We start from the raw sequence: 115,343 nt of genomic DNA on the forward strand, positions 1-115,343 counted from the left end.
GCTCCAGCAGGTCGCTGACGTCGCGTTCCTTGAAGCCGACCCGGCCCAGCTCCATCCGGCTGACCTTGGACTCCGAGGCGCGGATCTGCCAGCCGGCGTCGGCACGACTGATCTTGGCTGCCTCGCGCATCCGGCGCAGATGCCCGCCGAGCATGATCCGTAGTGCGGTCGGCCCACCATCGCCGTCCGCAACCGTCATGACGTCATCCCGCACAAACCCGCATCTCCTGCTCGTTCCGTCTCGCCGAGTCAGCCTTGATGGTATCCGGAACTCAGGTGGGAGTGGCGAGCTCCAGCACGGTGGCGTTGGGGAGTTTCGCCAGCTCGGCGCCGTCGAGGAGAACCTTCGACGCGCGGATGCCGCTGCCGATCACGACCAGCCCGGCCTGGGTCACCGCCTCGTCGACGAGGATCGGCCAGGCGGCCGGCAATCCGATCGCGGTGATCCCGCCGTACTCCATCCCGGTCGACTCGACCGCGTCGTCCTGCGCCGCGAACGAGATCTTCCGTACGCCGAGATGCTTGCGGATCACCCCGTTGACATCCGCCCGGTGGGTGGCGAGCACCATCACCGCCGCGTACGTCGACTCGCCGGCGCGTTTGCCGTGCACGATCACGCAGTTCGCCGACGCGGCCATCGGTACGTCGTACTCCGCGCAGAAGGCAGCCGTGTCCGCGAGTCCCGGATCGATAGCGGCCGCGTACGCCGGGAGGCCGCCGAGTGCGGCGCGAACCGGCTCAGCCAGCAGCTCGGGGACCTCGGCGGCAGCCTGCCAGCTGAGCTTCCCCAGCACCGGCGCAGTCACCGCGCGTCCACGAGATCGGCGTACTCCGGGTGGGAGCTCAGGTAGTCCTTGTAGAACGGGCAGGCCGGCTTGACCCGCAACCCGGCCTCGCGGGCGTCATCGAGCGACTTGGCCGCGATCTTGCCGGCGACCCCGTGGCCGCGGAACTCGGGCAGCGTCTCGGCGTGCAGAAACGCGATCACCGGGCCCACGAGCTTGTAGTCGACGAAGCCCATCAGATTCCCGCCGGCATCGCGCGCCTCGTACCTGCTCTGTTCCCGGGCGTCCGCGATGCTGATCTCGTTCTCCATGCCAGCCACTGTATCCACGCCCCGTACGCGTTGTCCGGCCGTGTCCGGCTCGCGGAAACCATGGTGGGTTTGGGGTCGGTGACTCGCGGGGTACGGATGATCTGTACCGGGCCCGAGGTGGTGGAGCGACGGATGAGTACAGAGCACGTGTTGGACGAAGGCAAGCGATACCGAGTCTGGTACCGGCCAGGATGGACCGATTGCCGTGGACAAGATTCCACTGGATGATCGTCGTCAGGCTCGGCGTCTCCTGGATCCTCCGCTGACCGTTGGATACACCATCGGCGTGTGCGTGCCCCCGCCCCCCGCCCCCCGCCCCCCGTTCCCCCGGTGCGGGCGTCTTTGTGCACCGGCTGAGTACCCCGCCCCCGGGAAGATGCTCACTGGATGCACAGAGGTCGGCAACCGACGCGGCGTTCCGCGCCTTTGTGCACGGCCTGAGCAGCGGGCGGGCCCGGGGACGCTCAGCCGGTGCACAAAGGCGTCCATACCGCAGGCAAGTCACTAGTGTCCCGGGTCGGAAGTTCCGTTGCGCTACCGGCGCCCAGGCACGCACCTCACGGCAGCGGCGAAACGGCCACGATGCCAGAGCATCGAGGCCGCTCCGCCGCCACCGCGATGCACGCACCTGACCACCGCTATCGCTAACAGAACCTCCGACCCGGGGCACTAGGATCCTTGGCGTGGGCTCACTCCTGGTTGCCGGTACTACGTCCGACGCCGGTAAGACGACCGTGGTGACCGGGCTCTGCCGGTGGCTGGCGCGGCAGGGAGTCCGCGCCGCGCCGTACAAGGCACAGAACATGTCGAACAACTCGATGGTCTGTGGCGACGGGGCAGAGATCGGGCGGGCCCAGTGGATCCAGGCGATCGCGGCCGGAGCCGAGCCCGAAGCGGCGATGAACCCGGTGTTGCTGAAGCCGGGGAGCGACCGCCGAAGTCACGTAGTACTGATGGGGGAGCCGTGGGGCGAGTTGACCGCCCGCGGCTTCCTCACCGAGCGTGCCGAGCTGGCAAAGGCGGCCTTTGCGGCGTACGACGATCTGGCCTCGCGGTACGACGTGGTGATCAGCGAGGGGGCGGGGAGCCCGACCGAGATCAACCTGCGGCAGTCCGACTACGTGAACATGGGGCTGGCACAGCACACGCGGGCGCCGGTCGTCGTGGTCGGCGACATCGATCGCGGTGGGTTGTTCGCGTCGATGTTCGGGACGGTAGCGCTGTTGTCGGCGGCGGACCAGGCGCTGGTGAGCGGATTCGTCGTGAACAAGTTCCGTGGCGATGTGTCGCTGCTGCGGCCGGGGATCGACATGCTCGCTTCGGTGAGCGGGCGGCCGACGTACGGCGTACTGCCGTGGTTGCCCGAGCTGTGGCTGGATTCCGAGGATGCGCTGGATATCCCGGCCCGGCGTCAGGCGCACGATTCCGACGTGCTTTCGGTGGCTGTGGTGCGGTTCCCGCGGATCAGCAACTTCACTGATCTGGACGCGCTTGCTGTCGAGCCGACGACGAGTGTGTTCTTCACTGCGAGTCCGGCCGAGGTTCGCGATGCCGATCTGGTGGTGCTGCCGGGGTCGCGGGCGACTACGGCTGATCTGGCGTGGTTGCGTTCCACCGGGTTGGCGGATGCGGTGGTGGCGCGGGTTGCTGCTGGACGGCCGGTGCTGGGGATCTGTGGTGGGTATCAGCTGCTGGGCGGGGCGATCGAGGATCCGCACGTGGTTGAGGGTGGGGGGAGTCACGCCGGTCTCGGGTTGTTGCCGGTGGCAACTGAGTTCGCGGTGGCGAAGACGCTCGCGCGGCCGGCGCCGACGGCGTACGAGATCCATCACGGCGAGGTGCGAGTCGTCGGTGCCGCGGGGGAGTTCCCTGGCGGCTGCCGGTCGGGGGTGGTGTGGGGGACGATCTGGCACGGACTGATGGATGACGACGAGGCCCGGCATGCGTTCCTGGCTGAGGTCGCGGCGATGGCGGGGAAGGCGGCGCCGGACGGGACCGTGTCGTTCAGTGCGCTGCGCGAGGCGCGACTCGATCGGCTCGCGGATGCGATCGACGAGCACCTCGATACGACTGCGCTGCTGGAGTTGATCTCCGCCGGCGCTCCCGCCGGGCTGCCGTTCGTCCCGCCGGGCGCACCGAAAACTGTCCGAGTCCTGGGTTAGCGTCCTCGGCATGACGGATCTCAAAGCGGAACTGCATTCGAAGCTGCGGGACAGCCGGGCGTTGCTGCTGTCGAAGCTCGACGGGCTGAGCGAGTACGACCTGCGCCGCCCGCTGGTCGCTTCCGGCACGAACCTGCTCGGCCTGGTGAAGCATCTCGCGGGGATCGAGTACGTCTACCTGACCACGAGCCTCGGTCGCCCGAAGCCGGACATTCTGGCGTGGGAAGAAGACGGCTCTGTCTGGGACGGCGCCGACATGTGGGCCCAACCGTCGGAGACCAGCGAGTACCTGATCGACCTCTACCGCAGAGCCTGTGCGAGCGGCGACGAGACGATCGCCGCCCTCGACCTCTCCGCACCCGCCTCGGTCCCACACTGGCCGGAGGAGCGTCGCCAGAGCACCCTCGGCGTCCTCCTCATCCGCATGGTCGACGAAACCGCCCACCACGCCGGCCACGCCGACATAGTCCGCGAACTCATCGACGGCCAAGGCGGCTCCGACGCCCACCTGCTCGACCAACCCGGCTGGCAGACCTACACCACAAACATCCAGGCCGCCGCCGACACCTTCAGGTAAGCCCGCTCCGCACCTCCTCCGCCGCCGGCTGGTGAAGGCCCCACGCGGCTCCTGCGTCGTCCGCTGGGTGGTGCCGCCCACCATGGTTCGCCGCCACCTGGTTCCCGGGGTGCGGGCGGGCCTGGTTCCCGGGGTGCGGGCGGGGCCCGGGTCCGGGTGGTTCCCGGGTCCGGGTGGCCCGGGATCGGGTCCGCTGACGCGACGTTCGGCCGATAGCGCGCCATAAGTCCGGCAGCGGACGAAAACCCCGGCAGCGGACGAAAGCCCCGGCAGCCGACGACCCAAACCCGCCCTCGCCGAGCAGGCTAAGCAGCGTTCGACCGGTAGCACCTGACACCCCCTCCACAACGCGACAGCGGGGGGAGCCTTGTGCACCAGTTGAGCACGGCCACCGCGGGGGAATGCTCAACTGGTGCTCAAAGACGCCGAATCGGCGGGGCGATCGGTCGGGGCACCCCCGGACCGGGGCTAGCCTCACCAAGGCCGGCCTCACCAAGGCCGGCCTCACCAAGGCCGGCCTCACCAAGGCCGGCCTCACCAAGGCCGGCCTCACCAAGGCCAGCGCGAACGCGGGTCGGCCAGCGGCCCGATCGAGGAGCCGGCGGATGCCTGAGCCTTTGCGACTCCTGCAGGTAGGCGCCGGCGGCATGGGCTAACGGACCGCACCCGGCGCCGGCGGGTCACACCTCCCCGCCGGATCCGGGGTAGCTGCGCCCCCACAGCTTGACTCCAAGCTCTGGGATGTCTCCGTCGCTGCTAAGGCTCGGAGGTGCGGCCGGGTGGGCGATCAGGCCGACGGGCCGCCGTGTAGTGCGCGGAAGTCGTCGAGGGTGCCTCGGTAGTACTCCAGGTCGTCGACCAGTTTGTCCCGCTCGAACAGCGCGGGCTGCTGCTGGTACGTCTGCCGCCCCAGCTCCGACCACAGGACCTCGGCCGGGATCGCGTCGGCGTTCTCGGGGAGGAACTTGACCGCCTCTGTCAGCGCGTCCGCGGCGAACATCCAGTTCAGTTCGATGCTTCGGCGCTCCGACTCGGGGCCGTTGTCGTAGGCCAGGTCGAGGTCGAGCGCCCGCCGCGCGTACGTCGTTGCCACCAACACCCACTGCCCGGCGTCGACCAACTGCGACGTACCGAGCCCGAACCGCGCGCCCACCTGACGAGCCGCCTGCTCCGAGGCGTACGGGACCTCGATGTCGTAGCCCCGCACGCTCAGGGTCCAGGTCTCGGCCCCTTCGGCCAACTCCTCAGCAGCGTCAGCGGCAGCCGCGTCCGGCGCGTCCGCGGCGGCCATCACGCTCGAATAGACGTGCGCCTCGGCCAGGGTCCGTGCGGTAAGCATCAGGCATCTCCTCGAGCTGGGTAGCGGTAGCTGTCGCGAACCACGAGCAATCGTTCCAGCCGGAACCTACCCGGTTCCTCGGCCCGTATCCGCGACCCCTCGTCCGTCCAGAACGCGTCGTCGGGCACCGCGTGCTCACCCGCGGGGATGAACTTCACCACCTCATCGACCGCAGCCTGCGCCAGAGCAAGCCGCCGCTCCGCTTCCACCGGGTCGTCCACCGGCACATCCCCGGCAGCGTAGTCGGCGATCTCCAGCCATTGACCGGCATCGAAGATCTCGGACGGTTCCGCGCCCCCGAACTGAGGAAACGGCCCCGGCGGTGTCTCCACCGCCGGCACCCCGAACAGAAACTCCCGCCCGATCCCACAACCAGGACACGCCCCGACGTAGCTCGTGGCCAGCGAGCCGTCGACCGAAGTCAGCCCCTCGCTCCACTCGCTCGTCAACGCGCCGCAGTCCTCGCAAGGCGTCAGCTCGACGTACAGATGTGCCTCGTCGGTCGTACGAGCTACCGCGAACGCCATACCGTTCCCTTCACGTGGAGATCTGCATACCCTGGTTGGCCGTGCTGGTCTGCACCTGACGCCGCGCGCCATCGCCCGTACTACGCCCCGCCGCGGCCCGGGCAGCAAGAGAATGATCCAGCTCGGTCAGTACTGCGGCAGGCACCCCCTCCTGCTGCAGCGCCTCCGAGACGGCCCCGCTGAAGTGCTTGGTCCGCTCGGTCGTGTTGAACAACTGCTGCAGATCGACCCGTCCTTCGGCCAGCTGAGCCATCCGCGGATGCAGCGTCGCGAAGGCCGCACCAAAACCGCCGTCGTTCAGACCGCGCATCGTGCCGTCCGGCTTCGCCTGGTAGGTGCGCTCCTGCCCGTCCTGCTGCTTGATCGTCACCTGGACCGTGGTCTCGTCCTTCCGCGCCTCCGCCAGCGCGTCCAGCATCGGCTGGTACGGGTGGTACTCCGGCTGGCCGGCCTCGTTCTCGGTGTGGTCGAACGCGTACTGATGACGCCCGGCCAACTGCGGATCGAGACCCTCCAGCGCCTCGGACAGCGAGGAGCCTGTCTCCATCCGCTCCCGCATCTCCAGGTACTGGTGCTCGAACATCGTCAGATAGGCCCCGCCGGTCGCGACCTGGCTCATCGAGTCGGACTTCTTCAGCTTCTCGTCACGGCCGCGCGTCAGCTTCGAACGCTCGAAGGAAAGGTCGTAGTCGACCCGCACCCGGACCGTCACCAGGGTGCCTTCCTCGAACCTGCTCAGCTCGTTGCGGCCCCCGGTGGTGTCGGAGTCGGTGTACGAGGCCTGCTCGCCGACCGACACCCCACCCTTGACGTCCAGCGCACCGAAGCCACTACCACCCGACGCGCTCGCCGGAACCCATTGGTTGCCGGTCGCCGACGTCTTGGCCGTGCGCTGGATCCGGTCGACCACACCGAGCTGCCCCTTCTCGATCGGATTGCCGACGAGCTGCAGGTCGGACACCCGCGCGGTCACTCGTACGTCGACCACCTGGCTGCCGTGACCGGGCACGGGCAGCCGGACCATCTTGTGGCCTTCATCGCTGGCCATCCGGTGGAAGGACGCACTCCGGACCGACGCGGACAGCTGGTTCTCCAGCTCGGTGCGGTGCATCCGGACGCCGTTGACGGACAGCATGTCGCGCCCGGCCAGCCGCTCGGCGATCGTGTTGAACAGCTTGTCCGTCTCCGGTTCGCCTAGTAGATAAGGGCGAGTGCCCTCGACGAAGTACGACGCGGGTAGCACCACCTCGCGATGGTCCTGCCGCTCCTTGGCCATCGGCGGAGTGGGTGGGCCGTTCAGCACCGCGGTCGGCACGAGCTGGGTCATCCGGCCGGACAACAGCTCCGCGCCGTAGCCGCCCCGGTTGTCGGACACAGCCCGATCAGCGTTGCGGCGCAAGATGCCCCTCGTATTGCCGCCGGCGACCGGCAGCCGCTCGACCTCGACGAGCAGGTGCATCTGCCGCTCGACCCGGGTGGTCTTGCCGTGCAGCATGCGCTGCAGCATCGTCGACTGCTCAGCGCTGGACGCCGAACTCGTCCGGCTCTGGTCGGTGCTCACCCCGATGTTGCCGCCGACGGCCTCGTTGCCTGCGGCACCGGTGTTGAAGGAATGACTGGTGCTGTGGGTCCGGCTGCGGCTGATGTCCTCGTAGTCGTAACCCTGGATGATGCTGATCGCGCTCTCCTCGGAGCCATCGCTGACCACCGGCCCGCTGAAGACCGCGCGAACCCGGACCCGGAGAATCTCCGGCGGCCCGGTGCCGGACGTCCGCACCGGGTACTCCTTGACGAAGCCGCGCGGGTCCAGCATGTCGTCGAGGTGACCCCGCCAGCGTTTGCCGGCCAGATCGCCGTACAGACTCTCGGACAGGATCGGGTCCTTCTCGAAGCGGCCCGGCGCAGCCTGTTCGAGCGCGGACTTCACCGCGCCGTGTACGTCGAGAACCGAGCCCGCCTCGTTCGTGAACTCAGTCTTCTCGACCAGAGCCGCGCCCATCATCGTGTTGTAGTGCTCGGGCAGCGAGACCTCGGTGCTTTTCTCGACCACCTCGTCGGCAGTGTCGAGGGTGTTCTCCAGCTCCGCCTCAGGGGTGCCGGCGGCAGCCTCGCCCATGCCGGCGACCTCTCGCATCTTGGTAGCGAGCTGCTCACGGGTGTGGGTTCCAGCCAGGCCCTCGGTGACGCCGGACTTCTCCGACTCGTAGCGACGGACGAAGGCAGCCGCGGTACGGCGATCCATGGTGAGGTCGTCGTTGAGGAACCGCTCGGCGGCGTCGGCCACCTGGTGCAGCGGCAGATCGAGTTCTCGCCGCCCGTACATCCGCAGGGCGTCGCGCTCCGGCAGCGTGAACAGCATGGTGCCGTCATCGAGCTTGATCTGCCGCGGTTTCGCCGACTCCCCGTCAGCCACCTCGGCGGTGAAATTCAGGTCGGCCTTGAAGACGTAGTGCTGGCCGATCTCGATCCGCAGCCGTTCCCAGCCCCAGATCTGGGTCTCGCTGCGGGACCGCGACTCGCTGCCGCTGCGGCTCCAACCCGCCGACCCGCCGATCGCGCTGCCGTCGGCACCAGCCACGCCGCTGCCGCCCGAAATTCCCGCGGTGTTTCCGGTCGAGCTCCCATCGGTGTTGCTGTAGCTGCCGAGCGTCAGGTTGATGTCGCCGGTGACCTGGTGGGTCGCGCGCAGGAAGACATGGTTCTCCACCTTCCCGGTCAGCGCCACGGTCGCCCGCCGGGGGCGAAGTCCCTGCTGGGCGATTGCCTGCGCGGGTGAACTCGGCGCCGGGCTGAGGCCGATCCTGGTCCGGTACTCCGCGGTCTTCCACTCCGGGTGAGCGATCAGGCTCCTGGCACTCAGGAACGCCGCAAGGTGGTGGTAGCCAGGCCCGTCCGGCCGGGACGCGGCCGGGAGCGCCGCCTGGATCTTCGCCATCGGGTCGCCGACATCGAGATGCAGGAGCTTCGCCTGCTCGAGCACGGCCTCACTGGTCTGCCCGTTGAACGGAGTGGCCGGCGGAACGTCCTTCTGCTTGAGCATCTCGCTGTCCAGCACCACCGAGGCGCTGCCGTCCACCTCGACGAGCGGGTCACTGTCACCGGCTGCGGTGACCTCGGTCACCACCAGGGTGTGCGGTACGTCGAAGACCGCGACCGGCGCAGTGCTCTCCACCAGGGCAACCTGGTTGACCGTGCCGCCGGTGGCCCAGTTCATGAACCGGCCGAGCGAAGCCCGCCCGTAGCTTGGACCGATTTGCGGCGTCTGCCCGGCATGCCCTGTGGCCGGGTTGTTGCTGAGGCCGAACCTGACGCTCCACGGCAGCCCCTTGGACCGCCCACCCGAGCGCCCGGAGGTCCTGGACGCGATGTCCAGGTTCACCACCGCCTGGGAGTCGGTGACCCCGAGACAGATGGCCTCATCGGACCGCTGATGCAGACCGATCCGGAAAGTCCTGTACTCCGGCGCATGTCCGGCGCTGTGTTTCACCAGGACGAGCGGAAGGCCGCCCTGTGCGGCCTGGTCGTAGCCGGTCTCCAGCCGCAGCGCAGAGAGGTGCTGGCTGAGCCGCTCGTAGTTCTGCAGCTGGCTGGCTCGCAGCAGTGGGTCCTCGGGCAACGCATCCAGCTGGGGCCGGCCATGCTCATCGAGCGGCGGCAGCAGCTTCTGCGCGCTGAGCGCGCGGGCAGTGGCGGCGAGCGCTTTGTCCGCACCCGTGACGTGTTGAACCAGAGCCGGCCCGGCGCCGCGCATCTGCCCCTTCTTGTCTCCCAGCCAGTCCGCGAGCTTGAGGTCTTCCTCAGTCGGCTCAGTCGGCTGAGGATCGCCACGCAGCAAGGTACGTCCCAGCTTGTCCTCCATCGGCTGGCCGTCAGGCTTAAGCACGATGGCGGCCTTGTCGACCGGAAGCCCGTACCGGTAGGCGTCGTTCTCCGGGATCCGCAGCAGCGCGCTGCCCTCGCCGTTCTCGGTGAACTTGGCCTTGCTACCGACCTTGTGCACGGTCACCGTGTGCTTGAGCGTCATCCGGTAGCCCTGGGTCGGGCCGACGTAGCGCTGCACGCTCGGGTGGATCGCCACGCCGCCCGCGCTCATGCTGTCGCTGCGGGACGTACTCCGCCCGGCCTTCGCGCTCGGACCGAAGTCGATGCTCGTCGAGTAGACGTCCGACAACGCGTCGCCCGCATAGCCCATCGTCAGCGCGGCCGAGCTGTTCGCGCTGAAGCCTTCGTTGCCGGTGGCACCCGAAAAGCCGACCCGCAGCCGCTCCTGCCAATGCTCGTTACTGGTCTCACCGACCAGCTCGACCTTCTCCCAGCCGACCTCGGTCTCCACCTGCGCGTACGCGACGGGCTCGCCGCCGCTGTAGATCAACCGGCCGATCCCGCCGGGTTTGGTGGCCTCGTCCAGCCTGCTGGGCAGTTCCTCGGTGATCAGGTTCCGGATCTGGTCGTGCGCGACCCGGTCCAGCACGTTGAGCCGCTCGCGGGTGCCGCGAACCGTCTTGTCCACGAGTTCGCCGAGACCACGCACGTCCGTCGCCACGTGCTCCGGCAACGCCGGGTCGCGGTCCGCGCCGATGGTGACGGTGTCCTGCGGGGGATCGACCACGTACGCCGCCGACAGCCACATCTTGAGCGAGTCGGAGTCGCGCGGCCCGGAGTGGTCCACCCGCCCGGCCGGCGACCAGTCCGCCACCGCGGAGGTCCGGACGTCGACCTCCCAGCCCGCGTCGCCCTCGAACAGCTGCGACTCGCCCCGGTTGTCCTCGACCGCTCCACCCAGCGCGTACTCCGTCGCCGCCGTGGTCACCGAACGGCTCCGGCCGAACGCGAACTCGTAGCCGGGGGCAACGACCTTGGCGGCCGCCGTGACCGGATCGGTGGCCGGCATCATCGCCATCAGCGTCTTCAGGCTGAACCCGCCGTTGCGGCCGAAGGTCCCGGTCGAGGTCCCCGAAACGCCGTGGCCGCCTTGTTCCAGCTGGCCGACCATCAGTTCGGCCAGCTTCACGTCCGGATCCAGTACTTCGGCAAGCTCGCCGGGCTGCAACTTCAACCGGACCTGGGCCAGCTGGCGGACGTCGTCCGAAGGATCGCCTCCGAGCGGCAGCACCAGCCCGTCCGGCGACATCACCCGGCGGAACTCGGCCCGTAGGGTCCGGTGCAGCATCTCCGTGGTGAAGCGATGCGGAATCTTCTTGGCCTCGAGCATCTGGTTGAGATGCGAGGTCAGCGCGGTCAGATGTGGCAGCCGCCCGGTCGCAGCCCCGCTGTGCAGGACATCCCTGCGTGGCAGGGCCTTGGCGAGACTGGTCTGGTACGCCTCGGTCTGGGCCGCGGCCGCCTCCGACAAGGGCAATACATCCGCGATCGACTTGCGCGGGTCCGCGACGACCGCGTCCAGTTCATTGCCTAGCGCAACATAAGCCGCCTTGGCTTTGCCGGCCTCAGTGGCGGCGGCCCGGAAATGCGCCGCCTGCTCGGTGTGTCGCCGCGCCTTGCCGTCGGCGGCCGACGCCTCAACGAGCAACTTACGAGCCCGCTCCGGCGCGCCTTGGTCATTCTTGGCCGACTCGTCGCCGGCCTTCTCCGTCTTCTCACCGGCCTCCAGAGTTGCGGCGGCGGCGCTGGCCTCCTTGGCGGTAACGCGTCCGGTGAGGTCGGCGACCGTGCGGTCCAGCGTCGCGATCTCGACGTTGACGCGCTCGCGAAGGTGAGCCGGCGTGTTCGGTGCCGCAGTCACCGCAGGTGTCGTCATCCCGGCCGACGCGACAACCGGTACTACGTTGGCGCCCGACTCCCACGGCAGCGCCGGGGGAGTGCCGCCCCGCCTGCCGATCGTGGTGGCCAGGCCGCGCAGATCCCGCTCGAGCCCTTCGACGCTCTGCGGACCGCTGACCTGACCGGTCGAGGCGACCTGGCCGCGAGCTTCGCGCCAGTTCCTGGTGAGCAGCCGGAACTCGTCGTACTGGCCGGCCAGCCGACGATCGCGCCCTTCCCGCTTGAAGGCGGAGCGGACCCGGTCGGCGAATCCCCGCGGCCTGTTCCGGCCGACCTCCTGCTGGATCCGGCTGAACTGGCTGACCCAGATCCGGGCCAGTTGCGCATCGTCCACGCGCGCGGCGACCCGTAATACGTGGGGGTCGTTGGCGCTGCCCGAGCGAACATCGGCCGCGGCAACCCGGGCATAGCCGGGGTCGGCGATCTCCACCCGCACGTGCTGCTTGCCGTGTGCGGCGGTCTCGAACACTGCCAGCTTCGGTAGGTCCAGCGAGGTCGGTGTCGCGGTGATGCTGCCGCCGAGGTCAGACGGCTGCACCTGGCTGAGCGCCCGTAGTACTGCGTCGTCGGTGAGATCAGATTGCGCAGAGGGTCGGCCAGTGGCCACCAGGCCGGTCCTGCGCTGCTCTGGCGCAGTGGTGAGCGCCACGCGCCGGTACCCGACCGTGTTGCGATGCCGCCCGCTGCCTGTACGCCGTACTGCGCTGGGCTGGGTCCGCCGGAGCACCTGTGCCTCGCGGTGGATGTCCCGCGCGGCATCGACCACGTCTGCCGTCTGAGGTCGCCGCTCCCTGGCAGTCAGCTCCGCCAAGCGGGCTGCGGCCGAGTCTGAGGTATCGGCGCTGCCCTCAAGTACGCCGCGCAGCAGGACCTCCGCCTCCCGGCGACCCCGTGCGGACAGATCCGGTACGTCGAGAAGTGCGTCGAGCGCGGCAGTGGATCCGTCGGCCGGGACCCTGCCGCCACGCGCACGGGTGATCTCGGCGCCCAGCAGAGCGGTCGCCTCGGCGAGGATGCGGTCGTCGGAAGCCTGGTCGGCCGCCCGCGCGGTCAACCGCTCGACCAGCCGGCCCATCGCCTCGGCGCCGAGGACATCGCGATCGCCGGTCAGCCTCACGCCGCCGTCCTTGAGCAACAGCGCCTCGGGCGCGACGACACCGAGTGCCGTCCCCAGCGCCGCGTGAGCGCGATCAGCCGGTTCGACGGCGGGAATCACGGGAGTTGTCACCAGGCAGCCCCTGTTCGCATCCGGGTCACCGGACAGCCGTTGCAGTCTCGTAGACCGGGACGTTAGCAAAGCAGGGGTTACCTGCCAGCCACTCAATGCTCGCGATCCGTTAACGATTTACCCCCGGACCGGCTCGTATCATCACGGCATGAGCGACCGGCTGAGCCCATCGGAGTGGACCGTCCCGGAGGCGCGGCGGATGGTCGCGCAGCTGCGGCAGGTGGCCGGCAACGAGCTCGAGTACGACGGGATCGAGCTGTTCTCCGCTCTCTGCGACTACCTCGATCAGCTCTCCGGCGGCGCCGGATTCGACCGTCTCGAGGCCGGGGCGGAGCTGGACTCGCTGGCCCGATTGGTCCAGCGCACCAGGGGAAGGACGCGGACCGGCGCGGTGGCGCTCGATGACCACGGCGTACCGATCGATCTTGCCGGGGCCGACGCGGATCCGCTCTACGACACCCTTGTCAGGCTGGATCAACCGGTGAACGCGGCGGTGACATTGGCCGCCGGGCGGCGACTGGCCGCGGAGCTGGCGTCCACGGACGGCTGGCCCGGCGAGGTCGGACGAGCCTTGCAGGGGCTGTACACCTATCTAGACCAGTTGTACGGCGGGCCGGGGACATTCACCGAGTTGCTCACCCCGGAAGAACGTGCCCTGATCGCTGCTGGAGCCGCAGGTCGGTAACAGGCTCGCCACGAGCCGGGGCCTGAGGGCGTGGTTGGTACCTCGAGGCCATTACGGTAGGCGCGTGAGTTTCTCGTCCTCCTCGCGTCCCTCGGCTTCCGGTGCCCGCGGCAAGGCCCCGGTCTCCGGCTCGACCCGACTGCCCAGCGGCCGTGAGCGCCGCCCTGCCCTGGCCGCCCTGGCGGTGATCCTGATCCTGCTCGGCGCGGCCGGCTCCGCGCTGATCGCGGTCCGCAGCGGTAACCGGCAGGACTTCGTCGCCATCTCGGCCGAAGCGCTGCCTCCTGGTCACAAGCTGGTCCAGAAGGACCTCGCCCGCGGCGACCTGGCCGGCGCCACCGGGAAGCTGGTGCTCTGGTCCGAAGCGCAGAAGGTGCTCGGCAAGTACACGTCCAGCTGGTTGTACGAAGGGCAGTTCGTCACCGAGGCGAGCGTCACCGACAAGCCGATCCCCGAAGGTGGCGCCCTGATCGGGGTCAGCCTGGAGAGTGGCCGGGCGCCGTCGTCGAAGATCGACGACGGCGACGTCGTCCGGATCATCCGGGTGCCCTCGGCGAACTCCGAAGGTGCGCCCCAGGTGCTGGTCGGAGCCGCTCTGGTGACCGACAGCCAGGGCACCGTCGCGGACACGAAGACCGGCAACAACACGCTGAATGTGACCGTCCTGGTCCCGATCGACCAGTCCACGGCCGTGGCGGCCGCGGCCGCGGGCAAGAACCTCGTGCTGGTGAAGCTGTCGCCCGGCACCAAGCCGACCATCGCACGCAACGACGGAGATGGTTGATGGCACTGGTCGCATTGGCGAGCGCGAAGGGCTCGCCGGGAGTCACCACCGCGGGCCTCGTCCTGGGCGCGCTCTGGCCGCGGCCGGTGCTGCTGGCCGAGTGTGACCCGTCCGGGAGTGACGTCGCGATCCGGATGACCGCTCCCGGCAACCAGCCACTGAACTCCGACCGTGGTCTGGTCAGCCTGGCCGCCGCCGGCCGTAAGGGTCTCAGTGACGAGGTGATCCTCGCGCACAGCCAGCAGCTCGACGGCGGGCTGGACGTGATGATCGGGGTGCGTTCCGCCGAGCAGATCGGTGGCATGGGCGGACTCTGGTCGCCGCTCGGCATCTCCTTCAACCAGATGCACAGCGCCGACGTGATCGCCGACTGCGGCCGGATCGGGCCGTCCTCGCCGCAGCTTCCCGTCATTCAGGCGGCCCGGCTGGTGGTGATGGTCTGCAGCGCGACCGGCTCGTCGGTCGCGCACCTGCGCGAGCGGCTGTCGTCGCTGGTGCACCACGTGGACGCGCAGCTGGGCGTGATCGTGGTCGCGGACCCGAAGCGACGCGACGGCGTCAAGCAGGTGTGGTCCGTGCTGGACGCGATGTCCGTGCCGATCCAGCACCGCTGGCACCTCGCCTACGACCCGGTCGGCGCGGCCTTCTTCGACGGTCGCGGCCACGGCCGGCTGGACCGTACGCCGTTGATCCGGACCGCCGGTGAGATCACCGCCGAGATGGCAGCCGTGGCCGCGCGACCGACCCAGCGCGACTTCGACATGGCCCAGGCAGCCTTCCCGGAGGGAGACAGCGGATACAGCCCGGAGGAAGGTGAGTATCGGTGATCACCGACCAGGAGCTGGTTCGCAAGCTGCGGGTCCAGGTCGCCGAGCGGCTGAACGAGCAGCGCCGCCGCGACCAGGTCAACGGCGTACCGCCGATGAGCGCCGAGGACGAACGCGAGTACGCGCGGTCCCTGATCGTGCAGGTGCTCGAGGACCACGCGCGGTACGAGCTGGCCGAAGGCCGGACCCCGCCCACGCCGGACGACGACGCGCAGATCGCCGGCGCGATCCACTCGGCCCTGTTCGGCGTCGGCCGGTTGCAGCCGCTGATCGACGACCTCGACGTCGAGAACATCGACATCAACGGGTACGACCAGGTCTTCGTGCAGTACGGCGACGGCCGGGAGGAACGGCCCGGTCCGGTGGCCGAGAGCGATGAGGAACTCATCGAGCTGATCCAGGTACTGGCCGCGCACGCGGGTCTGACCAGTCGTCCATTCGACTCGGCGAACCCGCAGCTCGACCTTCGGCTGCCGGACGGTTCCCGCTTGTCCGCCGTGATGGGGGTGACGTCGCGGCCGGCGGTCTCGATCCGGCGAGCGCGGCTCGGCCGGGTCTTCCTGAAGGATTTGGTTGCCAACGGCACCATGTCCGAGGACATCGCCTCCTTCCTGCGGGCCGCGGTCGCCGCCCGGAAGAACGTGATGATCGCGGGCGCGACCAACTCCGGCAAGACCACCCTGCTGCGTGCCCTGGCGAACGAGATCCAGCCGCACGAGCGCCTCGTCACCATCGAGCGGTCGCTCGAGCTCGGTTTGGGCGAGTTCAAGGACCTGCACCCGAACGTGGTCGCGTTCGAGGAACGCCTGCCGAACTCCGAGGGTGTCGGCGAGGTGGAGATGGCCGATCTGGTCCGTCGCTCGCTGCGGATGAACCCCAGCCGGGTGATCGTCGGTGAGGTGCTCGGCGACGAGATCGTCACGATGCTGAACGCGATGAGCCAGGGCAACGACGGCTCGCTGTCGACGATCCACTCGAACAGCTCGATGGAGGTGTTCAACCGGATCAGCACCTACGCCATCCAGGCGAAGGAGCGGCTGCCGATGGAGGCGACCCAGATGCTGATCTCGGGCGCTCTGGACTTCGTCGTGTTCGTCCGCAAGCACAACGACTATCAGCACGGCGGCACCCTGAGCCGCTACATCGAGAGCGTTCGTGAGGTCACCGGCTGGGACGGCCGGGTGCTGTCCGGCGAGGTGTTCGCGCCCGGGGCCGACGGCCGCGCCGCCGCGCACGCGCCGATCGCCTGTATGGACGAACTCGAGCACTACGGCTACCAGCCGATGGTGCACGGACGTTGGGCGTGAGGTGACCCGATGACTGACCGGACCCTGATAGCCCTGATCGCCGGCGCGATCGTCGGTGGCGGGGTACTGCTGCTGATCGTCGCGCTCCGCGGTACCGAGCCGCGCGAGGCGACGCCGTCGCTGTTCAAGCGGGGCGGGAGTGTGGACGGCCGCAAGCAGTTGATCCGCCTCGGTACCGGCCTCGTGGTCGGGCTGATCGTGCTGGTGGTCACTGAGTGGCTCGTGCTCGCGGTGGCACTCGGCCTGCTGGCTGCGACGGCCGACCGGTTCTTCGGCGGTTCCGGTGAGGAACGCCGGGCGATCGAGCGGCTGGAAGCGCTGGCCACCTGGACCGAGGCGTTGCGGGACACCATCGCCGGCGCGGTCGGCCTGGAACAGGCGATCCCGGCAACGGCGGTGAACGCCGCGCCGGCGATCAAGCCCGGCCTGAACCTGCTGGTGGACCGGCTCCGGATCCGAGAACCGTTGCCGTCGGCATTGATGCGGTTCGCGGACGACCTCGACGACCCGTCGGCCGACCTGATCGTCGCCGCGCTGGTCCTGAACGCCCGGCTGCGCGGCCCCGGTCTGCGCGAGGTGCTGAGCGCCCTGGCCGACTCGGCCCGCGAAGAACTCGACGTCCGCCGGAAGGTCGCCGCCGAACGCAGGTCGACCCGGCGCAGCGTGCAGGTGGTGGTGGCCATCACCTTGCTGGTGGCGGCCACGCTGGTGCTGTTCAACCCGGGCTACGTCTCGCCGTACAAGAGCTTCGTCGGCCAGTTCGTGCTGTCCATCGTGATCGGGCTGTACGCCGTCGGCCTGGTCTGGCTGCGGCGGCTGGCCAAGATCGAGGTGCCCGAGCGGTTCCTGATTCGTTCCGACGACAAACGGGCCGCCAAGGCCGGCGACGACCGGATGGAGGTGGTGGGCGGATGATGTGGGCTTATCTGACCGGTGCGCTGGCCGGACTCGGCGTGTACCTGCTGGTGCGAATGTTCATCAGGCCGTCCGCGAACGTGCTGTCCACGATCGCGCGGATCGATGCCGGCCGGTCCGGTTACATCAGTTCGGCGACCGCGAGCGCGGCCGGCGACCGGGTTCTCGGTGGCGTCGACAAGGCCAGGGAGACGCTGGGGCGGCGCCTCGAGCAGGAGGCGAACGCGCGCGGCTGGGCGTTCGGCAAGCTACGCCGCGACCTCGCGGTGATGAATCAGCCGTTCGCGGCGATGCTTGCCACCAAGGTGTTCTTCGCTCTCGGCGCCATGGTCTTCATCCCGTTCGTCCTGTTCATGTTCTCGTATCTGGGTGTCGGGGTTCCCGGCGCGACTCCCGCGATCGTGACCCTGGCCGCGATGACCTTCGCGTTCTTCCTGCCCGATCTGACGCTGCGCCAGGAGGCGGAGCGGCGGCGACGGGACTTCCGGCATGTGGTCGGTAGCTTCCTGGACCTGGTCGCGATGAACCTGGCCGGTGGCCGTGGTCTGCCCGAGGCGCTGATGACCGCTTCGACGATCGGTGACCACTGGGCGATGGCGCGGATCCGGCAGGCGCTGGCGAACGCGCGGCTGATCGGCATCACGCCGTGGGACGCGATGGCCCGGCTCGGCGAGGACCTCGGGGTCGAGGAACTGCGCGACCTCGCCTCGGCGCTGGCCCTGGCCGGTGACGAAGGCGCCAAGATCCGGGCCTCACTGCTGTCCCGGGCGGCGTCGCTGCGCCGCAAGGAGCTCGCGGATGTCGAGGGCAAGGCAGGGGAGCGGTCGCAGTCCATGCTGGTGGCGCAGTTGGTCATGTGTGCCGCTTTCTTGTTGTTCCTCGGATATCCCGCCGGCGCGTCGATCCTGGGCAGCTGAGATGGGTATCGGAGGGATCCAGGAAGCAGATCTGGACGTCGGAGAGGGCATACTGAGCCCTGATTCGGGCTTGGTCTCAACAGGGAAGGCAACCTGATGTACACGGAAATGCAGTTCGTGCGCGCACTGGTCGGCTATGCGCTGGCGCGGGCCGGCAGCCAGCGGGCCCGGGCCAAGGACGGCCGCACCGAGCTCGGTGCCTCGGCGCTGGAGTGGGCGATCATCTCCGCGATCCTGGTCACCGCCGCGCTGTTGATCGGCGGGATCGTCAAGGGCGTGATCGACAAGCGTTCCACCGAGATCAACAAGGGCTGATCCGGTTGCCGCGTCGACGACGTTCGGAGCGGGGTGCGAGTTCGCTGGAACTGGCGATCCTCGCACCGTCGATCCTGGCGCTGATCTTCATCTCGATCCAGACCGCCCTGTGGTTGTACGGGCGGTCCGTCGCGCTGAACGCGGCCCAGGAAGGAGTCTCCCGGTTGAGACTCGTCCAGCCGCCGCTCTACACGCCGGCGATCGGGGAGAAGGTCCGTGCCGACATCGAGGCGTACGCACAGCAGCTCGGCGGCAACTCCCTCGGCGATGCCCAGGTGCTGGCGCCGTCGTACGACGATCCCAAGGGCCAGGTGTCGTTCACGGTCACCGGCGAGACCGTCTCGCTGGTTCCCGGCCTGACCCTCACGGTCAGCCAGACGGCCACCGGCCCGATCGAACAATTCGAAGCCGACAAGTGAGGGCCATGAACCTGGGGAAGCGCGCAGCACGCCCTTTGCGTGCCGCTGAGCGCAGGTCGCGGCCCGAGCGCGGCACGATGGCGCTGGAGATGGTGATCCTCGCACCGTTGCTGCTGATCCTGTTCATGTTCCTGCTCGCCTGTGGCCGCTACTTCCAGACCTCCTCGCAGCTGGAGAACGCGGCCCGCGACGGCGCCCGCTCCGCCAGCCAGGCGCGTTCGCTCGCCGACGCCCAGCAGCGCATCGACAAGGCCGTCACGCGGACGATGGGCCAGTCGGTCGAGTCGTGCAAGTCCTCGGCCTCGGGCACCGTCACCAGCGCCTTCGCCGCCGGCAGCCCGCTGTCCGTCGAGGTCACCTGCACCATCGACTACCGCGACCTCGGGCCTGCTCGGTATCGGCGGCGACACCAAGATCACCAAGAAGTTCAGCTCGTCCCTAGACCCCTACCGAGGCGTCCGCGATGTCCCCTGACCCCCGCCCCGAGGCCGGCAGCGGCCACCCAGTCACGACGCCCGCCCCCCACGGCGCCTGGCGGCGTACGGTCGCCTACTTCCGCATCGACACCCCCCGCACCAACCGCGTAATAGATGCCCTCCGCAACCACCGCGGCGCCCTGAGCCCCGCGGTAGCGATCTTGGCCGTCATGATCTTCACCCTCGCCGGCCTCGTCATCGACGGCGGCCGCCAGCTGGGCGCCAAATCCCGAGCAGTCGGCTACGCCCAGGAAGCCGCCCGCGCCGGCGTGGGCACGATCGACTTCAACTCCGCCGTGGCGAAGATCGACGTCACCAAGGCCGGCAAGGCGGTTACGGACTTCTGCGCTCAGGTGAAGACCAACGATCCGGCCGTCACCGCCTGCGGTACGACGGAGATCGATGCGGAACACCTGAAGGTCGACGTCCAGATCGCCAACAAGACGACCTTCCTCGGCATGGTCGGAATCCAGGACCTGACCGCGAAAGGCCAGGGCGAGGCGCACGCCGAGCAGGGCGTGCAGAAGGCGGACGACAGCCCGACCATCCCGCCGATCGTCGTCCAGACGAGCCTCCAGGGCCCCGGAGCGACGATTACAACGGCGCAGCCGCCGGACATCGACCTGCCCTGCCCGAGCTGGACCATCGGTTCGCCGACGCCGACATGGGATCCTCCGATCCCGTTGCCGTTCCCCGCGTCCTGCAAGCCGACTATCACCCCGACGGACAGCCCGGACCCGTCGGCTACCGAGCCGACTGATACCGGACCGGGCAGCACCGGGCCGACCGATACGAAGAAGCCTCCGGGCGGTGGCGCTCCCGCCGTGCCAGAGGTCGTGGGAGGCGAACGGTGAACCCGGTCCGCAACCTTGTCCCCGGTTGTCGAGGAGTTGTTTTCGTGCGAAGCCCAGCGATCAGAGTCCTTGGCGTCGCGACGGCGGTGCTGCTGCTCGCCGGATGCGGAGGCTCCGAGAAGAACAACGGCACGTTGCCGGTCGGCGGGGGCGGTGACGACCAGCCGACAGTGACGCTGTCGAGCCCGACGCCGAAGTCGAGTGATCCGTCGACGCCGAGTGCGCCGGTCAAGACTGCTGCCCCACCGCGGCAGGCGAAACTGACCGTCGTCGCGGGGAACTATGGTTCGGCGCCTGCCGTCCAAGGCCTCGTGGCCAAGTACCCGCTCTATTTCCAGGCGCTGGTCGACCAGAGCTCGGCCATGATCAAGGCGAACTTCCCAGCGTTTTTCTATGCCGACACCGCCATCAACGTGGAGATGGCGAAGTCCAACGGGTGGGTGATGCGTCCACCGGCGAGCATCGTGGTGGTCGGAGCGACGCAGCAGCCGACCGGGGTGGTGCGGGTCAGCCTGTGCCGCTCGCAGACCACGCAGTACTGGAACCCGAAGACGAACCGGTGGGTCGTCACCGCGCCGCACGGCTCTCCGCAGGCGATCGACATGGTGCGGACCGGAGCCGGCTGGACGATGTATCAGATGGCCAAACCGATGCCGAAAGGCATCGATTGTTCGAAGGTGCGATATCCGGCCTAGATCGGAACAGTAGTCAACCAGTGGCGGAGAGCGTGCTTCGGCAGGCATGATGCCCCCGGTCAGCGATAACCTGCTAACAGCACAACCACCAGGAGTGAGGATGCGCAACCGGGTCGCCCGCGGTTTCATTGCCCTGAGCACCGTGCTCGGGTTGCTCATCGCCATGCCCACCTCGATCGCGATGGCGGGGGACACGATCCACAACGGGGATCGGGTCTGCAGCATGTATGCCAACTCGGTGGGTTTCGGCGCCTACTGCAGCAACGGTCAGGTGTCCGACGGGGCCGCGCCGCCGCCCTGGAAGGACCGGCTCCAGCCGGGCCAGGTGTTCGTCCCGTGCCGCGATTTCCCGGTGCCGGACGGAATCAAGCTGCCCAAGCCGCCCGAGGGCAAGGAATGGGTCCTGCGGCTGACCATCGTCAAGTACGACCTCAATTCGAACTTCGGCGGTGCGGATGCCCATCTGGAGCGCGCGATCGTCCCGGTCTCGGACCAGGAGCGCAAGCAGTGCATGGGCAAGAACACCTATATGGACAAGTTCTGGACGTTCTTCGACGAGACCTACCCGGCACCGGGCCTGCAGGTGGACCCGACCTACACCCCGCGGGTCAACATTCCTGCCTACTTCACCCTGACCCCGGAGTCCTCCTACATCCTGAAGAACTTCGGCGATGACCTCGACCTCGCCAACTACGCTCCCGGCCAGCGGCTCACGATGCGCGGACTGGTGAGCCAGTTGAAGATCGATCCAGGAGACGACACCGGGGAGTTCACCTGCCTCGGTGGAGTTCTGCCGGTCGACTCGGACGGGTACGACGAGACCAAGGACCCGTTCCATCAGGTGAACCCATGCAGCCACATCTACAAGCGGTCGAGCGCTAGCCAGCCCGACGGTATGTACACGGTGAAGCTCACGATCACCTGGCAGATCGACTACTGGCGGAACCTCCAGGACTGGAAGAACGTCGGTCATGCGGAGGTGCACGCTGTGCAACGGCTGCCTGTCCAGGAAGTGCAGGCTATCGGTGGCTGACGGTGGGGTTATGGAGGGACGACGATGGTGAAGACCAGTGAGCCGGTGCGGTCTGCTCGGTTGCCGCAGCGGAAGGCGGGGAGTGCGGGGGCGGATCGGCTGAGAGGGCTGATCTCGCTGGTCGCGATCCTGGCGATCGTCGGCGGCGTTCCATATGTGCTGCTGAAATTCTTCGGTACGCCGTGGCCGGACAAGATGCCGAACCGGGACGTGCTGTTCGACCAGTTGAGCTCCGAGACCGTGCTCGGCATCATCGCGTTCTTCATCTGGGTGGCGTGGCTGCACTTCGTGGTCTGCCTGATCGCCGAGGCCGTCGCGGAGGTGCGCGGCCAAGGTCTGTCGCCACGGATCCCGCTCGGTGGCGGTTCGCAGAACCTCGCCCGCCGGCTGATCGCCGGTGTGGTGCTGATCGCCGGAGCCACCAGCGTCACGCTGCCGCTCGCGAACGCGGTGACCACGTCCGGTGCCACGCCGTCCTCGATCAGCGTGACCCAGGGCGGCGACAACAGCAAGGGCGCCAACTTCCGCGCGACCGAGTCCCGCAGTACGGTCCTCAGCGGCACCACGCATACCGGAGTACGGACGAACAACGACCAGCACGGCCAGATCGTCAAGTACACCGAGGTGCGGCCGCCGGCCGGGCGCAACTACGACTGCTTGTGGGACATCGCCGAGCGCTACCTGGGTGAGGGCCGGCGGTACAAGGAGATCTACGACCTCAACAAGAACAAACTGCAGCCGGATGGCCGGCGGTTGACGAACCCGGATCTGATCATGCCGGGGTGGCAGGTCCGCCTGCCCGCCGACGCCAAGGGTCCGGGCGTGCACACGGTTCGCGTGCAGATCGACCAGCCGGGCAAGCCGACGCACCTCAAGCCGACCCAGGTCAAGCCGACCGAGGCCAAGCCGAAGCAGTCGACCATCGACACCCGGACGGTTCAGGAGGACGGCGCAGGCAAGGGCAGTCGCTGGTTCGAGGAGCAAGGGCTCGAGAAGGGCTCGTCGGTCGGCATCGGCAGCGTCGTCACCGACCCGACCGCGAAGGACGCCAAGCCGGGCCAGCCGGGTGTCGGCACAGTCCAGCCACACAACCCCGGTACTGCGGACGCTCAGCCGGGCGACCCGGCCGCCGGTGGGACGAAGGTGCCCGACGCGGTGCCGGTTGCCGCCGACAGCGGTGGGATCGACCCGGTCGAGGCCGGGATCTACGGCTTCGGTGCGACGCTGCTCGCCGCCGGGATCGCGGTGGCGCTGAAGAAGCGCCGGGGCTGGGCGATGGGACCGGGTCCGAAGGCGGCCGGTCATCGTCAGACCGAGGTCGGCCTGCGGCTGGCTGCCGACGTACCGACTGCCGAGTTCGTGGACAACTCGCTGCGGATGCTCGGCGCGTCCATGACAGAAGACAACCGGATGATGCCGAAGGTGGTGGCCGCGTTGGTCACCACCCGGGCGCTCACCCTGGTGCTCGCGCCGGGAGAGGTCCAGGCGGCACCGCCCGGTCCGTGGCAGGTCATTGCCGACGGCACCCGGTGGGTGCTGCGGCGCGCCTACGGGCCGCAGGGCGACGTCGACGCGCCGGCGCCGTACCCGACGCTCGTGACGCTCGGCCAGAACGCGGACGGGTCGACCGTGCTGGTCGACCTGGACACCGCGAACGGGATCGTCAGCTTCGGCGGCGTCACCAACGCGTCGCGCGACGTCGTCGGCTCACTGGCGGCCGAGCTGGCCACGAACCTGTGGTCCGAGGGCGCACATGTCAGCATGGTCGGGTTCGGCGACGATCTCTCGTCGCTGGCTCCGAGCCGGTTGAGCTACTGGACCAAGCTGGACGACGCGCTGCACGAGGTGACCCGGCGTACGGACGCGCAGGTGCAGGCATGCGGTCGGCGCGATGCCGACTCGGTCGCGAACGCACGGATGACGTATCCGGACTCGATGCTGTGGGGCGCGGAGATCATCTTCGTCTCGGCGCCGCCCTCGGCGGACGAGGAGCAGCGGCTCGCACGACTTGCGGCAGACCCGAAGCGATGCGTCGCGGTGGTCGTCGTCGGCGATGTGCTCGGTTCGCCGTGGCGGTTCGTGGTGGACGAGAAGAACAGCGCTGTCTGCCGGCTGCTCGGTCTCGAGGTCGATGCCCACAGCATCAACCCGACGCAGTTCGCCGACCTGATCTCGCTGTTCAAGACCGCCGAGTCGGAGGCGCTGGACAAGCGTCGCGCCGAGCAGGACATGCCGGCGTACGAGTTCTCGTCGTCCGACCTGAGCCAGGCGGCGCCGGTCGAGGTCGACCTGCTCGGTCCGGTCGAGGTCGATGCCCGGGGCAGCATCGACGACGGCCGGGTGCAGTTGTCGACCGAGATCGTGGCGTTCCTGGCCAGCCAGGACTACGGGGTGCACCCGAACGTCCTGGCCGGCGCGATCTGGCCGCGAGGCATCAGCGACGAACTGCGCGACGCGGCGCTGGAGCACACCCGGCAGTGGCTCGGCCTGGACGCGATGTACGCCGACGAGTCCGGGCGCTGGATGCTGAACCGCAGCATCGTCCGGGTCGACTGGGACGTGTTCCGCACGCTGGCCAAGCAGGCGTCGCTGATGGACGACCCCCGTGGTCCGTTGTCGACCGCGCTGAGTCTGGTCCACGGCCCGTCCTGGGCCGGACTGCCGGCCGGAAGGTATTCGTGGCTCGCGGCGTCCGGGATCGAGCGGCGGATGGCCGAGACGGTCGTCGACGCGGCACTGAAGCTCGCGGAGGCGGGCCTGAGCCACAACGACGGCAACCTCGCCCGTACGGCACTGCAGACCGGGCTGAGCTTCTCCCCGGCCTCGGAGGACCTCTGGCGCGCGACCCTGCGCCTGGCGTCCCACTTCGGCACCAGCAGCGACATCACCAACGTCGCAACCCAGCTGTACACGGCCCTCGCCAAGCACGGCGGCCCCCGCGGCCCCGAAGCCGAGACCGACGCCCTGGTCGACGAGCTCCTCCCGGGTTACCGCCGCCCGGCAGCAGTGGCGTGACCAAGGATTCCAGGCCGCGGCACCGGTTGGTTCGGTGTCGCGGCCATTGATGGTTGCAACAACCTGCAAGACAGTGGATGTGTGAGATCGCGCTTGCTAGCGTTGGCGCGCTTCGGGGGTCGCGCTAGCTGGGGGTTTTTGTGCGTTCATTCAGTCGATTAGCCGTTTCTCTAACTTTGATCATAGGTTCGGGCGTTGTAGCCCAGCCTGCCGCCATCGGAGCTTCTACCGCGTCGGCTTCATCCGCTGCGGCAACAGCAACTACACCACCCGGCGCAGGTGTCGGACAATTCATTCCATTCGCTTCACTGCAGCGAATGCTGGACACCGGCGCCGCTATCGGCGTCCCAACAACGACGGTCGTACCGGCCCAAGGCTCGGTCACTGTCAAATTCACCGGTCGGTCGGGTGTACCGGCGAGCGGAGTTCGGGCCCTGCACACCAACATCTCGATCCTCGGTCCGACCGCTACCGGCAATCTTCCCGCTTGGGCGACAGCAGAAACTCAGCCGGCAGTGACGAATGTGCACTTCTACGCCGGAACTGCCTACGCCTCCTCAGCCTCGGTCATCAGGCTGAACGCGGGTGGTCAGGCGACTTTCCGCAACAACAGCTCGGGAACCCTTCGCCTGGTCGTCGATGTGATGGGCTACTACACCACAGAGGCTTTCCAGGGCACCGGCAATCGGTTTGTGCCACTGAAACAGGCCGCGGCGGTAGCAGCTACCTCGGTAGCAGCGAACACTGCTCTCACGGTGTCACTTCTCGGTAAGGGTGGACTGCCGAGCGAAGCAGGTAGCATTGCGGCGGTTGCGATAAACGTGACAGCGAAAGAACCTACGGCCGCAGGCGGATGGACTCTTTATCCTGCAGGCATCACGAGACCATCCGGCGGTCACGGCAATTTCATCGTGGGTCGGACCAAAACTAACAGCGCTGTGGTGCCGCTCTCGGCGGACGGTAGATTGAGCCTCTACAACATCTCCGCGAAGGCCGTTTTCTATGTGATCGATGTTGTTGGCTACTACACGGCGGCAACCAACGCTGCGGTCGCGTCATCGCGGGTCCTCCCGGTCGCGCCCAGTCGTATCCTCGATTCGGGTGCCGCCACCCTCATCCAACCCAATGCGGTTTACACCTTTCCCGTCGCTGGCAAGGGTGGGCTACCAGTCAGCGGGTTAGCTGCGGCTGCCCTACACGTGATTACCCAAGGGTCTGCGACATTTGGCGGGGTGACGGTGTACCCCTCAGTTGATGCGGTGCCATCACCCCTCGACGTGGCGACGGCAATGAGCAATACCTACTCTTTCAACCTGGTTTGGGCGCGGATCGGCGCGAATGGCTCTGTAAGTCTCATTAATCGATCAGACTCGGCGCTGCGCATCTGGGTTGACGTTGAGGCTTACGCGACGCAGCCAACGAGACCGGATCCGCCAGGACCGGTCATGACCTCTCCAGGAGATAGTCGGGCAACGGTGACGTGGCCTCAGCCTGACAACACCGGTGATCTACCGATCGCGTCTTATGAGGTTGTCGCCATGCCCAGCGGAGCGACTCAGACTTCGATGTCCAATTCGGCGGTCTTCCAGGGACTAACCAATGGAACGTCGTACGCATTCCGAGTGCGTGCCCGCAACGCTGTCGGCTGGTCGGAGTATTCAGCAGCCTCCCAAGGGACGACTCCTCGTGCACCTCTGCCGCCAGGTGCTCCGTTCATCACTGGTGTCATACCGCGCGACAGCGGGGCAACGGTCAGTTGGTCGGCTCCAGCCGGTGCAGATGACCAGATTGCGTCGTACACAGTTACGACCGTACCGACGACTAGCACGGTCAATCTCCCAGGCACAGCCCGCACCGCCATGCTGAGCGGGCTTGAGAACACGAAGTCCTATCAAGTAGTTGTGAAAGCTACAAATGCCAACGGGTCGTCCGCCTCGCCACCTCTCAGAGTGATACCGCAGGCTGCGCAGGTTCCTCTGCGCCCGGCCGCGTTGCTCGTCACTGCGCTCGACGCGCGGCTCGACGTCCAATGGGTGCAGCCAGCAGACGGAGGCGCGTCGATCCTGGACTATGAGATCGTCGCCGAGCCCGGCAATCTTCGGGTCATCTCAGATCCAGGAACCACAATTTCCGCTTTCACCGGCCTCCAGAATGGAGCCGAATATACTGTAAAGGTTCGTGCTCGGAACAAGGCCGGCAGTGGCAACTGGTCAGAGCAAAGGGCGACACCGTCAGCCTCGCGAGTGGCAGCTGCGCCGACCGACCTCCAGGTGGTGCCGGCTACGTCCGGCGCAATGAAGGTCAGTTGGGAGGCGCCCACGGATACTGGGACATCAGCAATCACCGGGTACCGAGTTTCGGTATCGCCGAGTGGACGAGTTGTCGAGACCTCGAACCCGAGCGTCACGATCGATGGTCTCGACACCGAAACGCAGTACACCTTTTCAGTGCAAGCCGTGTCGTCGGCCGGAGTCGGCGCCGCGTCGACGCCATCATCTCCCCTCGCCCCGAAGGTTAATCTCAAAGTCAATCCGATCACGCTTACGGCCGAGTCTGCACGGCTAATTGTGGCAGTAAGCGCCGCCAGCTTCTCCGTCACGAACCCAAACCCTCAGCTCAACTCCGTCCGACCTGACTCCTTCCTCATCGCGCCCGCGAGCCCGGCTACGCCACAGGGGTTTCTCCGCAAAGTACTGAGAGTGACCCAAGCTGGCGGTGGTCTCATTTTTGAGACGGAAGATGCGCCCTTGAATTCCATCATTCAAGACGGCGGTTTTTCGCGCGATATTCGATTGACCACGAGTGATGTTCAAGGCCTACTCCATAGTGCTCCAGGTGTTGTGCTGAGAGAGCCGACAGTTCGGGGATTGACTGCTAAGCAAGGCGCGGGGACAGTTGTGGTTCCTGGGCGACGCGGCAAAGTTGAGCCGGTTCTACGCCTTGAGAAGGGAAAGATCGTCCTTGAAGTAGGCAGGGACTTTGAACGCGGATTTCGCGGGGAGGTTACAGCGACATTCGAGCCGGAGACTCAAGGTCACGTTCATATGTCCAGCAGCGGCGTCGGTTCGTCATTCAGTCTCAAGGTGACCTCGGGAGCTGAGTTCCGACTCGATGCAGCGATTGGGAAGAAGGTTGAGCGGAGGATTCCGCTCGGGGAGATGCGAGGTACCTGCATAGATATCCAAATTGGTGCCGCCCCGGTTGTGACGTGCCCTGCTATTCAGTTGGCGCTCACCTTGGATGCCGAGATGCGTGCAGGGCTTTCGGTCGTGGTGAACTATTCAAAAACCGACGGTGTTGAGATTGTGCAGGAAGGTGCCGGATTGCCGAACGCGAGATCTCTGAGCACGCCGGCCGAGACCACAGTATCTGCCGCGCGATTTTTCGGAAATGCCGAGGTTTCGCTCGGCCTCGAGGGCGCGCTGGTATTGAGATTCTATGGCGCAGTCGGGCCACTGCTTGGCCTAAAGCCCTATGTGCGTGCCGAGATTGATACCGAGGCAGACGAATGGTTCAATGTGTACCTCGGTGTGGCCTTGAGTGCGGGGCTGACATTGGACATTTTTACTAAGAATCTAGTGAGGTGGGAGAAGGATGACATTCTTAAGGCCGAGTACCGGATCCTGAGTTCGAATTCGCGATTCACTGGGGTTCTTATCAGCCCTGGCGGTGCTGAACTGTCGGTCGGTGAGCAAGTTGATTTTGATGCGACCTTTATCGCTGTGCCGAACTCGTCGCTGTCCTGGAGGATTATCGATGGCGATGAATACGGCACAATCGACGCGAATGGCAGATTCGCCGCCATCGCTGACGGCATTGTCACGGTGGAGGCGGCGACGCCGGACCCTCTTGGCTACAGGAGCACGGTCAATGTCCTTGTAGGTCCTCATGCGCCGTCGGAGCCGCGTGACGTGCGTGCAGTCGCGGGTAACCTCAGCGCGAATGTCAGTTGGCAGCCGCCCGAAAACCTGGGTGGGGCGCCGGTTAGCAAATATGTCCTTACCACTGATCCGGACACTGGTTCGCGCGAGGTGCCCGGTGTAAGTCTGTCGACTGCGATCGGCGGACTGACTCAGGGGGTGAGTTACACGGTCGAGGTGACTGCTGTAACCAGTAACGGCGCTGGACGGGCAGGCGTTTCTAATGCGATCGTGGCACACGAGTCATTGTTCTCCAACCCTCTCGTGAACAACCTGGCGGCGGGGGTCAGCGCTACCGTAGGCTATGGAGGGCCAGAGATCTCTGATTCTGGCAGATATGGGTTCTTTTCAATTCGCGTCGATGGCTTGTCGGGACCAGAAGGTATTCCGGCAGACGGAAAGTTCTACCTCGTTCGTCGTGATCTCATTACTGGCCAGATACTCTTGGTTTCCCGCCAGTCGGACGGGAAGACGCCGCAACCGGTGTCTACTGGCATGGTGTTCGCTCAGAGTGATTACGCGGCGTCCATTAATATCGATAGCAAGGCGGATGGCAGATTCGTTGCCTATCTAGTGGATGGATCCAGAGCCCGGTCGCAAATTATGGTCTATGACGCAATGGCGAATACGACCTGGGTGGCGGGAGCGGATATAGGTCAAGGGGTCTTGTCGGTTCGGCTCTCGGCTGACGGTGGCGTGGTGGCATTCAGTACGGAGTATGAGAATCCGACGAGCAGCAGTAGTCGCACCCATCATATTTTGCGAGTGGCGAAAGGCGGAACACCGAAACAGGTCGACATCTGCGTCGACAGTGCGTCCTGCGGCCGAAGCAATCCGAATCCATGGCTGTCGCCTGATGGAAACACAGTTGTCTATACGGCCTACTCAAATAGCCCGAATAATCATGACTGGAATCAACATGTGTTTTACAATGCGGCGACCGGTGCATCGACTATGCCGTATCTCAACCAGGGAATATCCTTCAGTCCGGTTTTTAGTGACGATGGGCAATACTTTGTTGGTGCCGCACATATTGGATTGCCGGCAGATCAGGGCCAAGGTGCAATCGTGGTCAAGCGCAGAGATGGTGGCCCAGTGACCGAAGCCGACGTTGTGACAACTTTCCCGTGGTGGCACGTGGTGGCTGTCAATGGAATTAGTAGCGGTGGAAATGTTGTGATCTGGTCGAATCGTTCCGCCCCCGAGCCTGACGGCAGTATCATGACGCTCAGAGCGAATGGTGTGCGATTGCCAGTCTTCCACCCCCCGAACCTCGAACTCCCCGAGGCGACCACTATCAACATGTCGACTGACGGAGGAACAGTCGGTTGGCTGAAGGCGGGCCGCTGACGGCACGGGCCTCCCGGGTGGCCGGCTGGTCGCCTAGAGGTCGCGTCGTAACGCCTGATCGCGTACTGCTGGCAACAGCTACAGCGGCCCCGGGAGATCTTCTCCCGGGGCCGCTGGTTTGTTTGGTGGGGTCAGAGGGGGTTGGCGGACCAGGTGTCGCAGGCGGTCATGTCGCCGGAGTCCATGCCGGTCTTGAACCACTTCATCCGCTGCTCGGCGGTGCCGTGGCTGAAGGTCTCGGGGGAGACCCGGCCCTGGGCGCGCTTCTGGATCCGGTCGTCACCGACGGACGCGGCGGCGTCGAGGCCGCGGCTGATGTCGTCCTCAGTCAGGCCGCTGATGAACTTGTCACCATCCTTGTCCGGGACCGTGGTGGCGTGGTTGGTCCAGATGCCGGCCAGGCAGTCCGCCTGGAGTTCGGAGCGGACCGAGTCCGAGGTGGGGCCCTCGCGGGTCTTGATCCGGTCGAGGATGCCGTAGAGGTTCTGGATGTGGTGCCCGTACTCGTGCGCCACGACGTACGCCTCGGCGAAGTTGCCGCCCTTGGCGCCGAGCTCCTGCTCGAGGGTCTGGAAGAAGCCGATGTCGAGGTAGACGCGGCGATCCGGCGGGCAGTAGAACGGCCCGACCGCGCTGGTCGCGGGGCCGCAGCCGGTGTTCACCGAGCCGTCGAAGACCCGCAGCGGCGCCTTCGTGTACTTCTTGCCGCGCCTGGGCAGCTCGGCGGCCCAGAAGCCCTCGATCGAGTTCTGGTAGAAGACGAACCGGCACTCAGGGTTGGACGTCAGGTCCGTGCCCTTCTTGCACGAGTCCAGGTTGCCCGGCGCGGTGTTGCGCGCCACGGGCTGGTCGCTGTTGTCGCTGCCACCGCCGGGGAGGCCGCCGTTCAGGAGGAGGATGACGACGAGCAGGATGATGCCGCCGATGCCGCCGCCGACCGGGATCCCCATCCCGCTCGGCAGCCGACCGCCGCCACCGCCGCCGCTGCCGCGGGTGTCTTCGACACCGCTGGTGTCCAAGTCGGCGTCTGGATTGAATTTCACAGCACATACACTAGACCTCGGTGCGGGGGATCCTGCCGTCTTGTGACGCTGCGCTTTCGACCCGCCACTCCGCGACCTGCCCGACCTTCCCCAACCTTGAGGACGCCTGCCCGCGATGATCACTGTCTCCAACCTCGAAGTACGTGTCGGGGCCAGACAATTACTCGCGCCTGCCTCCTTCCGGGTCGGGCCGGGCGACAAGGTCGGCCTGGTCGGCCGGAACGGCGCCGGCAAAACCACTTTGACGAAGATCCTGGCCGGTGAGGGACTGCCGGCCAGCGGTTCGGTCAGCTCGTCGGGTGAGATCGGCTATTTGCCGCAGGACCCGCGGACCGGCGACCTCGAAATGCTGGCCCGGGACCGGATCCTGGCCGCCCGCGGTCTGGACGAGGTCGTCCGGCGGATGCGCAACGCCGAGAAGTCGATGGCCAGCGCCGACGACAAGATCCGCGAGAAGGGCATGCGCCGGTACGAGCGGGCCGAAGCGGATCTGCATGCGGCCGGTGGCTACGCGGCGGAGTCCGAAGCCGCCCGGATCGCGGCGAACCTGGGCCTGCCCGACCGCGTGCTGGGTCAGCCGCTGGGCACCTTGTCGGGTGGTCAGCGGCGGCGGGTCGAGCTGGCCCGGATCCTGTTCGCGCAGGCGGAGACGCTGCTGCTGGACGAGCCGACCAACCACCTGGACGCCGACTCGATCGTGTGGCTGCGGGACTTCCTCAAGGGCTATCCCGGCGGCGTGATCATGATCAGCCACGACGTGAACCTGCTGGAGGAGACCGTTACCCGGGTCTTCCATCTGGACGCCAACCGCGCCGAGATCGACGTCTACAACGTCGGCTGGAAGGCGTACCTGACGCAGCGGGAGACCGACGAGCGCCGGCGCAAGCGCGAGCGCTCGAACGCCGAGAAGAAGGCGACCCAGCTGATCGACCAGGCGAACAAGATGCGGGCCAAGGCGACCAAGGCGACCGCGGCCCAGGGGATGCTCAAGCGGGCCGAGAAGCTGATGGCGTCGCTCGACGACGTGCGCGCGACGGATCGCGTCGCGAAGATCTCCTTCCCCACGCCGGCTCAGTGTGGCAAGACGCCGTTGATGGCGAAGGAGCTGTCCAAGTCGTACGGGTCGCTGGAGATCTTCACCGACGTGGACCTGGCGATCGACCGCGGCTCGCGCGTCGTAGTACTGGGTCTCAACGGTGCGGGGAAGACGACCTTGCTCCGGGTGCTGTCGGGGATCGAGAAGTCCGACACCGGCGAGATCATCGACGGGCACGGCCTCAAACTCGGGTACTACGCGCAGGAGCACGAGACGCTCGACGTGAACCGGACCGTCCTGGAGAACATGAAGTCGGCCGCTCCTGATCTGAACGAGACCCAGGCGCGCAGTGTGCTCGGCTCGTTCTTGTTCACCGGCGACGACTCGGACAAGCCGGCCAGCGTCCTGTCGGGTGGCGAGAAGACCCGCCTGGCGCTGGCGACCCTGGTGGTCTCGGCCGCGAACGTCCTGCTCCTCGACGAGCCCACCAACAACCTCGACCCAGCTTCGCGGACCGAGGTCCTCAACGCGATCCGCTCGTACGCCGGCGCGATCGTCCTCGTCACCCACGACGAGGGCGCCGTGGAAGCTCTCGAGCCAGAACGCGTCCTGCTGCTCCCGGACGGCGTAGAAGACCTCTGGACCAACGACTATGCCGACCTGGTCTCCCTCGCCTGACCCCGGCCACCGCGGTCTATCCACAGGGTGACAAGGACCTCACGGAAACCGCCTTCGGTTCGCGTATGTTCCTAGGCATGACGGATCTCGGACTGCGGTTGTCGGTGGACGGGCCTGTGGCCCGGGTGGTGCTCGACCGGCCGGAGGTGCGCAACGCGCAGACTCCGGCGATGTGGAGCGCCTTGTCGGACTTCGGCGCCTCGCTGCCCGACGAGGTGCGCCTCGTCGTCGTCTCGGGGGAGGGCCCCTCGTTCTCGGCCGGCCTCGATCGCAACCTGATCATGGGCGAGCCGGTCGACGGGCAGGAGCCGCTGCTCACGCTCGGCGCGAAGCCTGCCCCGGAGCTGCACGAGCTGATCTCGCACTTCCAGGCCGGCTTCTCCTGGCTCCGCAAGCCGGAGATCATCAGCATCGCCGCCGTGCGGGGCCACGCGGTCGGAGCAGGCTTCCAGCTGGCACTGGCCTGCGATCTGCGCGTGGTGACGCCGGATGCGAAGTTCAGCATGCGGGAGCCCGCCCTCGGGCTGGTTCCCGATCTGGGCGGCACCCAGCCGCTCGTCCAGCTGGTCGGGTATTCACGAGCCCTCGAGATCTGCGTGACCTCGCGATGGGTCGAGGCCGAGGAAGCACTCCAACTCGGTCTGGCGAACATCGTCGTACCAGCAGACGAGTTGGCCGCGACGGTGAAGGATTTGTCGGACGCCGTGCTGTCGCCGATGGTGGGTGCTGTGCGCGAGACCAAGGCGTTGCTGCTGGGCGCCGCTGACCGACCGTACGAAGAGCAGTTGAGGTACGAGCGAGAGGCGCAGTCGCGGCGCCTCAACGAGCTGATCGCCGCCTTCGGCTGATCGGCGGTGCTCCGCGCGGCATGGCGGCGGGAAGATTCGGTTGACCTGAAGTGTTGTCAAGGTTGACGAGTTGAGTGCCGGGAGGGGACTGGATGTCATCAGGAATGCGAATGGGCAGCGGCAGCGGAGCGGGCGGTTGGCGCCGGCAGGACGCGTCTGTCCTGGACCGGAAGCTGACGAAGGGCACGCTGCGGCGGATCCTGCAGTTCGCCAGACCGTTCCGCCTGCACATCAGCGTCTTCCTGGTGCTGGTGATCCTCGGGGCGTTCCTGGTGATCGCGTCGCCGCTGCTGTTCAAGAAGATCGTCGACGACGGCATCACGAAGGGCGACGCGGGCCTGGTGACCGCGCTGGCTCTGATCGTGGCATTGCTGGCAGTGGTCGAGGCCGCTCTCGGATTGATGCAGCGCTGGTTCTCCGCGCGCATCGGTGAGGGCCTGATCTACGACCTGCGTACCAAGGTGTTCGCCCACGTGCAGCAGATGCCGGTCGCGTTCTTCACCCGCACCCAGACCGGCGCGCTGGTCTCCCGCCTCAACAACGACGTGATCGGTGCGCAGCAGGCCTTCACTTCGACCTTGTCGGGCGTGGTCTCCAACGTGATCAGCCTGATTCTGGTGGTCGGCGCGATGTTGGTGCTGAGCTGGCAGCTGACCGTTGTGGCGATCCTGATCCTGCCGGTCTTCCTGCTCCCCGCCCGGTACCTCGGCCGTCGGCTGGCGGCGATGACGCGCGAGCAGATGCAGTTGAACGCCGAGATGTCCACGGCGATGACCGAGCGATTCAGCGTCGGCGGCGCTCTGCTGGTGACGCTGTTCGGACGGCCGGAGATCGAGAACAGCGAGTTCGGCGAGCGCTCCGGGCCGGGTCCGTGACCTGGGGATCCGGATCGCGATGCTGGGCCGGGTCTTCTTCACCGCGCTCACGCTGGTCGCCGCGCTGGCGACCGCACTCGTGTACGGCGTGGGTGGCAACCTGGCCGTTCGGCAGACGCTGACGGTGGGGACACTGCTGGCCCTGGTCGCTCTGCTCGGACGTCTCTACGGCCCGTTGACCGCGCTCTCGAACGTGCGAGTCGACGTGATGACCGCGCTGGTGTCGTTCGAGCGGGTCTTCGAGGTGCTCGATCTCGAGCCGATGATCAAGGACGCCCCTGATGCGCGGGCGCTTCCCAAGAACGCGTCGACGGTGACGTTCGATCATGTCTCGTTCGCCTACCCGACGGCCGAGCAGGTCTCGCTGGCCAGCCTGGAGTCGGTGGCGGTGCTCGACAAGCGAGCATCCTCGCAGGTGCTCGACGACATCAGCTTCTCCGTCGAAGCCGGCCAGATGGTCGCCCTGGTCGGTCCGTCCGGTGCAGGCAAGACCACCATCACGAACCTCGTGGCCCGCCTGTACGACGTCACTGACGGCTCGGTGCAGGTAGGTGGTCAAGATGTCCGTGAGGTGACCTTGCAGTCGCTGCACGACACCATCGGGTACGTGACGCAGGACGCTCACATGTTCCACGACACCATCCGGGCGAATCTGACCTACGCGAAGCCCGACGCGACTGACGGGGAGATGATCGAGGCCCTCCGCTCGGCGCAGGTGTGGGACCTGGTCTCGACATTGCCCGATGGGTTGGAGACGGTCGTAGGGGACCGGGGGCACCGATTGTCCGGGGGAGAGCGCCAACGACTGGCGATTGCCCGGTTGTTGCTGAAGGCACCGCACGTCGTGGTCCTGGACGAGGCGACGGCGCACCTGGACTCGGAGTCGGAGGTCGCGGTGCAAAGGGCCCTGGACACCGCCCTAGAGGGCCGTACGTCGCTGGTGATCGCCCACAGGTTGTCGACCGTGCGGAACGCGGACCAGATCCTCGTGGTTGACCACGGCAACATCGTGGAACGCGGGACGCATGAGCAGTTGCTCGCGCTGGACGGCGAGTACGCGTTGCTCTACCGCACCCAGTTCGCGGAGACAGGCTCCGCGGCAGGCGTGTAGTCGCCCCTACGTAGGGGACATGCGATGCCCGCGGTGCCGGATACATATGACCGTGTTCGCACAGGGGCACCGGGTTGGCTCGAGCGGTGGCTTTGTCTTGGGGTGAGGGAGGCTCGGATGATCCGGTTCGCACTGGTCCTGGGCATCGGCTAGGCCGGCTTCAAGCGGGCCTACCACTCCGAGGACGGCCGTCACTACGGCGACCCCGGCGAGCAGTCCCTGCGCACCGGGCTCTCACTGTTCTTCGCGGCGCTGGCAGGCGGCCTGACCTACGCTGCCCTCCTGATTCACTAGCTGTCGGGCCCCCGTAGGGCCCGATTTTGCTTTTCGCGCGAATCACACTAGTGTTCTTCTTGTTGGAGCGAGTGCGGGACGCGGAAGCGGCCGGTCGCTTCGGACTCCCTGAAGGTTCTTGTAGCCGAATCGCGCCTGTGGTGGGGCTTCGGTTGCTGAGACGCGGGGTGGCTGTGTCGGAAAGTGGCTGATTTGACTGGCCCTGGATGAAACAGTAATGTTTGGCGGGTTGCCCCGGAGCTTGACACGAGAGTGTTTGGGCGCGGTGTGCGTCCGATTCTTGAGAACTCAACAGCGTGCCGAAAGTCAATGCCGAAATTTAGCATTAACCCGTTTCACGGCATTGGATGATCCTGATCCGCCCTGGTCCCTTCGGGATTTTGGGTGTGGGGTTGTCTGTTGTTCGTGTTCGGATTCCTTTGAGAAATTATGATTCAAGTCAGTTTGATTGTTTCTGAGATATCAAAGGATCACTCAAAGTAGTCTATCCATTCACAGGTCTTCGGGTTTGTGGGTTGATATATAGATTTCAACGGAGAGTTTGATCCTGGCTCAGGACGAACGCTGGCGGCGTGCTTAACACATGCAAGTCGAGCGGTAAGGCTCTTTCGGGAGTACACGAGCGGCGAACGGGTGAGTAACACGTGAGCAACCTACCCTCAACTTCGGGATAAGCCTCGGAAACGGGGTCTAATACCGGATATCACTTCCTGCTTCATGGCGGGGGGTTGAAAGTTCTGGCGGTTGGGGATGGGCTCGCGGCCTATCAGCTTGTTGGTGGGGTAATGGCCTACCAAGGCGTCGACGGGTAGCCGGCCTGAGAGGGCGACCGGCCACACTGGGACTGAGACACGGCCCAGACTCCTACGGGAGGCAGCAGTGGGGAATATTGCGCAATGGACGAAAGTCTGACGCAGCAACGCCGCGTGAGGGATGACGGCCTTCGGGTTGTAAACCTCTTTCAGCAGGGACGAAGCGAGAGTGACGGTACCTGCAGAAGAAGGACCGGCCAACTACGTGCCAGCAGCCGCGGTAATACGTAGGGTCCGAGCGTTGTCCGGAATTATTGGGCGTAAAGGGCTCGTAGGCGGTTCGTCACGTCGGGAGTGAAAACTCGGAGCTCAACTCCGAGCCTGCTTCCGATACGGGCAGACTAGAGGTAGGCAGGGGAGAGCGGAACTCCTGGTGTAGCGGTGGAATGCGCAGATATCAGGAAGAACACCGGTGGCGAAGGCGGCTCTCTGGGCCTTACCTGACGCTGAGGAGCGAAAGCGTGGGTAGCGAACAGGATTAGATACCCTGGTAGTCCACGCCGTAAACGTTGGGCGCTAGGTGTGGGGGACATTCCACGTCCTCCGTGCCGCAGCTAACGCATTAAGCGCCCCGCCTGGGGAGTACGGCCGCAAGGCTAAAACTCAAAGGAATTGACGGGGGCCCGCACAAGCGGCGGAGCATGCGGATTAATTCGATGCAACGCGAAGAACCTTACCTGGGTTTGACATATAGGGAAATCCTCCAGAGATGGGGGGTCCGTAAGGGTCCTATACAGGTGGTGCATGGCTGTCGTCAGCTCGTGTCGTGAGATGTTGGGTTAAGTCCCGCAACGAGCGCAACCCTCGTCCTATGTTGCCAGCACGTTATGGTGGGGACTCATAGGAGACTGCCGGGGTCAACTCGGAGGAAGGTGGGGATGACGTCAAGTCATCATGCCCCTTATGTCCAGGGCTTCACGCATGCTACAATGGCCGGTACAAAGGGCTGCGATACCGCAAGGTGGAGCGAATCCCAAAAAGCCGGTCTCAGTTCGGATTGGGGTCTGCAACTCGACCCCATGAAGTCGGAGTCGCTAGTAATCGCAGATCAGCAACGCTGCGGTGAATACGTTCCCGGGCCTTGTACACACCGCCCGTCACGTCATGAAAGTCGGCAACACCCGAAGCCGGTGGCCTAACCCTTGTGGAGGGAGCCGTCGAAGGTGGGGCTGGCGATTAGGACGAAGTCGTAACAAGGTAGCCGTACCGGAAGGTGCGGCTGGATCACCTCCTTTCTAAGGAGCATTGACGCCAGGGCTCGTAAGAGGCTGGTGTCTACTCGTCGTTTCTAAGACATCCGTTCTTAGGCGACGGTGCTTCGGAATGTGGAACATTGACCATTAGGCATGAAACGGAACCGAGCAGGCTAGTACTGCGAACGATTCTTCGGAATCGGGAGCGTGGAACGTGTGTGGAGTCGAGTGGAGTGCCGAGGCGCGCTGTTGGGTCCTGAGGAATCGGGCCATCCTGGTAACAGGTTGGATCGGTTTTTCTGGGTCACTTGCTACACCGTTGGTGGATCTTTGCGGATCGCTGCGGTGTGGTTGTGTGGCTGGGGCCAGTCTTCACCAAACCGCTGGTGATGATTCTTCTTCTGGGTGAGTTTTCCCTGGGGGTGGGGTTGTTCGAGGTAGGTGGTGGTTGGGGCTGGTTTTCCTGCCCGTATTTTGAGAACTGTATAGTGGACGCGAGCATCTTTGTAGTTGTTGTTGTGTGACAAGCTACTAAGGGCAATCGGTGGATGTCTTGGCACCAAGAGCCGATGAAGGACGTTGGAGCCTGCGATAAGCCCCGGGGAGTTGGCAACCAAGCTGTGATCCGGGGGTGTCCGAATGGGGAAACCCAGCTGGCATTCTAAAGCCAGTTACCAGTGCCTGAACACATAGGGTTCTGGAGGGAACGCGGGGAAGTGAAACATCTCAGTACCCGCAGGAAGAGAAAACAATAGTGATTCCGTGAGTAGTGGCGAGCGAAAGCGGATGAGGCTAAACCATGTGCGTGTGATAGCCGGCGTGCGTTGCGTATGTGGGGTTGTGGGAGCATTCAGACCTTAATGCCGTGGGGTCAGGGAGTTATAAATCATTGTTGAAGTCGAACCAGCTGGAATGTTGGACCGTAGTGGGTAATAGTCCCGTAGATGTAAGACAGTGACTTCCGAGTGTTTTCCCAAGTAGCACGGGACTCTTGAAATCCCGTGTGAATCTGGCGGGACCACCCGCTAAGCCTAAATACTTCTTGGTGACCGATAGCGGACTAGTACCGTGAGGGAAAGATGAAAAGTACCCCGGGAGGGGAGTGAAATAGTACCTGAAACCGGTTGCCTACAATCCGTCGGAGCGCTCACCTTGTGTGGGTGTGACGGCGTGCCTTTTGAAGAATGAGCCTGCGAGTTAGTGGTGTGTGGCGAGGTTAACCCGTGTGGGGTAGCCGTAGCGAAAGCGAGTCTGAATAGGGCGCTTTAGTCGCATGCTCTAGACCCGAAGCGGAGTGATCTATCCATGGGCAGGTTGAAGCGCGGGTAAGACCGCGTGGAGGACCGAACCCACCAGGGTTGAAAACCTGGGGGATGACCTGTGGATAGGGGTGAAAGGCCAATCAAACTCCGTGATAGCTGGTTCTCCCCGAAATGCATATAGGTGCAGCGTCGCGTGTTTCTTACCGGAGGTAGAGCACTGGATGGTCTAGGGGGCTTACCGGCTTACCGAAATCAGCCAAACTCCGAATGCCGGTAAGTGAGAGCGCGGCAGTGAGACTGCGGGGGATAAGCTCCGTAGTCGAGAGGGAAACAGCCCAGATCACCAGCTAAGGCCCCTAAGCGCTTGCTAAGTGGAAAAGGATGTGGAGTTGCCCAGACAACCAGGAGGTTGGCTTAGAAGCAGCCACCCTTGAAAGAGTGCGTAATAGCTCACTGGTCAAGTGATTCCGCGCCGACAATGTAGCGGGGCTCAAGCAAGCCGCCGAAGCTGTGGCATTCATACTTGTACCCGGCACCGACTTGATTGGTGTCCAGGTGTGTGGATGGGTAGGGGAGCGTCGTGCAGCGTGTGAAGCAGCAGAGTGATCTAGTTGTGGATGCTGCACGAGTGAGAATGCAGGCATGAGTAGCGAATGACGGGTGAGAAACCCGTCCGCCGAATGATCAAGGGTTCCAGGGTCAAGCTAATCTGCCCTGGGTAAGTCGGGACCTAAGGCGAGGCCGACAGGCGTAGTCGATGGACAACGGGTTGATATTCCCGTACCGGCATTAACACGACCCGACCGAACCTGGTGATGCTAAGAAACTGAAGTATTGAGACCTTCGGGTTGAGGTATGGAGGTTTTGACCCGAACTGGTATTAGGTGCACTGAGGAGTGACGCAGGAGGGCAGTCCAACCGCGGCGATGGTAGGCGCAAGCTGATCCGCGGGCAAGGTGGTAGGGCGAGGCATAGGCAAATCCGTGTCTCATACAGCCTGAGAACCGAGGCGGACCCGTTCAGGGGAAGTGGATGATCCCATGCTGCCGAGAAAAACTTCGTAGTGAGTGTTAGAGCCGCCCGTACCCCAAACCGACACAGGTGATCAGGTAGAGAATACCAAGGCGATCGAGTGAACCATGGTTAAGGAACTCGGCAAAATGCCCCCGTAACTTCGGGAGAAGGGGGGCCGGATACGTTACCTCACTTGCTGGGGGAAGCGTTGATGGCCGCAGAGACCAGGCCCAAGCGACTGTTTACTAAAAACACAGGTCCGTGCGAAGAAGTAATTCGATGTATACGGACTGACGCCTGCCCGGTGCTGGAACGTTAAGGGGACAGGTTAGCTGGTTTAGGCCGGCGAAGCTTTGAACTTAAGCGCCAGTAAACGGCGGTGGTAACTATAACCATCCTAAGGTAGCGAAATTCCTTGTCGGGTAAGTTCCGACCTGCACGAATGGCGTAACGACTTGGGCGCTGTCTCAACCATGGACTCGGCGAAATTGCATTACGAGTAAAGATGCTCGTTACGCGCAGCAGGACGGAAAGACCCCGGGACCTTTACTACAACTTGGTATTGGTGGTCGGTACAACTTGTGTAGGATAGGTGGGAGACTGTGAAACCTGGACGCCAGTTCGGGTGGAGTCATCGTTGAAATACCACTCTGGTTGTTCTGGCTGTCTAACTTCGGTCCATTATCTGGATCAGGGACAGTGCCTGGTGGGTAGTTTGACTGGGGCGGTCGCCTCCTAAAAGGTAACGGAGGCGCTCAAAGGTTCCCTCAGCCTGGTTGGCAATCAGGTGTCGAGTGTAAGTGCACAAGGGAGCTTGACTGTGAGACAGACATGTCGAGCAGGGACGAAAGTCGGAACTAGTGATCCGGCGGTGGCATGTGGGAGCACCGTCGCTCAACGGATAAAAGGTACCCCGGGGATAACAGGCTGATCTTCCCCAAGAGTCCATATCGACGGGATGGTTTGGCACCTCGATGTCGGCTCGTCGCATCCTGGGGCTGGAGTAGGTCCCAAGGGTTGGGCTGTTCGCCCATTAAAGCGGCACGCGAGCTGGGTTTAGAACGTCGTGAGACAGTTCGGTCCCTATCCGCTGCGCGCGCAGGAGACTTGAGAAGGGCTGCCCCTAGTACGAGAGGACCGGGGTGGACGAACCTCTGGTGTGCCAGTTGTTCCGCCAGGAGCACGGCTGGTTGGCTACGTTCGGGAGTGATAACCGCTGAAAGCATCTAAGCGGGAAGCACGCTTCAAGATGAGGTCTCCCACCGAGTTAATCGGGTAAGGCCCCCAGTAGACCACTGGGTTGATAGGCCAGAGGTGGAAGCACCGCAAGGTGTGGAGCTGACTGGTACTAATAGGCCGAGGGCTTGTCTCAACACCACCACGTGTGGTCAACAAACCTCTGCGTTTATGCATCGCGTCCACTATACGGTTCCCGGAATACGGTCAACCCCCAGCCCACAAGACCAGACACACACGAAAGTGCGTGAACGGCCCTTGATGGTGACCCGCAGGTGGTTGGTTGATATTTCTATAGAGTTACGGTGACCATAGCGTCGGGGAAACACCCAGTCTCCATTCCGAACCTGGAAGTTAAGCCCTTCAGCGCCGATGGTACTGCGACCGGGAGGTCGTGGGAGAGTAGGACGTCGCCGGACATTCACACTGTTAAGGGCCACCCACACGGGTGGCCCTTAACATTTGTGCCAGCAGTGTCGCCGGCCGAGAGCAGCGGACTCTGCGCTCGGAACAGATAGTTGTTCCTTGGATGCGTACTTGGGACTGTGGACATGTATTTCGTGTCCGCGGTCCCTTTTGTGGTCCTGCAGGCTGTTAGGGGCCTTCGGGGGCTATGCCTACTAGGGCTGCCGCGGCGCAGACGTGGACCGGGGTTAGGTCTGCGGGAGCGACGGGGGGCCTGGAGGAGGGTGCCTCGTTCGAAGGGGGTCAGGTTGATGTCGATGCCGTGGGCACCGGCTACCAGGCCGCGGACGTAGGTCAGCCAGCCCATCATCGGGATGCCGCGGCGGAAGACGCCGGCGGCTGCTGCCAGTTCGGTGTCGGCGATGCTGGCCCATTCGGGCTCCCAGATCGTCACCACGGCTCGGAGGACCTGGGCGAAGCGCTCTGACTGGATCAGGGCGTCGTCGTCACTCCAGTGCAGGGTCAGCTGGTCCGATGCTGTCGTGAGCGTGCCGCCCATCGAGAGGTCGAACAGCCAGGGCAGGTCGCCGGTGCTCTGGAGGTGAAGCCGCGTGGTGCTGGAACCGTTCGAGAGAACCTTGGTGGTCGCCTCGACCATCTCCTGCAGCGGAGTGGTGGCGTCGGCCTCGAGGACGTGAAATCCCCAGCGCTCGTCCTGGGTCCACAGGTGGACGTCCGGGAACGCGACCGCGACGGCGGTCAGCGTGCGTCCTACCCGGAGTGCCCGATGCTCGATTGTTTCGTCACGGTGCGTCCACTGGGCGCGTAGTAGCCAAGATGCCATCTCACGCCCTCCGCTCAGTTGCCGGCTGGCCCCGCCCGGCAGACGGTACGCCGACCGGTGAGGGATTGGCCAGGGCTCCGCTTACGCGGCGTGAACGATCCGAGCGGAACAACTGACACGTCACCCCACCAGTGTGAACGACACCTAGGTCACCCTTACCCACCGGGTCCCCTTTCCGCAGCCTCCCGCCCAAACCCACCACCCCACCCCCCACGCTCCCGCATCCTGTCCGCCACGCTTCCGTGCCCTGTCCGCCACGCTTCCGCGCCCTGTCCGCTACGCTTCCGCGCCCCGTCCGCCACGCTCCCGCATCCTGTCCGCCACGCTTCCGCGCCCTGTGCGCCACGCTCCCGCGCTCCGTCCGCTACGCTCCCGCATCCTGTCCGCCAAGCTCCCGCATCCCACCCCCCACGCTCCCGCACCCCGTCCACCGCGCTCCTGCACCCCGCCGCGCCACCCCCGGCACACCCGGCACACCCGACCCGGCCCACGTGACTTCCTTGTCACCTGCTGGTCCGCCGGCGGCCTGATCCGGCGAGACCGGGAAAGGCTGACCGCGAGGGGATCGAGGGGGAACGCGCCTAGGCAGCCGGCACGGTGCGTGCGAGGTGGCCGGCAGGCGTGCGGGCAGGTGGACCCGCGTCTGACGGTGGTGGGGGAGCGGCGCACGTGGCTAGTTGGCCGGCTCCTCGGCGGTGGCGGTGGTGTCGTTGGTGGGCTTGCTGCGCGGTTTCCGGGGAGCGCGAGACTTCGTCGCGGGGGTGACGGCCGCTTCCGGGAGGTCGGTAGGTGGTGTGCTGGGGCCTGAGTCGGTGGGGAGTTGGGCTGGGGGGAGGTCGAGGGTGGGGGTGGGGCCTCGGTAGGAGTCGAGCCAGGTGCGGAGGAGTTCTACTCGGGCGGCGTATTCCTCGTTGCCCTTGACTACCGGGGCCTGGTTGTAGGCCATGGTGTCGGAGGAGCGGCGGAGTTTTACGTAGAGGCGGGACGATGACAGGGCGTAGCGCTCCATGTCGTCCTGGAGGGCTCCGATGACCGTGATGTTGCGGTCTCGGCCGATCTGCTCGAAGAGGGCGACTGCCTCGCGGCGGTGTTGGGAGCCTAGGTTGCGGCCGAGTTCGTCGAGGATGAGGAGTAGTGGGCGGTCGCTTCCACCGGCCAGGGCGGAAGCGCAGACAAGCTTGACTGCCTTCTCGTCCATCTGGGCGGTGTTGCCCTTGACGTTGAACGCGGAGAACGGGCCGCCCTCGGACCGCCGCCACTTGGGCGTGACGGTCCACTTCCACGGCTTGTCGGGCTCGGCCGGGGGGTCGGGCTGCGGGTACTCGAGCTTGGCTCCATAGCCGCCGTACTGCTGGTCGAGGCGGTCGAATTCCGCCGAGACCAGTCGGAGGCGGGACTTGATGCCGTCGGCAAGGGACGCACGGTGCGCGCGAGCGGTGCTTTCCGCTTCGCCCAGTCCCTCGCGGGCCCGCTCGAGGGCGGCGTTCCGCTCGGCGCGCTGACTGGCGATCTGCTGTTGCTGGAGGCTGTCGAAGGTCTCGTGCTGCGCGAGGTGGCTGGCCAAGGTCCGCTGCAACGCGGGGACGAGCGAAACGCGTGCGCCGAGCGTGCCGTTGGACCAGCCGTCCGGGCCGTTCAGGATCTCCCAGAGCTCTGACGGGATCTCCTCGCGGGACCGGGCGTTCGGGAAGCAGCGGCGTACGACGTCGTCGAGTTGGGTGCAGGCCTGGTGGTTCCAGTCGGCGGTCGTACGGCGCTGGGCGTCGTCCGGCAGACTGACCAGGAACTCGTTCGCCTCGGCGCCCGATGCTCCCCAAGCGGTGGTCCGGGCGACCAGGTCGAGCGAGGTCTGCTCATCCAGCAGCACCAGTCGGCGGCCGGCGAGGTCGTCGAGGATGCGGTCGTGATCGCGCCGGGTGGCCTCGAGGTTCTTCAGCCGCTCGTCCCGAACCAGTTGCTGACCCGCAGCGGCCTCGGCTGCCTCCTTGGCGGCCTGGAGAGAAGGAGCGAGCGCGTCCCGATCGTTCTCGTGGCGATCATTCGCCTCGCGGAGCGCCAGAATCTGCTCCTGTACGTCGGCAGCGGTGCCCAGCGCGCGGGCGGCCGCAGTACGGCGCTCGGCTTGTTCTACCCGGGAACGTGCCTGCTCCAGAGCCGTCGCTGCTACCGAGCGAGCCTCGACGGCGGCGTCCAGCCTGCGACGGGCGGCCTCGATCCGAGCCGTTCGGCCGGTGATCGCCTCCTCGAACTGCCCGACAGCAACCACGCCGGCGGCCTCGTCGATGACCTCCTTCGCGGCCCGTGAAGCCAGCGCCACGAAGAACGCGTCCAGCTTGAACCGCTTGTCCGCCGAGACCGGGCCGCCCTTGAAAGCGGTGCCGGGCCGGTTCGCGAGTACCAGCAGGAAGCCTGGATAGCCGGCATCCGCCAGAGCCGCTGAAGCCAGTGCCGCGTCGCCGAAGTCGACGACGACAGCCTCCCGGTACGGCGCGAGTCGCGGCTCCCACTCGATGCGGTCGTTCTCGCCCAGCTCGGTGATGTCGGTGAGGGCGCCACAGGCGATCCCCGCGTTCTCCAGCACCTGCTGCTGCGGCGCGGACACGGTCTGCCCGCTCTCCGCTTCGCGCAACAAGGCGGTCGCCTGGTCGACGAAGGTGCGCGCGGCGTGCTCGCGTCCGATGTGCTCCTCGAGAGCTGCGCGAGCCTCGTCCTGCTCAGCTGCGGCGGCATCCAGGTCGCGACCATCCGCGGACCGACCGGCGTCGAGCAGGCGACGGTGCTCCTGGCCGAGTCGTTCGAGCTGCTCGCGAACCGAACGCTGGGCAAGATCCAGCTCGCGGTCGCGGGCGTCGAGCTTGTCGCGTTCCTGCCGGGTCAGCTGGGCATCGCGAAGCAGAGTCTCTTCGTTGCCGAACGCATCGATCTCGGTGTCGATCGTCTCGCGCCGGGCTTCTTGCTCGGCCACGCGCTGATCCAGGTCGCCCAGCTCATGCAGGATCTCGCTGTTGCGCGCGTCCCCATCTACCAGGTGACGGGCGCCGCGTGCCTTCCAGGACTCCCGTGCGTCGGCGAGGGCGGATCGGGCGGCAGCGCGTTGCAGGATGCCGGCCTCGACGGTGGCCATCTCCTGCTCCCAGCGTTGCAGGTCGGCCGTCGCCTGCTTGGTCGCCTCCCGCTGGGTGTGTTCCGCCGATCGGTGCGCTTGTTCCTGCTCGAGCTCGTGGTCGAGACCGGTCAGGGTCGCGATCGCGTTGAAGATCCGGGCTGGGCCGAGCTCGTTCAGCGGCTCCGCGAGCAGGTTGGCCGTCGGTGAGGACCGGACCGAGGTCGAAAGGAACGAGACGCAGCGGACCTGGCCGCCGTACAGGACTGTGGAGAGCTTGTTCGCGTGGAAATCGGTGCGGCCGTTGGAGTGTGGGAGAGCGGCCCAGAGGCTGTCCGCGCCGGCGGCGCGCTCGGCCTCGGTCGCCCCGAAGGGGACGTGCAGGCCGCTCTTCCAGCGGAGATCCAGGTACGACGCCTTGCGGTTGATCCGGATCCAGACGGTGATCGCGGCGGCCTCGATCTCGGCGAGGTCGGTCAGCTCGGGGTCGGAGAAGACTCCGATGATGTAGCCGCGGTCGACGTTCGACCAGTTGCCTTCCTGACCGGCTGCTTCGGCAGTGAACAGGAGCTCGGCCGCGCCGGGGGCGCCGCTGGTGAGCCGCCATTGGTCATCGGCATGGAGCAGCGACAGAGCCGCGATCCAGGAGGACTTGCCGGCGCCGTTGGAGTCGACCGGGCCCTGACCGGCGACGGTGACGAGGCCCTGACCGACCATCGGGATCGGGTGGGTCGACAACCGGGACAGATCGACGACCTGTACGCCGAGCAGCACTTTCGAGCCGAGGATGTCGAACGGTCCGTCCTCAACGGGACTGCTCATGCCGCTCCTTCTTCAGTGGTGCTGCCTTTGCGCGCGCGGATGGCCTCCGCGATCGGGCTGGCCGGAGCGGCCGCGAGGATCAGCTGATCCTGCAGCCGGCGCCGGGCCGCTGGGGTGAGTCGTTGGAGTTGCGGACCGGGGATGTAGCTGGGCCCGCCGGAGTGGTCGCCGGACAGCTGGATCAGGCCGGCGGCGCGGAGTCGTTGCAGGGAGAGCCGCCGCTCTTCGCTGCTGATCTTGGTGGTGCGGAGCTCGTCGACCGTGGTCGGGCGGGCGGATTTCCAGCTGTCGCCGGTGAGGATGCCTTCGCTGCGAGGGATTGCCACCGAGTGCACCAGGACCAGCACGAGCACTGCGCGGTCGACGACGGAGAGAGGCTGCCAGCCTTGTGCGGTAAGGGTTTCCGCGATGTCGTCGGCGTAGCCGGCGGTCCAGTGGGTGCCGTCGACCTGGACGAGGACGCGGCCGATCAGCTTCAGCATCTTCTGTACCTGTCGGCGCAGCGTCACGTCCCGGAGGCCGGCGAGCTGAACTTCGGCCACCGGGTGGGCGGCGTACTGCACGGCGCTGAAGGCGGCCAGTACTTCGTCGCGCGAGCGGTCGCTCAGGTCCTGGAGCAGAGAGTCGAAGAGCGCATGCTGCTCAGTCATCTTCCACCTCCGAGGCGGCGTCTGCCGGTAGTAGTTCCGGCTCAACCTCAGGCGGCCGAACTGGTGTGAGGACGGCCGATGGGGGATCGGGGAGGACTCGGCAGAGTTCGCGGAGGCCTGCTAGTTGGGTTGGGCCCCAGGTGACGACGCGGGGACCCAGCCGGACCTCGCCGGCCTTCTCGTTCCACAGCAGCCACTGAGTGGCATGCAGCCGACGAAGGCTGCCGATGATCAAGGTGAGATCGCTCGACTGCTCCGGCCGGCCGCGCATACCGGCGTACACGGCCTTGACCTGAGCCAACGTGCCCACCACGCCAGGCCAAGCAGAGCCGTCGCGTTCGGGCCAGCAGCAAGTCACGCAGATCGCGAGCACCCGGGCGGTTTCGTTCGGTTGCTCGACGGCGACCGGCGGGGTGCCCAGCTCCTCCAGCACCGCATGCCCGGCACCGTCCGGGAGCGTCGGCAGCATCCACACCGTCGCCCCGTCCGGCTCAGCCGCGCGCGTCAATCCAGCGACCGCAGGCGTATCAGGAGATACCCGCAAAGGCCCACCGGACTGCACCTTCGCCCACCAAAGCGCGTTGTAGCTACGCCCGCCCTCAAGCGCCGCGTCGGCAGTCATCGCGTCACCCGCCGGAACGTACCCTCGGTCGCCCACGGCGTCCCGGCCGTCGGATCGATCCGCATCCCGTCCGCCCAGATCAACTCGTAGTCCAGCTCGTCATGCAGATGCGCCGCGGTCAGCTCCGCCAGCACGCGTCGCGCGGTGATCCAGTCACCGGCATCGTCGACCACGTCGATGATCGACACACTCGACCGCCCGGCCAGGACCCGCTCCGCCTCAGCACGAAGATCCTGCCGATCCGTCGCGGCCGCCGATTCCGGCGCATCCGTCTCCGCGGACGGCCTGGGCGGCGCCATCCGCGCAGTACCGGTCCGGCGGCCTGATTCGACCGCCTCCAGCATCGTCTCGGGGGAGAAGTCAGGCGCGGCGGCGTCGAAGATCAAGCCGTCCAGCACGCTCGCGAGCAGCTCGGTCTCACTGCTGCGGGTGAACGTCAGCCAGGTCTCGATCGGCAGCAGCCCGAGCGCGCGCGTCGTACCGGCTCGTTCGACCAGGCGGCCGGCGGCGAGTTGGACGGCATCGGCGTACGCCGCGAGGGACATCCGCAGTTGGGTGCAGACCCGGTGCAGCGTCGGCCAGCGCTCGAGGACGATCCGGTGCACCTTCTCGGCCTGCTCGATCAGCCGCTCATTGCCCCAGGCGAGCTGCGCGTTCTCCCGCAACTGCGCCGTCGTACTGGTGGAGACCAGGATCGCCAGCTCGTTCCCCAGCAGCCGGAAGACCTTCGTCAGCCGCTGAATCGACGCCTGGCCCTGGTCCTCGGTCGCGCGCGGGTCGCTCACGCTGTGTGCCTCGAGCGTGAGTAGCTGGTGCAACTCGGCCTGCCCGCCCTGGACGGACATCCGCTTGAGGAACATCAACATCACGTACGGCGCGAAGGCGGCCCGGTGGCGCAGCTCGTTCGGCCTGTCGACCAGTTTGGTGATGGCGCCGTACTGCCGGAGCACCTCGAACCGCCGGACGATCACCTCGTGCGGATAGCCACGGCAGGCCAACGAGGCCTGTTCCACGGTCAGCCCGTCGCTACCGGCTTCGGCGAACGCGTCCAGGATCGCCTGGTCGACGTCCAGCAGATCCGGATCGACGATCATCGCGCCGGCCTCGCGAGCGAGCACGGCGAACACCTGCCGGTAGACGCGCAGTACGGCCGCTTCGGCCTCCGCGTCCAGCAATGTCGCGTCCATCGGTCCTCCTCCCGTGCGGCCCCCCACTCGATGCAGCAGAGCGGCGACCAGACCCCGGACTTTATCGACCCGGACGGACAGATCGGAAACCGGCGCCCGGCAGCCTGTGGACAACTCGGCCCGAGCCAAAATCAGATGACGCCGCAGCAACCGCTGTCTACCATCCGAAGCATGATGAGACTGCTCGGCTAGTGCGTCCTCAAACGCTCTAGCCGACCCCCAGCAGCTGGACCGGTGCGGAAGACCCCAGTAGGTCGTCCCCGGGCAGCTTGCTGTTCTCATTCACCGGAGTCACAGCATGACACCGTCACGTCTCGACGCCTTGTCGATCGGCGCTCAGCACCCGAAGTTCCGTGAGCTGCTCGCTGTCCGCAAGGATTCCGTCCCCGGCCGCATCCTGGTCGAGGGCAACTGGGAGCACAGTCAACTCCTCACCACCCCGACCATCATCGACACCTTCTTCTACTGCCCCGAAGAGGACCAGACCGGACTGGCGGGCGAGATCGCCCAACGGGCGAGCGAGGTCTACCGGATCTCGCCCAAACTCCTCGCCAGGGTGGTCCGCAAGAGCAGATCGGACGGCCTGATCTCGATTGCCCGACTCCCGGTCTGGCGCTCAAACGAGTTCCGGTTCGACGAGTCGTCCCTGATCCTGGTCGCCGACGGCGTCGAGTACGCCGGCAACCTGGGCACCCTGATCCGAACAGTCGACGCTGCTCGCGCAGACTGCCTCGTCCTCACCAGCCGCAGGGCTCGCCGCAGCCATCCCGCCGTGTACGCCGCCAGTCGCGGCCTGGTCCTGAGTACACCGGTGATCGAGTTCGACACCATCCCCTCGGCAGCCACCTGGCTCAAAGAGCATGGGGTCGATGTACACCTGGCCGACCCGAGCGCTACCGGGAGCTACCGCGTCCCGCAGTACAGGGGAAAGCCGACGGCGTTCGTGGTGGGCTCGGAAGGCGGTGGGCTGTCCAGGCACTGGCACGAGCAGGGCTTCGGTGCAGTGTCGATCCCGATGCTCGGCCAGGCCGACTCACTCAACGTCGCGCTGTCCGCGGGCATCCTGCTCTTCGAGGCCCGCGCGCACAAGGACGGGTGGTGAGGCGGTCGAGTCCCGTTCGATCAGGCGTACGTCGAGCGTGATCGGGTCCGTCAGGTGCTCTCTACTCTCCACGGTGGCGAGCAGTTGGCGGACCGCGATCTGCGCTTTCTGCGGGATGTCCTGAGCGATCGTGGTCAGCTTCGGCGTCACATACCGGCTCAGGTCGAGGTCGTCGAACCCGAGCACGGAAACGTCCGCGGGAACCGAGAAACCGCTCTCCGCGAGACCTTCCATGATCCCGATCGCCAGGATGTCGGCCGTCGCGAAAACAGCCGTCGCGTCCGGATGCTCGCTCATCAGCCGCAGGCCCAACGAGCGCCCCTGAGCGTGGGTCGTCGTCTCGACGGTGACCAGCCGCTCCCGCCACTCCATCCCGGCCTCGGCAAACGCGGCCCGGAACCCCTCGTACCGCTGGTGAACCACACCGACCGAGGAGAACGACGGCGAGGCGAAAACGATCTCCGAATGTCCCAGCGAAATCAGATGCCGCGCGGCCAGCAGCGCGCCGGTGAAGTCATCAGACCGTACGCCGGTGGTCAGCGGGTTGGCGGAGTAGCTGTCGATCGCCAGCAACGACACCTTGCCGATCGTGCGAGGAGTGAGCCGATCGATCTCCTCATCCAGAAACCCGAGCAGTACTGCGCCGTCCAGACTCCACGATTGCAACGCCTCGGCGACCTCGGCCGGCTCGGCGATCCCGCGCAGCAGCAGGTGGTAGCCGCCCTTGCGGAGCTCGCGCTCGATCTGGCCGACGATCGCCACGTTGTGCGGGCTGATCATCAGGCTGTCCTCGTCGGCCGCGGGCACCAGCAGCCCGATCAGCCGCGACGACTTGGCCGCCAGACTGCGGGCGGACGCGCTCGGCACGTACCCCCGCTCGGCGACGATCCGCTGGATCCGCTCGATCGTGTCGGGGGAGACCCGTGCGCGCTTGCCGTTCACCACGTTCGAGACCGTCATCATGCTGACCCCGGCCTCGTCGGCGATGTCCTTCAGCGTGACCCGCACCGCTTCTCCTTTTCGCCGAGCTGTTGATTCGCCGAACTGTTGACAATCCCGATTCCCGCACTCTACGGTCCAGCTCAAGGTGGAGCGCTAAACCTATCATAAATCAAGGAGTCCGGGTGAGCAGAGACCAGTGGTGGCGAACCGCGGTGATCTACCAGATCTATCCGCGCAGCTTCGCCGACGCCAACGGCGACGGCACCGGTGATCTCGCCGGCGTCCGGTCCCGGCTGCCGTACCTGCGCAGCCTGGGGATCGACGCGATCTGGTTCACCCCGTGGTACCTGTCCCCGCTCGCCGACGGCGGGTACGACGTGGCAGACTACCGCGTGATCGACCCGGCCTTCGGCACCGTCGAGGAGGCCGAGCTGCTGATCGCGGAGGCAGCAGCGATCGGCATCAAGACCATCATCGACGTCGTACCGAACCACATCTCCAGCGAACACGAATGGTTCCGTACTGCGCTCGCCGCCGAACCGGGTTCGCCGGAGCGGGAGCGATTCTGGTTCCGCGGCGGCGAGGAGCTCCCGACCGACTGGGTCTCGAGCTTCTCCGGCGACACCTGGACCCGGACGAAGAACCCGGACGGCACGCCGGGGGAGTGGTACCTGCACCTGTTCACTCCCGAACAACCCGATCTCAACTGGAACCACCCGGACGTCCGCCGCGAACACGAGGACATCTTGAAATTCTGGTTCGATCGAGGCGTCGCCGGCATCCGGATCGACTCGGCCACCATGCCGGTCAAGGACCCGACCTTCCCGCCCGTAGGCCAGAACGAGGACCACCCGTACGTCGATCGTGACGCCCTGCACGAGATCTACCGCGACTGGCGCAAGGTCGCCGACTCGTACGACGATCCGCGGGTCCTGGTCGGCGAGATCTGGCTCGCCGATTCCGAACGGTTCGCCCGCTATCTGCGACCCGACGAGATGCACACGGCGTTCAACTTCGATCTGATGGGCCGGCCGTGGGACGCGCGTGAGTTGCGCACCTCGATCGACTCCACCCTCGCCGCGCATGAGCCGGTGAACGCGCCTGCCACGTGGGTGCTCTCGAACCATGACGTGACCCGGCCGACCACCAGGTACGGGCGAGAGGACAGCTCGTTCTCGTTCGCGACCAAGCGGTTCGGCGTACCGACTGATCTCGCCAAGGGACGACGCCGGGCGCGGGCCGCAGCGATGCTGACCGCTGCGCTGCCTGGGTCGTTGTACATCTACCAAGGCGACGAGCTCGGGTTGCCAGAGGTCGAGGATCTCCCGCTCGTCGCGTTGCAGGACCCCATCTTCCACCGCTCCGCCGGGACCGACCCCGGCCGGGACGGCTGCCGAGTACCGTTGCCCTGGACAACTACTGGTCCGAGCTTCGGCTTCAACACCCAAGGTTTCACCCCCTGGCTGCCGCAACCCGGTGACTGGGGATCGCAATCGGTCGAGGCCCAGCAGGACGACCCCGGCTCGATGCTCAGCCTGTACCGCGAGCTGCTCGCGCGCAGGCCGCGGGACGGAGAGTTCAGCTGGCACGACCTGACCGGCGCCGACGTCATCGCCTTCCACCGCGGCACCGAGTTCGTCTGCGTCGTCAACTTCGGCGCCGACCCACTCCAGCTTCCCACCGGTACCACCGTGTTGCTCGCCAGCTCCGCCCTCGTTGGCGATCAGCTGCCCACCGACTCCGCCGCCTGGTTGCGGCTCAGCTCACCGCCGGCGAAGGCCGAAGACCCAGTAGGAGAACGACCATGAAGTCCATCCCAGCCCTAGCCCTCGCGGTCACCCTGGCCGCCGCCCTCACGTCCTGCTCCGGATCCGACGACACCAAGAAGGCCGATGCCCCGGCCGGCCCGGTGACGGTGAAGGTGGCCCGCGATCCCGGTCTGGACAAGGGCGCGATCGCCGCCTTCGACCAGCGGGTGACCCAGTTCGAGTCGGCCAACCCAGGCATCGACATCGTGCCGCAGGAGTACAACTGGACCGCGACGACCTTCACCGCGCAGCTTGCTGGTGGCACGCTGCCCGATGTCTTCACGGTGCCCTTCACCGACGGCCGTGGCCTGATCGAGCGCAAGCAGATCGCTGACATCAGCGGCCTGGTCGACACGCTTCCGTACGCGAAGAAGTTCAGCCCCAACGTCGCCAAGTCCGGTCAGGCCGAGGACGGCAAGTTGTGGGCGGTGCCGATCGCGGCGTACGGCCAGGCGCTGCACTACAACCGCACTCTGTTCCAGCAGGCCGGGCTGGACCCGGACAAGCCGCCGACGAGCTGGGACGAGATCCGGCAGGCCGCCAAGCAGATCGCGGACAAGACCGGCAAGGCCGGCTATGCCCAGCTGACCCAGGACAACACCGGCGGCTGGATCCTCACCACGCTCGACTACGCATTCGGCGGCCGGACCGAGAAGGTCGACGGCGACAAGGCGACCGCTGAGCTCGACAGTCCGCAGATGACCGAGGTGCTGCAGCGGCTGCACGCGATGCGCTGGGACGACAACAGCATGGGTTCCAACTTCCTCTACGACTGGGGCGGCATCAACCAGGCGTTCGCAGCCGGTCAGATCGGGATGTACGTCAGCGGCGGCGGCAACTACGGCTCGCTGTTCACGCAGAACGCACTGAAGCCCGCTGACTACGGTGTGACCGTCCTTCCGCTCGCAGAGGCGCCGGATGCCGGCGTACTGGGTGGTGGCACGCTGGCGACAGTGCAGGCGAAGGCCAACGAGTCGGTGAAGGCTGCTGCGGTCAAGTGGATCGACTTCTTCTACATGAAGAAGCTGGCCGACGAGAGCGCCGCAGTACTGGATGCCAAGACCACTGCCGCGTCCAAGCAGCCCGTGGGCGCACCGCAGCTGCCCGTGTTCGACAAGGCGACGTACGACGAGTCGCTGAAGTGGGTGGCGCAGTATGTCAACGTGCCGCTGAAGCAGATGACGCCGTATACGGACAAGATGTTCGACCAGGCGCTGGTCACCGAGCCCGCCCGCTCCACGCAGGAGATCTACAAGATCCTGGACCCGGTCGTGCAGTCCGTACTGACCAAGAAGAACGCGGACATCGCGGACCTGCTCAAGAAGGCCGACGCCGAGGCCCAGGCCCTGCTCGATCGTGGCTGAGTCGATGGCGTTGAGGACTACCCGAGCACAGCGAGCCGCAGTACGGCGTACTCCGGTCAGCTGGTTCCGCAGTGGCGGGCTGAGCACCGTTGTCTTCCTGCTACCGCTGCTCGTGGTTTTCGGTCTGTTCTCCTGGTACCCGATCGTGCGTTCGGTGGTGATGAGCTTCCAGGAGACCAACCTGGTCACGCCGTCCACCTTCGTCGGGCTGCAGAACTTCCAGGACGTCCTCAACGACCCACTGCTGTGGACCGCGGTGAAGAACACCCTGTACTTCGCTTTGCTGGGACTCCTGTTCGGCTATCCGGTTCCCCTGGTCGCTGCAGTGCTGATGAGCGAGGTACGCCGGTTCAAGGGTCTCTACAGCGCGCTGGCGTATCTCCCGGTGGTGATTCCGCCGGTGGTCGCCGTGCTGCTGTGGAAGTTCTTCTACGACGCCGGGCCGGACGGGGTGTTCAACACCATCCTCGGCGCGGTCGGGATCGGTCCGGTGTCGTGGCTGCAGGATTCGGGTAGCGCGATGCCGGCCCTGGTCCTGGAGGCGACGTGGGCGGCCGCGGGCGGCACGGTGATCATCTACCTGGCCGCCCTGACCGGAGTCTCCACCGATATCTACGAAGCGGCAGAGATCGACAGGGCCGGTATTTGGCGCAAGATCTGGCACGTCACCTTGCCGCAGCTGCGCGGCGTACTACTGATCACCTTCATCCTGCAGATCGTCGGCACCGCCCAGGTGTTCCTCGAGCCGTTCCTGTTCACCGGCGGCGGTCCGGCCAACTCCACTACGACCGTCCTGCTGCTGATCTACGACTACGCGTTCGCCAACAGCCTCGGAGGTGAGTACGGCATGGCCACGGCATTGAGCATCATGCTTGCCGTCGTCCTCGGCCTCTTGTCGGCCATTTACTTCCGTCTGACCCGAACCTGGAGCAAGTCATGAGCCGCGGCCTGCTCTCCTCAGCAGAATGGCGCCGCCCTGGCGTACGCCGTACTGCGTGGGGCGTGCACGGGATCCTGCTGCTCCTCTTGTTCCTGGCGGGTCTCGGCCCGATGCTCTGGTTGGCCAAAGCCGCCATCACCCCGACCCAGGACACTCTCAGAGACCCACTGGCGCTGTGGCCGAACGGGATCGACTGGGCCAACCTGTCCACCGCCTGGTCGAGGGTGGAGATCTCGAAGTACTTCCTCAACACGATGATCCTCGCTGCCGGCTCCTGGTTCATGCAGTTGCTAGTAGCGACCACAGCAGGCTACGCACTGTCCGTACTACGTCCTCGCTACGGCAAGGTGATCACCGGTGTAGTGCTGGCGACCTTGTTCGTGCCGTCGGTCGTGCTGCTGGTCCCGCTCTACCTGACGGTGGTCAACCCGCCGTTGCTCAAGGCCTCATTGGTCAACACGTTCTGGGCCGTCTGGCTGCCGGCTGGAGCGAATGCCTTCAACATCCTGATCGTGCAGCGGTTCTTCGACAACCTGCCTCGTGAGGTGTTCGAGGCGGCCAAGGTGGACGGGGCCGGACCGTACCGGCTCTTCTGGTCCGTGGTGTTGCCGATGTCCAGGCCGATCCTCGGCGTGGTCTCGGTGTTCGCCGTGATCGCGGCCTGGAAAGACTTCCTCTGGCCGTTGCTCGTCCTGCCGGATCCCGACAAGCAACCGCTGTCCGTGCGGCTACCCGCACTTCAACGGTTCGTCGAGCTCGACGTGTTCCTCGCCGCGCTCGCGATCTCGACCGTCATCCCGGTCGCGCTGTTCCTGATCTTCCAACGCCTGTTCCTCAAGTCCGGCGCCCTCGGTGGCGCGGTCAAGGGTTGAACCAAACCCACCTTCTTGCTCACCGCCCCCGGAAGGGACCTTTCACCATGCCCAAACGCCTATTGGCGACCGCCGTACTGGCCGCCTTGTTAGCCACACCGCTAACAGCAACAGCCGCCACCGTCACCGCTCAGTCCGAGAGCGGCACCTTGGCTGGGGGAGCGGTGCTCGCCACCGATCACAGCGGCTACACCGGCTCCGGTTTCGTCGGTGGCTTCACCGACGGCAACAAGGGCGCCGCCGCGGCCACCACCAACATCTCGGTAGCAGCAGCAGGCAGCTACGACGTGGCCCTGCGCTACGCCAACGGCACCGGCTCGACCAAGACCCTGTCGCTCTACCGCGGCAGTACCAAGGTCAGCCAGGTCAGCCTCCCCGCGACCGCCAACTGGGACTCCTGGGCCGACAGCCACTCCACCCTGACCCTGTCCGCGGGATCCAACGCGATCGCCTACCGCTTCGACACCACCGACTCCGGCAACGTGAACCTCGACAAGGTCACCGTCACTGATGCCCCCGCACCTGCCGAAGGCACACTGGAAGCCGAGAACGCCACCCTCTCCGGCGGCGTCGTGGTAGCGACTGACCACAGCGGCTACAGCGGATCGGGCTTCGTCGGCGGCTACACCGACGCCAACAAGGGCAACGCGGCCACAACCTTCGCAGTCAGCTCTTCGAAGGCAGGCAACGGTACTGCGAACCTGCGCTACGCCAACGGCACCGGCGTCGCGATGACCTTGTCGCTCTACGCGGGCGGCACGAAGGTCCGCCAGGTCAGCCTGGCCCCGACCGCCAACTGGGACACCTGGGGTACGTCGTCCGAATCGGTCCCGCTGGTTGCCGGAAGCAACACGATCGCCTACCGGTTCGACAGCGCCGACTCCGGCAACGTCAACCTCGACAACCTCACGGTGGCTCCGCCTGGTGACGAGCCGCAGGCCGGGGACGGTACAGGTCTCGAGGGTGGGTTCCTTTCCGGCGGCACAAGCGTCGGTACGTCGATCGCCGGGTACACGGGCAGCGGCTACGTCACCGGCTTCGGCGCCGCCGGAGCGCGCGTGATCCGGACGGTGAACGTCGCCACTGCAGGCACTGTCACGGTATCGCTGCGCTACAGCAACACCAGCGGCAGCACCAAGACCCTTAGCACCTACGCGAACGGCGTCAAGGCAGGCCAGGTGTCATTGCCAGCAGCAACCGGCTGGGCCACTGTCACTCAGTCCCTGTCTGTCAGGGCTGGACTCAACCTGATCGGCTACCAGTATGACAGCGGTGACAGCGGCAACGTTGCTCTCGACGACGTCACTGTGCCCGGCTCGGCGCCACTGGCTACTCGTGGCGCGACAGTGCCCTATACGGAGTACGAGGCTGAGAACAGCAGCACGAACGGCACCGTCATCGGACCGGATCGCACCTACCGCACAGTCGCCTCGGAGTCGTCCGGGCGCCGCGCAGTACGGCTGGACAACGCAGGCAAGTACACCCAGTTCACGCTGACCAAGCCGACCAACTCGCTCGTCGTCCGAGCCTCGATCCCAGACAACGCCGGAGGCACTGGCATCACAGCGCCGCTGGGAATCTACGTAGGCGGCAGCAAGGTCAAGGACCTCACGCTGTCCTCGGTCTACAGCTGGGTCTACGGCAGCTACCCGTTCCCGAACGACCCCGGCCAGGGCCTTGGACACCGCTTCTACGACGAGGCAAGGACCACACTGCCGAGCTATCCGGCCGGCACTGTGATCAAGCTGCAGAACGACAGCAGCACCCCGATCACGATCGACCTGATCGACACCGAGCAGGTAGCCGCGGCCTACACCGCTCCGGCCGGCTCGCTCGACGTCACGTCGTACGGCGCGACCTCGGGCTCCGGTGACGACACAGCAGCCTTCAACTCGGCAGTCGCGGCTGCGAAGTCGCAGGGCAAGCCCCTGTGGATCCCGGCCGGCACGTTCGACCTGAACGCTGTCGTGAACATCGACAACGTCACCATCCGCGGCGCGGGCATGTGGTACACCACGATCCGCGGTACGAACGGCCGCGGTGGGTTCTTCGCGGTCAACGGCGGCAAGGTCCAGTTGGCCGACTTCACCTTCGCGGCCGACGTCCGCTACCGCGACCCGGACGGCTCGGTCACCACCGACGCCGCCCTGGAAGGCAACTTCAGCGCCTCGCTGATCCACAACGTGTGGCTGGAACACTCCAAGGTCGGCCTCTGGGCCAGCAGCGGCACGAACGGCCTGTACGCCGTCGGCGTCCGGATCCGCGACATGTTCGCCGACGGCGTCAACCTGAACACCTTCAGCGGCGACGGTAGTCCGGTCAGCAACTCCCGCGTTGACCAGAGCGTGTTCCGCAACACCGGAGACGACGCTCTGGCGATGTGGTCCTTCAACAGCGCGGTGGCCAACTGCGCCTTCACCTTCAACACCGCCCAGCTGCCCACACTTGCCAACACCGCTGCCATCTACGGCGGCAACGGCAACCGGATCGAGGACAACCTGTTCTCCGACACGGTCTACACGGCGTCCGGCATCACCATCTCTACCTGGCACGGCTCTCAGCCGTTCAGCGGCACGACGGTCGTCCAGCGGAACACGATCACCCGGGCCGGCGGCTTCAACACCGACTGGAACAGTAGTCAGGGCGGTCTGTGGATCTATGCGGAGGCCCGCGAGATCACGGCGCCGGTGCTGATCAAGGACGTCGACATCATCGACAGCACGTACTCCGGGGTCCTGTTCAGCTGGCAGAAGCAGGTCACCAACATCACCTTCGACCACGTCAAGATCCAGAACACCGGCACCTACGGGTTCGAGATCTCCACCGCCGGCTCCGGCACCTTCAACAACGTGACCGTCTCCGGAACCCCGTCCGGCGGACTGCAGAACAACTTCGGGTTCGTCCTGACCAGAGGCTCGGGCAACTCCGGCTTCTGACCTGAACCGCCGGCGCCCGTACTACGGGCGCCGGCGCCACCCGGCCCCGCCACCTGACCTGGCGGGGCCGGCTTCCTCGCAGCCGGGCAGAATGGTCTCCCGTGAACGACTTCGAACCGGGCGAGGTAGTCGCCCCCAGCGACCCGCGGATCGTCCTCGAAGGGCAGTGGGCACAGCAGCCCGGGATCGCGATCACCGTCAACTCCGGCTCGCGGCTCAGCTTCTCCTTCGCCGGTGAGCGACTCCGACTGCTCTTCGACACCGACGGCCTGACCGTCGCCCCGCACCTGTGGATCTCGCTCGACGACCAGGAGCCGGAGCTCCACCTGATCGAGCAGCCGGTGATCGAGCTGACCGCCGAGACCGGCCGGCACACGGTCGAGGTCGTGGTGAAGGACGTCAACGAGTTCGTCAACCGCTGGACGCCGCCGTTCGACTGCGCGGTCGTCTTCGCCGGCCTGGTCCTGGACGTCAACAGCCGCCTGCGCCTGGTCGGTCGCCCGGCCGGTCCGCGACTGGAGTTCTACGGCGACTCCATCACCCAGGGCGTCCGTGCGCTCAGTGCCGATCCGGAATCCGCCGGCGCCGACGGCAGCAAGTCGTATGCCTATCTGACCGCTCGCGCGTTCGGCGCCACGGCGTACCAGGTCGGTTTCGGTCGCCAGGGCATCGCTCGCGCCGGCAACGGCGAGGTCCCGACCGGCCTCGATTCATTCGGCTGGAACTTCGCCGGCTCCCCGGCCGAGCGGGTCGAGCCGCCGCAGGTGGTCGTGCTCAACCTCGGCGTCAACGACGAAACGCTCACCGCCGAGCAGTACGGCGACTACCTCGCCCGCGTGCGATCGGCGTACGGGACCGCGAAGGTTGTTGCCCTCAGCCCCTTCAGCGGAAAGCACGCCGAGGCGATCGAGGCCGCGGTCAAGGCCGCCGACGACAACACCATCTATGTCGCCACCGACGGCTGGATCACGCCGGACGACTGCACCGACGGCCTGCACCCGTCCGCCGAGGGCCACGCCAAGATAGCCGACAAGCTGATCGAGGTCCTCAAGAACCACACAGAGCTAGCCGAGTAGGTCGCGGGGATCCGCGGCGCCGGTGCCTCGTAGTACCCAGTCGTTGAACTGCTCGCCGAACAGGTACCAGAGCCCGTCCGCTCCCAGTCGCAACTGCCGCCGGTCAGCGGTGACCTGATTCCCCTCGACAACCGCGTCCACCCCTAGCGACTCCCGCCCCTCGGCCAGCGCCTCAGGAGCTACTTCGACCGTCGACTCAGCGACGGCGAACCCACCCGCGCCGCCTTCTCGCCAGGCGATCGCCCAACTGGTCAACCGCCGAGCCGGTACGCCGGCCCGATGCGCGAGGTCCGCCAGCGCCGACGTCCCCAGCAACCCCGCCGCCCGGCGGGCCAGATCCTCGTCGCGCGTCAGCCCGAACCCGCCGTCCCCATCACCCGACGCGAGCTCCCACGCCCGCCGGGCCGCATCCGTCGCCAGCACCACCAGATCGTGCTTGTCGATCCCCGACTGCCGCGGCGGATCCAGCATCAACACAGCCGACGGAACTCCCGGTTGCGCCAACGGCTTCAGCGGCAAGGGCACCGGCCCAGGCACCTTCGCGAACGCAGCCTTCGCCAGTACGCCGACAGGCCGCTGTTTGAGCACCGCCTGCTCGCCACCCGTCGACCGGCGGGCCCGCAGCGCCGCCATCAACTCATCGCGCTTGCGCCCGCGCAGCAGCAACAACACGAACGGATCGTCATCGAGAGCATCCGCGATCAAGAAGCAGACGGCCGCCGAATGCTTGCAGGGAACGGCGAAATCCGGGCAATTGCAAGCAGTCTTCACCTCGCCCGCATCCGGCAACAGCTCCAGCCCGGCCGCTTGCGCGTCGTCCACAACCTCGGGCGGCAGTTCCCCGTCGAGCAACGCCGCGACCCGCCCGATCTGCGCGGACACCACGTCGAACACAGCCTCCCACTCGTCATCCGTGAACGCCCTGATCCGCACATTCACCTCGTACGGCGTGGTCCGGCTGCCCTGAACGGTCGCACTCACCACACCCGGATCCACGGTCAGCTCGAGCACGCTCCCGCGTCGCGCATACGACCGGCCGCGACTCAACCGGCCCGGATCCAGCCGCGCGCGATGCACCAGCGCGTCCACCCAGGCCTTGCCCCACCAGGTCGCCCCGAACGGCCGTCGACTGCCGGGACCCTTCGCGGCCGGGAGCCCGGCATTCTCCTCGGAGGAGCGGCGCCAGCCTTGCCACGGCGTACGGTCGCTCATGCCGTTTTCCCAACAGCAGAAGGGTTGTAGGCACTGGCGGCGCCAGACTTGGCCGGTGTCGTCGACAGCTCGACCAGCTCGGTGAGCTCGGTGTCGGACAGCTCGCTCAACCATGCCTCGCCCGATCCGACGACCGCGTCGGCGAGGTCGCGCTTGGCCGCGATGACCGTGGCGATGCGGTCCTCGAGCGTGTTCTCGGTGACGAGTCGGTGGACCTGGACCGGCCGGTCCTGCCCGATCCGGTAGGCACGGTCGGTCGCCTGGTCCTCGACGGCAGGGTTCCACCAGCGGTCGTAGTGCACGACGTGCGTCGCCTTGGTCAGGGTCAGCCCGACGCCACCCGCCTTCAACGACAACAGGAACACCGGCGCCTCACCGGCCTGGAACTGCTCGACCAACTGCTCACGCTTCCGCACGCCGATTCCGCCGTGCAGGAAGAGCGTCCGGACCTGCCGTGCTGCCAGGTGCGCTTCGATCAGGCGGCACATCTCGACGTACTGGCTGAAGATCAGCACCGACTCGCCCTCGGCCAGGATCACGTCGAGCAACTCGTCCAGCGCGGCGAGCTTGCCGGAGCGGCGGGGGAGCGGACCGGGCTCGTGCAGGAACTGCGCCGGGTGGTTGCAGACCTGCTTGAGTTGCGTGAGCAGGCTGAGCACGAGCCCACGCCTCGCGATCCCTTCGGCCTCCTCGATCTTGGCCAGGGTCTCCTTCGCGACGGCCTGATAGAGGGTGGCCTGCTCCGCTGTCAGCGGGACGATGACATCCTGCTCCGTCTTCGGCGGCAGCTCCGGCGCGATCCCGGGGTCGGTCTTCTTCCGGCGCAAAAGGAACGGCCGGGTGATCCGCGCGAGCCGGGCGGTCGCCTCCTCGTCGCGATACCGCTCAACCGGTACTGCGATGTCGTGGCGGAACCGGTCGAGCGTTCCGAGCAGACCCGGAGCGGCCCAGTCGAGGATCGACCACAACTCCGACAGCCGGTTCTCCACCGGCGTACCGGTCAGTGCCAGTCTGGTTGCTGCTGGCAATGTCCTGATGGCGCGAGCCGTTCTGGACAAGGGGTTCTTGGCATGCTGTGCCTCGTCGGCGACGGCCAGTCCCCAGAAGATCTCACCGAGCACCCGATGGTCCTGCCGAACGACCCCGTACGTCGTGAGCACCACTTCGTCGGCAGTCAGGTCGCTCAGGTTTCGCCCGCCGCCGTGATATCGCCGGGTCACCACGTCCGGCGCGAACTTCTGGAACTCCCGCTCCCAGGTGCCCAGCAGCGTGGACGGACAGACCACCAACGTCGGCCCGCGGCCGCGCTTGCTCAGCTGAAGATGCAGTGCGATCACCTGGATCGTCTTGCCCAGACCCATGTCGTCCGCGAGGCACCCGCCGAGCCCGAGGTCGGCCAGCTGCGCCATCCACGCGACGCCTCTCTTCTGGTAGTCGCGCAGTGTCGCCCGCAGCCCGATCGGCTGGTCCGCCTCGGTTGGCTCGCCTGCGGTCCGCAGCCGATCCACCATCGCGCGCAACGAGCCACCTGCGTCGAACGCGACCAGCTCACCGTCGACCTCGATCGTCCCCGTCAACGCCGCCCCGAGCGCCTCGGCGCCGGTCAGCTTCCGCGACCCACCACGCCGCAGCTTCCGCGCGAGATCCTGGTCGATCCGCACCCACCGGCCACGCATCCGGATCATCGGCCGCTTCGCCTCGGCCAACGCCGCGACCTCGGCCTCGGTCAGCTCTTGCCCGTCGAGCGTCGGCCGCCACTTGAACGCGAGCAGATCGTTGAGGCTGAAGTCCGGACCCGTCACGGCTCCGGGCGTTGGCGTGGCAACAGCACCTCGTACTGCGAGCTCGCCGGCGAACAACTCCGCCGGCCACAACACCTCGATCCCAGCACCGTCCAACGCCGCGCTGTCGCTGGCCAACTCGTCCAGCGCCTCGTCGTCGATCCCCACCGACTCCGGCGCGGCATCCTTCAACGCCGCGCCGAGGGGCGGCCAAACCCGCGCTCCACGCCGCAACGCCAGCAGGAGGTCGGTCTCGGCTCGTTCGCCAAGAGCAGCCAGCACGGCGGCCGGTGCGTTCCACACATCGGCCACATCCACGAGCAGGCTTGGATCGACACCGCTGCGAAGCTGCAGGACCGCCTTGAAGTCGTCGTCCTCCTCGGGCGGCTCAATACGCAGTACAAGTCGAGCGCCTGCCTCTTCGCTCAACGCCGTCTCGTCGAGCCACTCGGTGGGCCCTGCGATCGGCATCGGCTCCACGTCCGCGAACGGCCGCGCAGCTTCCCGTACTGCGACGCCTGCCGCCGGCGTACGGACCAAGGCATCCGCGAGCGCATCCCAGAACACCCGGACCAATTGCTCCGGATCGACCAACCGCAACGGCCTCGACCCTTCCACCGGTACTGCGTACGCCTCGGCCGGCATCGACGCCGCAAGATTCTTCAGCCAGCCACGATCGGCCGGATCCAACGGCCCGACCCGCCACGCGCCGATCCCGGTCGTCCCCTTGTCCGGCACCAGCCTGCCGCGGGCGACCAGGCCGATCCCGGCCAGCGCAGCCGACCGCCAGGCCCGATGGCTCGCCGAATCTGTGTCGCTCGCCGGTCGCGTCAGGAACTCGAGCGCCTCCCTCGCAGAGAGCAACTTCGCGGCGACCTTCACCCGTCTGGGCCCGCCCGCGCGCAGGTGAACCAGCTCCACCCTGCCATCGGCTTCGAACCCGACCGCGGCCAAATCCCCATGCACAGCCACCCGCCCCACCCGAGGCGGTTCCCCCGCAAGAAACACGAGCTCAACCACGCCCCGCACAGTACCCACCTCCACCGACATCCCGCTCACCTTCATCCACAGGCCCGCCCGCATCCACAGGCCCACCCGCATCCACAGGCCCGCCCGAAGCTCCCACCCCGCTCCACTAACCCCCTGTCCCGTCCCAGGGCGGACCGCCACGCCATCAATACCCGGCCTACCGGGCGCACTCTCGGCCGATTCTCCGCTCCCGCGCGTTCGGCACCCCGCGTCGCGCCCGACCACTGGTGGCCTGGCGGTCCGGCCGGCACTCACCAACCTCGCTTTTGCGGCGTGGGCGAAGGTCCGCCGCGCTCAGTACGCCACATCCGTACTGGTTGATGAGTGTTGGCGGTCCGTCCGGCTTGACCTGAACTTTGGTTGAGGTTGCAAGGTCGGGGGACTGACGATGAAACGAATGGAGTGAGGGATATGCGGGCAGCAGTGGTGACTGAGTTCGGTGGGCCTGAGGTGGTTCAGGTCCAGGAGTGGCCCGAGCCGGTGGCGGGAGAGGGACAGGCGCTGGTCGATGTTGAGCTGACCGACGTGATCTGGGTCGAGACGGCGATCCGGCGAGGGGCGTTCGGAGACCACTTCGACGTGTCACCGCCGTACGTGCCGGGGAGTTCGCTCGGCGGGCGAGTTCTGTCGGTCGGCGCGGGTGTCGACGAGGAGTGGATCGGCAAGACGGTCCTCGGCCGGGTCGACGGATTCGGCGCGCATGCCGAGCGGGTCGTAGTACAGGCTGATTCGCTGGTCGAGGTACCGGAGGAGCTGAACCTCGAGACAGCCGTAGCAGCGATCGGGGACGGCTTCACGGCCCTTCTCATTGAACATGCGGCGCCCGATCTGCAAGGCAAGGAGGTCCTCATCACCGCGGCGGCCGGCGGCATGGGCCTCCTGCTCATCCAGATCGCCCACCAGGCCGGAGCCCACGTCGTCGCGGCGGCTCGCGGTCAGGCGAAGCTCGACCTGGCCAAGGCGCAGGGAGCCGACGTGGTGATCGACTACACGACGCCGGGCTGGGAGAAATTGGTGCTGGACGCAACTCTCGGCGTCGACGTCGTGTTCGAAGGCGCTGGCGGCAAGCTCGGCGCGGCTGCGTTCAGCACGGTGAAGGACGGCGGCTGGTTCTCCGCGCACGGTGCGCCCAGCGGCGGCTTCGCGGAGTACGACCCGGCTGAGGCCGAGCTTCGCGGCATCACTGTGCGGGGGATCAAGGATGTGCAGGCCGACAGCCAGCAGGTGTCCAAGGGCGACGTGATCAAGCGCGTACTGGCCGGCGAACTGGTGCCCGTGATCGACCGCACCTTCGGGCTCGATCAGCTCGGCGACGCCCACCGTGCGATCGAGAACCGCGCCTTGCTGGGGAAGTCCCTGCTCAGGATCCGGTGATCGAACTCAGGATTCGCTGATCGAGTGGTCCGTGATGGCGGGCGGGCTCGGACGGGCAGTGACGATCTTGTTCCGGCCGGCCCGCTTCGCCGTCCTCAGGGCGTTGTCCGCGGCCAGAATCAGCTGGTCCATCGTGCCCGCGACGTCCGGATAGACCGCCGCCCCGAACGACGCCGGAATACCGGTGATGATCGCCGTCGCATCGACAGCGGTGTCCACCGAAACCGTCAGGGTGGTCAACCGTTCCCGGATCCGCTCGGCGACTTCCAGTACCTCGCCCTCGGACGCGCCCGGCAGCAGCACGGCCAGCTCGTCGCCGCCGACCCGCGCGACAAGGTCGCCTTCCCGTACTTCGGCCCGCACGCTCTCGCCGACCGCACGCAGCGCCCGGTCGCCGGCCGGATGACCGTAGGTGTCGTTGATCTCCTTGAACCGGTCCAGGTCGAGCATCAAGAGCCCGACCGTACTCCGGAGCGACTCGGCCCGCGCCAGCTCCACCGGCACGGCATGAGCCCAGTGCGACGGTGTTGCGAGGCCGGTCTTCGCATCTGTACCGGCGGCGCGCTGGAACTGTGGCAGCAGCAGATCGCGGTGCAGCGCGAGCACTGTCACCATCAGGATCGGAACCACCCACGGGTACGACGCCTGCAGGCCCGCCACGGCGACACCGAGCCCGAGCCCAGCCACCACGACGAGCTGCTCGGACAGGTCACCCAAAGCGTTGCGAGCCGACGTGTCCGGCGCGGCGAGCAGGATCGCAAGGACCACCAGGGCGAAGTTCACCATCCACCAACTGATCATCGCGGCTGCCACGAGAGTGAGCGTCCACAGGCCGCTCGGGACACGTGGTTCGGAGACCAGACCACCAGCACGCAGTACGGCGGCCCGCGGCCGCGCTCGCCAGGATGAAAGTGGACGCCGAGAAGAGCTTGCGGTGGGCGATCGTGCGGCCGTAGACGCGGATCCAGGAGTAGACGTACGAGACGGCGATCAGGGCGACGACCAGCGACAGCGGGAGCAACAGCAGGCCGGCGAAGACCCAGAGGCTCTTCAGGTTCGTGTACGGCGAGGTGTTGGCCGCCATCTCGCGGCGGCGCTCGATCCCACGGGCCGACTCCAGGTGCAGGATCGAGGCGACCGCGAGCACGGCGAAGGCAGCCCACTCGGTCGGCCGGACGCCGCCGGAGACGGTCGCTGCCACGGCCGTCGCGGTGATCGCGAAGGCCAGCACGTCCACACCGAGCACATAGCCCAGCGCCGGCGTCGGCAACGACCAGAGCTTCCAGCGGCGGGGTGGCACCCACCTGCTCCGACCGATCAGAATCATGTGGCCTCACACGGATAGACCTGAGCGGTTATTCAGGAATAGTAACCGTCCGTTCACGTGAGGTCATCCTGAGGCGCGGGTATTCCATCCCTCGGATGGAAACGAGAGGACCCGGCACCATGTCCACAATGAACACCGGCACGAGTGGTTCCACGGCGTCAACGGGCCGCCCACCAGCGGAAACGAGTGGTTCGCCGGCGTCAACGAATGGTGACCCCCGCTAAATCGCGAAATTCTTTACCTATATTTTACGAAGTCGGACCCACGGCATTTCCGGCGGCTTCGGAAGTCAATTCCGGAGGCCATTCCGGGGATTTGGGCCGGGCCCTGCCGGGCAAATGCGCAGGCATCTTGCGCGTTCGATCAAGGCGGTGGTTCGGATGAGAACCGTGAGCACGGTCCGTGCCTGTGCCTCTGCGGTCAGTAATCGCGGTGCGACTCGCTCTGCGAGTGGTCTGGACCAGCACCCCGATTAGTCTCACCCATTCAATGGTTTGCTCTCGGCGGATCAGTGCCATTTGGGGGTCCCGGTGCTTGTGTACTTGTTCGCCACCTCTACCCTGGAACTCTCTGGTACCGGGGTCTGGGCGGGGCGGCCCCGACCCCGGTACCAGACTCTTCTTCCCAGGCCCGCCACTTCCCGCATCGCGGAGTCGGCGGGCCGACGTGCATCTCCCGCTTGGCGGGTTGGCCGCGGACAGCTGTGGCTTCGCCGGTTGGCTCACCGGCAGACGGCTCCGGCCTCGCGGCTCGGTTGGCGCCGTTTGGCTCACCGGCTCCGGCCTCGCGGCTCGGCTCGTCGGCGTACGGAAACTGTCGGTGGCGGCCGGTAGCGTTCTTCTTGCCAGGGGCGGCTCCTGGACGTGCTTCCTTCTCCTTCACCAGGCATGTAGCGCGTCCGCTCTCCGCCCCTGGCAGCTCTGTCCAACCGGGGGAGGATTCGATGCCAGACGCGCTCGCCGCGGTGCTGCTGCGCCGCCGGAGGCTGGTCGATACCACTCGCCTCACCCCACCCGTACGCCGCTCCGCCTGGCAATGGCTGCGGCACCCGTTGACCACCCAGGCCGGACTGGTCGCGCTGCAGGGCGACCTGATCCAGCGCGGCTTCCTGCTGTCGGCCACGCTCTACCGGTACTGCGCAGGGCTCAGCCCGCTCGCGCTCACCGGCTTCGGCCAGACGCTCCTCGACCTGCTCGACACGGAGTCGGGCAAGAACGCCAGCCTCGTGCCACTGTTCCGCGGCTTCCCCGAGAGCGTCCCCGGCAACACGGAGACCTTCTACATCAACAGGGTCTTCGCGCGCCTGCTCCAAGAGCCACACCAGCCCTGCGTCCTCTGCGGCGAGGTGCGAACCGTCCACCTCGTCTCACCGTGCTCCCACCTCGTCTGCCGCACCTGCTGGGACGGCTCCGACTTCACCGCCTGCCCCATCTGCCTCCGCCCCCTGGACCCGCACGACCCCTTCCTCCACCCACCCCACGACGACCGCGCCACGCACTCGTCGCCTGGGGGAGTGAGTGCGGGCGCGCCAGGCGACTTGAGTGGTTCAGGGCCGTCGAGTGCGAGTGCGAGTGCGAGTGCGGGTGCGGGTGCGGGTGTGGCGGAGGAGGGCGGTGAGGCGCCCGGCGTACGGCTGCAGCTTCTTGCGCTGGCGCCGGAAGGTGCTGCGCGGAGTACTGCCGTTGAACTGCTCACGCGTCGTGCTCCGTTGTCGGTCGTGGATCGCGCCGACCTCACAACCCTGCTGATCGACCCCACCTGGCTGCCCGACGACATCCCCGTCCGCGAAACCCGCGCGGTCGCGTTGGCCGCGCTCGTCACCGACCATCCCGAGCTCCTCGACCAACTCGCCGAGACCGCCACCGACGTCCTGCGCCTCCTCTACGTCCTGATGGGCGGCGACCCCAGCCTCCGCACTCCGCCGGTACGCCGCCTTTCGGCTCCTCGCGTCACCCGCCGGACGATCCTGGCCCGCCTGAACCGCATCCCTTTCGAGAACCTCGTCGATGACCTGCATCGCCACCCCCGAGCCTGGAAGCGAATCGCCGAGAACCTCCACCCCTTCGAACACGCCACCACCTACCCCGCAGCGGCGCTCGCCTTCGCCATCCTCCGCCGCACCCCACTGTCCCCTCCGTCGGACCCAATCGCCGACGGAGGCCGGACGGGCGAGGTCTCCGGCTCAGGTGGTGCGGGTTTGGCCGTCGGGCGGGGTCCACGTTCAGGCGCCGCGGCCGCTGGTAAGCGTCGGTGGCTGGATTCCGATAGTCCGGCGGGGCGGGCCGTGTTCGATGAGGCGGTGAGGCATCCGCAGGTGCGGGTCGAGGACGGGCGTTTTGTCGTGAAGACCTTCGCCGGCAGGCTCGAAGGCGCCTTCGCCGACGGACGACCGGGCCATGCGCTGGACCTTCTCCGGGACCGTCCAGGGGAGTTGGTACGCCGACTCGTCCACCTGGCGCGGGCCTTGCCGGCCGATGCGCACGGCACGTTGGTCGATGCACTGACGACCGCGGTATCGGACGTTTCACCCGTCGTACTGACTGCCGCGCTCAGCCAAGTCCGCACGCCACCGGGTGACCTCAGACTGTTCTTCCCGCGAGGCGGAATCACGCGCGTCTGGACCGCCGTCGACGAACGCGAGCCGCTTCCCGCCGGGCTCGCCGCCGCGCTGTCCGGCGTACTGGTCGGTGAAATGTTGCGCAGGGCAACTGGTCTGCCGGCGATCCGGCGTACCTTCCTCGACGAGGAGCTGGTGCGGCTGGTCGCTCCTGGTTCGGAGCGGAGTTCGTCGTCGACGTTGCGGCGGATGACGCGGGGGAGCGTGCAGCCGATCCCCGATGACGAATTGCTCAGGCTCTTCCTGCATTGGGTCGAGCCGCCGGCGCAGCGGGTCGACCTCGATCTCGCCGTCGCGGTGTTCGACGACGAGTGGGCGTTCGTCGGGTTGTGCGATCCGACCCGGTTGCGGTTCGACCAGGACGCGATGGTGCACTCCGGCAACTTGACCGCGGCGCCCGGTCCGCGCGGCGCCACGGAGTACGTCGATCTGGATCTGCGAGCACTTCGCCGCATCGGCGCTCGGTACGTGCTGCCGGTCGTGTTCAGCTTCAACGGCGTGCCGTTCAACGCGCTCGAGCGCGGCTTCATCGGCTTGATGCGCGATCCGGCGGAGCTGTTCGATCCCGTCGCGGTCGAGGATCGGTTCGACCTGACCGGCTCGGCGAGGATGCTGCTGCCGTTCGGAATCGACCTGCGGAACCTGCAGCTGCGCTGGTACGACGTGAACCTCAGCGCCGCTGGCTACGGCAACAGCCTGGTTCGCAACGCCGGCCAGGTCGCCTTGATGGCGGCGACCTTGGAGGAAGTCCACGGCGCCGGCGATCGCGTCACTCTCTGGGAGGTTTGCTGCTGGCACGCAGCCGCCCGTACTACGGAGGTCGTGGTTCGCTGCGCCGACGGCTCCATCGTCGGATACCTCCGCGGCGAGTCAGAAGACGTCACCACCTTCGCCCGGCGCCTGACAGCCCGCCTGGAACCAGACCGCTACTGGGACCTGGACGCCGCCACCCGAGCCGACTTCGTCGCGGTCATCACCGGCGACGTCGACCCCAAATCCGGCGCCGACGTCTACGCCCTCCACCCACATCTCCTGGACCCCGGCAGCGTCCACCTGATCGACGCCCCCCACCTCCTGACCACCCTCACCCCCGACACCAGAGCCCGCCAATCCGTCCAGACCCCCGAGCCCAGATGACCACCGCGTCCCGAGCCTCAGCAGCAGATCGTCCGCGGGGCCGCTGAGTGCCGGCCGTTCGGGCGGAGTTTGACATTCGCGTTACGGACCGGCGGTTTTGACGGGCGTAGTTCCGGACAGCGGAGTACAAAGGAAGTGACGCGAAGGGAGCCACGATGACGTATGACGTGGTGGTACTCATCGAGCGCGAGATGAGTGAGGGCGACGCACGCCGCGTGGCCGCCCTGCATGCAAAGCGCGACGAAGTGGTGGACTACCACCTGCTCATCTCGAGCCATCCCACCGAGGGAATCGGCGGTCCGATGGCCCTGCTGGGGTCCAGTTTCGCCGATGTCACGGGAATGTCCGGCGCCAGTCCCGACCGTACGACGACCGCGACGGCGCTGGCGGACCCGCAGTTCGACCTGGCCTCGGTCATCGAACACAGTTCGCGAAGACTTCGCGGCCTGAACGACTGCCGGGTGAACGTCTCGATCACGCACGGCGAGGTCCTGCTCGGCCTGAAGACCCTGGTCGCCAGCACCAAGAGCGAGGAGGTCGTGGTGGTCGCGTGGCCCGAGACAGTCGCGCGCTTCCTCTGCTCCGACTGGCCCACGCAGGCCCGAAAAGCCCTCAACGTCCCCCGAATCCGCGTCATCGAACACATAACCTGACGCACTGCCGCAAATTTCGTCCGCTGGCGCACCCTATAGCCCGCCAGCGGAGGAAGGAACTGTGTTCGACTCGCTGTCCACAGGCGGCAGATTGTTCGTGCTGCGGGCGGCGAGTGGCGGCATGTTCTTGAGTATGAATGTGAATCTGGCCGCGAAGGCGGCGAACAGAGGCGGATGGTGCAGCCGGACGGACGCAATAGCCGCTGGATACACCGACGACGAACTCGGCAGGCGGGTCCGGCGGGGCGAGTGGATGCGGCTGTGGCACGGCGCCTATGCGGACCCAGGGCCTGACGACGCCTCGGGCACTGTCTGGGACCAGGCGATCCGGCGGCACGTTCTGGCCACGAAGGCGGTTTATCACCGGCTGGCGGGGCGGGCGGTCGTGAGTCACCAGTCGGCCGTCTTGCTGCACGGCATCGAGGTGTCCGACCTCGATCTCAGCCGGGTTCACTCACCAGGCTGTCCGGTACTGGCCGATCCGGCCGCTAGGTGTGTCTGCACGCTGCTCGCCCTCCCCATCGCACGTTCACAGCAACACTCCCGGGCCGGATGACGGGATCTTCGCCCGCTGACGCGCAATAAGCCTGTCATCGGCCGAACAATCCTCCACCGACCGAATTTCCGACCAGCGGCCGAACCAGCCGCCCGGGCGTTGGTCAGGCGTCGTCGATGAGCGCGCGGAGGTGCGGGCGTTCGTCCGAAGGGACATAAGTGGCGTAGTAGTCGTAGAGGTTCTGGCGGGCGATCCGGGCGGCGGCGTGGCCGTCGCCGGCGCGGATCGCCTCGACCACCTCCGTGTGATGCTGCAACGACTCGAGCATCAGCGCGCGACTGTTGGCGGCATGCGCGATCTTGTCCGCGATCAGACTCAGTACGACGCCGCGCACGACCTCGTTGCAGACCTGGATCAGCGAGTTCCGGCTGACCCGGGCGACCGCCTCGTGGAACGCCACGTCGGCCTCGCTGAACGCGTCGAAGTCCACCTCGATCGCCGCCCGCATCGCCACCAACGTCTGTTCCATCTCGGCCAGCTGCTCGTCGCTGCGCAACCGCGAGGCGAGCTGGATCGCGGCGCCGTCCATGATCATCCGGAACCCGATCAGCTCACCGAGACTCAACTCGTCGACCCTCGCGAGCCGAGTCATCTGCTTGCGCAGCGCGCCCAGTGAGTAGGGCAGGATCTCCGGCCCGTTCGGATCGCCCGGCCGCGACCGCACCACCCCGTTGCTCGCCAGCACCCGAAGCGCCTCCCGCACGGTGGACCGGCTGACCGCGAACTGGGTGACCAGCTCGCGCTCGCTCGGCAGCCGCTGACCCGGGGAGAGGTCGCCGCGCGCGAGCGCTTCCTCTATCTGCTCGACGATCCGCTCGTACGCCCGAACCGGCTGCACGGGCTGGAACTGCGCCTTCGCCATCCGCAATCACCTCGGTCGATCGCTTGACAGGTGCCTGAGTACGGACAAACCTAGTGCTCTATTACAACTTGGTCCACTGGTCCGACCAGTACGCCGTACGCCGGCCGACCGCGACTCGCGGACTCGGGCACGCGTTCGGCCGTACGCCGGGCCGCGGACCCGGCGAGCGTTCGGCGATGCGCCGGGCGGGCGACCGGGTTGGCAAGGCATGATCGGGCGGACGGAACAGACGGCGCACTGGAGGATTTCGCGTGAACACGTACCTCACTCGGGCGGTCGCGCTCGCCGGATCAGCCGCACTGCTGCTCGTCGCGGCGTGCTCCGCCGGCTCGGGCACTAGCACCGGAGGGTCCAGCGCAGGCGCGGAGCAGAAGCTCGCGATCGGCTTGGTCGCCGAGCCTGCCAGCCTCGACTTCACCACCACCGACGGTGCTGCGATTCCGCAGGCGCTGCTCACCAATGTGTACGAGGGCCTGGTGAAGCAGGACGAGTCGGGCAAGATCGTGGCTGACCTGGCGAAGTCGTGGACGGTGTCGCCGGATCGCAAGACCTACAAGTTCGAACTCGTCGACAACGCGAAGTTCACCAACGGTGCTGCCTTCACGGCCGCCGATGCGGTGTTCAGCATCAACCGCGTGAAGTCCGCGTGGACGACATCGCTCAAGGCCGCGATGGACGTAGTACAGGATGCCAAGGCGGTTTCGCCGACGCAGCTCGAAGTGACCTTGAGCAAGCCGAGCAACGACTGGCTGTTCCGGATGACCACCCGGATCGGCGCGATGTTCTCCCAGACCGGCATCGACAAGCTCGCCACCGACCCGGTCGGCACCGGTCCGTACAAGTTCGGCTCGTGGAAGCGCGGCGATTCGATCGTGCTGCAGCGCAACGATGCGTACTGGGGGACCAAGCCGTTCTTCAACCAGGTCACGCTGAAGTACTTCAAGGACCCGACCGCGCTGAACAACGCGCTGCTCACCGGCACGATCAACGTGATCGGCACGGTGCAGGCGCCCGAGGCGCTCAGCCAGTTCAGCGGCAACGCGAAGTACCAGGTCATCGAAGGGACGACGAACGGCGAGGTGCTGCTGTCGTTCAACAACTCGCGGCCGGTCTTCAAGGACACCCGCGTTCGGCAGGCGATCCGGTCGGCGATCGACCACAAGGCCTTGCTGGACACGTGTTTCGCCGGCCGCGGCAAGCTGATCGGCAGCATGGTGCCGCCGACCGACCCGTGGTACGAGGATCTCAGCCAGGTCGCGCCGTACGACGCCACGAAGGCGAAGGGTCTCCTGCAGGCCTCGGGTGCGGGCGGGACGACGCTGCGGCTCCGGCTGCCGACGTTGCCCTACGCAACCTCTTGCGGTCAGGTGGTGAAGAGCCAGCTGGAGCAGGTCGGGTTCAAGGTGCAGATCGACCAGCTCGAGTTCCCGGCCGCGTGGCTGACGTCGGTGTTCAAGAACGCGGACTACGACATGTCGATCATCTCGCACGTCGAGCCGCGGGATCTCGGTGCGGTGTTCAGCCCGAAGTACTACACCCGGTACGACGACCCGACGCTGCAGCAGGAACTGGCCGCGGCGGATGCGGGTGACGAGGCGACTCAGGTCACGGAGATGAAGAAGGCCGCGCGCAGGATCTCCGAACAGGCCGCCGCCGACTGGCTCTTCCTGCTGCCGAACCTGGTGGTCGCGGACAAGAACATCACCGGGCTGCCGGTCAACGCGATCGCCGAGTCCTTCGACCTGTCCAAACTGGCCCGGTCCTGACCTTCTCCGAGAGGTGAGCTGAGTCGATGGTCCTCCGCCTGATCGAGCGCACGGCCGTGCTCTTGGTCAGCCTTGCGGTGAGCTCGGTCCTGGTCTTCGGGTTCATGGCCGTGCTCCCGGGCGATCCGGCGCGGGTCGCGCTCGGGGTGAACGCGTCCGACGAGGCCGTCGCGCAGTTGCGGCAGCAATTCGGTTTGGACCGGCCGTTGGCCACGCAGTACTTCGACTGGCTGGGCGGCCTGCTGCACGCGGACTTCGGTACGTCGTACGTGTCGAAGGTTGCCATTGGCCCCCAAGTGTTCGATCGGTTGCAAGTGACGCTGTGGCTGGTGGTGGTCGGGATGATCGTCGCCCTGGTAGTCGCGGTTCCGGCCGGTACGGTGATGGCCGCGCGGCACCGCAAGATCTCTGGGTTAGCGCTCTCTGCGATCTCTCAACTCGGCGTCGCGGTGCCGGCGTTCCTCGCGGGAATCCTGCTGATCATGCTGTTCGCGGTGAAGCTCGGCTGGCTCCCGGCGAACGGCTGGACACCACCGGCCGAGAACCCCGGGATGTTCCTTCGCCAGTTGGTGTTGCCTGCGTTGTCTCTCGGGCTGGTCCAGGGCGCGGTGCTGACTCGTTACGTCCGGAGCGCGGTTCTCGACGTACTGCGAGAGGACTATCTCCGTACTGCGCGTGCTAAGGGTCTCCGGCCGTTTCCCGCACTCTGGCGGCACGGTCTGAGGAATGCGGCCGTTCCGGTGGCGACGGTTCTCGGTCTGCAACTCGCGACGCTGCTGATCGGGGCGGTCGTGGTCGAGCGAGTCTTCGTGATCCCGGGCCTCGGCAGCCTTCTCCTCGACGGGGTCTCGAACCGTGATCTGCTGTTGGTCCAGGACGTCGTGATGCTGCTAGTGGTCGCAGTATTGGTCGTCAACTTCCTCGTCGACCTCCTGTACGTCGCCCTCGACCCCCGACTTCGAGTAGGCCAACGATGAGCGGCGTTCGTAGTACGACGCGACGTCGACTGAACCCCAGCCTGGTCGTCGGTGGCTCCATCGTGCTCGTCATCGTCGTCATGGCGCTGGTGTCTTTCGTCTGGACTCCGTACGACGCGACGCTGGTGAACCCGGCGGTCCGATTGGCCAAGCCGTCCTGGTCGCACTGGTTCGGTACGGACAAGTTCGGCCGGGATCTGCTGAGCCAGATCATGGTCGGCTCCCGGACGACGCTGTTCGTCGGACTGGTCGCCGTCGGAGTAGCGGCCGTGATCGGCGTACCGCTGGGCATCCTCGCGGCCATGACCCGCCGCTGGTCAAGCGAACTGATCATGCGCGCGAACGACCTCCTGCTCGCGTTCCCCGCGTTGCTGCTGGCAATCATGTTCGGAGCGGTGTTCGGTGCCAGCACCTTGACGGCGATGGTTGCCATCGGCATCGCCACGGTCCCATCGTTCGCGCGGGTCATCCGCAGTGGCGCGCTACAGGTGATGCGCACCGAATACGTACTGGCCGCCCGCGCCGCCGGCCGCAAACCGTTCGCGATCGCCTTGCGCCATGTACTCCCGAACGTCAGCAGCCTGATCACGGTGCAAGCTTCGGTCTCATTCGCGATCGCCGTTCTCGCCGAGGCAGCGCTCTCTTTCCTCGGCTACGGCACCCCACCGCCCACGCCCTCGTGGGGCCGAATGCTCCAGGAAAGCCAGGAGTTCCTCTTCAGCGCCCCACGCCTCGCAATCTTCCCCGGCGTCGCCATCGCCATCGCTGTACTCGGCTTCAACCTCCTGGGCGACGGCCTCCGAGACCGCTTCGACCCCAAACTGGAGGACCGCCGATGAGCGAGTCGCGGACCGCGGGTCCGGCCGGTGCGGGTGCGACGAGACCGACCGACGCCCTACCAGTAAGCAGCGTTGACGATCGGAGCGACGTTGGTGCCGGCCGCGGAGACGGTGGCGAGCGGAGCGATGTACTGGCGGTGCGTGGGCTGACGGTGTCTGTGCGCGACAAGGTGCTCGTCGAGGACGTAGACCTGACGGTCGGGCCAGGGGAGCGGGTCGGGCTGATCGGAGAGTCGGGTTCCGGCAAGTCTCTGACCGCGCTCTCTATCCTCGGATTGCTGCCGGAAGACGTACACGCGCGTGGTTCCGTACGCCTATCCGGCGTCGACCACGACCTGATCGGCGCGGACGAGCGCCGCCTCTCTCGCATCCGTGGCCGCGATCTGGCCATGGTCTTCCAAGAACCGATGACCGCCCTGAACCCCACGATGCGAGTAGGCGACCAGATCGCCGAAGCTATGCTCATCCACGAAACCGTCCCCACCCGCCGCGCCGCCCGAACCGCCGCTACGGACCTCCTCACCCGCGTCCAACTCCCCGGCGTCGCCCGCGCCTACCCCCACCAACTCTCCGGCGGCCAACGCCAACGAGTAGTAGTCGCGATCGCCCTAGCCAACGACCCCGCCTTACTGATCTGCGACGAACCAACCACAGCCCTAGACGTCACAGTCCAAGCCCTGATCCTCGACCTAATCCTCCAAGGCGTCGCGGCCCGCGATTCAGCCCTCCTCTTCATCACCCACGACCTAGCCGTCGTCGCCACCATCTGCCAACGCGTCCTGGTCATGTACGGCGGCCGGGTAGTCGAATCCGGCCCAGTCTCCGAGGTCTTCACCACCCCCCGCCACCGCTACACCCAAGGCCTCCTAGCCGCCTCAGACCTGGACTCCGCCACCACCTCCACCCGCCTCCCCACCATCCCCGGCAACGTCCCACCCGCCGGCACCTTCCCCACCGGCTGCGTCTTCCGAACCCGCTGCCCCCACGCCACCGACGCTTGCACCACCACCCCACCGTGGACCGGCCTCCCCACCTCCGGCTACGCCTGCCACCACCCCGCCCCCACCACCCCAGCCCCCACCACCCCGGCCCAAGCCACGACGCCCCTCACCACCCCGGCTCCAGCCACGACGCCCCTCACCACCCCGGCTCCAGCCACGATGCCCCTCACCACCCCGGCTCCAGCCACGATGCCCCTCACCACCCCGGCTCCAGCCACGACGCCCCTCACCACCCCGGCTCCAGCCACGACGCCCCTCACCACCCCGGCTCCAGCCACGACGCCCCTCACCACCCCGGCTCCAGCGACGACGACCCCCGCCCCCGACACCCCCTCCGAGGCGAGGCCTGCCACAACGTCTTCGGCGGCGCCGCCAACGGTCACCGAAGACAATGTGCCCGCCGCCAGACCACCCAGCTCAACCACAGAAGAGAATTCAAGGGAGGTTTCTGATGGCTGAGCCAGTCATTCAGGTGACCGACCTCGTGCGCGACTACCCCCGGCCGCGTACGTCGCTCTTCCGCGCGTCCCCACCCGTCCACGCCCTCCGCGGCGTCAGCCTCGAAGTACAAGCAGGCGAACGCTTCGGCATCGTCGGCGAATCCGGCTGCGGCAAGTCCACCCTCCTCCGCATCATCGCCGCCCTCGACCGCGCCACCTCCGGCCAGGTAGTTGTCGAAGGCACCGACATCACCAACCTCCCGGAACGCCGCCTGCGCTTCCTCCGCGAGAACCTCCAGCTCGTGTTCCAAGACCCGATGAGCTCTCTCGACCCCCGCATGCGAGTGCGCGACATCATCGCCGAACCCCTCGTAGTACAAGGCCACCCAGCCTCAGGAGAGCGCGTTCGCGAGTTGCTCGAAGCAGTCGGCCTAGCCGCAGACGCAGGAGACCGCTACCCCCACCAATTCTCCGGCGGCCAACGCCAACGCATCTCCATCGCCCGCGCCCTGGCCCCACGCCCACGCATCCTGATCGCCGACGAACCAGTAAGCGCCCTCGACGTCTCAGTCCGAGCCCAGGTCCTCAACCTCATCTCCGACCTCGTCGACGAACTCAACCTCACCCTGGTCTTCGTCTCCCACGACCTCTCAGTCGTCAAACACGTCTGCGACCGCGTCGCCGTCATGAACGCCGGCGAAATCGTAGAAACCGGCCCCACCACCGACGTCTACTCAACCCCCACCCACCCCTACACCCGCCGCCTCGTCTCAGCCATCCCCACCCTCCAACGAGCCCTCTCCGGAGCCACGACCACCGACCTGGTCAAGGGAGTCACATGACCCCAACCCCAGCCCCTCGCGTCTCTCCGAACGACGCCGCACGTCCAGGTCGTCGCCAAGGGCGCCTAGATCACGAAGATCGCCCCGCCCGCGGCCGAACGCCCAGACTTCAGCGCGAGAGCCGCGAGCACGGCGAGCGCCGCGCGGACCGCGAGCGCCGCGCGGACCGGGGTACCGGCTGCGGTTCCCGGGGAGGAGCCCCGCACCAGTCGGGCGGCTCCACCGCGAACTCCGAGCGGACCGGCGTACCGGCTGCGGATCTCGAGGAGGGCGGACCGCATGAGTGACTTCCCCGCAGGTCTCCCGATCGGACCGACCTGGATCGACACCCCGAGCACCGAACCCGTCTACTTCCCGTACGACGGATCGCTCGTCGCCCAAGCCCCAGTCGGTACGACGGCCCTCGCTCGTCAAGCTCTCGACGTCGCGGTTGACCGGCGTGAACTAGTTGGGCGGCTGCCGTCCCACGTACGTCGAGCGGCTCTCCAGGGAGCGCTCTCCGCTGTTTCCGAGCGGCGGGCCGAGTTCGTCGATCTGCTTGTCCAAGAGACCGGCAAACCTCTGATCGACTGCCGGGTCGAGCTCGAACGAACCCTCCTCACACTCCAGACCTCAGCCGAGGAAGTCGCTCGCTTGCATGGCGAGACCGTTCCCCTCGACCTACTCCCCAGCGGCGACGGACTGCTCGGCTTCTGGGTCCGCAGGCCGATCGGCGTCGTCATCGGCATCACCGGCTTCAACTACCCTCTCCTGCTTGCCTCCCACAAGATCTCCCCGGCGTTGGCCGCCGGCTGCCCGATCATCGTCAAGCCCGCGCCGCAAACTCCGCTCGCCACCCTCTGGCTGGTACACCTCGTCCGCGAGGCACTCGTCGCGGCAGGCGGACCCGCCGAAGCCGTCCAGCTGGTAACCGGGGGAGCGGACGTCGGCTCCACCCTCACCACCGACCCCCGAATCGGCGCCGTCTCCTTCACCGGCTCAGCCGCCGTGGGCCACCAGATCGCCAAAGCCGCCGCCCCGACCAAGGTCCTCCTAGAGCTCGGCTCCAACTCAGCGCTCGTCGTCGCCGAGGACGCCGACCTCGACGCCGCCGCTGACGCCGTAGTACGAGGCGGCTACTACGCCTCCGGCCAAGCCTGCATCTCGGTCCAACGCGTCATCGCCGTCGACACGATCCGCGGCCAACTGGTCCAGAAGATTCAGCACCGACTGGATTCGGTCGTTGTAGGAGACCCACGCGACGAGCGCACCCGGGTCTCCGCCTTGATAGACCCCCGCTCCACCGAGCGCGTCCGCAGCTGGATCGACAACGCCTTGACCGCCGGCGCCACCCTCGCCTACCCACCCACCTCGACCACCGCGGCCACGTCGCCGTACGACGTACTGGGCCCAACAGTCCTGCTCGACGTGCCGTACGGCCAGTTGGCGTGGGATGAGGAGATCTTCGGTCCTGTCATCGCGATTCGTTCGGTGCCGGACATCGCGGCCGCGTTCCGGACGGTCAACGAGTCACGGTACGGGCTTCACGCGAGTGTGTTCACCGCGTCGCTGGAGACCGCGTTCGCCGCGATCGATCAGCTCGATGTCGGGGGAGTGGTCGTCAACGAGGTACCGGGTTTCCGCTCGGACGTGATGCCGTACGGCGGGGTGAAGGATTCCGGCACCGGTCGGGAAGGTCCGCGCTTCGCGATCGACGAGCTGACCACGACCCGGATGGCGATCATCCGCCCGTCCACGAAACCCGGGAGTTGAAGCGATGACCGACTACGCCAACCTCTTCCGTCTTGACGGGAAACACGCGGTCGTCGTCGGCGCAGGCAGCGGGATCGGCCGGGAAAGCGCTCTCGCCCTGGCAGCCCAGGGCGCCCGAGTCACCTGCGCCGACCGCGATCTCGCAGCCGCCGGGGAAACAGTGGCCCGCGGCAACCAGCTCACGGCGTACGGGCTGGATGTCCTGGACCCACAGGCGATCGTCAACGCGGCCGACGATCTGGGTGACGTGGACGTGCTGGTGTTCACAGCCGCGACCAACGTCCGCAAGCGCATCCTCGACTACACCGGGGAGGAGTTCGATCGCGTCGTCGCTCTCAACCTTCGTGCGTCCTTCGACCTGATCCGCGCATTCGGTGGCCCGATGGCAGAACGCGGCAGCGGCAGCATCATCGGCTTCAGCTCCATCCGTGCAACCACTGTCGAGCCCGGCCAATCGGTGTACGCGGCAACCAAAGCCGGCCTCGTCCAACTCCTCCGTACCGCGGCCGCCGAGCTCGGCCCCAACGGCGTACGCGTGAACGCCATCGCCCCCGGCGTCGTCGAAACCCCACTGACCGCACAGATCAAGAACGACAAGGCCTGGTACGACGCGTACGCAGCGAAGAGCGCTCTCGCGAGATGGGCCACCCCGGACGAACTCGCCGGCGCCGTCGTCTACCTCGCCTCGGACGCAGCATCCTTCGTCACCGGCAGCGTCCTCCACGTAGACGGCGGCTGGACCGCGATAGACGGCCGTTTCAACCCGCCGAACTGACCAAGACCAACGCCGACCCGACCCCGACCGAGACCCCGAGCGTCTGGAGCCCTGATGACCGACAACCTGGCAGATCTGACCGCCGTCGAACTCATCTCGCGCTACCAGGAGCGTTCCCTGTCTCCGGTCGAGGTGACCGAAGCCGTACTCGCCCGAGTCGAAGCACTCGAGCCCAAACTCTTCGCGACCTACGCCCTCGACCCCGACGCAGCGCGAGTCGCCGCCCGCGAGTCGGAGTACAGATGGCAGCACGGCCAGGCAGGTCCACTCGACGGCGTACCGGTGACCATCAAGGAAAATATCGCAACCCGCGGCACACCGGTCCCGCAAGGTACGGCCGCCACCGAACTCATCCCCGCGACCGAAGACGCGCCGGCCGCAGCCCGGCTGCGCGCCGCCGGCGCCGTGATCTTCAGCAAGACCACCATGCCGGAGTACGGGATGCTCTCCTCCGGCGTCTCCACCTTCCACCCCCTGACCCGCAACCCCTGGAGCCTCGCCCTGACCCCAGGCGGTTCCAGTGCGGGTGCCGCCGCCGCGGGCCGCCGCCGGGTACGGCCCCATTCACATCGGCACCGACATCGGCGGCTCGATCCGCCTCCCCGCCGGTTGGTGCGGGATCGTCGGCCTCAAACCGACCCACGGCCGAATCGCAGTCGGAAACCCCTACCCAGGCAGGGCAATTGGCCCATTGACCCGTACCCCGGCCGACGCCGCTTTGGCGCTGGCCGTCATGACCGGCCCCGACCGCCGCGACCAGACCTCGCTACCGGACGTCCCGGGAAACGCAGAGAGCGCTCTCGCCCCGATCTCACTCAAGAACCTCAAGATCGCCCTGCTCCTGGACGGCGGCCCGGGTCTCCTCGTGGACCCGGAAGTCGCCGCAGCCGTCTCCGCCGCAGCCAAACTCCTCGAAGAAGCCGGCGCCACAATCGTCCCCCTCGCGCCGATCCTGACCCGCGAAATGCTCGACGGCCTCGACACCTTCTGGCGCGTCCGAAGCGCCGTTGACCTGCGCGCGCTCCCCGAAGATCGCCGCGCCAAGGTCCTGCCCGAAATCCGCGAATGGGTCTCCAAGGCAGCCGACTACACCCCGTTCGAAGTTCTGCAGGGCTACTCGCAAATCCAGGCCATCGCCACAGCCGTCGACACCGCCTTCGCCGACTACGACTTCATCATCTCGCCGGTAGCGCCGATCACCGCATTTCCCGCCGACCTCGCCTACCCCAGCCGCGACCCCAATAAGCCTTTCGAACACATCGCCTTCACCATCCCGTACAACATGTCCGCCCATCCCGCCGCCTCGGTGAACTGCGGCTACTCCACCACCGGTCTCCCCATCGGCCTCCAAATCGCAGCCCCCCGCTTCCGGGACCACGCAACCCTGTCCTTGGCCGCAGCCCTCACCTCCCTGCTGCCCGCCGCCCGCGCCTGGCCGACACCCTGACCCACTGACGCCCTCGGCCGACCCGTCGACGCCCTCGGTCGACCCGTTGACGCACTTCGGAATGACCTTGGCCGAGATGACGAGTTGCAAAAGTTTGCAATTCAGCACATAGTGATGTTGTCGCCTGGTGAGGAGAGCGTGATGGAGGCAGGGGAGTTCGCCACCGACCTGCGACGGCGGGTCCACGAGGCTCGTCAGGCACTGCGAGTGGCTGAGAGCGAGAGCGATTTCTATGCGGTCGACGTACGGACCGGCGAGCTGAACAGCTTGCTCCGGATGGCAGCCGAGAACGGTGTGACGATCGAGCCCGCCGCCACCGATCGAGGGCCGACCGAGGCATGACCGGTAAGGCGGTTCCGCTCTATCAGGCCAAGGCGGAGTTCTTCCGGATGCTCGGCCATCCCGTACGAATCCGCGTGCTCGAGCTGCTGCAAGACTCACCTCGGCCGGTCCGCGAACTGCTCGCCGACCTCGCCATCGAGCCTTCCAGCCTTTCCCAGCAACTCGCCGTACTGCGGCGGTACGGGATCGTCGTGTCACGTCGTGAAGGTTCCACCGTCGTCTACGAGATCGCTAGCAGCGATGTCGCGGAGCTACTCAGAGTCGCTCGCCGGATCCTCACCGATCTGATCTCCGGCCAGAACGACCTGCTCACCGAGCTTCGCGATCACGAGTCCAGCCTCGGATGAGTGCGCCCCTCGGCCGGGTTCTCGCGCTGCTGCCCGGAAGGCAGGATCTGCGGGCGATGCTCCGCCAGCCGCGGCGCGATCTGGTCGCCGGTGTCACGGTGGCAGTTGTCGCCCTGCCGCTCGCGCTCGGTTTCGGAATCTCGTCCGGAGTCGGTGCGGCCGCTGGTCTGACCACCGCGGTGATCGCCGGCGCCCTCGCCGCGGCATTCGGTGGATCCAACCTGCAGGTATCCGGTCCGACCGGAGCGATGACCGTAGTACTGGTGCCGATCATGCACGCCCACGGTGCGAGCGGAGTGCTGACGGTCGGGCTGATTGCCGGTCTCCTCCTGATCGCCCTGGCCATTGCCCGCGCCGGTCAGTACATGGCTTTCGTACCGGCTTCCGTTGTCGAAGGTTTCACGCTGGGAATCGCCTGTGTGATCGGACTCCAGCAACTTCCGGCGGCGCTGGGAATCGAGAAGCGCGACGGCGATCAGGTAGTGGTGATCGCTGCTCGGGCCGTGGGGGAGTTCGCCCAGCATCCGAACTGGACCGCTGCCGCGATCGCCATTGGAGTGGTCGCACTCATCCTGGTCGGGGGCCGGTGGCGGCTCAGTCTGCCGTTCTCCTTGCTGGCGGTAGTTTCCGGAACGCTCTTGGTCGAGGCGACTGGGCTGAACACCGCTCGAATCGGGGCCTTGCCGTCCAGGCTGTCCGCACCATCGCTGGGTTTCCTGGACCTCTCGACGGTCCCGACCTTGGTGGGTCCGGCTGTTGCGATCGCCGCGCTCGCAGCTCTGGAATCCCTGCTGTCGGCGGCTGTCGCGGACGGGATGGGAGTCAGCCACAAACACGACCCGGATCGCGAACTGTTCGGGCAAGGTCTCGCCAATCTGGTGACACCGTTGTTCGGCGGCGTACCGGCTACCGGCGCGATCGCCCGTACTGCGGTGAACGTCAGATCAGGAGCCGGTTCACGATTGGCCGCGCTCGTCCACGCCGCGGTCCTGGCCGCCATCATCTACACCGCCGCACCCCTGGTCGGACGGATCCCGCTGGCGGCGCTGGCCGGAGTACTACTGGCGACCGCGGTACGGATGGTCGAGGTCGGTTCGGTGCGGGCGATGGCCCGTGCGACCCGATCCGACGCGGTGGTCCTGGCCTTGACCGCGATCGCCACGTTGGCGTTGGACCTGGTGAAAGCAGTTCTGCTCGGGCTGGTTGTCGCCGGCGCACTGACCCTGCGGGCGGTCGCGCGGAGCGCCAGTCTGCGGCAGATGCCACTCCATCCGGACCTACCCGGCGATCACACGCAAGAGGAACGCGCGTTGCTGGACGAGCACATCGTCGCCTACCGGATCGACGGACCACTGCTGTTCGCCGCTCACCGCTTCCTCCTGGAGTTGTCCGAAGTCGCCCACATGTCGGTGGTGATCTTGCGGATGTCGGCCGTGACGGCGATCGACGCCAGCGGTGCACTGGTCCTCAAGGACGCGATCGAGAAGCTTCAGCACCGCGGCATGATCGTCCTGATCTCGGGTATCAAGCCCGGTCATCACCGGCCGCTGGATGCCCTCGACGTGATCGACCGGCTCCGGCAGTGCGACCGGGTCTTCGCCACCACTCCGGAAGCAATCACGGCCGCTCGAGCCCATCTCCATGACGCTGGACTGCTGGTCGATCAGCAGTCGTCCTAGTACTTGCCGTAGATCTGGACCTTGGTGCCGATGGGGGTTTCGGCGAAGATCTGGTGGATCTGGGGGCGCATCACGCGGACGCAGCGGTGGCTGGCGGGGTAGGTCTTGACGAGGGAGTTGACGCGGGAGCCGTGCAGGGCGATGCCCGGACGGTCCTTGAGGAAGTAGAGCGAGTCGTACATGTAGGCGTCCTCGTACAGGCTGCTCTCGTGCGCGCCGGCGTACTTGCGCCAGACCTTGCCGGTGCGGTTCGGCGTCTCGTACCCCGGTCCGCCGGTCGACACCCAGACGATCCGGCGGTAGGTGTTCTTGACGACCTGGTAGAGCACGAGGCACGTCTTGTTGACGTAGATGCCGGTCGCCTTCGTCGGGACCGGCTTGGCCGTTGCCGAGAGCACCGACTTGATGTCGGCCGCGGTCAACGGGCCGCGGCTGATCGGGAGTCCGGCCGTTTCGCGGTAGGCGCAGAGGGCCTGCCGGGCGCGCTTGGTGATCTCGCCGTCGACGTCGCCGACCGGGTAGCCCCAGGAGTCGAGCTTGCGTTCCACCAGCAGTGCCTGCGATGCCGGCTTGGCCGGGGGCTTCGGGGGCTTCGGCGGATTCGGTGGCTTGACGGTCGGCTTGCTCGTCGGGGAAGTGGTGGGCTTCGCGCTGGGGGTGACCGCGGTCGTGCTCGGCGTCGTCGTCGGGGTACTGGTCGGCGTCGAAGTGGGAGTCGCGCTCGTGCTCGGGGAAGTCGGCGTACTGGTCGGCGTCGTACTTGGCGACGTCGGCGTACCTGGGTCGGCCGCGACGTCGGCACACCCGGTCAGAGTGACGGCCAGCAAGACAGCTCCAGCAACGAGACCACGTCGACGAGACACGGATTCCCCTCTCCTCAGCATCCCCAGAGTCGCAGAATCGCAGCGTGACGGGCCGAAGACCCGCCGTACGGTGCGACGGCCGAGGCTAGTACCCAACAGGGTGCTTCCGGGCGGGGAATTCGCTACCCGTCACCGAACCGTTGTGATCGGTTACTGGTCGATGGCGACGGATGGATCGCTGCGAAGGCGGCTGTAGAGGTACGCATCGCGATAGTCACCCGCACGGAACTCACACGCCCGGATCACACCCTCGAACTGAAACCCTGCCTTCAGCAACGACTTCTGCTCAGCCACGTTCTCCGGCTGCGTCGCCGCCTGGATCCGCTGCACCGGCGTGTGCTGGAACAAATAGTCGGTCAACATCGCCTGCGCCCGCCACCCGATCCCACGACCCCTGTACTGCGGTCGCAGGCCGATCCCGATCTCCCAGAACTTCGTCTTGGCGTCGAAAGACCCCACGAACCAGCAGACGAACCCGGCCGTCTCGCCACCACTCTCGACAATCAGCCGACTGGTCTCTGTCCCGAGATATCCGTCCTCCTGAAACCGCCTCGCCGGCGCCTGCGCATCCCGGAACCCCTGCCAGGTGAGCCCCACCTCATCCCGCTCCACGGCAAACGTCGCGAAGTACTCGAGATCCTTCTCCTCAACCGGCCGCAGCCTCAACTCATCCACACCTCACCTTCCCCTCCCACCGGGTCACTCCCGCCCGCCCCCGGATCCCGTGTCGGAGCTGAATTGCGTGCTGCGGTAGGAGCGGACGTACAGGAGTTGCGGAACTTCCCGCCAGACCGGTTGCCGGTCGAACTGCTGCGGCTCACGCAGCTGATCGACGACGAGCCCCGCGCGGGTCAACGCGGCAACGTACGTGCTGAGCATCCGGTGATGAGCCCCTACGGGAAGCGCGTCATTGTGCAGACCCGGGCCATCCCAGTAGCCCTCGTCGAAATACCGCCCGACCGTACGCCGAGCGCTCTTGTTCACGTGGTCGACGAGATCGCCGGTCGCAGGCGTCTTGAAGCACGGGTGCGTGATCACGAAGACGAACCAGCCGCCCGGTCGAAGTACTCGCGCAACGGACTGCACCGCACGATCGAGGTCCGGAATATCCATCAGCGCCATATAGCAGACGGCCCCGTCGAACGACTCGTTCTCGAGCCCTTCGAGTGTGTGCGCATCCCCTGGGAAATAGGAGATTCCGAACGGCTTGGCCTCCTCGTGCCGGCGCGCCAGGGCAACGAGACTCTCAGACAGATCAACCCCAGTGACCTGAGCCCCTCGGGAAGCCAGGTACCGCGCCTCCCGTCCCTGCCCGCACGCAACCGAACAGACCCGTTGACCTTCAATCTTGCCAACCAACTCCTCGAAGGTGGCATCGGCAAGCATCGAACCCTCACCAACCCACGCGTCATACTCCGCAGCTACACGGTCATACGTCGCCTCGACACCCACAGTCCGACCTCCTGCCCACTAGTCGAATCCGCCGCCTTCGCGGGGACGGCACTCGTTGATCATGCCAACGAACTCATGGTCCGGATCGATCCCATCGGCGACGGCGGTGTTCCACCCGGTTTGAGACTTTTGAGCATTGCCTTGGTGCGGATAGCGATCAAAGTCTCCATAGGGACCTTCAAGGATACGATTTAGGCACATGAGCCAAGACATTGAAGACTTCGTACCCTCGGCCTGTGAACTGCTGGCGCTCGGTGAGCCCACGCACCAGGAACCCGCCTTCGGATCGATCCGCAACGACCTGTTCGCATCGCTGGCGAACCATGGTTTCCGGTCCATCGCCCTGGAGACCGACCGAGTTTCGGCCCTTGCGGTGAACGACTTCGTCCAGGAAGGAACGGGCACCCTCGACACGGTGATGAGTGAAGGCTTCACACACAACTTCGGAGACCTCGAGGCCAACAGACGACTGGTGGCCTGGATGCGCGAATACAACGAGGGCCGTACCACGGAAGAACGGTTGGCTTTCCACGGCTTCGATGCTCCGACCGAGAACACCAGCGCACCCAGCCCCCGGCGTTATCTGGAATACGGACGCGACTACTTGGGTCTCGACCTCGACTTCGCGAACCTGCTCGGCGCTGACGAACGGTGGAGCCGCGAGGAGGCGATCCTCGACCCGGCGATGTCGATCGGCGACAGCGCCGAGGCGCCGCAACTGCGAGCGATCGCCGACGACCTGCTCTTCTCGCTCTACCTGCGCGCCCCCGAACTGATCGCGGCGACCTCACGCGCGGACTGGTACCGAGCCCGCACACATCTCACCGCCGGACTCGGTCTGCTGCGCTACCACAAGCAGGCCGCCCAGCGGATCGAGGAGGGTGCACGGATATCCCGCCTCGTTGCCGCCCGCGACGCGCTCATGGCCGAGAACCTCCTGGACATCCGCGGTATCGAGGAGCAACGCGGCGCGACCCTGGTCTTCGCGCACAACGTTCACCTGCAACGCAATCTGAGCACGATGCGGATGGCGGGATTGGACCTCGACTGGTCCTCAGCCGGCGCCATCGTGAGCTCCCTGCTGGACTCGCGATACGCCGTGATCGCCGGCAGCCTAGGGCGCAGCGAAGCCCTCGGACTCGGCGAACCCGACCCGAACACCTACGAAGGCTTCCTACAACGTCGCATCACCACGGCGGCGCGTTCGAGCGACGGCGCCGGCCCGAGCTCGCCCACCTGGGGCCTGACAACCGCGGCTGCGATCCCTCGTGCACACAAGCGCACAGAAACACTGGGCCCCGGTAAGAGCTACTTCCCCTTGGAGCAACCACTCATCGACTCAGCCGACGCAGTCCTGCACATCAACGCCGCCCCGGTCACCACTGCACACAACTAGGCCAACGTGACCTTGAGACCGAGCCGTCCGCGGCCTCGCGAGTCGACGGCGACACCGCCGTCGACTGGTTGTCGTGCTTTCGGTCAGAGGCCGAGGTCGCGCAGAAACTCAGGCTTGTAGGCCTGCAGTACGACGTACCGCGGGTCCGGCGTCTCGACCCCGTCGTAGCTCGGCTCGGCCGCGTCGGCCCCGTCGAGTGCCGTGCTCGGGTCCACCCACTCCTGCTTCGCGTGGCTCCAGCGGGTGAGGGTGTAGCTGGCGCTCAGGTGATCCGCGCTGACAACCTCCCGTACGGCGCTCTCAGCCTGAAGACCGTCGTCCTCGGAGTTCGCGTAGATCATCAACCGCGACCCGTCCCGGGTCACCGTCACGTTGCCGCCCAGCCGCTTGCGAGCGTCGTCGTCGAGATCAAGCGCCCGCAACCGCTCCCAGAACGACAACCCGTGCTCAGCGCCGTTCAGCTCAACCTCAACCCGAAACTCATCAGCCATGCCCACACCCTACCGATCCCCACCCTCTCGCCCACGCATCCCTTGCCCCAGCCCCATCCCACGCCGCCCCCACGTTCGCCCCGCGGCAGCCGTCGGCCAGCATCGGTCGATTGCTGACGGTGACATCTGGGACCGAAGAATCCGCCTGGTTCAATCGCGTAGACTTCTGAGTCATGGAGCTGAGGCATCTCGAACACTTCGTCGCCGTCGCCGAGCAGAAGCACTTCACCCGGGCGGCCGAGGCGATGTCGATCTCGCAGTCCGGCTTGTCCGCGTCGATCCGCGCCCTCGAACGCGAGCTCCACACCTCCCTCTTCGTCCGCAACACCCGCAGCGTCGAACTCACCGAAGCCGGCCGGGCCCTCCTCTGCGAAGGCCGCCGGACCCTGGCTGCCGCCGAGGCCGCGAAGGACGCGGTTGCCGCAGTACAAGGCCTTCTCCGCGGTCACCTGTCGGTCGGCCTAGAACAGTGCCTCGGCGTAGTCGACGTACCGGCCCTTCTGGCGAAGTTCCGCTCTGCTTACCCAGGCGTCGAGATCGAAGTACGGCAGGGCGGCTCCACCCCCATGCTCGACGAGCTGGCCTCCGGTCGCCTCGACGTCGCCTTCGTGGCCACAGCCGGCCACCCCATCCCTGGCCTGGACCTCCGCCCGGTTTCCACGGAGTCCATGGTCATGGTCTGCTCCGCCGAACACCGCCTGGCCTCGGCCGCCGCGGTCGCCCTCCCGGACCTGGCGGGGGAGTCCTTCGTGGACTTCGACCCCACCTGGGGCGCCCGTTCCATCTCCGATCACGCTTTCGCGTCCGCCGGCGTCGCCCACCCCATCACCATCGAGGTCAACGACGTCCACACCCTCCTGGCCCTCGTCAGCCACAACCTGGGTGTGGCCCTGGTCCCGGAGCGCATCGCTGCCAAACGGGGCGACCACATCACCGTGCCGCTGGAGCCCAACTCCGCAGACCCGTGGCAGGTCTCGGTCGCGATCCCGACCGGCTCGGCAGCCTCCCTGGCGGCCGACGCCCTGATCGGCATGCTCCCGACCACCCTCACCTAAGGCACTAGCTAGCCTTCTCCGTATGGCACGCAAGCGCGACGACTCCCAGGCCAAGCTGTTGGAGCAATTCCAAGCGAGTCTCACCGGACTGAACGCCGACCAGCTACGCGGACTGCTTCCGCAGATCCTGGCCGCGGCTGCGACGCCAGGAGTGGATGCATTCGAGCGGCCACCGGTACCGTCGAGGCGGCGACCCCGCCGTGATGACGTGGTCACCTACCAGGTACGGGTCGATCTCGAAGGCACCAAGCCTCCGCTGTGGCGACGGTTGGAGCTTTCGTCTGACCTGCTCCTGAACGAGGTCCACGACATCCTGCAGGTCGCGTTCGGCTGGACCGACAGCCATTTGCACGAGTTCGCCTCGGGTAAGGACTATTACGACCGCGCGGCGGAGCACTATCTTTGCCCGTTCCAAGCTGAGGAAGGCGAGACGGGCATTCCGGAAGAGGACGTGCGTCTCGACGAAGTGCTTGCGAAACCGGGTGACAAACTCTTCTACCTGTACGACTTCGGCGACGACTGGACGCACGTCATCAAGCTCGAGGCCGAGCGGCCGCGGGACGAGTCCGCTCCCAGCGCCGTCTGTACCGACGGCCGCCGTCCTGGCCCAAGCGAGGACTGCGGAGGGGTACATGGCTACGAGCTGATTGTCGCGGCCGTCGATCCCCGCCACCCCGAGCACGCCGAGGCCGTCGCCGGGTACGCCCAGCTGTACGGCGCCGATGCCGACCCCAGCGGATACACGCCAAACCCGCTCGACCTGGAATGGATCAACAAGACCCTGGCCGATCCCAGCCGCCGCCGACTGGCCCTGCTCGAATCGTCCGGTCTTCCGGGTCCGCTCGGCGAACTCGCGGACGCAATCCGCTCCCAAGAGCACAGAGCCTTGTTCCAGCAATTGATCGAGGACGCTGACCTGGACGCGCCGGTTGAGATCGACGCCGATACCGCGGCGCAGATGGTCTCGCCGTACGGCTGGCTGCTGAATCGCGTCGGCGCCGACGGCATCAAGCTGACCGGGGCGGGCTACCTGCCCCCAGCCCACGTCAAAGCAGCCATGGCCGATCTCGGACTCGGTGAAGCGTGGATCGGTAAGGGCAACCGTGAGATCCAGACCATGCCCGTGCTGCACCTGCGAGAATCGGCACAGGCGATGGGCCTGCTGCGCAAGTACCGCGGAACGCTGTCGCTCACAAAGCGTGGACAGGCCGTCCGCGATGACCCGCTCGCACTCTGGTGGCATCTGGCGGACCACATGCCACCGGCCTCCAGGGACGACTGCGAAACCCAGGCCGGGATCATCTTTCTGGCCGCTGTGGCCGCACAGTCCACTATCAACCCGAACCGAACGGGCGCGGAGATTCTCGGCGCGGTCGGCTGGATGGGCATCGACGGAGCGCCGATGACACCATCGATGGCGGCCCAGGCGGCTTGGGACGCCAGTACGGTGCTCTACCGCCTCGGTGCCTACATCGATGAGCCAGGCGTCGTGGGTCGGTCATACACACCCACACCGCAAGGCGTGACGTTCGCTCGAGCCGCCCTGCGCAGCTTGCGCGGCACCGCGTAGTACCGGTCCTCGAGGAGTCTGAGCAGTCCGCAGCGGAGTCACTCGTCATCACCGCACAGGAGCTCTCGAGACAAACCGCCCGTACGCCGGCTGTCGGCGTACGGGCGGTTCAGCGTGCAGCTCACCAGCGCAGTCACCAGGCGTAGTCCTCGGGGGCGGTCTTGTACCCCGGGAAGATCTCGTCGAGCTTGGCCAGGGCCTTGTCGTCGAGCTTCACGTCAACTGCCCGTACTGCGGACTCGAGCTGCTCCATCGTCCGCGGCCCCACGATCGGCCCGGTAACGGCCGGCTGGTGCAGCAACCACGCAAGCGCGACATCGCCCGGCTCGTGCCCAAGCTCATCGGCAAGCGCCTCGTACTTCTCAATCTGCGGCCGCAGCTTCTCGAGTGCCTCCTTAGCACGACCCTCGGTACGGCGTACGCCCTCGTTCTCCTTACGGAGCACACCGCCAAGAAGCCCACCCTGCAGCGGCGACCACGGGATGACACCGAGGCCGTACTCCTGTGCAGCCGGCAGCACCTCGCGCTCGACATCGCGCACGATCAGGTTGTAGATCGACTGCTCGCTGACGAGTCCCGTGAAGTTCCGCTTCTCGGCGGCAGCCTGCGCCTGGGCGATGTGCCACCCGGCGAAGTTGCTGCTTCCGGCGTACAGGATCTTGCCCTGCTGTACGGCAACCTCGATCGCCTGCCAGATCTCCTCCCACGGAGTCTCGCGGTCGACGTGGTGGAACTGATACAAGTCGATGTAGTCCGTCTGCAGCCGCTTCAAGCTCGCGTCGAGCGCGCGGCGAATGTTGAGCGCCGACAGCTTGCCCTCGTTCGGCCACTCGTCCATGTCGCCGTAGAGCTTGGTGGCCAGAACCGTCTTCTCACGGTTCTTCGGATCCTTCGCGAACCAGCGCCCGACGATCTCCTCCGTCGCGCCCTTCCCGACGCTCCGGCCGTACACGTTCGCAGTGTCGAAGAAGTTGATCCCCTTCTCATGCGCCGCATCCATGATCGCGTGCGAGTCGTCCTCGCTGGTATGAGGCCCAAAGTTCATCGTCCCCAGGCAAATCCGGCTAACACTAAGACCAGTCCGACCAAGATGAGTAAATTCCATACCTCCCAACCTCGCTCACCCCCGCTGAGACTTCCAACAGAAGAATCAACTCAGTTCGATCACTCGTTCTTCTGAGTTCCGCGCCGAGGAGCCGTGGAGACCTGAGCGGTTGGCGCCGTGCTGCGTGGTTGTGGCCGGGGGACGGGTCACTTGTCGCGGCCGAGCTGATCGAGTTCGGCGCGGTATTGCTCGAGGTCGAAGGGTTGACGATCCACCAAGCCGGCGTGGACATGCGTGATGACCAGCGCTCCGATGGCGTGCAGGATGTTGTGCCTGTCCTCACCGAGGTCGCGGAGTCTGCGCGCCGCCTGCCACACCTCTGGCGGGTCGTTGTCCCACAGTTGGTTCGCGACGATCTCATGCATCGCAACGTGCAACCGTGGGTTCACGCCGTCGATCTCACCCTCGAAGCCAGGGTCCGCGATAGCGTCGTGGTACTCGGGATGGTCGCCCTCGATCGACAGACCGCGTTCGTCCGCCGAGGGCCGGGTCGAGGTCCAGGTCCAGGTAGTCGTCGTCACCGATTCGGGTGTCGGAGTACGGCATCGTGAACGTCCGCCGCTCGGTGGCCTCCTTCAGGTCTTCGGCATCGACCGACCTGGCTGGTCCGTCCACCGCCGCGAGTCCGGCCGGCCTCCGAGATTGCTGCTGCGGACGCTTCTTCTGCTTAGAACGAACCCGGCTCTTCGGCATGGCCCAACTCTCGCAAGCCCACCGCGCTGAAGCCAACTAGGGTCCCCGGAGTACTCCTCCCGCACCGTGAGATGTTCAATCACTAGTCCTTCTGAATCTGAGCAGCCCCGGTACGACGTGCCGCGGGTGCCGGTCGCGGTCACGCTGAGGTCCTAGGCTCGTCGCTATGGCGATGACCAAGTTCGACGTCGGCGGCTACAAGCTTGCAGCTGAGATCTCGGGGAAAGGGTCGCCAATGGTCGTCTTCATCTCCGGCAGCGGCGGCGCCGGCGACTCCTGGGACGCAGCCATCTCGGCGATGCGGTCATCGACGACCCTCGTGACCTACGCCCGTGCCGGAATCGGCGACAGCGAGATACCGGCCGACCCAGCGGCGCGCACACTTGGCGCCGCCTCGGAGGAGTTGCGCCAGCTACTCGCGGCGACCGACCTCGCGGGACCGTTCATCCTGGTCGGCCACTCGCTCGGAGCCCTGATCGCCCTGATCTTCGCCGCGCAATGGCCAGTCGCCGGTCTTGTCCTGGTCGATGCCACTGACATCCACTTGAACCTGGACATCGACGAACCGATTCTCGTCGCGGCCGATGGCGAGAGGGAGGGCCACCTGTCGTACGACGTGGTTGCGAGCGTGGACGAGGTCGCGCGCAGCAGACGCCCCCTCGACGTACCGAGTGTTGTCATCGCCAGCCGCGTCCGCCGCTGGCTCGACCTAGCAGACCTTAAGCCCTGGCAACCCTTCAGCCTCGCCGAACTCGACGAACGATGGCAGCGCCACCAGCAATCGTTGGCCGCCGACCTAGGCGCCACCCACAAGGTCGCCCGCTTCGGCGGCCACAACATCCAGAACGACGACCCAACCATCGTCGCAAATTCGATCGACGACCTCATCACCACTGCTCGTCGGCGGTGAATCCATCCGGCATCGACTCGAGTGCCCTCCGGCCGGACATCGGATGGAGGTTCAGAAACTCTTGATCGTCAAGCCCGCTGCCGCACACGCACGCTGAAGATGACCGACCGCGCAGAACGGCCGTCCAGCCAGCGCTCCCATGCTGCGATCTGAGGCGGCTCACTTGGTAGCGAGAGCACACCGATATACCCGCCCGACTGGTCCACTAGTTCGGGCCAGGGCCGCCCATGCTCGCCCATGACGTCATCCTGCATCTGATAGGTCGCGTACCAGCACGCTTGTTCCGTCCCGCCCTCCAGATGTAGCGGAAAACTCGTTCCCACCGCGAACGGCTATGACGCTCTCGGGCCGCTCGTAGCATCGAGACCGGACCACTGCGGATCGATCCGGAACTCGATCATCAAGCCCGTCTCGGCGAAGTCAGCCGAGATGCGCTCGGCAACAAACTGGGTCGCCGAAGCGATCCTCTCTTCGGTCCATGTCTCCACGAGCATGATCACACCAGCCTGCACTTGATGAAGAATTTCTGAACAACGCCGGCGTTGGCATCATATGAGGCGCCGGTCGCCACCACATCGGGACTTTCATTTTGCACCACGAGGTTCGTATGACTCTCCTCCGACGGAGGAACGGCTGGCGACATCGATGGTCAGCACCTGTCGAGATCCCGCCATCAGGCCCTGTACCTGAGCACCCTATTCATAGCTGCTCAATGACCCTCTGGCCGAGGCATCGAACTGGCAAGGCCAACTCCGTCAGCTCTCCGCTGTCGGCGAAGCGGAGAAATCGCACAGCTGCAGCGAGTGTCGCAACGCGTCCGCTGGGTGTGTCCAGGAAGTGCATGAGCGTACGGCGGATGCTTTCGGCGCTGACCGGATACGTCAGGGTTGTGCACAGGAGAGTTGCAGCGTCGTACCCCGCCGGTGCCTGGCCCCACGTCTCCCAGTCGAGGATGACGAGGCGCGGGGCCGTGAGGTCCGCGCCTTCATCACCGCCACAGACGGCCACACCAGCAAACTCACCCGCCCCCAGAAGGGCCGCTTCGTAGCCCTCTGCTGGATCGGCCAGATCTACAAACACATCCCAGACCCCAAGCCGGCCTACGTTGCCGACTGGGACGACCTCCCCGACTGGCAACAACAAACCGACGCCGACATCTTCAACCACATCGAGCGGTCCGCGTCGCCTCGTCGAATCGCTCAGAGCACCCGGGGCAGTCCGTCCCTCCTACTCCGACTGCTTCGGTTTGATGTTCCTCGGCGGTGATCGGGCGGGTCAAGCACGCTTTCCAAGACGGGAAAGCCCACTGCCTGGGTCTGCGAGCTAGGCAACGACCGAAGCCGCCTGGAAGAGGTCAGTTGGCATGGGGTGCTCCAGTTTCCAAGTTATGGCGATTGGGCGGTCGCCAGTATGGCTTGTGTACATGGCGGGGCCAAGGAAGACATAGGGCGAGGTACCCAGGTCATCTTCGTTGTGTTCGCGGGCGAAGATGAAGATGTTGGACCCGTGCTCGCGGTGGTTGATATAGCGCTGGCCGGTCGGGGAGGTCACCGAGGTAGTGCTCTGTGATTCCCAATGGAACAAGGTCGGACTGATCGCATAGTCGCGGTACATCGTCGTCGGGGAGTAGTCGGCCTCAGACTTCGTCAGCGTGACTAGGAACGCATCGGTGTCAGTCTCCTGAGAGAACAGGACACCCTGTCGGAAGATGCTCGGCCGGCGGTTCAGCGTCGCGTAGTTGAGAGCAGCCAGGATCTCCTCGCGCTGGTAGCGAGCGTGGATGCGAAGGGCCAGGCTGCCGAGCTGGCCGCTTAGTTGAAGAGTGCGGTGGCGCGCGCGGTCCATCGTGTAGTCGATAACTGCAGTCAGCTCGTCGCGTACCGCTCGTTCCGTCCGAAGTGCCTGCAGACCGGCGTCATACGTCGGAAATCCGCCGCCACTCGGCCAGAGCGAGAAGAACAACATCCGCGCCTCCTGGCGCTGGCTGTCACTCAGATCTCCGTACGACGGCGCGTCGTCTGCCAGCAGCATCCGATACGCGCGCATCCGGGCCGGATCGTCGACATGGGCCAGCGCGCGTACTCGTCGCAGAAGGGCAGACTCCTGATCGCCACCTTCACGGGTTGGTAAGCCGGCGTCTCTTCGAAGGGTGGTCCAACTGCGTCCACTGCGTAGAACGTCACTAAGTTCGGTACCGGATTCGTGCAGAAATGTTGGTAGATCCTGGTCGCCGTGGGCCCGCAGTTCGCCGACCATTTCCCGCCAGCGACCAGTCACCTGAGCGCGCAGATTCTTCAGGACGGCCTCCTGCGCGACCTTGTCGAGGACGATCTGGCAGCCCGACGGCAAGAAGGGGAAGCCCAGCTCGACCTGGCGCTGTAGTCCCCCGCGGGTGTCACCGGTGATTGCCTGGAAGCGCTTATCGAATCGGAACTCCTTGCGCTGATGGCCGACAAAGTCGAGAGCGGTGAGAACCGCCTTGCCCTCGGACTGGCGCAGCCCACGGCCGAGCTGCTGCAGGAACACGGTCGGGCTCTCGGTCGGACGAAGGAAGAGGACTGTATCTACCTCAGGAAGGTCCAGGCCCTCATTGAAGAGGTCGGCTGCGAACAGCGCATTCAATCGGCGGTCCTTCAGATCGCGGAGCGCCTGGTCGCGGTCAGCAATCGATGACTGGCCGGAAATCGCCCGCGCTGGAATGCCGGCGTCGTTGAAGACCTTCGCCATGTACTCGGCATGAGCGACAGAAACGCAGAAACCTAGAGCCCGCATCGCGAGGACATCGGTGAGTTTGTCCCGCAACTCCCGCAGCACGATGGCTGCACGGCGGTCGTTACCTGTGTACAGACCCTCGAGCTCTTGCTCGTCGTAGCGACCTCGCTTCCACTGGAGGTCGGCGAGGTTGGTGCCGTCGGAGATTCCGAAGTAGTGGAACGGGCAGAGGAGGTCGTCCGAGAGCGCGTCCCAGAGCCGGAGCTCGACCGCGGTACGTCCGTCGAAGTACGACTGCAGGTCGAAGCCATCGGTACGCTCCGGGGTAGCAGTCAACCCGAGCAGTTCACGAGGCTGCAGGTGATTCAGCAACTTCCGGTAGGTCGGAGCTGCGGCGTGATGGAACTCGTCTACGACCAAAATCTCGAAGGCGTCGACAGGCATGGCGGTGGCGTCGTAACTCGTCAACGCCTGGACGGAGGCGAAGACGTGCTGCCAGCGCTCTGGTCGTGCTCCCGAAAAGTACTCCTCGCCGAAGGAAGCGTCAGAAAGTACCTCGCGATAGGTGCGGAGCGATTGCTGGAGGATCTCTCGCCGGTGAGCGATGAAAAGCAAGGACGGCGGCTGGTCTCCGCGAGCTAGAGCCTCGTCGCGGAGCCGGCGATAGTCGAGTGCGGCGATCACGGTCTTGCCCGTTCCGGTCGCAGCCACCACAAGGTTCCGATGCCGATTGTGGACCTCGCGTTCGACCGCAATCGCTTCTAACATTTCCGCTTGGTAGGGCCGTGGCCGCACCTCCAAGCCTGCGAGCGTGACGGTGACGCGGTCGGTGGTTCGACGATTGCCTGCCTCAGCCAATGCATCGTCGAGGCGATCACGATCTCGATCAGGGTCGTAGGTCTCGAAAGTCGAGTCGTTCCAGTAGGTGACGAAAGTGGCGCCGAACTTGTTCAGGAGGCTCGGAGTGGCGATCCGCGAAAGGCGAACATTCCACTCAACCCCGTCCAGCATCGCGGCCCGCGACAGATTAGACGAACCCACGTATGCCGTATCGAAGCCGGTGTCCCGGCGGAAGAGCCAGGCCTTGGCGTGGAGTCGCGTCCGGAGTACGTCGTACTGGATCTTCACCTCGGCGCCGAAGTCGTTAACGAGCCGATCCAAGGCATTGCGATCGGTGGCGCCCATGTAAGTCGTAGTGATGACGCGCAGCGGGGCATTCCGGAGCCTCAGACGCTGCAGCTCAGGCTCCATCAGCCTCAAGCCGTACCACTTGACGAAGGCGCACAGTAGATCGACGTTGTCGGCTGTGTCGATCTCGGCTCGCAACTCTGAGCCGAGGGCGGGCTCGCCGTGCGCGTTGGTGAGTAGGGCTGCGTCGGACAACGGCGTACTAGGCCGAACGTCGCCCGGATCATGTACGCCGGGGCCTGCTGGCGGACGTAGGGCAAGTAGTCGTTGTGGCTGACCGTCCGGCAGCGCGTCGTCGGCAGATTCCAGACGAAGAAGAAGATCATTGACCAGCGCTAGGCGTCGAGTTTCGTCGCGAGTGCCACCCAGCACACGCAGCACGGCGTTTCCAACGTGACGAGCAAGCACCTCAGGCTGGTCAGCTTTGTCGACCCCTTCGAGCGTGGCAGCAAGCCCCTCGGCCTGCTCAAGCGAACCGAGCAAACTGTGAGTCACCAGCGCGTCGTAGATTCCAGGCTTCATCCAGTCACCACCTCGCGCAGAGCATGCCAGATCGTGCCGACAATCTCTGGACTCGGCAACCGCCGAGCGTGTTGGCAGGAGGCTGCGCCGACTGTTGGTTGCTTAAGACGATGGACTCGCCGACCCGTCTGGACGAAGCAAGTTGGTGGTGACTAGCTCGCCTTGAACTGTTCGTACCGCCATTCGAGGGCGTCGGTGCTCGGGCGCTCGATCTTGCGGCGGGGCAGGGTGATCGAGGTCTGGTGCATTTGTTGGAGGCCGTACTTCAGCATCGGGCCGTCTGTCTCGCCCAGGAGATCCTGGTTGATCTGGACAACCCCGTCAGGGCGGATGCCGAGGAGATTCTGGTCGTAAGCAGCGTGGTGGATCTTGCAGAGGCTTAGGCCGTTACTCACGACGGGGAGACCGGATTCATGTGCGTCGGGTCGGATGTGGGCGGCGTCGAGGAGCACGCCGTGCTTCAACCGGCAGACTGTGCATTGTGTGTGGTAGGCACGGATTACCGAGGCTCGGAAGACTGGCTGGTGGAGACGGCGCAGGGTGGTCTGTTCGGCATAGCGTTTGAGGGGTTCGGACAAGGTCTCGGGGTGTTCGATGAATCGCAGCGACTCGTCCAGGGCGATCAGAATCTGCCGAGCATCGTCGTCGTAGCGGACGGCGAAGACGGGAAAGACCGGTACGAAGATGCCGGGCTTTAGCTTGAGGAGCAGGATCAGGGGGAGGCCGAGCTCGACTGCTCGGCGGAGCTTGGTATTGCTGCCGCCGATGGAACCGGTTTTGTAGTCGTATCGGAAGTAGCCACCCTCGACCTGGCCATCGTCGTACGGACCGGTTGGTGAGCTGAGGATCGACAGGGTTGCGTTGAGGTCGCTAGGGTTCCAGATGCCGGCTGACTGATCGATGATCCGCCGCCGCTGACCGTTGATCTCAAGGTCAGTCAGTTGATCCCGAGTGACGACTCCGCCCGACTGATCTCGGAGATACGCCAGGCGCTTCATGATCTGGTCACGAAGAGCAAAGTCCGCATCGAGATCCAAAGCCATCTGCTGCCTTCCGTCGACGTGGCCAATTGGCTCAGTGACTGCCTCACACCATCGGGCTGGCCGGCCAGCTAGCGGGTGAAGGCTCGGCAAATTCTATGCGTGACGAGGGTGCTGGCTGAGGAACGACCTGGAGATCAAGCCTGCTTGTTGCTATGACTTGACCAGTGTGTTGCTGACCAGTTCGTGGAGGGCATCGCGGGTTTCGGGGTCGGGGGAGTAGAGGGTGGTGCCGATCATGCCTCGGGTTAGGAGGACTTTGTAGGTGTTGCGGACCAGGCGGTCGAAGGTGGGGTTGTCGGTGGTTTTGCGGTTGCGGAAGGCGGGGTCTTTGTTGGCGTCGCGGGTTGTGGTGAAGCGGCCGTTGCGCCAAACCAGGTCGGGGCCAAGGATCACGCCGCTCCAGTCGTATTCGAAGCCTTGGGCTGTGTAGACGCAGCCGACCTGGTCGAAGCCGTTCGGGTCTGTGGCCCACAGGGCCGCGGGAGGGGCGTCGCCTACCTTGCGGTCGCCTTTGAGGTTCCAGGGGCGGGACCACGTTCCTAGCTGGACGTCTGGGACGAGGGTCTTGTCGGGGCGCGGGTCGCTCCACGGCCAGCAGTAGCCGGCGGTGATTCGGGCGCCGTAGCCTTCGGCGGCCTTGGCTATGAGGGTTGCCTCAAGCTCCTCAGGTGTGTCAGCGACTTGTACTTCGAAAGAGGGGTCGCCAGTCCATGGAGTCGGCTCACCTTCGATGAGGCCGAGCAAACGGAGTACCCATTGGATGTACTCCTCGCTGCCGCCGCAGCGGAATTGGCTGTCGAGGTCTATGCGGTGGACCGGGAGTCCAAGCGACGCGGCGTGCCGCTCGATATCGGCGACGGTTCCTAGTTCGCCTGGCTTGACGACCTGGTGTTCGTCGAGGAGGAAGACAGGGACTCGGGCAGCGGCGATGAGTTCGTCGACCTGGGGGCGGCCGGTGCGGAACTGGGCCTTTGTGTAGCGGTCCACCGAGGTTTCGCGGATGCGGTGGGCCTCGTCGAGGATCAGGACGTCGAGCTCGTTGGGTTCGGCGTCCATGAACTGGTTGAAGTACTTGAACATCCGCTGGACGCGTTCCGAGCGATGGCCGGCGACTTTCCGGAGAGTCTGGGTGAAGGAGCGGGAGCCGGTTGCATGTAGGACGCTGCGGCCGCGGCGTGAGAGATCGCCGAACAAGGAGAGCGCGATGACGCTCTTGCCGCTGCCGGGGCCGCCAGTGACGATGACGACCGACTTCTGGTCTGCCTTGCGGGCTCGCTCGACTTGGTGAACCACGAGCGAGTGCGCAAGCTTCTGCTCCGCGAGTAGTACGAACTGCTCACGGCGCTGAACTTCGTCGGCCGCGACCGCGAGGAGCTGCTTGGAGGGTGCAACGGCCGAATTGATCAGCTGGTCGGCGTACGGGCTGCCGGGCACGGCTGGATCGAGGCGTTCGAGCAAGAACTCGGTGAACTCGGCTCGTTGACCGCCGATGAAGAGTCGGCCGCGCTGATCCTGTGGGTACTCGTACAGATCGTGTACTGCGGACTCGGACATGGCGTTGTGGAGATAGGCGGCTCCGGCCAGCGCATCGTCTTGCCCGTCGAGGGACTTGGTGAAGTCGGCGAGATAGTCGCAGTACCCACGTACTTGCGCGACCGGGTGCAGGCGGGGTGCATTTGGGTAGCCGTCGATGAGGACGAGTTCGCGGTCGTCCTGCCAGGCTGCGGCGCGGCTCCATTGCTTCAGCTCGATGACGACGTACGACGCGTTGCCCGTCTTCGGGTGGCGACCGGCGAGGACGACATCTGCTCTCTTCGAGGTGAGCGGCAGGTGGTACTCGATGAGGACCTCGATGTTGTCCAGGTTCGCCTGGATGAGGTCCTTGGCCAGGATCGGAAGGCTGCGTTCCCAGGAGCGGAGTTCGGCCGGAGCGGCTCGGCGGCCGGTGTGGTATCGCATCTGCTCGGCGATTCTCACGGCCAAGGTTCCGTCCATAGTCAGCTCGGCGAAACCGACGACGGAGTGGCGAAACAGAGTCACGGGTGGGGTCCCCCAGGCAGCACGAACAGAGTCGTGCGGGTGGGGGCGTGTCCTGTGAACGCTGACGTTCGGCGGAAGCCCGTCGGGCCGCGCCACGACTCTATCCAGTGGCCGGCTCGAGTGGGATCCGTGGCATGCTCGCGGCGTGTCAGATTTGATCGAACTGCGAGACCGGATGAGGGCCTTCACCGACGAGCGTGATTGGGCCAAGTTCCACGATCCGAAGTCGCTGATCCTGGCCCTGGTCGGCGAGGTGGGTGAGCTTGCCGAGCTGTTTCAGTGGCTGCCTGGGGACGAGGCGGTCCAGCGAGCGGGTGTCGATCCGCTCCGACGGCGGGTGGGGGAGGAGATGGCGGACGTTCTTGCCTATCTCGTGCGGCTGGCGGATGTGCTGGACATCGATCTTGCTGAGGTCACGAAGAGGAAGCTGGAGAGTTCAGCTGTGCGGTTTCCGGCTGCCGATTTCCATGGAGAAGCTCCGGAGAAGGCTTGATGGGCGAGCGTCGTTGGCTAGCGCTCCGTAGGGAGGGACAGCTCGGTGCCGATTGAGTTTGAGGCCAAGGTGTTGGATGTCGAGCCGGAGAGCCTTGGGGCGGCCATCGTCGAGTTGGGTGGGCGGCGTGTGTGGGGGCTGCGTTGATGCGGCGGTTTGTCTATGACCTCGCGGCTGGTGACGGGTCGAAGTGGATTCGGCTGCGGGATGACGGCACGGCGGTGACGTTGGCGGTCAAGGAGATCGAGCACGACGGGATCGATGGGACGACTGAGACCGAGGTCGTTGTGGGGGACTTCGAGACGGCGAACGAGTTGCTTCGGCGGATGGGGTTCGAGGCGAAGTCGTACCAGGAGAATCGCCGGGAGGAGCTTTGAGTTGGCGGGTGCTCGGCTGGAGCTTGATCGATGGCCGCTGATTCCGCCGTACCTAGAGATCGAGGGGGAGTCGCGGCGGCATGTCATCGAGGTCGCCGGGATGCTGGGGGATTCCCGAGGGGCTGCTGACTGGGGAGAATACGGTCAAGGTCTATGCGCGGTACGGGATTGACCTTGGGGCGATCTCGGACCTTCGCTTCCCTTAGAGCTGTTGCCGGGCGCCCGTCTGATCGCGGCGTCGTGAGATCGGGGACTTGGAACGCCCACCTCAGTCCGATCCCCGCAGTACGGATCGGACTGAGGCGCTCGAGGCGGCGTCAGGAGGCTGGTTGGAGCGTCCTGAAGAAGGTGCGGAGGTCATCCGTCAAAAGGGCTGGGGCTTCCATGGCTGCGAAGTGGCCGCCTTCCTTGTGGTCGGACCAGAACGGGATCTGGTGGGTGGGGTCCATCATGCGGCGGAGAACCGGATCAGTGTTGAAGACTGACCAGCCTGCTGGGACTGAGGAGGGGGCGAGCCAGCTGAGGCCGGAGTGGGCTGCTTCGTGGAGGAAGCGGGCTGCGGTGGCACCTGTGCGGGTGAACCAGTAGAGGGTGATGTTGGTCAGGAGCTGGTCGCGGGGGACTGCCTGGTCTGGGGTGGTGGCGGCGGGGTTGGTCCAGGTTTGGAACTTTTCGGTGATCCAGGCGAGCTGGCCGACGGGGGAGTCGGTGAGGGCTGCCGCGATGGTTTCGGGGCGGTGGGATTGGAGTTCCAGGTAGCCGCGTTCGGCCTTCCAGGACTCGCGCTCGAGATTGACGACCGCGAGTTCGTCGTCGGTGAGGTGGTCGGGGATGGGGAATTGGTCGCCGGCTAGGCCTAGGGAGCCGCGGTCGCTGTTGACCAGGGTGCCGATGACTGAGTCGGGGTGGGTGGCGGCGAGGCGGCCCGGTGATGCCGGCTCCGACGTCGCCGCCGTGTGCGCCGTACCGGGTATAGCCGAGGCGGCCCATCAAGAGAGCGAAGGCTTCCGTCGTACGGGCGACTTCCCAGCCGTCCGAGGAGACTGGGGTTGAGAAGCCGAAGCCGGGGATTGAGGGGATGACCAGGTGGAAGGCGTCGGCTGCTGAGCCGCCGTGGGCTACGGGGTTGGTGAGGGGGTCGATCAGCTCGAGGAACTCGACGAAGGATCCGGGGTAGCCGTGAGTCATCAACAGAGGCGTCGCGGAAGGTTCGGGGGAGAGAATGTGGAGGAAGTGGATCGTCTGGCCGTCGATCTCAGTCAGGAAGTGCGGATACGAGTTGAGCCGGGCCTCCTGGGCACGCCAGTCGAAGTCGTTGCCCCAGTAGGTCGCGAGTTCCTTCAGGTAGGTCAGCGGTACGCCCCGGCTGAAGTCGATCGCTTCGGTAGGAGCTGCTGAGGGCCAGCGGGTGTTGGCCAGGCGGGAACGAAGGTCGTCCAGGTCGGCCTGCGGGATCTCGATGCGGAAGGGGCGAATCGCTGAAGTGTTCATGCCTCGGACACTAGAAGCCATTGCGGAAGACTTTCTTCCGCGATTGCTGAGAAGATCTGAGAATGCTGGAGACCTCCGCACGACTCCTGAGAGTCCTCTCACTGCTCCAGAAGCAGCGCGACTGGACCGGGCCTGAGCTCGCCGAGCGACTGGGGATTTCGACCAGGACCCTCAGAACCGATATCGAGCGGCTGCGGTCGCTGGGGTATCCGGTGCACGCTCAGCCTGGCGTCGCGGGCGGATACCGGCTGGGCGCGGGAGCCGCATTGCCGCCGCTGTTGCTGGATGACGATGAAGCGGTCGCTGTTGCGGTTGGGCTCCGTACTGCGGCCGGTGGGAGCGTGGCCGGCATCGAGGAAGCGTCGGTCGGGGCTCTGGTGAAGCTCGAGCAGGTGCTGCCGTCGCGATTGCGGCACCGGGTGAACGCGCTGCAGGCGGCCGTCGTCGCCGTACCGGGTTCCGGCCCGACCGTCGACGGTGAGGTGCTGACCGCGGTCGCGGGCGCGATTCGTGCTCGTGAACGACTGCGGTTCGACTACTCGAGCCGGGTTGGATCAGCAAGCGTCCGTACTACGGAACCGCATCGCCTGGTCACCTGGGGACGACGATGGTATTTGGTTGCCTGGGACAACGATCGGGAGGACTGGAGGACGTTCCGGGTGGATCGGATGGCACCTCGTACGCCGACGGGACCGCGCTTCGTCCCTCGGGAGTTGCCGTTCGAGGATGTGGCTGACTACGTGCGGACGAACGTGAGTACTGCGGTTTGGCGCTACTCCGCGCGGATCCGGGTGCACGCGTCGGCGGAGTACGTGATTGCCCGGATGCCGGTACCGATCACGCCCGAGCCGATCGACGACGACACCTGCGTCATCATGGTCGGCTCGGACACGCCACACCAGCTGGCGTTGTGGATCGGCATGCTGGACGTCGACTTCGAAGTACTGGACGCACCTGAACTGGCGGCCGAGTTTCGGAACCTCGGCGATCGATACCACCGTGCGGCACAACGATTCCGGCACAGCTGAACTACCGACGTCCGCAACCGGCCCGTCTGGTCGGCCAGAAACAGTCGGTGGCGTGTGTGAGGCTCGCGCTGTGGATTGGACACAGCAATGGGGTTCAGGATCGCGACTCTGGTGCACGGCTGGGGTCTGGCCGTCGCGACAGACCAACGCGCGACCGATGACTTTCCGCTACTTGCGGTGTCTAACTACTTGAGAGGGACGGTAGACAAAGATCCGACTTGTCAGGGAGCCCAATATGAATGCCCATGATCCTTTGACGCGCCACTGCGTTGACGTGGAGGAGACCGATGGCCGCTGAGGTGATGGATCTCAAGGCTCGCGCCGACAGGCTCCGCGAGCTGCACGGCGAAGAGATGCTCGTGCTGCCCAACGCGTGGGACGCGGCCAGCGCGACGATCGTGGCCGAGGCGGGGTTTCCTGTGGTCGCCACTGCCAGCGCGGCCATCTCGGCGATGCTCGGATATCCCGACAATGAGGGTGCGCCCTGGTCGGAGATGTTCGCCGCGGCCGGGCGGGTCGCCCGGGTGGTCTCGGTCCCCGTCACGGTGGATGCCGAGGCGGGGTACGGCATGGAGCCGCGTGAGCTGGTGGACCGGTTGCTGGAGATCGGCGCGGTCGGCTGCAACCTGGAGGACACCGACCATCGGGCGGGCGGCCTGGTCGAGGCCGGTGCGCACGCCCAATGGCTCGCGAGGGTCCGCTCCGCTGCAGCCGACGCCGAAGTACCGATCGTCATCAACGCTCGTGTCGACACCTTCCTGCCCAAAAGCGGAATACCTGAGTCGGACCGGCTCGCAGAAGCAGTACGACGGGGTCGTCTCTACCGGGATGCCGGCGCCGACTGTATCTACCCGATCGGCGTGCGCCACCAGGACGACATCGCCACCCTTGTCGCCGAACTACCCGGCCCGATCAACGGCAACACCGGCGATGATCTGAATCTGGCCAAGCTCCGCGAACTGGGGGTAGCGCGAGTGTCTTACGGTCCTCGCTTCTACCGCACAGCGATGGCCGACCTGAAAACCGCTGTCCAGGAGCTGCTGAGCTGACGAACCGGGCGGTCAGGTAGAAGCGCAGCTCGTCTCGTGTGCCGCAGGACAACCGGGGTCACACTAATCCGAAATGTCGGAGGCTGGCGTTAGCGTTCTTGGTCACGGTGACGGGAGGCTGAGCGTGACTGAGACCAGTGATGCGCCGGTTGAGGTGGTTGAGCGGCTTGGGAAGATTTGTGAGGGGTTTCCCGACGCGTATGAAGAGGATGCGTGGGTTGGGACGCGATGGCGGATTCGGAAGCGGACGTTCGCGCATGTGTTGACGATCGTGTCGGGGGTGCCTGCGGCGTACGCCGAAGCGGCCGGCGATGACGGGCCGGTGACTGTGATGACGTTTCGGGCGGCGGGGCCCGAGTTGGCCGCGCTGACGACGGTCGGGGCGCCCTTCTTCAAGGCGCAGTGGGGCAGCGATGTCGTTGGGATCGTGCTTGACGAGGAGGAGACCGACTGGGAGGAGGTGTCGGAATTGCTTGCCGAGAGCTACTGCATCATGGCGCCGAAGGGGTTGGCCCGACGGCTTCGCGAGAGCCTGGCTGAGGAAATGTGATCGCGCCGAAGGGCCTTGGTGGCTCAAGGTTTCGGCCAAGTGAGGTGAACGCCCGCGCGGAGAACGATCGAGTGTCGGCGCAGGCTCGTCGCGAGGCTGCGCTTCTGACGGCGGCATCCGTGCGGAGGCCGAGCGGATCCGCCCGGATGCCGAGGTCGACTCACTTCGTCGTCGTGCCGATGCTGCAGCGGCGTACACCGAACACCGAACGCTACTGCGGCTGCGTGAGCTCAAAACCCTGACGGCGCTTCCGGTCCGCGCCAAGACCGGCTCCGGCGCGATCGAGCCCTCGGCCTGAGGGTCCAACGCGGCGGTGCGCTTGTACGTCGGCTTCGACACGCACAGCACGCCCGAGCCGTCCGACGCGGGCTGAGCTGGGCGTGAGCAGAAGCGTGATCAGTTCGTCGCCAGCTCGCCAGCTCGCCATCTCGCCAGCTCGCGTCGAGGAACTGCGTGTCGGCTCGGTCGAGTCATTGAGCGCTTTGGTCATACGGTCGCAGGGGACCGTTGCCCTGGGCCCGGATTCTCGAGGCCACCAAGCAAATGGTCGCCTGATGAACGGCCACGGCACTGTCCGAGCTGAGGATCGACCCGCGCGGGCTCAGCGGTCTCGGGTTGGGGATCCGCGTGGATCATCACGGCTGGTTGGGCGCTGCTGGTCGCTGCCCGGAGGTGTCGCGGCTCTTGATGCTGGGGGGACGCCCTCCAATCCCTTCATCGCCTGGGCGAGTTCGGGAGGAAGCGGCCTGCGTACCGGGGACACTGGCCGGCTTGGATCCTTGGCCGGTCCGACGGCGGGCTCGAGGTTAGGGAGGCTGTCCAACTCTGCGAGGGGAGCACCCCTGGTCCGGCCCAGGCGGTTGGCGGCTACCTCGAAGGGACGGCCGTCTTTGCGAGGTTCGAACGCCATCACCTGGCGTACCGGCAGCTGGTCAGCCGTCGCGCCATCGAACTCGCGGTAGATCAATCGGTGCGACGGACCCATCGGTCTGCCGCGCCGATTGACCTCCTCGACCACAGGGAGCTTGAGCTCCGCGCAGTCGCGGAGGTCAGGGTGCCGGTCGGAGTAACCGAGTCGTTCGCCGTCGAAATCCGCTTCGCGGCCGTTTCTCAGGGCGGCCAAGCCGGTGCGAATCGCGGCGAATTGCTTCGCTTCCAGGCCGGACGGATCTCGCTGGGCCTTGGCGTGGAGGTCGCGGAGTTGGGCCTGGAGCTCCGGATGGGCAACGAGCTGGAACTTCGCCGTCATGGTTGCGGCGTCGTGCCAGTGTTCGGAGGTTGGTCATCGTCGTCCAGATCCCAGCCGAACTCCTCCGCCAGTTCGTCGACCGGCACGTACTCGTCTGGTTGGGCGGTTGCGATCCGCTGCCGTGCGACCTCGCGAGCGCGCTCCGTCTGGTCGGCCTCCTCAGCGAGGGCGTCAAGACGCTCCCACTGATCGAAGGAGATCACGACGCCTTCCGGCTTGCCGTCGTCGCCGAAGAACAGCGGCTCCGATTGGCCTTCGCGGAAGCGCCCCAGCATCCGGGGGAGATTGTGGGCAGCAGTTGCGGTGTCGATGACGAGCAGGCGTTCGCCGCTCGGACGGTCGTGCGGCGTCTCGGATGACATCCGGGCTCCTTCCAGGTAGGGCGTCCCCACCATATGGCAGCAAGGACGTCATTGGCGGGAGATTTCCCACAGCACGACGAGGCCGGGGCCCCGTCGCGGGTTGCGACGGGGCCCGGCCAGATCTCGTAGTACGTGGTGCGCGGCGGAGCGTAGTACGGGCTACTTGGTGCGGAGGCTTGCGAAGAAGGTTCGGAGGTCGGTAATTACGTCGCTGGGGCGTTCCAGGGAGGCGAAGTGGCCGCCCTTTTCGAAGTTGGTCCAGTGGGTGATGTTGGGGTTGTCCCGGGTGGCCAGGGGGCGGATGGTTTTGAAGTCGTCGGCGAAGACGGCTACGCCGGTGGGGGCGGTGTTGAGGGCGGGTTCGGTGCCGGCGTGGGCTTCTTCGTAGTGGTAGCGGCCGGCGGCGGCCGAGGTGTTGGTGAACCAGTAGAGGGTCACCTCGGTGAGGATCTGGTCGCGGCTGACCAGGCTGGTGCCGTTGCCGAAGTTGTTGAAGAGTTCGCTCCAGGCGAGCTGGCCCACGGGGGAGTCGGAGATACCGACGGCAACGGTTTGCGGGCGGGTCGAGTTGATCGCGTTGTAGCCGCCGACCGACTGGAACCACTCGAGGTGCTTGAGGGCGGCGTAGTCCTCCGGGGTGAAGTCGGCGAACTCGGCCGGGTCGCCGGACGGGAACGAGAAGAGCTGGAGGACGTGCAGGCCGAGGAAGCCGGGAGGGTTCAGCAGGCCGAGTTCGCGGGAGATCATGGCGCCGCCGTCGCTGCCGTGCGATCCGTACGACGAGTAGCCGAGTTGGCGCATCAGCTTGTCGAAAGTGCGGGCGACGCGGGCCATCGTCCAGCCGCGGTCGACGAGCGGAGTACTGAAGCCGAAGCCCGGGATGGAGGGGACCACGACAGAGAACGCGTCCTCAGCCTTGCCGCCGTAGGCGACCGGGTCGGTGAGCGGGCCGATCATGTCGAGGAAGTCGACGAACGAACCGGGGTAGGTGTGGATCAGCAGCAGCGGGGTCGCGTCTGCCTCGACGGACGGTACGTGGATGAAGTGCACGGTCTGGCCGTCGATGCCGGTCAGGTAGTGCGGGAACTCGTTCATCCGCGCCTCCTGCTCGCGCCAGTCGAACCCGTTCTGCCAGTGCTCGACCATCTCGCGGAGGTAGTGGTTCGGCGTACCGAGGTCCCAGTCGTCGCCGGGCGCGGCCTCGGGGAGGCGGGTCCGGGCGAGCCGGGAGAGCAGGTCGTCGAGGTCCGCCTGAGCCACGTCGATCTTGAAGGGGCGGATGTCTGCGGGGGAGCTGCCGTTGTTGTTCATGGCTTTACCGTAGAAGCCATATAGGAATGGTAGATTCCTATTCAAGGTACTGTTTCCGCATGCGTGAAACCTCGTCCAGATTGCTGTCCTTGCTGGCGCTGATGCAGTCGCGGCCGGCCTGGCCTGGGTCGGAGCTGGCGGAGCGGTTGGGGGTGAGTACGCGGACCATCCGCAACGACATCGATCGGCTTCGTGAGCTCGGGTATCCGGTCGACGCGACTCGCGGGGCCACCGGGTACTACCAACTTGGCGTGGGCGCGAAGCTTCCGCCGTTGCTGCTGGATGACGAGGAGGCGGTTGCTGTCGCGGTGGGGCTGCGGACGGGAGCCGGGGTCAGCGGGATGGCGGAGAGCAGTACTCGCGCGCTGGCGAAGCTCGAGCAGGTGTTGCCGCATCGCCTTCGCCGGCAGGTGAACGCGATTCACACGACGATGTCGAAGGGGCCGGACAACACGGGGTCCAATGTGGAGGATCCGGAGGTGGATCCGGCTGTGGTCAGTACGATCGCGGCTGCGATTCGCGACGAGCATTACCTGCGATTCGAGTACGTCGTACCGGAGAGCGCTCCCTCGTTTCCGATCCTGGTCGAGCCTTATCGGTTGGTGAGCTGGCAGCGGTACTGGTATCTCGTCGCGCGGGATGAGGCGAGTGAGTGGCACACCTACCGCGTCGACTGGATGGACCTGCGGATGGCGACCGGCCGTCGCTACAAGCCGCGGCCGATGCCAGGTGACGACTACACAGACTTCGTACTACGTGACGTCGCCTCCACCGGCTGGAAGGTGCACGCCCGGATCACCGTCTTCGCCTCGGCCGAGGAGGTGCTCTCCCGCATCCATGCGGCCGTCGGGATCGTGGAATCGGTCGACGACAGAAGCTGCATCCTCATCACCGGCGCCGAAAGCCTCGAAGTCGTTGCCGTCTACATCGGCATGCTCGGCCTCGACTTCCACGTCACGGAGCCGGCCGCGCTCGTGAAACACCTCAAGCTCATCGGAGAGCGCTATCTTCGCGCGATCGACAGCTCGCCTTCTGCGGAAGGAAACTAGGTGCCGCCGAGGCCGGCGTTGCGGGCTTGGATTATGGCCGTGGCGCGGTCGGCTACGGCTAGTTTGGCGAAGATGGTGGAGACGTTGTTGGCTACGGTTTTGGCGGCCAGGGAGAGGCGTTGGCCGATGGCGGCGTTGGAGAGGCCGGCGGCCAAGAGGTCGAGGATCTCGCGTTCTCGGGTGGTGAGGTCGGGGAACGGGGTGGCGGCGGGGGGTGCGGGTGTGGCGAAGAAGGAGAGGACTCGGCGGGCGACGCCGGGGCCGAAGATCGCCTCACCGGCGGCGACTGCCTGGATGGCTCGGGCGATGTCTTCTTGTTCGGCGCCTTTGACGAGGTAGCCGCGGGCGCCTGCGCGCATCGCGGCGAACACTGAGTCGTCGTCTTCGAACATGGTCAGGACCAGTACTGCGACCTCGGGGGCGGAGCGGGCTAGTTCGCGGGTTGCGGCGAAGCCGTCCAGGTCGGGCATTTGCAGGTCCAGTACTGCGACGTCGGGGCGGTTGGTGACGCACTCGCGGATCGCTTCGCGACCGGTGGAGGCGACGCCCACCACCTCGATGCCGGGGAGGGACGTGAGCAGGGCAGCTAGACCCGCGCGTACGACGGGATGGTCGTCCGCCAGCACCACCCGGATCATGACGTCACCGACGGGAGGGAGGCGAGAACCGCGTGTAGAACCGGGATCATGACGTCACCAACCGGAGGGAGGCGAGACGCGCGTGTAAGAACGGGATCATGACGTCACCAGCGGGAAGGAAGCGTGTACGCGGCCGCCTGATGGGGAGGGGCCGGCTTTGAAGGTGCCGCCTAGTTCTGCGGCGCGTTCGTGCATGGCTTGCAGGCCGACGCCTGGTTTCCAGGCTCCGTTCGGGGGGCCGTCGTCTGTTATCTCGATCTCCAGTTCCGTGCCACAACGTAGTGCCAGTACTGCGACTGTCGCACGAGAGTGGCGTACTACGTTGGTCAGCGCTTCCGTGGCGATTCGGTACGCCGCGACCTCCAGTGCGGCCGGCAGCGCAGGCAAGCCCTCGGCTGATACCGAGACCGAGACGGAAGCGCCGTCTGCGCGCCAGGAAAGCTGGTCGGCCCTTTGCTGTAAGGCCCCTACCAGGCCGAGTTCGTCGAGAGCTGGCGGTCGCAGGTCGTCGACAAGTCGGCGTACGTCGGCGATCGCGACGCGGGTGTCCGTACGCAAGGTGCTCAGCAACTCCGAGGCTCGTGAAGGGTCGACGGAGATCAGGTTCGCCGCCGCGTCGGCGGTGAACGCGACGCCGGTCAAGGTCGGTCCGAGGCCGTCGTGGAGGTCGCGGCGCAGCCGGCGTCGTTCCTCTTCGCGGGCCGCGACCAGCCTCTCGCGCGAAGTCTGGAGTTCGGTCGAGAGCCGAATCGCGTGGATGGCGACGGCGAGCGGTACTGCGACCAGCGCGAGCACATTCCGATCGGCCGGCGACAGCCCGGACTCGCCCGAACGGAGTCCAACCAGCAGCGAGCCGACCGCCGCGCCGCCGTACGACAGATCAACCGGTACTACGTCTCGCGCGACTCCGTCGGCGGCCAAGAGTTGCCCGTCGACCGCGATCCCGACGTACGGGAGTCTCAAAGCCGAGCGGATCGCGCCGACCACACCCGGCATCCCCCCAGCCGGGTTGGCCGCGAGTTGCTCGCCGACGCGGGATGCGACTCGCGCGGGGTCGCGGCGATCGCCGTACATGGCGCGGTCGACCAGGCGCTGCAAGCGGGGCAGTACGGGCGCGATCAACAGAGCCACGATCACGGTCACCGCGGCCGAACGCCCGAATCGTGAGGAAATGAACGAGTCCGTCAACGCCACCAGCGCGGCATAGGCGCCCACGGCAATGATTGACAGCAGTGCCCAGCTCAGCGCGCGCGAGACGACCAGGCGGATGTCCAGCAACTGGTGTCGCACGATCGCGACGGCGACGGCGATCGGGATCAGCGGAATCGCCAGCAGGACAAGGATCGGAGTGCCGGCGACCAATGCCCAGGGGGTCATGAAGGCGAGGACGATCACGGCCGCGAGTACCAGCCACAGGAGTTGGCGGCGGCGGGTTTCGTCCGAGCGGCGGTAGCGGATCACCAGGCTGGCGATCGCGAGGGCGTAGGCAAGCAGGCCGCGGATTTCGGTTGCCGTCCACAACGGTTGCAGCGAGTCGTAGGAGGAGAGCGTCAGATACCCGCGAGGTCCGTCCGCGAACATGGTTTCGGGGCCCGCGCCCATCTCGACCGCGAACAGTGGCGCGGTCACCACGATCGCGATCGCGGCGATGCGCCAGCGCGGGGAGACCAGTTTGCCGTCGGGGAACAGGAGTAGCGCCAGCGGCAGGAACAACGCGATAGACCAGGGCCAGGACCACTGCATCACCGTGGCGACCAGGCGCTGGAGGCCGAGCGGTGCCGATGCGTCATGCAGTACTGCGGACAGCGGCGCGCCTGCGGCTGTGGTTGCGTGACCGATGCCGTCGGCCACAAAGAGCCAGCCGATCGGGTTGTTCGGGCGGTGCCAGGCGATCGCCGCGCCGCACACCGCGAACGTCAGCCCCATCAGGCCGTTGGTGACGGTGAAGCTGTCGAGGGCGTCTGTGAAGGACCAGCCGGCCTTGCCGGAGAGCGCGATCCCGGCGATCACCTCGACCACCGCGAACGCCCCGAACCCCGCCGCCAACCACCGCCTCACCTCAACCCACCATCCCGCTGCCGGCGATCGCCCGTTCGCCGGGGACTCTCCCGCCGCGGCCTGATCCCGTGCAGTTGGCGCCGGGGACCCTCCCGCCGCGGGGCCAACGGCCTGGCGCCCAGGCGTCAGCCACCGCCTGGTGCGGTGGGGTGCCTGGGGCCCGTTTCCCGTCATGTCGATCAGTGTGCTCCCCGGAGACTCCCGGCGTCCCGGGAATGCGTTCCCTGATCGGGCGGGCAACCTCCCGTGGCGCGGTGAACCGCTGCCCGGGCGGTGGGCGGCCGCCGGCGCCACGGTGGTGCCATGCCCCGATCCGGGGCCTTTCAGGGGAGGTTCTGATGTCTCGTACGTTTCGTGCCGGGCTGGTCACTTTCGGGCTGCTCTCGGTGGCCGATCTGGCCGGGCCGCTGTTGACCGATGGTGAGCACCCGCCGATGTCGATCGCGCTGATCGGATCGGTTCTCGGGCTGATCAGCCTGGTGTTGGTGGTTATCGCGTGGCGAGGCGAGCGGCGTGCGGTAGTACCGCTGATCGTGCTGCGCGTTCTGTCCGCAGTGAGCGCTCTCCCGGCGTTCTTCGCGGGTGACGTTCCTGCCGCCGCGCTGGTCGCCGCCGGAGTCCTGATCGCGCTGACCGCCGCCGGAACCGTGCTGGTGCTCGTACCGGCCCGCGAGTTGGCAGGTGCGCGATGACAACGACAGTTCCCCGTACTGCGAACAGCGCCGACACGCGTGGATGGTCACGCTGGGCCGCAGCCCTGATCCTCCCGATCGGGCCGGCCGCCGTCGCCGTACTGCGGTATGTCCTGCCCTACGACACGGTGGACGACTCAGCCACGATGGTGAGCAAGGTGGTGGCCGCTCCCGGACGGATGTCGCTGGTGTTGTGGCTCGGCTTCATCGCGGTACTGACGCTCGTACCAGCGGCGTACTCCGTTGGCCGGGTCACCCGGCAGCGGGCGCCGCGGCTGACGATGGTGGCTCTGCTGCTGCTGATCCCGGGCTATCTGTCGCTGGGCTGGCTGACGGCCGAGGACCAGTTCCTGTGGTCGGGTGCCAAGGCGGGGATGGACGCGGGTGCGATCACCCGGCTCGCGGACGCCATGCATCCGTCGGCCGCGGTGGCGGGAGTGTTCTTCGTACTGGGCCACGTTCTGGGGACGATCCTGCTCGGTATCGCGCTGTGGCGGACGAGGGTGGTCGCTCGCTGGGCGGCGCTGGCGGTGATCGTGTCGCAGCCGATCCACTTCATCGCCGCGGTGATCATCGCGAATCACCCGCTCGATCTGTTCGGTTGGGGTCTGCAGGCAGTCGGGTTCGCCGCGGTGGGGTGGGCGATCCTCAAGCTGCCGAACGACAAGTGGGCCTGACAGCCCGAGCTGAACAACCACGGTCCGGCCAGGCTCGCGCAGGGGACGAGCGATGGCTGGGCCGTGGCCCGCGTCGCCAGATTCTGTCGGAGTGATCTGACAGGGTGGCCTGATGCGGCACGTATCTGATGATGAGCGTCGGGCTCGCCTGGCCGTTCGGCACGCCTTGGCGGTGGGAACTCAGGTGGACTCCCCGGAGGCTGCTACCCGGGCAATGACCGTGCTGC

At 66.2% G+C, this 115,343-nt stretch carries 94 protein-coding genes, 3 rRNA genes and 3 pseudogenes (2 of these 100 only partly in view); 62 read left to right on the forward strand and 38 right to left on the reverse strand.

The genetic code is table 11. The features are described 5' to 3' along the window. The 3 genes from F1D05_RS37295 to F1D05_RS37305 all read right to left on the reverse strand — a co-directional run. A protein-coding gene (locus tag F1D05_RS37295; RefSeq protein ID WP_246486285.1) for a helix-turn-helix domain-containing protein crosses the window boundary here: on the reverse strand, window positions 1-199 show its 5' portion. Its footprint begins 671 nt before the window's first position; only the first 199 of its 870 coding nucleotides appear in the window; it begins with the start codon at window positions 197-199; the stop codon falls past the left edge of the window. A 73-nt stretch (window positions 200-272) separates the two neighbouring features. Next, a complete protein-coding gene (locus tag F1D05_RS37300) occupies window positions 273-806 on the reverse strand; it encodes a YbaK/EbsC family protein (RefSeq protein ID WP_185444918.1) in 534 nt (177 codons plus the stop codon). Beyond that, a complete protein-coding gene (locus tag F1D05_RS37305) occupies window positions 803-1,096 on the reverse strand; it encodes a GNAT family N-acetyltransferase (RefSeq protein WP_185444919.1) in 294 nt (97 codons plus the stop codon). The genes F1D05_RS37300 and F1D05_RS37305 overlap by 4 nt, the downstream gene beginning before the upstream one ends. Window positions 1,097-1,779: 683 nt before the next feature. Here F1D05_RS37305 and F1D05_RS37310 point away from each other — a divergent pair. The 3 genes from F1D05_RS37310 (at window position 1,780) to F1D05_RS37320 (ending at window position 4,491) form a co-directional block, all read left to right on the forward strand. Beyond that, a complete protein-coding gene (locus tag F1D05_RS37310) occupies window positions 1,780-3,258 on the forward strand; it encodes a cobyric acid synthase (protein ID WP_185444920.1) in 1,479 nt (492 codons plus the stop codon). A 10-nt stretch (window positions 3,259-3,268) separates the two neighbouring features. Further along, the gene (locus tag F1D05_RS37315; RefSeq protein ID WP_185444921.1) at window positions 3,269-3,835 is read left to right on the forward strand and encodes a DinB family protein; all 567 of its coding nucleotides are present in this window, start codon (window positions 3,269-3,271) and stop codon (window positions 3,833-3,835) included. A 401-nt stretch (window positions 3,836-4,236) separates the two neighbouring features. Next, window positions 4,237-4,491: a hypothetical protein gene (locus tag F1D05_RS37320; RefSeq protein ID WP_185444922.1), complete on the forward strand. Its 255-nt coding sequence runs from the start codon at window positions 4,237-4,239 to the stop codon at window positions 4,489-4,491. A gap of 131 nt (window positions 4,492-4,622) precedes the next feature. On the opposite strand, the gene F1D05_RS37325 is transcribed toward F1D05_RS37320, so the two are convergent. The 3 genes from F1D05_RS37325 to F1D05_RS37335 are packed head-to-tail and all read right to left on the reverse strand — an operon-like array spanning window position 4,623 to window position 12,710. Next, entirely contained in the window at window positions 4,623-5,174 is a 552-nt protein-coding gene (locus F1D05_RS37325) for a hypothetical protein (RefSeq protein WP_185444923.1), read from the reverse strand. After that, window positions 5,174-5,701, reverse strand: coding sequence for a hypothetical protein (locus tag F1D05_RS37330; protein WP_185444924.1), 528 nt, complete (start codon window positions 5,699-5,701; stop codon window positions 5,174-5,176). The genes F1D05_RS37325 and F1D05_RS37330 overlap by 1 nt, the downstream gene beginning before the upstream one ends. 10 nt (window positions 5,702-5,711) lie before the next feature. Continuing rightward, on the reverse strand, window positions 5,712-12,710 hold the full coding sequence (locus F1D05_RS37335) for a hypothetical protein (RefSeq protein WP_185444925.1): 6,999 nt from the start codon (window positions 12,708-12,710) through the stop codon (window positions 5,712-5,714). Between the two features lie 148 nt (window positions 12,711-12,858). Here F1D05_RS37335 and F1D05_RS37340 point away from each other — a divergent pair, with 148 nt between their 5' ends. From F1D05_RS37340 to F1D05_RS37375, 8 genes are all read left to right on the forward strand, one after another. Next, on the forward strand, window positions 12,859-13,395 hold the full coding sequence (locus tag F1D05_RS37340) for a hypothetical protein (RefSeq protein WP_185444926.1): 537 nt from the start codon (window positions 12,859-12,861) through the stop codon (window positions 13,393-13,395). A gap of 64 nt (window positions 13,396-13,459) precedes the next feature. Then, on the forward strand, window positions 13,460-14,179 hold the full coding sequence (locus tag F1D05_RS37345; RefSeq protein ID WP_185444927.1) for a hypothetical protein: 720 nt from the start codon (window positions 13,460-13,462) through the stop codon (window positions 14,177-14,179). Further along, window positions 14,179-15,006 carry a hypothetical protein gene (locus F1D05_RS37350; RefSeq protein WP_185444928.1) on the forward strand — a complete coding sequence of 276 codons (828 nt, stop codon included), beginning with the start codon at window positions 14,179-14,181 and terminating at the stop codon, window positions 15,004-15,006. Before F1D05_RS37345 ends, F1D05_RS37350 begins: the two co-directional genes overlap by 1 nt. Continuing rightward, window positions 15,003-16,313 (forward strand): CpaF family protein, encoded by a 1,311-nt coding sequence (locus F1D05_RS37355; RefSeq protein WP_185444929.1) that lies wholly within the window; start codon window positions 15,003-15,005, stop codon window positions 16,311-16,313. Before F1D05_RS37350 ends, F1D05_RS37355 begins: the two co-directional genes overlap by 4 nt. Window positions 16,314-16,322: 9 nt before the next feature. After that, window positions 16,323-17,228 (forward strand): type II secretion system F family protein, encoded by a 906-nt coding sequence (locus F1D05_RS37360; protein WP_185444930.1) that lies wholly within the window; start codon window positions 16,323-16,325, stop codon window positions 17,226-17,228. After that, the gene (locus tag F1D05_RS37365) at window positions 17,225-18,145 is read left to right on the forward strand and encodes a type II secretion system F family protein (protein ID WP_185444931.1); all 921 of its coding nucleotides are present in this window, start codon (window positions 17,225-17,227) and stop codon (window positions 18,143-18,145) included. Before F1D05_RS37360 ends, F1D05_RS37365 begins: the two co-directional genes overlap by 4 nt. A 96-nt stretch (window positions 18,146-18,241) precedes the next feature. Next, window positions 18,242-18,460: a hypothetical protein gene (locus F1D05_RS37370; protein WP_185444932.1), complete on the forward strand. Its 219-nt coding sequence runs from the start codon at window positions 18,242-18,244 to the stop codon at window positions 18,458-18,460. A gap of 5 nt (window positions 18,461-18,465) precedes the next feature. Then, complete coding sequence (locus F1D05_RS37375; protein WP_185444933.1) at window positions 18,466-18,879, forward strand: TadE/TadG family type IV pilus assembly protein; 414 nt, start codon at window positions 18,466-18,468, stop codon at window positions 18,877-18,879. Between the two features lie 148 nt (window positions 18,880-19,027). Here the strand turns inward: F1D05_RS37375 and F1D05_RS37380 are convergent, their stop codons facing one another. Next, window positions 19,028-19,246: a hypothetical protein gene (locus F1D05_RS37380; RefSeq protein WP_185449864.1), complete on the reverse strand. Its 219-nt coding sequence runs from the start codon at window positions 19,244-19,246 to the stop codon at window positions 19,028-19,030. Between the two features lie 96 nt (window positions 19,247-19,342). Between F1D05_RS37380 and F1D05_RS37385 the strand changes: the two genes are divergently transcribed. The 5 genes from F1D05_RS37385 (at window position 19,343) to F1D05_RS37405 (ending at window position 30,222) form a co-directional block, all read left to right on the forward strand. Next, window positions 19,343-20,209 carry a TadE/TadG family type IV pilus assembly protein gene (locus tag F1D05_RS37385; RefSeq protein WP_185444934.1) on the forward strand — a complete coding sequence of 289 codons (867 nt, stop codon included), beginning with the start codon at window positions 19,343-19,345 and terminating at the stop codon, window positions 20,207-20,209. 44 nt (window positions 20,210-20,253) lie between these two features. Continuing rightward, complete coding sequence (locus F1D05_RS37390) at window positions 20,254-20,904, forward strand: hypothetical protein (protein ID WP_246486286.1); 651 nt, start codon at window positions 20,254-20,256, stop codon at window positions 20,902-20,904. Window positions 20,905-21,004: 100 nt separating this feature from the next. Beyond that, a complete protein-coding gene (locus F1D05_RS37395; protein ID WP_185444935.1) occupies window positions 21,005-21,937 on the forward strand; it encodes a hypothetical protein in 933 nt (310 codons plus the stop codon). Window positions 21,938-21,961: 24 nt separating this feature from the next. Then, on the forward strand, window positions 21,962-24,952 hold the full coding sequence (locus F1D05_RS37400; RefSeq protein WP_185444936.1) for a hypothetical protein: 2,991 nt from the start codon (window positions 21,962-21,964) through the stop codon (window positions 24,950-24,952). Between the two features lie 140 nt (window positions 24,953-25,092). Then, window positions 25,093-30,222, forward strand: a complete 5,130-nt coding sequence (locus F1D05_RS37405) for a fibronectin type III domain-containing protein (RefSeq protein WP_185444937.1) — start codon at window positions 25,093-25,095, stop codon at window positions 30,220-30,222. A gap of 131 nt (window positions 30,223-30,353) precedes the next feature. Here the strand turns inward: F1D05_RS37405 and ypfJ are convergent, their stop codons facing one another. Next, window positions 30,354-31,265 (reverse strand): KPN_02809 family neutral zinc metallopeptidase, encoded by a 912-nt coding sequence (gene ypfJ / locus F1D05_RS37410; RefSeq protein ID WP_185444938.1) that lies wholly within the window; start codon window positions 31,263-31,265, stop codon window positions 30,354-30,356. Between the two features lie 115 nt (window positions 31,266-31,380). Here ypfJ and abc-f point away from each other — a divergent pair, with 115 nt between their 5' ends. From abc-f to rrf, 7 genes are all read left to right on the forward strand, one after another. Then, on the forward strand, window positions 31,381-32,979 hold the full coding sequence (gene abc-f / locus F1D05_RS37415) for a ribosomal protection-like ABC-F family protein (protein ID WP_185444939.1): 1,599 nt from the start codon (window positions 31,381-31,383) through the stop codon (window positions 32,977-32,979). Between the two features lie 77 nt (window positions 32,980-33,056). Then, entirely contained in the window at window positions 33,057-33,827 is a 771-nt protein-coding gene (locus F1D05_RS37420) for an enoyl-CoA hydratase/isomerase family protein (protein WP_246486287.1), read from the forward strand. A 92-nt stretch (window positions 33,828-33,919) separates the two neighbouring features. Next, entirely contained in the window at window positions 33,920-34,702 is a 783-nt protein-coding gene (locus F1D05_RS43360; protein ID WP_428994986.1) for an ABC transporter transmembrane domain-containing protein, read from the forward strand. 19 nt (window positions 34,703-34,721) lie between these two features. Next, on the forward strand, window positions 34,722-35,813 hold the full coding sequence (locus F1D05_RS43365) for an ABC transporter ATP-binding protein (RefSeq protein WP_428994987.1): 1,092 nt from the start codon (window positions 34,722-34,724) through the stop codon (window positions 35,811-35,813). An 823-nt stretch (window positions 35,814-36,636) separates the two neighbouring features. Then, window positions 36,637-38,154 (forward strand): 16S ribosomal RNA (locus F1D05_RS37430). A gap of 479 nt (window positions 38,155-38,633) precedes the next feature. After that, window positions 38,634-41,760, forward strand: a 23S ribosomal RNA gene (locus tag F1D05_RS37435). A 165-nt stretch (window positions 41,761-41,925) separates the two neighbouring features. Next, window positions 41,926-42,043: ribosomal RNA gene (gene rrf / locus F1D05_RS37440) — 5S ribosomal RNA — on the forward strand. Together the 16S, 23S and 5S rRNA genes form the textbook arrangement of a ribosomal RNA operon. 2 nt (window positions 42,044-42,045) lie before the next feature. Here the strand turns inward: rrf and F1D05_RS37445 are convergent. The 5 genes from F1D05_RS37445 to F1D05_RS37465 all read right to left on the reverse strand — a co-directional run bounded on the left by F1D05_RS37445 (window position 42,046) and on the right by F1D05_RS37465 (window position 49,257). Then, on the reverse strand, window positions 42,046-42,873 hold the full coding sequence (locus tag F1D05_RS37445) for a hypothetical protein (RefSeq protein WP_246486288.1): 828 nt from the start codon (window positions 42,871-42,873) through the stop codon (window positions 42,046-42,048). 673 nt (window positions 42,874-43,546) lie between these two features. Then, the gene (locus F1D05_RS37450; protein WP_246486289.1) at window positions 43,547-46,798 is read right to left on the reverse strand and encodes a chromosome segregation ATPase; all 3,252 of its coding nucleotides are present in this window, start codon (window positions 46,796-46,798) and stop codon (window positions 43,547-43,549) included. After that, on the reverse strand, window positions 46,795-47,448 hold the full coding sequence (locus F1D05_RS37455; protein ID WP_185444941.1) for a hypothetical protein: 654 nt from the start codon (window positions 47,446-47,448) through the stop codon (window positions 46,795-46,797). Before F1D05_RS37455 ends, F1D05_RS37450 begins: the two co-directional genes overlap by 4 nt. Then, the gene (locus tag F1D05_RS37460; RefSeq protein WP_185444942.1) at window positions 47,441-48,070 is read right to left on the reverse strand and encodes a hypothetical protein; all 630 of its coding nucleotides are present in this window, start codon (window positions 48,068-48,070) and stop codon (window positions 47,441-47,443) included. Before F1D05_RS37460 ends, F1D05_RS37455 begins: the two co-directional genes overlap by 8 nt. Continuing rightward, window positions 48,067-49,257: a hypothetical protein gene (locus tag F1D05_RS37465; protein WP_185444943.1), complete on the reverse strand. Its 1,191-nt coding sequence runs from the start codon at window positions 49,255-49,257 to the stop codon at window positions 48,067-48,069. Before F1D05_RS37465 ends, F1D05_RS37460 begins: the two co-directional genes overlap by 4 nt. A 298-nt stretch (window positions 49,258-49,555) precedes the next feature. Between F1D05_RS37465 and F1D05_RS37470 the strand changes: the two genes are divergently transcribed. After that, window positions 49,556-50,359: a TrmH family RNA methyltransferase gene (locus tag F1D05_RS37470; RefSeq protein ID WP_185444944.1), complete on the forward strand. Its 804-nt coding sequence runs from the start codon at window positions 49,556-49,558 to the stop codon at window positions 50,357-50,359. On the opposite strand, the gene F1D05_RS37475 is transcribed toward F1D05_RS37470, so the two are convergent. Then, complete coding sequence (locus F1D05_RS37475; RefSeq protein ID WP_185444945.1) at window positions 50,291-51,367, reverse strand: LacI family DNA-binding transcriptional regulator; 1,077 nt, start codon at window positions 51,365-51,367, stop codon at window positions 50,291-50,293. The two genes, F1D05_RS37470 and F1D05_RS37475, sit on opposite strands and share 69 nt — an antisense overlap. 116 nt (window positions 51,368-51,483) lie before the next feature. Between F1D05_RS37475 and F1D05_RS37480 the strand changes: the two genes are divergently transcribed. From F1D05_RS37480 to F1D05_RS37505, 6 genes are all read left to right on the forward strand, one after another. Next, window positions 51,484-53,109, forward strand: coding sequence for a glycoside hydrolase family 13 protein (locus F1D05_RS37480; protein WP_185444946.1), 1,626 nt, complete (start codon window positions 51,484-51,486; stop codon window positions 53,107-53,109). Continuing rightward, window positions 53,106-54,473 carry an ABC transporter substrate-binding protein gene (locus F1D05_RS37485; protein WP_185444947.1) on the forward strand — a complete coding sequence of 456 codons (1,368 nt, stop codon included), beginning with the start codon at window positions 53,106-53,108 and terminating at the stop codon, window positions 54,471-54,473. The genes F1D05_RS37480 and F1D05_RS37485 overlap by 4 nt, the downstream gene beginning before the upstream one ends. Before the next feature lie 4 nt (window positions 54,474-54,477). Continuing rightward, window positions 54,478-55,413, forward strand: coding sequence for a carbohydrate ABC transporter permease (locus F1D05_RS37490; protein ID WP_185444948.1), 936 nt, complete (start codon window positions 54,478-54,480; stop codon window positions 55,411-55,413). Then, a complete protein-coding gene (locus F1D05_RS37495) occupies window positions 55,410-56,285 on the forward strand; it encodes a carbohydrate ABC transporter permease (RefSeq protein WP_185444949.1) in 876 nt (291 codons plus the stop codon). The genes F1D05_RS37490 and F1D05_RS37495 overlap by 4 nt, the downstream gene beginning before the upstream one ends. A gap of 47 nt (window positions 56,286-56,332) precedes the next feature. Continuing rightward, window positions 56,333-59,221: a CBM35 domain-containing protein gene (locus F1D05_RS37500; RefSeq protein WP_185444950.1), complete on the forward strand. Its 2,889-nt coding sequence runs from the start codon at window positions 56,333-56,335 to the stop codon at window positions 59,219-59,221. Window positions 59,222-59,322: 101 nt separating this feature from the next. Then, a complete protein-coding gene (locus tag F1D05_RS37505) occupies window positions 59,323-60,297 on the forward strand; it encodes a GDSL-type esterase/lipase family protein (protein ID WP_246486290.1) in 975 nt (324 codons plus the stop codon). On the opposite strand, the gene F1D05_RS37510 is transcribed toward F1D05_RS37505, so the two are convergent. After that, window positions 60,286-61,509 (reverse strand): SWIM zinc finger family protein, encoded by a 1,224-nt coding sequence (locus F1D05_RS37510; RefSeq protein ID WP_185444951.1) that lies wholly within the window; start codon window positions 61,507-61,509, stop codon window positions 60,286-60,288. The two genes, F1D05_RS37505 and F1D05_RS37510, sit on opposite strands and share 12 nt — an antisense overlap. Next, window positions 61,506-64,262, reverse strand: coding sequence for a DEAD/DEAH box helicase (locus F1D05_RS37515; RefSeq protein ID WP_246486291.1), 2,757 nt, complete (start codon window positions 64,260-64,262; stop codon window positions 61,506-61,508). Before F1D05_RS37515 ends, F1D05_RS37510 begins: the two co-directional genes overlap by 4 nt. A 468-nt stretch (window positions 64,263-64,730) precedes the next feature. Between F1D05_RS37515 and F1D05_RS37520 the strand changes: the two genes are divergently transcribed. Continuing rightward, a complete protein-coding gene (locus tag F1D05_RS37520) occupies window positions 64,731-65,693 on the forward strand; it encodes a zinc-binding dehydrogenase (protein ID WP_185444953.1) in 963 nt (320 codons plus the stop codon). 6 nt (window positions 65,694-65,699) lie between these two features. On the opposite strand, the gene F1D05_RS41640 is transcribed toward F1D05_RS37520, so the two are convergent. Then, window positions 65,700-66,479, reverse strand: a complete 780-nt coding sequence (locus F1D05_RS41640; protein ID WP_246486292.1) for a GGDEF domain-containing protein — start codon at window positions 66,477-66,479, stop codon at window positions 65,700-65,702. Continuing rightward, entirely contained in the window at window positions 66,403-67,020 is a 618-nt protein-coding gene (locus tag F1D05_RS41645; RefSeq protein ID WP_246486293.1) for a hypothetical protein, read from the reverse strand. The genes F1D05_RS41640 and F1D05_RS41645 overlap by 77 nt, the downstream gene beginning before the upstream one ends. 943 nt (window positions 67,021-67,963) lie before the next feature. On the opposite strand from F1D05_RS41645, the gene F1D05_RS41650 reads away from it, so the two are divergent. The 3 genes from F1D05_RS41650 to F1D05_RS37545 all read left to right on the forward strand — a co-directional run bounded on the left by F1D05_RS41650 (window position 67,964) and on the right by F1D05_RS37545 (window position 71,983). After that, a complete protein-coding gene (locus F1D05_RS41650; RefSeq protein WP_246486294.1) occupies window positions 67,964-70,774 on the forward strand; it encodes an MXAN_6230/SCO0854 family RING domain-containing protein in 2,811 nt (936 codons plus the stop codon). A gap of 155 nt (window positions 70,775-70,929) precedes the next feature. After that, window positions 70,930-71,427 carry a hypothetical protein gene (locus F1D05_RS37540; RefSeq protein WP_185444954.1) on the forward strand — a complete coding sequence of 166 codons (498 nt, stop codon included), beginning with the start codon at window positions 70,930-70,932 and terminating at the stop codon, window positions 71,425-71,427. A gap of 61 nt (window positions 71,428-71,488) precedes the next feature. Then, a complete protein-coding gene (locus F1D05_RS37545) occupies window positions 71,489-71,983 on the forward strand; it encodes a type IV toxin-antitoxin system AbiEi family antitoxin domain-containing protein (RefSeq protein ID WP_185444955.1) in 495 nt (164 codons plus the stop codon). 103 nt (window positions 71,984-72,086) lie between these two features. Here F1D05_RS37545 and F1D05_RS37550 read toward each other — a convergent pair whose 3' ends face one another. After that, window positions 72,087-72,845 (reverse strand): FadR/GntR family transcriptional regulator, encoded by a 759-nt coding sequence (locus F1D05_RS37550; RefSeq protein WP_185444956.1) that lies wholly within the window; start codon window positions 72,843-72,845, stop codon window positions 72,087-72,089. A gap of 53 nt (window positions 72,846-72,898) precedes the next feature. Between F1D05_RS37550 and F1D05_RS37555 the strand changes: the two genes are divergently transcribed. From F1D05_RS37555 to F1D05_RS37580, 6 genes are read left to right on the forward strand one after another with little or no spacing between them, the layout of a single operon-like run. Next, on the forward strand, window positions 72,899-73,057 hold the full coding sequence (locus F1D05_RS37555) for a hypothetical protein (protein WP_185444957.1): 159 nt from the start codon (window positions 72,899-72,901) through the stop codon (window positions 73,055-73,057). A gap of 39 nt (window positions 73,058-73,096) precedes the next feature. Next, entirely contained in the window at window positions 73,097-74,611 is a 1,515-nt protein-coding gene (locus tag F1D05_RS37560) for an ABC transporter substrate-binding protein (protein ID WP_185444958.1), read from the forward strand. A 26-nt stretch (window positions 74,612-74,637) separates the two neighbouring features. After that, a complete protein-coding gene (locus F1D05_RS37565) occupies window positions 74,638-75,588 on the forward strand; it encodes an ABC transporter permease (RefSeq protein ID WP_185444959.1) in 951 nt (316 codons plus the stop codon). Then, entirely contained in the window at window positions 75,585-76,427 is an 843-nt protein-coding gene (locus tag F1D05_RS37570; protein ID WP_185444960.1) for an ABC transporter permease, read from the forward strand. The genes F1D05_RS37565 and F1D05_RS37570 overlap by 4 nt, the downstream gene beginning before the upstream one ends. Then, window positions 76,424-77,887: an ABC transporter ATP-binding protein gene (locus F1D05_RS37575; RefSeq protein WP_246486295.1), complete on the forward strand. Its 1,464-nt coding sequence runs from the start codon at window positions 76,424-76,426 to the stop codon at window positions 77,885-77,887. Before F1D05_RS37570 ends, F1D05_RS37575 begins: the two co-directional genes overlap by 4 nt. Next, entirely contained in the window at window positions 77,880-78,710 is an 831-nt protein-coding gene (locus F1D05_RS37580; RefSeq protein ID WP_185444961.1) for an ATP-binding cassette domain-containing protein, read from the forward strand. Before F1D05_RS37575 ends, F1D05_RS37580 begins: the two co-directional genes overlap by 8 nt. Window positions 78,711-78,775: 65 nt before the next feature. Here F1D05_RS37580 and F1D05_RS37585 read toward each other — a convergent pair whose 3' ends face one another. Continuing rightward, a complete protein-coding gene (locus F1D05_RS37585) occupies window positions 78,776-78,991 on the reverse strand; it encodes a hypothetical protein (RefSeq protein ID WP_185444962.1) in 216 nt (71 codons plus the stop codon). Here F1D05_RS37585 and F1D05_RS37590 point away from each other — a divergent pair. The 7 genes and pseudogenes from F1D05_RS37590 (at window position 78,990) to F1D05_RS37615 (ending at window position 85,052) form a co-directional block, all read left to right on the forward strand. After that, window positions 78,990-80,462, forward strand: coding sequence for an aldehyde dehydrogenase family protein (locus F1D05_RS37590; RefSeq protein ID WP_185444963.1), 1,473 nt, complete (start codon window positions 78,990-78,992; stop codon window positions 80,460-80,462). The genes F1D05_RS37585 and F1D05_RS37590 overlap by 2 nt on opposite strands. Before the next feature lie 4 nt (window positions 80,463-80,466). Then, window positions 80,467-81,237 carry an SDR family NAD(P)-dependent oxidoreductase gene (locus tag F1D05_RS37595; protein ID WP_185444964.1) on the forward strand — a complete coding sequence of 257 codons (771 nt, stop codon included), beginning with the start codon at window positions 80,467-80,469 and terminating at the stop codon, window positions 81,235-81,237. 54 nt (window positions 81,238-81,291) lie between these two features. Continuing rightward, window positions 81,292-81,717 (forward strand): annotated as a pseudogene (locus F1D05_RS42420) (amidase family protein); the annotation flags it as partial. Window positions 81,718-81,757: 40 nt separating this feature from the next. Beyond that, window positions 81,758-82,684, forward strand: coding sequence for an amidase family protein (locus F1D05_RS37600; protein ID WP_281388877.1), 927 nt, complete (start codon window positions 81,758-81,760; stop codon window positions 82,682-82,684). Between the two features lie 141 nt (window positions 82,685-82,825). After that, window positions 82,826-83,026, forward strand: a complete 201-nt coding sequence (locus F1D05_RS37605) for a hypothetical protein (protein ID WP_185444965.1) — start codon at window positions 82,826-82,828, stop codon at window positions 83,024-83,026. Next, window positions 83,023-83,373, forward strand: coding sequence for an ArsR/SmtB family transcription factor (locus F1D05_RS37610; RefSeq protein WP_185444966.1), 351 nt, complete (start codon window positions 83,023-83,025; stop codon window positions 83,371-83,373). The genes F1D05_RS37605 and F1D05_RS37610 overlap by 4 nt, the downstream gene beginning before the upstream one ends. Next, window positions 83,370-85,052, forward strand: coding sequence for a SulP family inorganic anion transporter (locus F1D05_RS37615; protein WP_185444967.1), 1,683 nt, complete (start codon window positions 83,370-83,372; stop codon window positions 85,050-85,052). Before F1D05_RS37610 ends, F1D05_RS37615 begins: the two co-directional genes overlap by 4 nt. Here the strand turns inward: F1D05_RS37615 and F1D05_RS37620 are convergent. The 4 genes and pseudogenes from F1D05_RS37620 to F1D05_RS41660 all read right to left on the reverse strand — a co-directional run. After that, on the reverse strand, window positions 85,049-85,915 hold the full coding sequence (locus F1D05_RS37620) for a L,D-transpeptidase (RefSeq protein WP_246486296.1): 867 nt from the start codon (window positions 85,913-85,915) through the stop codon (window positions 85,049-85,051). The genes F1D05_RS37615 and F1D05_RS37620 overlap by 4 nt on opposite strands. Window positions 85,916-86,065: 150 nt before the next feature. Further along, window positions 86,066-86,590: a GNAT family N-acetyltransferase gene (locus tag F1D05_RS37625; RefSeq protein WP_185444969.1), complete on the reverse strand. Its 525-nt coding sequence runs from the start codon at window positions 86,588-86,590 to the stop codon at window positions 86,066-86,068. Window positions 86,591-86,614: 24 nt separating this feature from the next. Then, window positions 86,615-86,794, reverse strand: a complete 180-nt coding sequence (locus tag F1D05_RS41655) for a hypothetical protein (RefSeq protein ID WP_246486983.1) — start codon at window positions 86,792-86,794, stop codon at window positions 86,615-86,617. Window positions 86,795-86,935: 141 nt separating this feature from the next. Beyond that, window positions 86,936-87,301: pseudogene (locus F1D05_RS41660) on the reverse strand (class I SAM-dependent methyltransferase); the annotation flags it as partial. A 265-nt stretch (window positions 87,302-87,566) separates the two neighbouring features. Between F1D05_RS41660 and F1D05_RS37635 the strand changes: the two are divergent. Next, the gene (locus F1D05_RS37635) at window positions 87,567-88,763 is read left to right on the forward strand and encodes an erythromycin esterase family protein (protein ID WP_185444971.1); all 1,197 of its coding nucleotides are present in this window, start codon (window positions 87,567-87,569) and stop codon (window positions 88,761-88,763) included. An 83-nt stretch (window positions 88,764-88,846) separates the two neighbouring features. Here F1D05_RS37635 and F1D05_RS37640 read toward each other — a convergent pair whose 3' ends face one another. After that, complete coding sequence (locus tag F1D05_RS37640) at window positions 88,847-89,254, reverse strand: hypothetical protein (RefSeq protein ID WP_185444972.1); 408 nt, start codon at window positions 89,252-89,254, stop codon at window positions 88,847-88,849. A gap of 173 nt (window positions 89,255-89,427) precedes the next feature. Here F1D05_RS37640 and F1D05_RS37645 point away from each other — a divergent pair, with 173 nt between their 5' ends. Together F1D05_RS37645 and F1D05_RS37650 are read left to right on the forward strand one after the other, a co-directional pair. After that, window positions 89,428-90,309: a LysR family transcriptional regulator gene (locus tag F1D05_RS37645; RefSeq protein ID WP_185444973.1), complete on the forward strand. Its 882-nt coding sequence runs from the start codon at window positions 89,428-89,430 to the stop codon at window positions 90,307-90,309. A gap of 22 nt (window positions 90,310-90,331) precedes the next feature. Then, the gene (locus F1D05_RS37650; RefSeq protein ID WP_185444974.1) at window positions 90,332-91,879 is read left to right on the forward strand and encodes a plasmid pRiA4b ORF-3 family protein; all 1,548 of its coding nucleotides are present in this window, start codon (window positions 90,332-90,334) and stop codon (window positions 91,877-91,879) included. A 133-nt stretch (window positions 91,880-92,012) separates the two neighbouring features. On the opposite strand, the gene F1D05_RS37655 is transcribed toward F1D05_RS37650, so the two are convergent. Then, the gene (locus F1D05_RS37655) at window positions 92,013-92,984 is read right to left on the reverse strand and encodes an aldo/keto reductase (protein WP_185444975.1); all 972 of its coding nucleotides are present in this window, start codon (window positions 92,982-92,984) and stop codon (window positions 92,013-92,015) included. A gap of 146 nt (window positions 92,985-93,130) precedes the next feature. Continuing rightward, complete coding sequence (locus F1D05_RS37660) at window positions 93,131-93,505, reverse strand: DUF1841 family protein (protein WP_185444976.1); 375 nt, start codon at window positions 93,503-93,505, stop codon at window positions 93,131-93,133. A gap of 338 nt (window positions 93,506-93,843) precedes the next feature. On the opposite strand from F1D05_RS37660, the gene F1D05_RS37665 reads away from it, so the two are divergent. After that, window positions 93,844-94,587 (forward strand): alpha/beta fold hydrolase, encoded by a 744-nt coding sequence (locus F1D05_RS37665; RefSeq protein ID WP_185444977.1) that lies wholly within the window; start codon window positions 93,844-93,846, stop codon window positions 94,585-94,587. A gap of 332 nt (window positions 94,588-94,919) precedes the next feature. Here F1D05_RS37665 and F1D05_RS39315 read toward each other — a convergent pair whose 3' ends face one another. The 5 genes from F1D05_RS39315 to F1D05_RS37685 all read right to left on the reverse strand — a co-directional run bounded on the left by F1D05_RS39315 (window position 94,920) and on the right by F1D05_RS37685 (window position 102,092). Continuing rightward, entirely contained in the window at window positions 94,920-95,087 is a 168-nt protein-coding gene (locus tag F1D05_RS39315) for a hypothetical protein (protein WP_206685990.1), read from the reverse strand. 199 nt (window positions 95,088-95,286) lie between these two features. Next, window positions 95,287-95,754, reverse strand: a complete 468-nt coding sequence (locus F1D05_RS37670; protein WP_185444978.1) for a hypothetical protein — start codon at window positions 95,752-95,754, stop codon at window positions 95,287-95,289. Window positions 95,755-95,910: 156 nt separating this feature from the next. Then, on the reverse strand, window positions 95,911-99,009 hold the full coding sequence (locus F1D05_RS37675; protein ID WP_185444979.1) for a DUF3427 domain-containing protein: 3,099 nt from the start codon (window positions 99,007-99,009) through the stop codon (window positions 95,911-95,913). A gap of 152 nt (window positions 99,010-99,161) precedes the next feature. Next, window positions 99,162-100,052 carry an HNH endonuclease gene (locus tag F1D05_RS37680; protein WP_185444980.1) on the reverse strand — a complete coding sequence of 297 codons (891 nt, stop codon included), beginning with the start codon at window positions 100,050-100,052 and terminating at the stop codon, window positions 99,162-99,164. A 150-nt stretch (window positions 100,053-100,202) separates the two neighbouring features. Beyond that, window positions 100,203-102,092 (reverse strand): DUF2075 domain-containing protein, encoded by a 1,890-nt coding sequence (locus F1D05_RS37685; protein WP_206685991.1) that lies wholly within the window; start codon window positions 102,090-102,092, stop codon window positions 100,203-100,205. Between the two features lie 145 nt (window positions 102,093-102,237). Between F1D05_RS37685 and F1D05_RS37690 the strand changes: the two genes are divergently transcribed. From F1D05_RS37690 to F1D05_RS42690, 4 genes are all read left to right on the forward strand, one after another. Then, window positions 102,238-102,585, forward strand: a complete 348-nt coding sequence (locus tag F1D05_RS37690) for a nucleotide pyrophosphohydrolase (protein WP_246486299.1) — start codon at window positions 102,238-102,240, stop codon at window positions 102,583-102,585. 146 nt (window positions 102,586-102,731) lie between these two features. Continuing rightward, the gene (locus F1D05_RS39320; RefSeq protein WP_206685992.1) at window positions 102,732-102,962 is read left to right on the forward strand and encodes a hypothetical protein; all 231 of its coding nucleotides are present in this window, start codon (window positions 102,732-102,734) and stop codon (window positions 102,960-102,962) included. 329 nt (window positions 102,963-103,291) lie between these two features. Continuing rightward, the gene (locus F1D05_RS42685) at window positions 103,292-103,447 is read left to right on the forward strand and encodes a hypothetical protein (protein WP_343066555.1); all 156 of its coding nucleotides are present in this window, start codon (window positions 103,292-103,294) and stop codon (window positions 103,445-103,447) included. Window positions 103,448-103,624: 177 nt separating this feature from the next. Then, window positions 103,625-103,816 (forward strand): hypothetical protein, encoded by a 192-nt coding sequence (locus tag F1D05_RS42690; RefSeq protein WP_343066668.1) that lies wholly within the window; start codon window positions 103,625-103,627, stop codon window positions 103,814-103,816. A 358-nt stretch (window positions 103,817-104,174) separates the two neighbouring features. Here the strand turns inward: F1D05_RS42690 and F1D05_RS42695 are convergent. After that, a pseudogene (locus F1D05_RS42695) lies at window positions 104,175-104,474 on the reverse strand (epoxide hydrolase N-terminal domain-containing protein); the annotation flags it as partial. A gap of 41 nt (window positions 104,475-104,515) precedes the next feature. Between F1D05_RS42695 and F1D05_RS37705 the strand changes: the two are divergent. The 3 genes from F1D05_RS37705 to F1D05_RS37715 all read left to right on the forward strand — a co-directional run bounded on the left by F1D05_RS37705 (window position 104,516) and on the right by F1D05_RS37715 (window position 107,080). After that, window positions 104,516-105,481, forward strand: a complete 966-nt coding sequence (locus tag F1D05_RS37705) for a helix-turn-helix transcriptional regulator (RefSeq protein WP_185444981.1) — start codon at window positions 104,516-104,518, stop codon at window positions 105,479-105,481. A 287-nt stretch (window positions 105,482-105,768) separates the two neighbouring features. Continuing rightward, window positions 105,769-106,530: an isocitrate lyase/PEP mutase family protein gene (locus F1D05_RS37710; RefSeq protein WP_185444982.1), complete on the forward strand. Its 762-nt coding sequence runs from the start codon at window positions 105,769-105,771 to the stop codon at window positions 106,528-106,530. A 124-nt stretch (window positions 106,531-106,654) separates the two neighbouring features. Next, window positions 106,655-107,080, forward strand: a complete 426-nt coding sequence (locus tag F1D05_RS37715) for an MmcQ/YjbR family DNA-binding protein (RefSeq protein WP_185444983.1) — start codon at window positions 106,655-106,657, stop codon at window positions 107,078-107,080. Window positions 107,081-107,681: 601 nt separating this feature from the next. Here F1D05_RS37715 and F1D05_RS37720 read toward each other — a convergent pair. From F1D05_RS37720 to F1D05_RS37730, 3 genes are all read right to left on the reverse strand, one after another. Then, complete coding sequence (locus tag F1D05_RS37720; protein ID WP_185444984.1) at window positions 107,682-108,329, reverse strand: hypothetical protein; 648 nt, start codon at window positions 108,327-108,329, stop codon at window positions 107,682-107,684. After that, a complete protein-coding gene (locus F1D05_RS37725) occupies window positions 108,326-108,691 on the reverse strand; it encodes a hypothetical protein (RefSeq protein ID WP_185444985.1) in 366 nt (121 codons plus the stop codon). Before F1D05_RS37725 ends, F1D05_RS37720 begins: the two co-directional genes overlap by 4 nt. Before the next feature lie 159 nt (window positions 108,692-108,850). After that, the gene (locus tag F1D05_RS37730; RefSeq protein WP_185444986.1) at window positions 108,851-110,002 is read right to left on the reverse strand and encodes an epoxide hydrolase family protein; all 1,152 of its coding nucleotides are present in this window, start codon (window positions 110,000-110,002) and stop codon (window positions 108,851-108,853) included. Window positions 110,003-110,061: 59 nt separating this feature from the next. On the opposite strand from F1D05_RS37730, the gene F1D05_RS37735 reads away from it, so the two are divergent. Then, complete coding sequence (locus F1D05_RS37735) at window positions 110,062-111,051, forward strand: helix-turn-helix transcriptional regulator (RefSeq protein ID WP_185444987.1); 990 nt, start codon at window positions 110,062-110,064, stop codon at window positions 111,049-111,051. Here F1D05_RS37735 and F1D05_RS37740 read toward each other — a convergent pair. Further along, window positions 111,048-111,689 (reverse strand): response regulator transcription factor, encoded by a 642-nt coding sequence (locus F1D05_RS37740; protein WP_185444988.1) that lies wholly within the window; start codon window positions 111,687-111,689, stop codon window positions 111,048-111,050. The genes F1D05_RS37735 and F1D05_RS37740 overlap by 4 nt on opposite strands. A gap of 96 nt (window positions 111,690-111,785) precedes the next feature. After that, window positions 111,786-113,747, reverse strand: coding sequence for a sensor histidine kinase (locus F1D05_RS37745; protein ID WP_246486300.1), 1,962 nt, complete (start codon window positions 113,745-113,747; stop codon window positions 111,786-111,788). A gap of 338 nt (window positions 113,748-114,085) precedes the next feature. Here F1D05_RS37745 and F1D05_RS37750 point away from each other — a divergent pair, with 338 nt between their 5' ends. From F1D05_RS37750 to F1D05_RS37760, 3 genes are all read left to right on the forward strand, one after another. After that, complete coding sequence (locus F1D05_RS37750) at window positions 114,086-114,439, forward strand: hypothetical protein (RefSeq protein WP_185444990.1); 354 nt, start codon at window positions 114,086-114,088, stop codon at window positions 114,437-114,439. After that, window positions 114,436-115,116, forward strand: a complete 681-nt coding sequence (locus tag F1D05_RS37755; RefSeq protein ID WP_185444991.1) for a hypothetical protein — start codon at window positions 114,436-114,438, stop codon at window positions 115,114-115,116. Before F1D05_RS37750 ends, F1D05_RS37755 begins: the two co-directional genes overlap by 4 nt. A gap of 172 nt (window positions 115,117-115,288) precedes the next feature. Next, window positions 115,289-115,343, forward strand: the 5' end (the start) of a protein-coding gene (locus F1D05_RS37760) for a winged helix DNA-binding domain-containing protein (protein WP_246486301.1). The gene runs 1,058 nt beyond the window's last position; 55 of the gene's 1,113 nt are visible here — the first part of the coding sequence; its start codon is at window positions 115,289-115,291; its stop codon lies beyond the right edge, outside the window.

This window comes from Kribbella qitaiheensis, from assembly GCF_014217565.1.
GTDB classification, from domain to species: Bacteria; Actinomycetota; Actinomycetes; order Propionibacteriales; family Kribbellaceae; genus Kribbella; species Kribbella qitaiheensis_A.

Coding starts and splice junctions, on each gene's coding strand:
- F1D05_RS37510 (WP_185444951.1), bottom strand. CDS start 61,509: ATGAGCGACCGTACGCCGTGGCAAGGCTGGCGCCGCTCCTCCGAGGAG.
- F1D05_RS37755 (WP_185444991.1), top strand. CDS start 114,436: ATGACAACGACAGTTCCCCGTACTGCGAACAGCGCCGACACGCGTGGA.
- F1D05_RS37565 (WP_185444959.1), top strand. CDS start 74,638: ATGGTCCTCCGCCTGATCGAGCGCACGGCCGTGCTCTTGGTCAGCCTT.
- F1D05_RS39320 (WP_206685992.1), top strand. CDS start 102,732: ATGCGGCGGTTTGTCTATGACCTCGCGGCTGGTGACGGGTCGAAGTGG.
- F1D05_RS41655 (WP_246486983.1), bottom strand. CDS start 86,794: ATGCTCAGCACGTACGTTGCCGCGTTGACCCGCGCGGGGCTCGTCGTC.
- F1D05_RS37570 (WP_185444960.1), top strand. CDS start 75,585: ATGAGCGGCGTTCGTAGTACGACGCGACGTCGACTGAACCCCAGCCTG.
- F1D05_RS37675 (WP_185444979.1), bottom strand. CDS start 99,009: ATGAAGCCTGGAATCTACGACGCGCTGGTGACTCACAGTTTGCTCGGT.
- F1D05_RS37395 (WP_185444935.1), top strand. CDS start 21,005: ATGCGCAACCGGGTCGCCCGCGGTTTCATTGCCCTGAGCACCGTGCTC.
- F1D05_RS37350 (WP_185444928.1), top strand. CDS start 14,179: ATGGCACTGGTCGCATTGGCGAGCGCGAAGGGCTCGCCGGGAGTCACC.
- F1D05_RS37360 (WP_185444930.1), top strand. CDS start 16,323: ATGACTGACCGGACCCTGATAGCCCTGATCGCCGGCGCGATCGTCGGT.
- F1D05_RS37465 (WP_185444943.1), bottom strand. CDS start 49,257: ATGGACGCGACATTGCTGGACGCGGAGGCCGAAGCGGCCGTACTGCGC.
- F1D05_RS37740 (WP_185444988.1), bottom strand. CDS start 111,689: ATGATCCGGGTGGTGCTGGCGGACGACCATCCCGTCGTACGCGCGGGT.
- F1D05_RS37650 (WP_185444974.1), top strand. CDS start 90,332: ATGGCACGCAAGCGCGACGACTCCCAGGCCAAGCTGTTGGAGCAATTC.
- F1D05_RS37665 (WP_185444977.1), top strand. CDS start 93,844: ATGGCGATGACCAAGTTCGACGTCGGCGGCTACAAGCTTGCAGCTGAG.
- F1D05_RS37645 (WP_185444973.1), top strand. CDS start 89,428: ATGGAGCTGAGGCATCTCGAACACTTCGTCGCCGTCGCCGAGCAGAAG.
- F1D05_RS37325 (WP_185444923.1), bottom strand. CDS start 5,174: ATGCTTACCGCACGGACCCTGGCCGAGGCGCACGTCTATTCGAGCGTG.
- F1D05_RS37455 (WP_185444941.1), bottom strand. CDS start 47,448: ATGACTGAGCAGCATGCGCTCTTCGACTCTCTGCTCCAGGACCTGAGC.
- F1D05_RS37370 (WP_185444932.1), top strand. CDS start 18,242: ATGTACACGGAAATGCAGTTCGTGCGCGCACTGGTCGGCTATGCGCTG.
- F1D05_RS37315 (WP_185444921.1), top strand. CDS start 3,269: ATGACGGATCTCAAAGCGGAACTGCATTCGAAGCTGCGGGACAGCCGG.
- F1D05_RS37340 (WP_185444926.1), top strand. CDS start 12,859: ATGAGCGACCGGCTGAGCCCATCGGAGTGGACCGTCCCGGAGGCGCGG.
- F1D05_RS37640 (WP_185444972.1), bottom strand. CDS start 89,254: ATGGCTGATGAGTTTCGGGTTGAGGTTGAGCTGAACGGCGCTGAGCAC.
- F1D05_RS37460 (WP_185444942.1), bottom strand. CDS start 48,070: ATGACTGCCGACGCGGCGCTTGAGGGCGGGCGTAGCTACAACGCGCTT.
- F1D05_RS37495 (WP_185444949.1), top strand. CDS start 55,410: ATGAGCCGCGGCCTGCTCTCCTCAGCAGAATGGCGCCGCCCTGGCGTA.
- F1D05_RS37550 (WP_185444956.1), bottom strand. CDS start 72,845: ATGGCGAAGGCGCAGTTCCAGCCCGTGCAGCCGGTTCGGGCGTACGAG.
- F1D05_RS41650 (WP_246486294.1), top strand. CDS start 67,964: ATGCCAGACGCGCTCGCCGCGGTGCTGCTGCGCCGCCGGAGGCTGGTC.
- F1D05_RS37500 (WP_185444950.1), top strand. CDS start 56,333: ATGCCCAAACGCCTATTGGCGACCGCCGTACTGGCCGCCTTGTTAGCC.
- F1D05_RS37750 (WP_185444990.1), top strand. CDS start 114,086: ATGTCTCGTACGTTTCGTGCCGGGCTGGTCACTTTCGGGCTGCTCTCG.
- F1D05_RS37720 (WP_185444984.1), bottom strand. CDS start 108,329: ATGACGGCGAAGTTCCAGCTCGTTGCCCATCCGGAGCTCCAGGCCCAA.
- F1D05_RS41640 (WP_246486292.1), bottom strand. CDS start 66,479: ATGGTGAACTTCGCCCTGGTGGTCCTTGCGATCCTGCTCGCCGCGCCG.
- F1D05_RS37540 (WP_185444954.1), top strand. CDS start 70,930: ATGACGTATGACGTGGTGGTACTCATCGAGCGCGAGATGAGTGAGGGC.
- F1D05_RS37615 (WP_185444967.1), top strand. CDS start 83,370: ATGAGTGCGCCCCTCGGCCGGGTTCTCGCGCTGCTGCCCGGAAGGCAG.
- F1D05_RS37595 (WP_185444964.1), top strand. CDS start 80,467: ATGACCGACTACGCCAACCTCTTCCGTCTTGACGGGAAACACGCGGTC.
- F1D05_RS37420 (WP_246486287.1), top strand. CDS start 33,057: ATGACGGATCTCGGACTGCGGTTGTCGGTGGACGGGCCTGTGGCCCGG.
- F1D05_RS37590 (WP_185444963.1), top strand. CDS start 78,990: ATGAGTGACTTCCCCGCAGGTCTCCCGATCGGACCGACCTGGATCGAC.
- F1D05_RS37680 (WP_185444980.1), bottom strand. CDS start 100,052: ATGGCTTTGGATCTCGATGCGGACTTTGCTCTTCGTGACCAGATCATG.
- F1D05_RS37580 (WP_185444961.1), top strand. CDS start 77,880: ATGGCTGAGCCAGTCATTCAGGTGACCGACCTCGTGCGCGACTACCCC.
- F1D05_RS37380 (WP_185449864.1), bottom strand. CDS start 19,246: ATGGTGCAGGTGACCTCGACGGACAGCGGGCTGCCGGCGGCGAAGGCG.
- F1D05_RS37585 (WP_185444962.1), bottom strand. CDS start 78,991: ATGCGGTCCGCCCTCCTCGAGATCCGCAGCCGGTACGCCGGTCCGCTC.
- F1D05_RS37320 (WP_185444922.1), top strand. CDS start 4,237: ATGCTCAACTGGTGCTCAAAGACGCCGAATCGGCGGGGCGATCGGTCG.
- F1D05_RS37385 (WP_185444934.1), top strand. CDS start 19,343: ATGTCCCCTGACCCCCGCCCCGAGGCCGGCAGCGGCCACCCAGTCACG.
- F1D05_RS37610 (WP_185444966.1), top strand. CDS start 83,023: ATGACCGGTAAGGCGGTTCCGCTCTATCAGGCCAAGGCGGAGTTCTTC.
- F1D05_RS37730 (WP_185444986.1), bottom strand. CDS start 110,002: ATGAACAACAACGGCAGCTCCCCCGCAGACATCCGCCCCTTCAAGATC.
- F1D05_RS37520 (WP_185444953.1), top strand. CDS start 64,731: ATGCGGGCAGCAGTGGTGACTGAGTTCGGTGGGCCTGAGGTGGTTCAG.
- F1D05_RS37470 (WP_185444944.1), top strand. CDS start 49,556: ATGACACCGTCACGTCTCGACGCCTTGTCGATCGGCGCTCAGCACCCG.
- abc-f (WP_185444939.1), top strand. CDS start 31,381: ATGATCACTGTCTCCAACCTCGAAGTACGTGTCGGGGCCAGACAATTA.
- F1D05_RS37490 (WP_185444948.1), top strand. CDS start 54,478: ATGGCGTTGAGGACTACCCGAGCACAGCGAGCCGCAGTACGGCGTACT.
- F1D05_RS43360 (WP_428994986.1), top strand. CDS start 33,920: ATGTCATCAGGAATGCGAATGGGCAGCGGCAGCGGAGCGGGCGGTTGG.
- F1D05_RS43365 (WP_428994987.1), top strand. CDS start 34,722: ATGCTGGGCCGGGTCTTCTTCACCGCGCTCACGCTGGTCGCCGCGCTG.
- F1D05_RS37635 (WP_185444971.1), top strand. CDS start 87,567: ATGAGCCAAGACATTGAAGACTTCGTACCCTCGGCCTGTGAACTGCTG.
- F1D05_RS37605 (WP_185444965.1), top strand. CDS start 82,826: ATGGAGGCAGGGGAGTTCGCCACCGACCTGCGACGGCGGGTCCACGAG.
- F1D05_RS41645 (WP_246486293.1), bottom strand. CDS start 67,020: ATGATTCTGATCGGTCGGAGCAGGTGGGTGCCACCCCGCCGCTGGAAG.
- F1D05_RS37305 (WP_185444919.1), bottom strand. CDS start 1,096: ATGGAGAACGAGATCAGCATCGCGGACGCCCGGGAACAGAGCAGGTAC.
- F1D05_RS37710 (WP_185444982.1), top strand. CDS start 105,769: ATGGCCGCTGAGGTGATGGATCTCAAGGCTCGCGCCGACAGGCTCCGC.
- F1D05_RS37705 (WP_185444981.1), top strand. CDS start 104,516: ATGCTGGAGACCTCCGCACGACTCCTGAGAGTCCTCTCACTGCTCCAG.
- F1D05_RS37725 (WP_185444985.1), bottom strand. CDS start 108,691: ATGTCATCCGAGACGCCGCACGACCGTCCGAGCGGCGAACGCCTGCTC.
- F1D05_RS37485 (WP_185444947.1), top strand. CDS start 53,106: ATGAAGTCCATCCCAGCCCTAGCCCTCGCGGTCACCCTGGCCGCCGCC.
- F1D05_RS37735 (WP_185444987.1), top strand. CDS start 110,062: ATGCGTGAAACCTCGTCCAGATTGCTGTCCTTGCTGGCGCTGATGCAG.
- F1D05_RS37330 (WP_185444924.1), bottom strand. CDS start 5,701: ATGGCGTTCGCGGTAGCTCGTACGACCGACGAGGCACATCTGTACGTC.
- F1D05_RS37655 (WP_185444975.1), bottom strand. CDS start 92,984: ATGGAATTTACTCATCTTGGTCGGACTGGTCTTAGTGTTAGCCGGATT.
- F1D05_RS37445 (WP_246486288.1), bottom strand. CDS start 42,873: ATGGCATCTTGGCTACTACGCGCCCAGTGGACGCACCGTGACGAAACA.
- F1D05_RS37400 (WP_185444936.1), top strand. CDS start 21,962: ATGGTGAAGACCAGTGAGCCGGTGCGGTCTGCTCGGTTGCCGCAGCGG.
- F1D05_RS37365 (WP_185444931.1), top strand. CDS start 17,225: ATGATGTGGGCTTATCTGACCGGTGCGCTGGCCGGACTCGGCGTGTAC.
- F1D05_RS37450 (WP_246486289.1), bottom strand. CDS start 46,798: ATGAGCAGTCCCGTTGAGGACGGACCGTTCGACATCCTCGGCTCGAAA.
- F1D05_RS37575 (WP_246486295.1), top strand. CDS start 76,424: ATGAGCGAGTCGCGGACCGCGGGTCCGGCCGGTGCGGGTGCGACGAGA.